The 109,827-nt window shown below is 74.2% G+C and carries 110 protein-coding genes and 5 pseudogenes (1 of these 115 running past the window's edge); 57 read left to right on the forward strand and 58 right to left on the reverse strand.

Annotated features, from left to right (window positions below; all coding sequences use genetic code 11):
- Both ACGF15_RS24695 and ACGF15_RS24700 read left to right on the forward strand, forming a co-directional pair.
- Nucleotides 1-255, forward strand: partial view of an alanine racemase gene (locus ACGF15_RS24695; RefSeq protein WP_345612561.1) — the final stretch only. 1,020 nt of this gene lie to the left of the window's left edge; 255 of the gene's 1,275 nt are visible here — the last part of the coding sequence; its start codon lies beyond the left edge, outside the window; it ends in the stop codon at nt 253-255.
- Nucleotides 256-321: 66 nt separating this feature from the next.
- Complete coding sequence (locus tag ACGF15_RS24700) at nt 322-1,929, forward strand: amidohydrolase family protein (RefSeq protein WP_392802020.1); 1,608 nt, start codon at nt 322-324, stop codon at nt 1,927-1,929.
- 21 nt (nt 1,930-1,950) lie between these two features.
- Here ACGF15_RS24700 and ACGF15_RS24705 read toward each other — a convergent pair whose 3' ends face one another.
- Complete coding sequence (locus tag ACGF15_RS24705; protein ID WP_392802023.1) at nt 1,951-2,580, reverse strand: alpha-ketoglutarate-dependent dioxygenase AlkB; 630 nt, start codon at nt 2,578-2,580, stop codon at nt 1,951-1,953.
- A 192-nt stretch (nt 2,581-2,772) separates the two neighbouring features.
- On the opposite strand from ACGF15_RS24705, the gene ACGF15_RS24710 reads away from it, so the two are divergent.
- Nucleotides 2,773-3,030, forward strand: coding sequence for a chaplin (locus ACGF15_RS24710; RefSeq protein WP_256524805.1), 258 nt, complete (start codon nt 2,773-2,775; stop codon nt 3,028-3,030).
- Between the two features lie 289 nt (nt 3,031-3,319).
- Here the strand turns inward: ACGF15_RS24710 and ACGF15_RS24715 are convergent, their stop codons facing one another.
- Nucleotides 3,320-4,738, reverse strand: coding sequence for an MFS transporter (locus tag ACGF15_RS24715; RefSeq protein WP_362613036.1), 1,419 nt, complete (start codon nt 4,736-4,738; stop codon nt 3,320-3,322).
- A 95-nt stretch (nt 4,739-4,833) separates the two neighbouring features.
- Here ACGF15_RS24715 and ACGF15_RS24720 point away from each other — a divergent pair, with 95 nt between their 5' ends.
- Nucleotides 4,834-5,460, forward strand: a complete 627-nt coding sequence (locus ACGF15_RS24720) for an XRE family transcriptional regulator (protein WP_362613039.1) — start codon at nt 4,834-4,836, stop codon at nt 5,458-5,460.
- Nucleotides 5,461-5,563: 103 nt separating this feature from the next.
- On the opposite strand, the gene ACGF15_RS24725 is transcribed toward ACGF15_RS24720, so the two are convergent.
- The 3 genes from ACGF15_RS24725 to ACGF15_RS24735 form a co-directional block, all read right to left on the reverse strand.
- Nucleotides 5,564-6,424: a tyrosinase family protein gene (locus ACGF15_RS24725; protein WP_345612549.1), complete on the reverse strand. Its 861-nt coding sequence runs from the start codon at nt 6,422-6,424 to the stop codon at nt 5,564-5,566.
- A 35-nt stretch (nt 6,425-6,459) separates the two neighbouring features.
- The gene (locus ACGF15_RS24730; RefSeq protein WP_345612547.1) at nt 6,460-6,972 is read right to left on the reverse strand and encodes a tyrosinase family oxidase copper chaperone; all 513 of its coding nucleotides are present in this window, start codon (nt 6,970-6,972) and stop codon (nt 6,460-6,462) included.
- A gap of 163 nt (nt 6,973-7,135) precedes the next feature.
- Nucleotides 7,136-7,639, reverse strand: a complete 504-nt coding sequence (locus ACGF15_RS24735) for a hypothetical protein (protein WP_345612545.1) — start codon at nt 7,637-7,639, stop codon at nt 7,136-7,138.
- Nucleotides 7,640-7,792: 153 nt separating this feature from the next.
- Here ACGF15_RS24735 and ACGF15_RS24740 point away from each other — a divergent pair, with 153 nt between their 5' ends.
- Complete coding sequence (locus ACGF15_RS24740) at nt 7,793-9,070, forward strand: cytochrome P450 (protein ID WP_362613043.1); 1,278 nt, start codon at nt 7,793-7,795, stop codon at nt 9,068-9,070.
- A 49-nt stretch (nt 9,071-9,119) separates the two neighbouring features.
- Here the strand turns inward: ACGF15_RS24740 and ACGF15_RS24745 are convergent, their stop codons facing one another.
- Both ACGF15_RS24745 and ACGF15_RS24750 read right to left on the reverse strand, forming a co-directional pair.
- Nucleotides 9,120-9,620 carry a DUF5949 family protein gene (locus tag ACGF15_RS24745; RefSeq protein ID WP_345612540.1) on the reverse strand — a complete coding sequence of 167 codons (501 nt, stop codon included), beginning with the start codon at nt 9,618-9,620 and terminating at the stop codon, nt 9,120-9,122.
- A gap of 79 nt (nt 9,621-9,699) precedes the next feature.
- Nucleotides 9,700-10,230, reverse strand: coding sequence for a hypothetical protein (locus ACGF15_RS24750; RefSeq protein WP_345612538.1), 531 nt, complete (start codon nt 10,228-10,230; stop codon nt 9,700-9,702).
- 198 nt (nt 10,231-10,428) lie between these two features.
- On the opposite strand from ACGF15_RS24750, the gene ACGF15_RS24755 reads away from it, so the two are divergent.
- On the forward strand, nt 10,429-10,692 hold the full coding sequence (locus ACGF15_RS24755; RefSeq protein WP_345612535.1) for a hypothetical protein: 264 nt from the start codon (nt 10,429-10,431) through the stop codon (nt 10,690-10,692).
- Between the two features lie 111 nt (nt 10,693-10,803).
- Here ACGF15_RS24755 and ACGF15_RS24760 read toward each other — a convergent pair whose 3' ends face one another.
- Together ACGF15_RS24760 and ACGF15_RS24765 are read right to left on the reverse strand one after the other, a co-directional pair.
- Nucleotides 10,804-12,081 (reverse strand): FAD-dependent oxidoreductase, encoded by a 1,278-nt coding sequence (locus tag ACGF15_RS24760; RefSeq protein ID WP_345612533.1) that lies wholly within the window; start codon nt 12,079-12,081, stop codon nt 10,804-10,806.
- A complete protein-coding gene (locus ACGF15_RS24765; protein WP_345612531.1) occupies nt 12,063-13,376 on the reverse strand; it encodes an ATP-grasp domain-containing protein in 1,314 nt (437 codons plus the stop codon). The genes ACGF15_RS24760 and ACGF15_RS24765 overlap by 19 nt, the downstream gene beginning before the upstream one ends.
- A 145-nt stretch (nt 13,377-13,521) precedes the next feature.
- Between ACGF15_RS24765 and ACGF15_RS24770 the strand changes: the two genes are divergently transcribed.
- On the forward strand, nt 13,522-14,763 hold the full coding sequence (locus tag ACGF15_RS24770) for a glycoside hydrolase family 26 protein (RefSeq protein WP_392802032.1): 1,242 nt from the start codon (nt 13,522-13,524) through the stop codon (nt 14,761-14,763).
- On the opposite strand, the gene ACGF15_RS24775 is transcribed toward ACGF15_RS24770, so the two are convergent.
- The 9 genes from ACGF15_RS24775 to ACGF15_RS24815 all read right to left on the reverse strand — a co-directional run bounded on the left by ACGF15_RS24775 (nt 14,729) and on the right by ACGF15_RS24815 (nt 25,635).
- A complete protein-coding gene (locus ACGF15_RS24775; RefSeq protein ID WP_345612527.1) occupies nt 14,729-15,928 on the reverse strand; it encodes a GNAT family N-acetyltransferase in 1,200 nt (399 codons plus the stop codon). The two genes, ACGF15_RS24770 and ACGF15_RS24775, sit on opposite strands and share 35 nt — an antisense overlap.
- Nucleotides 15,928-16,596, reverse strand: coding sequence for a lipopolysaccharide biosynthesis protein (locus ACGF15_RS24780; RefSeq protein ID WP_345612525.1), 669 nt, complete (start codon nt 16,594-16,596; stop codon nt 15,928-15,930). Before ACGF15_RS24780 ends, ACGF15_RS24775 begins: the two co-directional genes overlap by 1 nt.
- The gene (locus ACGF15_RS24785) at nt 16,593-17,762 is read right to left on the reverse strand and encodes a glycosyltransferase (RefSeq protein ID WP_392802037.1); all 1,170 of its coding nucleotides are present in this window, start codon (nt 17,760-17,762) and stop codon (nt 16,593-16,595) included. Before ACGF15_RS24785 ends, ACGF15_RS24780 begins: the two co-directional genes overlap by 4 nt.
- Entirely contained in the window at nt 17,759-18,529 is a 771-nt protein-coding gene (locus ACGF15_RS24790) for a polysaccharide deacetylase family protein (RefSeq protein ID WP_345612520.1), read from the reverse strand. Before ACGF15_RS24790 ends, ACGF15_RS24785 begins: the two co-directional genes overlap by 4 nt.
- On the reverse strand, nt 18,519-19,988 hold the full coding sequence (locus ACGF15_RS24795) for a lipid II flippase MurJ (protein WP_362613055.1): 1,470 nt from the start codon (nt 19,986-19,988) through the stop codon (nt 18,519-18,521). Before ACGF15_RS24795 ends, ACGF15_RS24790 begins: the two co-directional genes overlap by 11 nt.
- A gap of 395 nt (nt 19,989-20,383) precedes the next feature.
- On the reverse strand, nt 20,384-21,856 hold the full coding sequence (locus tag ACGF15_RS24800) for an O-antigen ligase family protein (RefSeq protein ID WP_392802202.1): 1,473 nt from the start codon (nt 21,854-21,856) through the stop codon (nt 20,384-20,386).
- Nucleotides 21,853-23,313 carry an exopolysaccharide biosynthesis polyprenyl glycosylphosphotransferase gene (locus tag ACGF15_RS24805; RefSeq protein ID WP_392802042.1) on the reverse strand — a complete coding sequence of 487 codons (1,461 nt, stop codon included), beginning with the start codon at nt 23,311-23,313 and terminating at the stop codon, nt 21,853-21,855. The genes ACGF15_RS24800 and ACGF15_RS24805 overlap by 4 nt, the downstream gene beginning before the upstream one ends.
- Nucleotides 23,310-24,482 (reverse strand): glycosyltransferase family 4 protein, encoded by a 1,173-nt coding sequence (locus ACGF15_RS24810; protein ID WP_392802045.1) that lies wholly within the window; start codon nt 24,480-24,482, stop codon nt 23,310-23,312. Before ACGF15_RS24810 ends, ACGF15_RS24805 begins: the two co-directional genes overlap by 4 nt.
- Nucleotides 24,483-24,534: 52 nt before the next feature.
- Complete coding sequence (locus ACGF15_RS24815) at nt 24,535-25,635, reverse strand: DUF3344 domain-containing protein (protein ID WP_392802048.1); 1,101 nt, start codon at nt 25,633-25,635, stop codon at nt 24,535-24,537.
- Between the two features lie 347 nt (nt 25,636-25,982).
- Here ACGF15_RS24815 and ACGF15_RS24820 point away from each other — a divergent pair, with 347 nt between their 5' ends.
- Together ACGF15_RS24820 and ACGF15_RS24825 are read left to right on the forward strand one after the other, a co-directional pair.
- A complete protein-coding gene (locus tag ACGF15_RS24820) occupies nt 25,983-26,282 on the forward strand; it encodes a hypothetical protein (RefSeq protein WP_345616517.1) in 300 nt (99 codons plus the stop codon).
- 154 nt (nt 26,283-26,436) lie between these two features.
- A complete protein-coding gene (locus tag ACGF15_RS24825; protein ID WP_256524826.1) occupies nt 26,437-26,847 on the forward strand; it encodes a rodlin in 411 nt (136 codons plus the stop codon).
- Nucleotides 26,848-26,993: 146 nt separating this feature from the next.
- Here the strand turns inward: ACGF15_RS24825 and ACGF15_RS24830 are convergent, their stop codons facing one another.
- Nucleotides 26,994-27,665, reverse strand: coding sequence for a vitamin K epoxide reductase family protein (locus ACGF15_RS24830; protein ID WP_392802051.1), 672 nt, complete (start codon nt 27,663-27,665; stop codon nt 26,994-26,996).
- A gap of 232 nt (nt 27,666-27,897) precedes the next feature.
- Between ACGF15_RS24830 and ACGF15_RS24835 the strand changes: the two genes are divergently transcribed.
- The gene (locus ACGF15_RS24835; RefSeq protein WP_256526969.1) at nt 27,898-28,308 is read left to right on the forward strand and encodes a rodlin; all 411 of its coding nucleotides are present in this window, start codon (nt 27,898-27,900) and stop codon (nt 28,306-28,308) included.
- 310 nt (nt 28,309-28,618) lie between these two features.
- Entirely contained in the window at nt 28,619-28,855 is a 237-nt protein-coding gene (locus ACGF15_RS24840) for a chaplin (RefSeq protein WP_345616270.1), read from the forward strand.
- A 69-nt stretch (nt 28,856-28,924) separates the two neighbouring features.
- Here the strand turns inward: ACGF15_RS24840 and ACGF15_RS24845 are convergent, their stop codons facing one another.
- Entirely contained in the window at nt 28,925-29,719 is a 795-nt protein-coding gene (locus ACGF15_RS24845) for a putative protein N(5)-glutamine methyltransferase (protein WP_362615423.1), read from the reverse strand.
- A 380-nt stretch (nt 29,720-30,099) separates the two neighbouring features.
- On the opposite strand from ACGF15_RS24845, the gene ACGF15_RS24850 reads away from it, so the two are divergent.
- Together ACGF15_RS24850 and ACGF15_RS24855 are read left to right on the forward strand one after the other, a co-directional pair.
- Entirely contained in the window at nt 30,100-31,311 is a 1,212-nt protein-coding gene (locus ACGF15_RS24850; protein ID WP_345616268.1) for a pyridoxal phosphate-dependent aminotransferase, read from the forward strand.
- Between the two features lie 135 nt (nt 31,312-31,446).
- Nucleotides 31,447-31,833, forward strand: a complete 387-nt coding sequence (locus ACGF15_RS24855) for a hypothetical protein (RefSeq protein WP_345616267.1) — start codon at nt 31,447-31,449, stop codon at nt 31,831-31,833.
- Between the two features lie 181 nt (nt 31,834-32,014).
- Here ACGF15_RS24855 and ACGF15_RS24860 read toward each other — a convergent pair whose 3' ends face one another.
- On the reverse strand, nt 32,015-33,850 hold the full coding sequence (locus tag ACGF15_RS24860) for a phosphoenolpyruvate carboxykinase (GTP) (RefSeq protein ID WP_362615425.1): 1,836 nt from the start codon (nt 33,848-33,850) through the stop codon (nt 32,015-32,017).
- 225 nt (nt 33,851-34,075) lie between these two features.
- On the opposite strand from ACGF15_RS24860, the gene ACGF15_RS24865 reads away from it, so the two are divergent.
- Entirely contained in the window at nt 34,076-34,753 is a 678-nt protein-coding gene (locus ACGF15_RS24865; protein ID WP_345616265.1) for a hemolysin III family protein, read from the forward strand.
- A gap of 62 nt (nt 34,754-34,815) precedes the next feature.
- Here the strand turns inward: ACGF15_RS24865 and ACGF15_RS24870 are convergent, their stop codons facing one another.
- The 6 genes from ACGF15_RS24870 to ACGF15_RS24895 form a co-directional block, all read right to left on the reverse strand.
- Nucleotides 34,816-35,946 carry a chitinase gene (locus ACGF15_RS24870; RefSeq protein ID WP_345616264.1) on the reverse strand — a complete coding sequence of 377 codons (1,131 nt, stop codon included), beginning with the start codon at nt 35,944-35,946 and terminating at the stop codon, nt 34,816-34,818.
- Nucleotides 35,947-36,169: 223 nt separating this feature from the next.
- Nucleotides 36,170-38,602, reverse strand: coding sequence for a galactose oxidase-like domain-containing protein (locus ACGF15_RS24875; protein WP_362612820.1), 2,433 nt, complete (start codon nt 38,600-38,602; stop codon nt 36,170-36,172).
- A gap of 115 nt (nt 38,603-38,717) precedes the next feature.
- Nucleotides 38,718-39,929: a glycosyltransferase family 2 protein gene (locus tag ACGF15_RS24880; protein ID WP_345616262.1), complete on the reverse strand. Its 1,212-nt coding sequence runs from the start codon at nt 39,927-39,929 to the stop codon at nt 38,718-38,720.
- Nucleotides 39,926-41,614 (reverse strand): ArnT family glycosyltransferase, encoded by a 1,689-nt coding sequence (locus ACGF15_RS24885; protein WP_392802062.1) that lies wholly within the window; start codon nt 41,612-41,614, stop codon nt 39,926-39,928. The genes ACGF15_RS24880 and ACGF15_RS24885 overlap by 4 nt, the downstream gene beginning before the upstream one ends.
- Complete coding sequence (locus ACGF15_RS24890; RefSeq protein WP_392802065.1) at nt 41,611-42,849, reverse strand: glycosyltransferase; 1,239 nt, start codon at nt 42,847-42,849, stop codon at nt 41,611-41,613. Before ACGF15_RS24890 ends, ACGF15_RS24885 begins: the two co-directional genes overlap by 4 nt.
- Before the next feature lie 200 nt (nt 42,850-43,049).
- Nucleotides 43,050-45,074: a thioredoxin domain-containing protein gene (locus tag ACGF15_RS24895; protein WP_392802068.1), complete on the reverse strand. Its 2,025-nt coding sequence runs from the start codon at nt 45,072-45,074 to the stop codon at nt 43,050-43,052.
- A gap of 200 nt (nt 45,075-45,274) precedes the next feature.
- On the opposite strand from ACGF15_RS24895, the gene ACGF15_RS24900 reads away from it, so the two are divergent.
- The 3 genes from ACGF15_RS24900 to ACGF15_RS24910 are packed head-to-tail and all read left to right on the forward strand — an operon-like array spanning nt 45,275 to nt 46,457.
- A complete protein-coding gene (locus ACGF15_RS24900; RefSeq protein WP_392802071.1) occupies nt 45,275-45,775 on the forward strand; it encodes a transposase family protein in 501 nt (166 codons plus the stop codon).
- Between the two features lie 5 nt (nt 45,776-45,780).
- A complete protein-coding gene (locus ACGF15_RS24905) occupies nt 45,781-46,053 on the forward strand; it encodes a hypothetical protein (RefSeq protein WP_392802074.1) in 273 nt (90 codons plus the stop codon).
- Nucleotides 46,050-46,457: a PIN domain-containing protein gene (locus ACGF15_RS24910; protein ID WP_362612811.1), complete on the forward strand. Its 408-nt coding sequence runs from the start codon at nt 46,050-46,052 to the stop codon at nt 46,455-46,457. The genes ACGF15_RS24905 and ACGF15_RS24910 overlap by 4 nt, the downstream gene beginning before the upstream one ends.
- Before the next feature lie 33 nt (nt 46,458-46,490).
- On the opposite strand, the pseudogene ACGF15_RS24915 reads toward ACGF15_RS24910, so the two are convergent.
- A pseudogene (locus ACGF15_RS24915) lies at nt 46,491-46,646 on the reverse strand (DUF255 domain-containing protein); the annotation flags it as partial.
- Nucleotides 46,647-46,735: 89 nt separating this feature from the next.
- On the opposite strand from ACGF15_RS24915, the pseudogene ACGF15_RS24920 reads away from it, so the two are divergent.
- Nucleotides 46,736-47,086, forward strand: a pseudogene (locus tag ACGF15_RS24920) (Uma2 family endonuclease); the annotation flags it as partial.
- Between the two features lie 413 nt (nt 47,087-47,499).
- Here the strand turns inward: ACGF15_RS24920 and ACGF15_RS24925 are convergent.
- A complete protein-coding gene (locus ACGF15_RS24925; RefSeq protein ID WP_345616250.1) occupies nt 47,500-48,552 on the reverse strand; it encodes a hypothetical protein in 1,053 nt (350 codons plus the stop codon).
- Nucleotides 48,553-48,776: 224 nt separating this feature from the next.
- On the reverse strand, nt 48,777-49,148 hold the full coding sequence (locus tag ACGF15_RS24930; RefSeq protein ID WP_345616249.1) for a PadR family transcriptional regulator: 372 nt from the start codon (nt 49,146-49,148) through the stop codon (nt 48,777-48,779).
- 355 nt (nt 49,149-49,503) lie between these two features.
- On the opposite strand from ACGF15_RS24930, the gene ACGF15_RS24935 reads away from it, so the two are divergent.
- Nucleotides 49,504-49,911, forward strand: coding sequence for a signal peptidase I (locus tag ACGF15_RS24935; protein WP_345616248.1), 408 nt, complete (start codon nt 49,504-49,506; stop codon nt 49,909-49,911).
- 151 nt (nt 49,912-50,062) lie between these two features.
- On the opposite strand, the gene ACGF15_RS24940 is transcribed toward ACGF15_RS24935, so the two are convergent.
- Together ACGF15_RS24940 and mca are read right to left on the reverse strand one after the other, a co-directional pair.
- The gene (locus ACGF15_RS24940; protein ID WP_256527024.1) at nt 50,063-50,311 is read right to left on the reverse strand and encodes a hypothetical protein; all 249 of its coding nucleotides are present in this window, start codon (nt 50,309-50,311) and stop codon (nt 50,063-50,065) included.
- Complete coding sequence (gene mca / locus ACGF15_RS24945) at nt 50,304-51,185, reverse strand: mycothiol conjugate amidase Mca (protein WP_362612808.1); 882 nt, start codon at nt 51,183-51,185, stop codon at nt 50,304-50,306. The genes ACGF15_RS24940 and mca overlap by 8 nt, the downstream gene beginning before the upstream one ends.
- Nucleotides 51,186-51,282: 97 nt before the next feature.
- Between mca and ACGF15_RS24950 the strand changes: the two genes are divergently transcribed.
- The 4 genes from ACGF15_RS24950 to ACGF15_RS24965 all read left to right on the forward strand — a co-directional run bounded on the left by ACGF15_RS24950 (nt 51,283) and on the right by ACGF15_RS24965 (nt 54,736).
- Nucleotides 51,283-51,690, forward strand: a complete 408-nt coding sequence (locus ACGF15_RS24950; protein ID WP_345616247.1) for a DUF4307 domain-containing protein — start codon at nt 51,283-51,285, stop codon at nt 51,688-51,690.
- A 204-nt stretch (nt 51,691-51,894) separates the two neighbouring features.
- On the forward strand, nt 51,895-52,392 hold the full coding sequence (gene greA / locus ACGF15_RS24955; protein WP_345616245.1) for a transcription elongation factor GreA: 498 nt from the start codon (nt 51,895-51,897) through the stop codon (nt 52,390-52,392).
- Nucleotides 52,393-52,634: 242 nt separating this feature from the next.
- Nucleotides 52,635-54,068 (forward strand): FAD-dependent oxidoreductase, encoded by a 1,434-nt coding sequence (locus ACGF15_RS24960; RefSeq protein WP_362611655.1) that lies wholly within the window; start codon nt 52,635-52,637, stop codon nt 54,066-54,068.
- 17 nt (nt 54,069-54,085) lie between these two features.
- Nucleotides 54,086-54,736 (forward strand): undecaprenyl diphosphate synthase family protein, encoded by a 651-nt coding sequence (locus tag ACGF15_RS24965; protein ID WP_345616243.1) that lies wholly within the window; start codon nt 54,086-54,088, stop codon nt 54,734-54,736.
- A gap of 3 nt (nt 54,737-54,739) precedes the next feature.
- Here the strand turns inward: ACGF15_RS24965 and ACGF15_RS24970 are convergent, their stop codons facing one another.
- From ACGF15_RS24970 to ilvA, 5 genes are all read right to left on the reverse strand, one after another.
- A complete protein-coding gene (locus ACGF15_RS24970; protein ID WP_392802082.1) occupies nt 54,740-57,217 on the reverse strand; it encodes an ATP-binding protein in 2,478 nt (825 codons plus the stop codon).
- A 4-nt stretch (nt 57,218-57,221) separates the two neighbouring features.
- Nucleotides 57,222-57,545: a hypothetical protein gene (locus ACGF15_RS24975; RefSeq protein WP_345616240.1), complete on the reverse strand. Its 324-nt coding sequence runs from the start codon at nt 57,543-57,545 to the stop codon at nt 57,222-57,224.
- A 250-nt stretch (nt 57,546-57,795) separates the two neighbouring features.
- Nucleotides 57,796-58,656, reverse strand: a complete 861-nt coding sequence (locus tag ACGF15_RS24980) for an ABC transporter permease (protein WP_345616239.1) — start codon at nt 58,654-58,656, stop codon at nt 57,796-57,798.
- Complete coding sequence (locus ACGF15_RS24985; RefSeq protein ID WP_256527029.1) at nt 58,653-59,648, reverse strand: ATP-binding cassette domain-containing protein; 996 nt, start codon at nt 59,646-59,648, stop codon at nt 58,653-58,655. The genes ACGF15_RS24980 and ACGF15_RS24985 overlap by 4 nt, the downstream gene beginning before the upstream one ends.
- Nucleotides 59,649-59,859: 211 nt before the next feature.
- Nucleotides 59,860-61,089, reverse strand: a complete 1,230-nt coding sequence (gene ilvA / locus ACGF15_RS24990) for a threonine ammonia-lyase (RefSeq protein ID WP_345616238.1) — start codon at nt 61,087-61,089, stop codon at nt 59,860-59,862.
- Nucleotides 61,090-61,245: 156 nt separating this feature from the next.
- On the opposite strand from ilvA, the gene ACGF15_RS24995 reads away from it, so the two are divergent.
- The 4 genes from ACGF15_RS24995 (at nt 61,246) to ACGF15_RS25010 (ending at nt 63,170) form a co-directional block, all read left to right on the forward strand.
- A complete protein-coding gene (locus tag ACGF15_RS24995) occupies nt 61,246-61,758 on the forward strand; it encodes a MarR family transcriptional regulator (protein WP_345616237.1) in 513 nt (170 codons plus the stop codon).
- Between the two features lie 262 nt (nt 61,759-62,020).
- Nucleotides 62,021-62,509, forward strand: a complete 489-nt coding sequence (locus ACGF15_RS25000; protein ID WP_345616236.1) for a sigma factor-like helix-turn-helix DNA-binding protein — start codon at nt 62,021-62,023, stop codon at nt 62,507-62,509.
- Nucleotides 62,509-62,760, forward strand: a complete 252-nt coding sequence (locus ACGF15_RS25005) for a hypothetical protein (RefSeq protein WP_362611664.1) — start codon at nt 62,509-62,511, stop codon at nt 62,758-62,760. The genes ACGF15_RS25000 and ACGF15_RS25005 overlap by 1 nt, the downstream gene beginning before the upstream one ends.
- Nucleotides 62,761-62,978: 218 nt before the next feature.
- Entirely contained in the window at nt 62,979-63,170 is a 192-nt protein-coding gene (locus ACGF15_RS25010; protein WP_256527034.1) for a DUF1059 domain-containing protein, read from the forward strand.
- A gap of 65 nt (nt 63,171-63,235) precedes the next feature.
- Here the strand turns inward: ACGF15_RS25010 and ACGF15_RS25015 are convergent, their stop codons facing one another.
- Nucleotides 63,236-64,390, reverse strand: coding sequence for a cystathionine gamma-synthase (locus tag ACGF15_RS25015; protein WP_345616234.1), 1,155 nt, complete (start codon nt 64,388-64,390; stop codon nt 63,236-63,238).
- Between the two features lie 192 nt (nt 64,391-64,582).
- Between ACGF15_RS25015 and ACGF15_RS25020 the strand changes: the two genes are divergently transcribed.
- The 3 genes from ACGF15_RS25020 (at nt 64,583) to ACGF15_RS25030 (ending at nt 67,247) form a co-directional block, all read left to right on the forward strand.
- Complete coding sequence (locus ACGF15_RS25020; protein WP_345616233.1) at nt 64,583-65,686, forward strand: hypothetical protein; 1,104 nt, start codon at nt 64,583-64,585, stop codon at nt 65,684-65,686.
- A gap of 290 nt (nt 65,687-65,976) precedes the next feature.
- Entirely contained in the window at nt 65,977-66,642 is a 666-nt protein-coding gene (gene msrA / locus ACGF15_RS25025) for a peptide-methionine (S)-S-oxide reductase MsrA (RefSeq protein ID WP_345616232.1), read from the forward strand.
- Nucleotides 66,639-67,247, forward strand: a complete 609-nt coding sequence (locus ACGF15_RS25030) for a hypothetical protein (RefSeq protein ID WP_392802091.1) — start codon at nt 66,639-66,641, stop codon at nt 67,245-67,247. Before msrA ends, ACGF15_RS25030 begins: the two co-directional genes overlap by 4 nt.
- 171 nt (nt 67,248-67,418) lie before the next feature.
- Here the strand turns inward: ACGF15_RS25030 and ACGF15_RS25035 are convergent, their stop codons facing one another.
- Nucleotides 67,419-67,994 (reverse strand): hypothetical protein, encoded by a 576-nt coding sequence (locus ACGF15_RS25035; RefSeq protein WP_392802094.1) that lies wholly within the window; start codon nt 67,992-67,994, stop codon nt 67,419-67,421.
- A 383-nt stretch (nt 67,995-68,377) separates the two neighbouring features.
- Here ACGF15_RS25035 and ACGF15_RS25040 point away from each other — a divergent pair, with 383 nt between their 5' ends.
- From ACGF15_RS25040 to ACGF15_RS25055, 4 genes and pseudogenes are all read left to right on the forward strand, one after another.
- Nucleotides 68,378-68,998 (forward strand): hypothetical protein, encoded by a 621-nt coding sequence (locus ACGF15_RS25040; RefSeq protein ID WP_360654428.1) that lies wholly within the window; start codon nt 68,378-68,380, stop codon nt 68,996-68,998.
- Nucleotides 68,999-69,013: 15 nt separating this feature from the next.
- Nucleotides 69,014-69,217, forward strand: coding sequence for a hypothetical protein (locus ACGF15_RS25045; protein ID WP_345616225.1), 204 nt, complete (start codon nt 69,014-69,016; stop codon nt 69,215-69,217).
- 111 nt (nt 69,218-69,328) lie between these two features.
- A complete protein-coding gene (locus tag ACGF15_RS25050; protein ID WP_392802098.1) occupies nt 69,329-69,541 on the forward strand; it encodes a hypothetical protein in 213 nt (70 codons plus the stop codon).
- A pseudogene (locus tag ACGF15_RS25055) lies at nt 69,542-69,670 on the forward strand (transcriptional regulator); the annotation flags it as partial.
- Between the two features lie 87 nt (nt 69,671-69,757).
- On the opposite strand, the gene ACGF15_RS25060 reads toward ACGF15_RS25055, so the two are convergent.
- The 3 genes from ACGF15_RS25060 to ACGF15_RS25070 form a co-directional block, all read right to left on the reverse strand.
- Nucleotides 69,758-70,756, reverse strand: coding sequence for a GNAT family N-acetyltransferase (locus tag ACGF15_RS25060; RefSeq protein ID WP_392802101.1), 999 nt, complete (start codon nt 70,754-70,756; stop codon nt 69,758-69,760).
- Nucleotides 70,757-70,895: 139 nt separating this feature from the next.
- Entirely contained in the window at nt 70,896-72,158 is a 1,263-nt protein-coding gene (locus tag ACGF15_RS25065) for an Ig-like domain-containing protein (RefSeq protein WP_345616223.1), read from the reverse strand.
- Nucleotides 72,159-72,615: 457 nt separating this feature from the next.
- A complete protein-coding gene (locus ACGF15_RS25070) occupies nt 72,616-72,996 on the reverse strand; it encodes a hypothetical protein (RefSeq protein ID WP_362611693.1) in 381 nt (126 codons plus the stop codon).
- Between the two features lie 104 nt (nt 72,997-73,100).
- Between ACGF15_RS25070 and ACGF15_RS25075 the strand changes: the two genes are divergently transcribed.
- Nucleotides 73,101-73,391, forward strand: a complete 291-nt coding sequence (locus tag ACGF15_RS25075) for an LAETG motif-containing sortase-dependent surface protein (RefSeq protein WP_345616221.1) — start codon at nt 73,101-73,103, stop codon at nt 73,389-73,391.
- A gap of 47 nt (nt 73,392-73,438) precedes the next feature.
- On the opposite strand, the gene hutH is transcribed toward ACGF15_RS25075, so the two are convergent.
- The 5 genes from hutH to ACGF15_RS25100 all read right to left on the reverse strand — a co-directional run bounded on the left by hutH (nt 73,439) and on the right by ACGF15_RS25100 (nt 79,748).
- On the reverse strand, nt 73,439-74,998 hold the full coding sequence (gene hutH / locus ACGF15_RS25080; RefSeq protein WP_345616272.1) for a histidine ammonia-lyase: 1,560 nt from the start codon (nt 74,996-74,998) through the stop codon (nt 73,439-73,441).
- A gap of 136 nt (nt 74,999-75,134) precedes the next feature.
- Nucleotides 75,135-76,337, reverse strand: coding sequence for a sensor domain-containing diguanylate cyclase (locus tag ACGF15_RS25085; RefSeq protein WP_345616220.1), 1,203 nt, complete (start codon nt 76,335-76,337; stop codon nt 75,135-75,137).
- 101 nt (nt 76,338-76,438) lie between these two features.
- Entirely contained in the window at nt 76,439-77,239 is an 801-nt protein-coding gene (locus tag ACGF15_RS25090) for an enoyl-CoA hydratase-related protein (RefSeq protein ID WP_345616219.1), read from the reverse strand.
- A 255-nt stretch (nt 77,240-77,494) separates the two neighbouring features.
- Nucleotides 77,495-78,676, reverse strand: a complete 1,182-nt coding sequence (locus ACGF15_RS25095; RefSeq protein ID WP_345616218.1) for an adenylate/guanylate cyclase domain-containing protein — start codon at nt 78,674-78,676, stop codon at nt 77,495-77,497.
- A gap of 202 nt (nt 78,677-78,878) precedes the next feature.
- Nucleotides 78,879-79,748: a biotin--[acetyl-CoA-carboxylase] ligase gene (locus tag ACGF15_RS25100; RefSeq protein WP_345616217.1), complete on the reverse strand. Its 870-nt coding sequence runs from the start codon at nt 79,746-79,748 to the stop codon at nt 78,879-78,881.
- 150 nt (nt 79,749-79,898) lie between these two features.
- Here ACGF15_RS25100 and ACGF15_RS25105 point away from each other — a divergent pair, with 150 nt between their 5' ends.
- From ACGF15_RS25105 to ACGF15_RS25120, 4 genes are all read left to right on the forward strand, one after another.
- Complete coding sequence (locus ACGF15_RS25105; protein WP_392802108.1) at nt 79,899-81,491, forward strand: acyl-CoA carboxylase subunit beta; 1,593 nt, start codon at nt 79,899-79,901, stop codon at nt 81,489-81,491.
- Between the two features lie 11 nt (nt 81,492-81,502).
- The gene (locus ACGF15_RS25110; protein WP_256527059.1) at nt 81,503-81,712 is read left to right on the forward strand and encodes an acyl-CoA carboxylase epsilon subunit; all 210 of its coding nucleotides are present in this window, start codon (nt 81,503-81,505) and stop codon (nt 81,710-81,712) included.
- A 139-nt stretch (nt 81,713-81,851) separates the two neighbouring features.
- Nucleotides 81,852-81,980, forward strand: coding sequence for a morphogenic membrane protein MmpB (mmpB, locus tag ACGF15_RS25115; RefSeq protein WP_256527060.1), 129 nt, complete (start codon nt 81,852-81,854; stop codon nt 81,978-81,980).
- A gap of 73 nt (nt 81,981-82,053) precedes the next feature.
- A complete protein-coding gene (locus ACGF15_RS25120; protein WP_345616215.1) occupies nt 82,054-82,644 on the forward strand; it encodes a nucleoside triphosphate pyrophosphatase in 591 nt (196 codons plus the stop codon).
- A gap of 25 nt (nt 82,645-82,669) precedes the next feature.
- Here the strand turns inward: ACGF15_RS25120 and ACGF15_RS25125 are convergent, their stop codons facing one another.
- A complete protein-coding gene (locus ACGF15_RS25125) occupies nt 82,670-83,137 on the reverse strand; it encodes a hypothetical protein (RefSeq protein WP_362614956.1) in 468 nt (155 codons plus the stop codon).
- Between the two features lie 354 nt (nt 83,138-83,491).
- Between ACGF15_RS25125 and ACGF15_RS25130 the strand changes: the two genes are divergently transcribed.
- On the forward strand, nt 83,492-85,246 hold the full coding sequence (locus ACGF15_RS25130) for an acetyl/propionyl/methylcrotonyl-CoA carboxylase subunit alpha (RefSeq protein ID WP_392802113.1): 1,755 nt from the start codon (nt 83,492-83,494) through the stop codon (nt 85,244-85,246).
- Between the two features lie 117 nt (nt 85,247-85,363).
- Nucleotides 85,364-85,927: a TetR/AcrR family transcriptional regulator gene (locus ACGF15_RS25135; protein WP_392802116.1), complete on the forward strand. Its 564-nt coding sequence runs from the start codon at nt 85,364-85,366 to the stop codon at nt 85,925-85,927.
- A 46-nt stretch (nt 85,928-85,973) separates the two neighbouring features.
- On the opposite strand, the gene ACGF15_RS25140 is transcribed toward ACGF15_RS25135, so the two are convergent.
- On the reverse strand, nt 85,974-86,870 hold the full coding sequence (locus ACGF15_RS25140; RefSeq protein ID WP_376427469.1) for a DeoR/GlpR family DNA-binding transcription regulator: 897 nt from the start codon (nt 86,868-86,870) through the stop codon (nt 85,974-85,976).
- Between the two features lie 202 nt (nt 86,871-87,072).
- The gene (locus ACGF15_RS25145) at nt 87,073-88,512 is read right to left on the reverse strand and encodes an NAD(P)H-quinone dehydrogenase (RefSeq protein ID WP_392802119.1); all 1,440 of its coding nucleotides are present in this window, start codon (nt 88,510-88,512) and stop codon (nt 87,073-87,075) included.
- Between the two features lie 240 nt (nt 88,513-88,752).
- On the opposite strand from ACGF15_RS25145, the gene ACGF15_RS25150 reads away from it, so the two are divergent.
- From ACGF15_RS25150 to ACGF15_RS25160, 3 genes are all read left to right on the forward strand, one after another.
- On the forward strand, nt 88,753-89,190 hold the full coding sequence (locus ACGF15_RS25150) for a gamma-glutamylcyclotransferase (RefSeq protein ID WP_256527205.1): 438 nt from the start codon (nt 88,753-88,755) through the stop codon (nt 89,188-89,190).
- Between the two features lie 147 nt (nt 89,191-89,337).
- Entirely contained in the window at nt 89,338-90,168 is an 831-nt protein-coding gene (locus ACGF15_RS25155) for a purine-nucleoside phosphorylase (protein ID WP_345616398.1), read from the forward strand.
- Nucleotides 90,169-90,281: 113 nt separating this feature from the next.
- Nucleotides 90,282-91,940, forward strand: coding sequence for a phospho-sugar mutase (locus tag ACGF15_RS25160; protein ID WP_392802123.1), 1,659 nt, complete (start codon nt 90,282-90,284; stop codon nt 91,938-91,940).
- Between the two features lie 88 nt (nt 91,941-92,028).
- On the opposite strand, the gene ACGF15_RS25165 is transcribed toward ACGF15_RS25160, so the two are convergent.
- Complete coding sequence (locus ACGF15_RS25165) at nt 92,029-92,679, reverse strand: PH domain-containing protein (RefSeq protein ID WP_392802126.1); 651 nt, start codon at nt 92,677-92,679, stop codon at nt 92,029-92,031.
- Nucleotides 92,680-92,876: 197 nt separating this feature from the next.
- On the opposite strand from ACGF15_RS25165, the gene deoC reads away from it, so the two are divergent.
- From deoC to ACGF15_RS25180, 3 genes are read left to right on the forward strand one after another with little or no spacing between them, the layout of a single operon-like run.
- Nucleotides 92,877-93,827, forward strand: coding sequence for a deoxyribose-phosphate aldolase (deoC, locus tag ACGF15_RS25170; protein WP_345616404.1), 951 nt, complete (start codon nt 92,877-92,879; stop codon nt 93,825-93,827).
- A 5-nt stretch (nt 93,828-93,832) separates the two neighbouring features.
- Complete coding sequence (locus ACGF15_RS25175) at nt 93,833-95,290, forward strand: aldehyde dehydrogenase family protein (RefSeq protein WP_345616395.1); 1,458 nt, start codon at nt 93,833-93,835, stop codon at nt 95,288-95,290.
- On the forward strand, nt 95,287-96,186 hold the full coding sequence (locus ACGF15_RS25180; RefSeq protein WP_376428592.1) for an aldehyde dehydrogenase family protein: 900 nt from the start codon (nt 95,287-95,289) through the stop codon (nt 96,184-96,186). The genes ACGF15_RS25175 and ACGF15_RS25180 overlap by 4 nt, the downstream gene beginning before the upstream one ends.
- A gap of 108 nt (nt 96,187-96,294) precedes the next feature.
- Here the strand turns inward: ACGF15_RS25180 and ACGF15_RS25185 are convergent, their stop codons facing one another.
- Nucleotides 96,295-96,699: a hypothetical protein gene (locus ACGF15_RS25185; protein WP_345616393.1), complete on the reverse strand. Its 405-nt coding sequence runs from the start codon at nt 96,697-96,699 to the stop codon at nt 96,295-96,297.
- Between the two features lie 122 nt (nt 96,700-96,821).
- On the opposite strand from ACGF15_RS25185, the gene ACGF15_RS25190 reads away from it, so the two are divergent.
- The gene (locus ACGF15_RS25190; RefSeq protein WP_345616392.1) at nt 96,822-97,460 is read left to right on the forward strand and encodes a hypothetical protein; all 639 of its coding nucleotides are present in this window, start codon (nt 96,822-96,824) and stop codon (nt 97,458-97,460) included.
- Nucleotides 97,461-97,787: 327 nt separating this feature from the next.
- Here ACGF15_RS25190 and ACGF15_RS25195 read toward each other — a convergent pair whose 3' ends face one another.
- The gene (locus ACGF15_RS25195; RefSeq protein WP_345616391.1) at nt 97,788-98,546 is read right to left on the reverse strand and encodes a SigE family RNA polymerase sigma factor; all 759 of its coding nucleotides are present in this window, start codon (nt 98,544-98,546) and stop codon (nt 97,788-97,790) included.
- A 168-nt stretch (nt 98,547-98,714) separates the two neighbouring features.
- On the opposite strand from ACGF15_RS25195, the gene afsQ1 reads away from it, so the two are divergent.
- The 5 genes from afsQ1 to ACGF15_RS25220 all read left to right on the forward strand — a co-directional run bounded on the left by afsQ1 (nt 98,715) and on the right by ACGF15_RS25220 (nt 102,740).
- Nucleotides 98,715-99,392: a two-component system response regulator AfsQ1 gene (gene afsQ1 / locus ACGF15_RS25200; protein ID WP_256527214.1), complete on the forward strand. Its 678-nt coding sequence runs from the start codon at nt 98,715-98,717 to the stop codon at nt 99,390-99,392.
- Between the two features lie 133 nt (nt 99,393-99,525).
- Nucleotides 99,526-101,076, forward strand: coding sequence for a HAMP domain-containing sensor histidine kinase (locus tag ACGF15_RS25205; protein ID WP_345616403.1), 1,551 nt, complete (start codon nt 99,526-99,528; stop codon nt 101,074-101,076).
- On the forward strand, nt 101,073-101,711 hold the full coding sequence (locus ACGF15_RS25210) for a hypothetical protein (RefSeq protein ID WP_345616390.1): 639 nt from the start codon (nt 101,073-101,075) through the stop codon (nt 101,709-101,711). The genes ACGF15_RS25205 and ACGF15_RS25210 overlap by 4 nt, the downstream gene beginning before the upstream one ends.
- A 139-nt stretch (nt 101,712-101,850) precedes the next feature.
- Entirely contained in the window at nt 101,851-102,447 is a 597-nt protein-coding gene (locus ACGF15_RS25215) for a VanZ family protein (RefSeq protein ID WP_345616389.1), read from the forward strand.
- 92 nt (nt 102,448-102,539) lie between these two features.
- Nucleotides 102,540-102,740, forward strand: a complete 201-nt coding sequence (locus tag ACGF15_RS25220; RefSeq protein WP_256527217.1) for a PspC domain-containing protein — start codon at nt 102,540-102,542, stop codon at nt 102,738-102,740.
- Between the two features lie 175 nt (nt 102,741-102,915).
- Here the strand turns inward: ACGF15_RS25220 and ACGF15_RS25225 are convergent, their stop codons facing one another.
- Both ACGF15_RS25225 and ACGF15_RS25230 read right to left on the reverse strand, forming a co-directional pair.
- Nucleotides 102,916-103,278: an ATP-binding protein gene (locus ACGF15_RS25225; protein ID WP_345616388.1), complete on the reverse strand. Its 363-nt coding sequence runs from the start codon at nt 103,276-103,278 to the stop codon at nt 102,916-102,918.
- Between the two features lie 144 nt (nt 103,279-103,422).
- The gene (locus ACGF15_RS25230) at nt 103,423-104,559 is read right to left on the reverse strand and encodes an adenosine deaminase (protein ID WP_345616387.1); all 1,137 of its coding nucleotides are present in this window, start codon (nt 104,557-104,559) and stop codon (nt 103,423-103,425) included.
- Between the two features lie 103 nt (nt 104,560-104,662).
- On the opposite strand from ACGF15_RS25230, the gene ACGF15_RS25235 reads away from it, so the two are divergent.
- Complete coding sequence (locus ACGF15_RS25235) at nt 104,663-105,544, forward strand: alpha/beta hydrolase (protein WP_345616386.1); 882 nt, start codon at nt 104,663-104,665, stop codon at nt 105,542-105,544.
- A 208-nt stretch (nt 105,545-105,752) separates the two neighbouring features.
- A complete protein-coding gene (locus tag ACGF15_RS25240) occupies nt 105,753-106,313 on the forward strand; it encodes an HD domain-containing protein (protein WP_392802137.1) in 561 nt (186 codons plus the stop codon).
- Here ACGF15_RS25240 and ACGF15_RS25245 read toward each other — a convergent pair.
- Together ACGF15_RS25245 and ACGF15_RS25250 are read right to left on the reverse strand one after the other, a co-directional pair.
- Nucleotides 106,301-106,768, reverse strand: a complete 468-nt coding sequence (locus tag ACGF15_RS25245) for an NUDIX hydrolase (protein WP_392802140.1) — start codon at nt 106,766-106,768, stop codon at nt 106,301-106,303. The genes ACGF15_RS25240 and ACGF15_RS25245 overlap by 13 nt on opposite strands.
- A pseudogene (locus tag ACGF15_RS25250) lies at nt 106,755-106,937 on the reverse strand (XRE family transcriptional regulator); the annotation flags it as partial. The gene ACGF15_RS25245 and the pseudogene ACGF15_RS25250, both read right to left, overlap by 14 nt.
- On the opposite strand from ACGF15_RS25250, the pseudogene ACGF15_RS25255 reads away from it, so the two are divergent.
- Nucleotides 106,935-107,276 (forward strand): annotated as a pseudogene (locus ACGF15_RS25255) (adenylyl cyclase); the annotation flags it as partial. The pseudogenes ACGF15_RS25250 and ACGF15_RS25255 overlap by 3 nt on opposite strands.
- Nucleotides 107,277-107,366: 90 nt before the next feature.
- Here ACGF15_RS25255 and ACGF15_RS25260 read toward each other — a convergent pair.
- Entirely contained in the window at nt 107,367-108,314 is a 948-nt protein-coding gene (locus tag ACGF15_RS25260) for a LysR family transcriptional regulator (RefSeq protein WP_392802143.1), read from the reverse strand.
- Between the two features lie 62 nt (nt 108,315-108,376).
- Between ACGF15_RS25260 and ACGF15_RS25265 the strand changes: the two genes are divergently transcribed.
- The gene (locus tag ACGF15_RS25265) at nt 108,377-109,663 is read left to right on the forward strand and encodes an MFS transporter (RefSeq protein ID WP_392802146.1); all 1,287 of its coding nucleotides are present in this window, start codon (nt 108,377-108,379) and stop codon (nt 109,661-109,663) included.
- The last annotated feature ends 164 nt before the right edge of the window (nt 109,664-109,827 follow it).

Consider the following 109,827-nt stretch of genomic DNA (forward strand, 5'->3'; position numbering starts at 1 on the left):
GACCTGGACCTGCCGCAGGTGCAGGTGGTGCGGGACGCCCGCACCGGCGAGCTGCGCCCGGCCGAGGGCATCACCCTCACGGGGCTGTCCGACCAGCACGGCTGGCTGCGCACCGGTCCCGGGGCCCGGCTGGAGGTCGGCGACTGGGTGGGGCTCGGCCTGTCGCACCCGTGCACGGTGTTCGACAAGTGGCAGCTGATCCCGGTGGTGGAACGGGACGGCACGGTGGCGGACTTCGTGCGCACCTTCTTCTGACCCTCTCCCCGGCGCGGGCGCCCCGGACGGCGGGGCCGGGCCGCACCCGACCGAAAGGCCTCCCCCATGGACCTCGTCATCCGCGGAGCCCGTGTCGTCGACGGCTCCGGCGGCCCGTCCTGCCGGGCCGACGTCGGGGTGCGCGAGGGCCGGATCGCGGCCGTGCGGCGGGAGGGGGAGCGCAGCCTGGCGGGCCGGCGCACCCTCGACGCCGACGGGCTGGCGCTCGCCCCGGGCTTCGTCGACATGCACGCCCACAGCGACCTGGCCCTGCTGCGCGACCCCGACCACTCGGCCAAGGCCGCGCAGGGCGTCACCCTGGAGGTCCTCGGCCAGGACGGCCTGTCGTACGCGCCGGCCGACGACACCACGCTGGAGGCGGTGCGGACGGCGATCGCCGGCTGGAACGGCGGCGGCCCCGGGGACGAGCGCGTCGACTTCGACTGGCGCACCGTGGGCGGGTACCTCGACCGGCTCGACCGGGGCGTGGCGGTGAACGCGGCCTACCTGGTCCCGCAGGGCACGGTCCGGATGATGGTGATGGGCTGGGAGGACCGGCCGCCGGCCCCCGCCGAGCTGGACCGGATGAAGGCGCTCGTCGCCGAGGGCCTGGAGCAGGGCGCGGTCGGGATGTCCTCCGGGCTGACGTACACCCCGGGCATGTACGCGGGCGACGGGGAACTCACCGAGCTGTGCCGGGTGGTGGCCCGCCACGGCGGCTACTACTGCCCGCACCACCGCTCCTACGGCGCGGGCGCGCTGGCCGCCTACGCCGGGACGGTGCGGCTGGCGCGCGTCGCCGGCTGCCCCCTGCACCTGGCCCACGCCACCATGAACTTCGGCGTGAACGCGGGCCGCGCGGGCGAGCTGCTCGACCTGCTGGACGCCGCCCTGGACGCGGGCGCCGACATCACGCTCGACACCTACCCCTACACCCCCGGCTGCACCACGCTCGCCGCGCTGCTGCCGAGCTGGGCGGGCGAGGGCGGGCCGGAGACCGTGCTGGCCCGGCTGCGGGACGCGGAGGTGTCCGAGCGGATCCGCCGCGACCTGGAGGAGACCGGCTCGGACGGCTGCCACGGCGTCCCGGTCGACTGGGGCACCGTCGAGGTCTCCGGCGTGCACGAGGCCTCCCTCGCCGCCCATGTCGGCCGGACGGTCGCACGGACGGCGGCCCTGCACGGGGAGGCCCCGTGGACGACGGCCCGGCGGCTGCTGGTCGAGGACCGGCTCGGGACCACGATCCTCCAGCACGTGGGGCACGAGGAGAACGTCCGGACGATCATGCGCCACCGGGTCCACACGGGCGGCAGCGACGGCATCCTGGAGGGCGCCAAGCCGCACCCCCGGGCCTACGGGACCTTCCCGCACTACCTCGGCCGCTATGTGCGGGAGCTGGGGGTGCTCTCGCTGGAGGAGGCCGTCGCACACCTCTCGGGGCGGCCGGCGGCCCGGCTGGGGCTGCCGGACCGGGGCCTGGTCCGGCCCGGCCACCGGGCCGACCTGGTGCTGTTCGACCCGGAGACGGTGGCGGCGGGCGCCACCTTCGACTCCCCCCGGGCCCGCCCCTCGGGCATCCCCCACGTACTGATCGACGGCCGGTTCGTCATCGCGGACGGGGCCCGCACGGATGTGCTCGCGGGGCGTTCGGTGCGGCGCGGGCCCCGGTCCTGACGCGGCGGCGGGCCGGGCCGGTCACCGCACGCCGCGCGGGCGGAACTGGACGCTGATGCGCGGCCCGACCGCGCGGGAGGTCTTGGGCACGGCGTGCTCCCAGGTGCGCTGGCAGGAGCCGCCCATCACGACCAGGTCGCCGTGGCCGAGCGCCCTGCGCACCACCGGGCCGCCGCCCCCGGAGGGCCGCAGGACGAGGTCGCGGGGTGCGCCGAGGGAGAGGACGGCCACCATGGTGTCCTCCCGGGCGCCCCGCCCCATCCGGTCGCCGTGCCAGGCCACGCTGTCGTGGCCGTCGCGGTAGAGGCAGAGCCCCGCCGTGGTGAAGGGCTCGCCGAGTTCGGCCGCGTAGTGGCGGGAGAGCGCCTCGCGCGCCGCGCCGAGCGCGGGATGGGGCAGCCGGGCGCCCTCCCCGTAGGAGGCCAGCAGCCGGGGGACGTCGACCGTGCGCTCGTACATGGTGCGGCGCTCGGCGCGCCAGGGTACGCACCGCTCCAGCTCGCCGAAGAGCGCGTCCGCCCCGGTCAGCCAGCCGGGCAGGGCGTCGAGCCAGGCGCCCGCACCGAGCAGGGTGCGCCCGAGGCCGTCCAGCGGACCGAGCCGGATCTCGTCGGTCTGGTCGAAGAGGGAGCCCTGGAGGTGTGCCGCCATGCCCTCCACCCTACCCCCTTAATAGAACATACGAGCGAATACGCGGGTGCGCCCGCCGGGCCGGGACGGGGCGGCGGGACCGTTGGGGTCGGAGTTCGCCGTGATCCGTTACCGGCGTCCGGTTGAGGCGTTGAACGGTGCGTGATGGCCGCAAACCCTGCGGCCGCCTCTGAATCGTGCAAGGAGAAGTTGATGTCGCGTATCGCGAAGGCCGCCGCCGTTGTCGCGGGCACGGGTGCCATCCTGGCCGGCGGCGCCGGCATGGCTGCCGCCGACGCCGGAGCGCACGGTGCGGCCGTCGGTTCCCCCGGTGTCCTCTCGGGCAACCTGGCCCAGGTTCCCGTCCACGTGCCGGTCAACGTCTGCGGCAACACGGTGAACGTCATCGCGCTGCTCAACCCGGCGTTCGGCAACACCTGCGTCAACGCGGACGGCAACGGCGCCTACTGATGCACCCGGCGGGGCCCCGGCCCCGCCGCCGCATCGGCCCTGCGGCCCCTCCCGTGCGACCCCCGCACGGGAGGGGCCGCGCGGCTGTGCGCGGGGTGCGCGAAGGCCGCTCCCCCGCCTGAGCACCGACGCTGTCGAGCCGCCGGGTCTTCCGAGAGGGGATTCCCGTCGAGCCCGGGGGATTCCCGTCTCGGCGGCGGCGCGGGGAGGAGGAAGGGGGGCGGGACGGCTTCCGCGCGCTCGCGGGGCGGTGGTGCCCTGCCCGCGGACGACGGTGTGCCGTGCGGGCTCACCGCTCCTGTGCGGAGGCCGGGCCGGCGGCGGCCCGCTCCGGCCGTGATGTGCGGGCGACGAGCAGGAGCAGTACGCCGCAGGCGGCGACCAGGGCCCAGCCCGGACGGGAGGCGCCTGCGATACCGGTCGGGCTTTCGGCCGCGACCAGACCGCCGGCGAGAGCGATGCCGACGGCGGCGCCGAGTTGCCGCGCGGTGGAGGTGATCGCCCCGGCCACGCCGGCCCGGGCCGGCGGCAGTCCGTTGACCGCGGTGTTGGTGATCGGGGCGTTGGCGAAGCCGAACCCGATGCCGATGAGCGAGTACGCGGCCAGGAGCAGGGGCACGCCCGTGTCCGGGGTGAGCCCGACCAGGCAGAGCCCGCCCGCCGTGATGGAGCCGCCGGCGAGGAGCAGCGGCAGCCTCGGTCCCACGCGGCCGACCATCCGGCCGGACCAGGGGGCGCAGACGGTCGCTCCGAGGGCGAGGGGCAGGGTCGCCACGCCGGCGGCCAGCGGAGTCCATTCCCGGGTGTGCTGCAGGTAGAGGGTGTTGAGCAGCAGTGTCGTGCTCAGGGCGACGAAGACCGCCACCGCGCCCACCACGGCGCCGCTGAAGGCCGGGCGCCTGAAGAGGCGCAGATCCACCAGGGGCTCGCGGCGGCGGGACTCGACCCACACGAATCCGGCTGCCGCCAGGGCGGCCCACGCGAGTCCCGCCAGCAACGCGGGCGACGTCCACCCGAGGCGCGGCCCCTCGATCAGGACGCCGACCACACCGGCCAGGACCATGGTCAGCAGCACCTGGCCGGGCAGGTCGAGCCGCCGGGGCCGCTGCGCCCGGGACTCCGGCACGAACACCGCGCCGAGCACCAGCGCGATCGCGATGACGGGTGTGCTGACCCAGAACAGCGCCCGCCAGTCGAGCCCCGCGAGCAACGCACCTCCCAGGACGGGCCCGACGGCCATGCTCAGGCCGAACACGGACGCCCAGACGCCGATCGCCTGCGCCCGCTCCTTCGGATCCGGCATCGCGTTCACCACGATGGCGAGCGCCACGGGGCTGAGCATCGAGGCTCCGACGCCCTGCAGCGCGCGGCCCGTGACGAGTACGCCCGCCGTCGGGGCGAGGGCGCAGACCAGCGAGGCCGCGCCGAACAGGACCAGCCCGCACTGGAACACCCGGCGGCGGCCGAACCGGTCCGCCAGTGCGCCGGAGGAGATCAGGAGGCTGGCCAGGACGAGTGTGTAGGCGTCCACGATCCATTCGAGACCGTGCGTGTCGACGCCCAGGTCGCGCCCGACGGCCGGCAGACCCACATTGACGATGGTGGTCTCCAGGCCCACCAGGAACATGCTCAGGCAGCAGACGGCCAGTACCGTCCAGCGCCTGCGTGCGCTCAGCACGGGCGGCGCAGGCTGTGTCGTCGCGGTCACGGTCCACCTCGGACGTCCGGGAACAATGCCCGGCAAGGTTCCGCCCCGGCCAGGGTCGCGGCCCATCGGTTTTGCGGACACGGCAAACTGGATCCGTGAACACCGGACCCAAGGACGCGGAGCTGGAGCGGATCCTCGGCGGCATCGGGCCGCGGCTCCGCAGGCTGCGCCAGGAACGGGGACTCACGCTCGGGGCACTCGCAGCCACGACCGGGATCTCCCTCAGCACGCTGTCCCGGGTGGAGTCGGGCAAGCGGCGCCCGACGCTGGACCTGCTCATCCCGCTGGCCAAGGCGCACCGCGTCGCGCTCGACCAGCTGGTGGCGGCGCCTGCCAGCGGTGACCCCCGGGTGCACCTCCAGCCCCTGCGCGGGAAGCGTGGGAGCGTCCTCGTGCCCCTGACCCAGTACCCGGGCCGTGTGCAGGTGTTCAAGCAGGTACTGGCGCCCCGCCGACTGGAACTGGTCACCCACGAGGGCTACGAATGGCTCTATGTCCTCGCCGGCCGGCTACGTCTCGTCCTCGGGGCGCAGGAGTTCCTGCTCCGGCCCGGAGAGGTGGCCGAGTTCGACACCACCGAGCCCCACTGGTTCGGCCCTGCGGACGCCGGCACCGTGGAGATCCTGCACCTGTTCGGCCCACGAGGGGACCAGGCCGTCGTCCGTGCCGGCCCCTCCACCGCCGGCCCCGCCCCGCCGGCCCCGGGGCCGGCAACGCCCTGACCCGCGACGGCCGTACAAGCGCACGCACCGGACGCCCGCCGCTGCCGGCCCGCCTCCGCCACGCCACGCGACCCCGCACGGCAGCGGCAGCGGCAGCGGCAGCTCAGGCGTAGCGGTAGTGGCGCGTGTGGTCCAGCAGCTCCGAGGGGCGCACGTCCCAGGGGGGCATCGGATCGTCGAGCGAGAAGACCTTCCCGTACCCGGGGTCGGTGGCCGGGAGCGGCTGCGCGGGAAGGTACCCGGCCTCGGGGTGCGCGGCCTGCCAGCGCACCCAGAGCAGGTCCACGAACGCATGGTGGAGCCAGAAGACGGGATCGTTCGGCGAGGTCGACCCCATCATCAGACCGCCCACCCAGCGGTGGACCCGGTTGTGGTTGCGCCAGCGCGCCTCGCCCCCGGGGTTCCAGCCCTCCACCGCGTTGCGGAAGCCGCGGGTCACCCGCGAGTCCCAGGGGGCGGTGTCGTAGACGGGCTCGGCCAGCGCCTCGGCGACGTCCTCCCTGGTGGGCAGCGTCACGGGGTTGCGGGGGCGTCCGAGGTCCCGTGTGAGGAACTTGCCGTCCGTGATGCGGCTGTCGATGCGCCAGCCGCCGTTCCTGTACGCGAAGGGCCCGGTCGTCACCTGCCGGTCCAGCCCGCGCCCCGTGCCGCCCATGAAGTCGTCCGCCCAGAGGGAGGAGGACGGGCTGTCGTCGACCGTCCAGTCCCAGTAGGGCACCGACACACCCGGGTCGACCGACTGCAGCGCCCGTTCGAACTCCAGCAGGTAGCGCCGGTGCCAGGGGAAGAAGGAGGGGGCCATATGGGCCGCCCGGGGCCGCTCCTCGGCATCGGTGACGTAGTACGCGCCGTGCATCCTGACGAACTCGTCGTACCGGCCGGAGCGTTTGAGCGCCAGCAGGGCGTCGACGAAGCGGCGCTTCTGGGCCCGGGTCATGTTCCGCTGGTTGATGCGGGTGTACACGGGTGCGGTCCCTCCCGGGTCGGGCACGGTCCGTCTCAGTGGCCGTGCGTGGGGGTCAACGACAGCTGCGCGCCGGCCAGTTCGTCGACCGCGGCACGGGCCACCCCGCGCAGGGTCGGGAACGACTCGTAGTGGTTCACCATGCTCAGATAGCTGCCGTCCGCACGGCGCATCACCTGCAGCGGCCGCCCGTCGATGCGGACCTCGACGCTCGGCACCCCGGCCCGCGCCCGCGCCTCGGCGTCCGTGCCGGCCGGCGCCCCGGCCGGGACCATCACCGTCGCACTGCCCTGGATGTGGCGGCCCCGGTAGGTCTCGGCGAAGTCCTCCAGCGAGCGGGGCGCCGGCTCGCCCGCCGGCCCCCGCGCCCCGTCCGCGCCCCGGCGGGCGAGGACGGGGGCGAGCGCCCCGGCCGTTCCGGCGATCACTCCGGCGGTGAGCAGGGCGCGCAGCACGATCCGGCGGGCGAGGGGGCGGGCGGTCGGCCATCGGGCCGCGGCCCCGGCCAGGGCCCCGGCGGTTCCGCGCGTCCCCCTGCTGCCGATCATGTCCTCGCCCCTCCCCGTCGCTCCGCTCCGAGGTGCACACGGCTTCGCGGTGCACGCACGCTCGGTCTGCACAACGAGGGCGGACCCGAAGGGTTGCTCGCCCGGACGGGGGGCCCGCTGCGGGCCGGGCGTCGGCGCCCCGGCCCGTGGCGCGCCCCGGGCGTCAGCCCAGCAGGAGGGCCGCCGCCGGGGCTCCCTGGAGCACCGGCGCGATCACCCCGGCCTCGGGCATCGTGGGCTCCGGCTGCCCGAAGGAGCCGGGCCGCGGCTGGGTCAGCGGGGCGCCGAGCGAGGCCCCCGGGCTGGACAGCCGCAGGTCGGACGCCTCGGTGACGGCCCGGACGACGCCCAGCTCGCCCTCGCCGAGCGGGTTGTCCACCGGGAGCTCCACCAGGGTCTCGGGGAGCTGACCGGCGAAGGGCACCGCGGGGAGGGTGTGGTCCGGCAGCAGGTTGCCGGTGGTGTGGCGCGGGGTCTCGGGGGCGCCCGGGACCGGGACCGGCACACCCGTGCTCAGCGAGGGCGCCTCGACGGGCAGCGCCGCCTCGACGCTCTCCAACGGCACGGTGACCGGCACGGATCCGGCGGCGACGGCGGGCGCCCCGGTCGCGGCCGAGGCCACGCAGGCCACCACGGCGGCGAGCGAGCCGCGCGTTGTCAACTTCATCACGGTGTTTCGTCCCCTCGGGAGTTACCCGGACCGGGTTCGGCCCGTTGCCTGCAACAACGAGCACACGCCCCGCACCCGCGCAGATTTCCCCTGTCCGCAGCAATCGGCGGACCGGTGCTGACGCGGCGGGCCCGTCCGCTGGAGGTCGAGATGGCACGCAGGATCCCGGGAGCCCGGGGAGTACCCCCCGGGGAGGCGGGGGCACCGGGGGTCCCCGACCTGGCGGACCCCTCGTTCTGGCGGCTGCCGCGCGAGGAGCGGCTGGCGGCCTTCGCGCACCTGCGCACGCTGCCCGCGCCCGTCCGCTTCGGCGGGCGCACCGGGGCCCCGTTCCACGCGCTGGTGCGGCACGCGGACGTGGTCGCGGCCAGCCGGCGGCCCCGGGACTTCGCCAGTGCGCCCGGTGTCACCACGCCCGAGCCGGCCGCCTGGGCCAAGGCGCTGTTCGGGAACTCCATGGTCAACATGGACGGGCCCGACCACGCCGACCTGCGGCGGATCGTGGCCCGGTCCTTCACCCCCCGGCTGCTGGCCGCCACCGAGGTCAACGTCCGCGCGACGGCCCGCCGGATCGTGGACGAGCTGCTCGCCCGGCACCCCGGGGGCGCCCGGGAGGCCGACTTCGTGAAGGAGGTCGCCTCGCGGATGCCCTTCGAGGTGATCTGCGACCTGATGGGCGTCCCGCAGGGGATGCGGGCCGGGATCGCCCGGCGCGTCGACCTGGCGTCGGAGAACGTGGGCGTGCGCCGCGGACTGCGGGTGCCGGGCCGGGGCCTGCGCGCCCTGGCCCACCTCCAGACCTCGATGGTCCGCCTCGGCCGGGAGCGCCGCCGCCGCCCGGAAGGCGACCTGGTCTCGGCCCTGGTCTCCGCGGACGTCCACGGACGCGGCCTGAGCGGACGTCAGTTGGGCGCCTTCTTCTCCCTGCTGCTGGTGGCGGGGGTGGAGACCACCCGCAACGCCCTGGCGCACGGCCTGTGCCTGCTGTCCGCCCACCCGGAGCAGCGGGCGCTGCTGGAGGAGGACTTCGACCGCCACGCGGACGGCGCGATGGAGGAGATCGTGCGGCACTCGACGCCGATCATCCAGTTCCGCCGCACGGTGGCCGCCGAGTGCGAGCTCGGCGGACGGGTGTTCCGCCCCGGGGAGAAGGTGGTGCTGTACTACGCCTCGGCCAACCGGGACGAGGCGGTCTTCGCCGACCCGGACGCCTTCGACATCACCCGCGACCCCAACCCGCACCTCGGCTACGGCGGCGGCGGGCCGCACTACTGCCTCGGCGCGCACCTGGCCCGCCAGGAGCTGAAGGCGCTCTTCGGTGAACTGCTCGGCAGGCCGCGGGGTCTGCGCACGGCCGGTCCGGCGGGCCTGGTGGACTCCAGCTTCGACAACCGGGTCCGCAGCCTGCCCTTCACCTTCGGCACCTGACCGGCCGGGCGGCGGCCTTCCGGCCCGGCCCGCCCGGCCGGAAGGCGGGTCAGCCGCGCAGCCGGGAGACCGGGAGCAGCACATGCGCGGTGTCGGCGAGGACGGCCTCGTCGCCGAGGAAGCTCTTGAGGACCTCCTCCGACAGGGCCGTACCGGGCCTGGCCTCGGGCCACGGACGCGCGGCGATCATGAAGTGGACGCTGCCGCGCTGCTCGGCGGCGGCCAGCCACTCCTCGGGCGCGGGGCACTGCGCGTTCATGTGCGGCATGGTCAGCACGGCCTGCCCCGCCTGGATGAGCAGCTGCACGGCGAAGGCGCCCTCCCGGGTGCGGTCCTGCAGCACGTCTCCGGTGGTCAGCCCGAGTTCCTCGATCATCGTGGCGGCGGCCGCCCGGGCGGCCTCGCCGCCGCCGGTCCCGTCGCCCAGGGAGTAGGCGACCAGGTAGGGGGTGTCATGGCCCTCGGCCGGGTCGCCGGTCCAGGCGAGCAGCACCATGGTGCCCAGCTCCGCGGGGTCGACGGCCGTGTTGACGGTGTTCGCAGTGGTCATGGCTCGGCACCCTAGTGCCCGGCGGAGGCCCTTCCGGGCCGCGTTCACCTGCCCGGGTGAACGCTTGCCGTGCCGGGTGTCACAGGACCCAGCGGTGCTCCCCGGCCGCCGTCCGGCAGTGCAGGGCGACGGCCCGGGAGCCGTGCGGGACGGCGAAGGCGAGCCAGCCCCTGCGCTGCTCGCCGACCGTCATCCGGCCGCGGGCGAGCGGGAGTCCGGTGGTCAGCTCCCCGGTGTCGACGGCGGGGTGGCTGCGCCCCCGGTCGTCCACGACCCAGGCCCGGGCGACGGCGGACTCGTGGGCGGTGCCGCCCACGTTGACGACGGTGAGTTCGACGCCGACCCAGCGGGTCCCGGGCGCCGGGCGCGGTGCGGTCGGCACGCCCAGCGCCGGGTCCACCTGGCCGCGCAGGGTGATCCTCAGGTGCTCCCCGGCGGGGGTGCCGCCGTCGTCCACCGTGTCCCCGACACCGGCGGGGGCGGAGGCCGCCGGGGAGCGGCCCTTGGCGGTCCCCGGTTCCACCGGTGCCGGCAGGGCGGCCGACTGGCAGGCGGTCATGCCCAGCAGCAGTGCGGGGAGCAGTGCCGCCGCCGTGCCCTTGCGTCCCATCGGTCCCCGTCTTCCCTCGTTCCCGTCGCCGGGGCCCGTATCCTCCGGGCCCCGGTGAGGGGAACGAGGGAGCCGCGCGGGATGTCACGCCGGACCGGCCCCGTGCGGGCGGCAGGTCCCCTCGAATGGCCGTTCCGGTCGTCCCCTGGGACCGGGGCGCGGCGGTGACCTCGGCACGGCGGGGCGCGTTGGCCCGGTATGGCAAGGACCACGGCGCCGACTCGTTGGCAGCGCGTATCGACGGGCACGGACCCGGCACCGGCGGCACCGCCCGGCGCCGGGACCCCGATCTACGACCGCCTGGCGGCGGAGTGGGCGGCCGCGGGCCGCACCCTGCCGGGCCGTCCCGACGCGGAATGGCGCCGGCTGACGGTGTTCCCCCCCGTGCCGGACGGGGGGCTAGGGCCGCTGCTGCCGCCGCCGGCGCGCCGCGGCTGGCTCTACGACCGCCACACCGCCTGAGCCGGGCCCGGCCGGCACGGGGCAACACAAACCGGGCACGGGCGGCACGGGCGGGCACGGGCCGGGCTCCGACGATGGCAGGGCCCGGCCCGGGCCCGGGCCGGGCGCGGCTCAGCCGCGTCGGCCCACGGCCGCCTCCCCGCTTCCGGGCGGCGCCGGGGAGGGGTGCGGCAACCGCGGCACGGCCGGGGTGCCGCGCAGTCGGCGCCGGACCCCGGCGACCAGCCGGGGTGCCGTGTAGGAGGCCCCGTGGACGAAGCGCATCGCGGGGCCGAAGGCGGGGGCGGAGAGCAGCCCGGCGAAGAACAGCCCCGGGTGGGAGGACTCGAAGGCGCCGCTCAGCTCCGGTGCCCCGGTGCCCGGCTGGAGCCGCAGGACGCGCCCGAGGGCGTCGTCGAGCAGTCCGAGGCGGGCCAGGTCCGGGGTGAAGCCGGTGGCGGCGACGACATGCCCGGTGTCGACCGCCGTCGCGTTCCCGTCCGGCCCCCGCAGGTCGAGGCGGACCCGCCCGTCGGCCCGCACCCGCGAACCGCGCAGCACGTGCCCCAGGAGTTCGGGGACCCTCCCCTCGTAGCGCTCGCGCAGCCACCAGGCGCCCGCCGGGCCGAGGGCCGGGTCCGCGTGGCGGCGGCGGGCGCGGGCGGGCAGCAGCCGTACCGCTCCCGGCAGTTCGGCCCACACCCAGGTGCTCCATCCGGTGCCGAGTCCGCTGTGGGGGGTGCGCAGCGCGCGCAGCAGGGGGCGTTCCAGCGGGGCGGGCAGGGTGTTCCAGCGCAGCCGCCGGGTGCGGGCGACCAGCCGGGGGCGGGCGCCGCCCTCGGCGAGCAGCACGGCCGTCTCCAGGGCGGCCTGCCCGGCGCCCACCACCGTGACGTCCGTACCGGCGAAGCGGCCCAGGTCGCGGTGGTCGCAGCTGTGGGTGAGCAGTTCGGCAGGCAGGCCGGCGAGGGGTCCGGGCAGCCTGCGGAAGGGGGTCAGCCCGACGGCCAGGACGACGGTGCGGGCCCTGGTCTCCTCGCCGTCCTCGGTGCGCAGGCGGAAGCCGTCCGCCTCGGGTGCCAGGTGGACGACGCTCCGCTCGTCCACGGGCGGCACCGCCCGCCGCGCGAACCAGTCCCCGTACCCGGTGAACTCCGTGATGGGGACGGGGCGGCCGTGGGCGGCCTCGAAGCCGCGTCCGGCGGCGTACTCGGCGAGGGTGTGGGCGCCGCCGGGGTGGGAGAGGTTCGAGGACCAGGGCTCGGACTTGAGGAACATCCCCTCGGGCATGTGGTCCCGCCACGAGGCCATGACGCGCCCGAAGACGCGCAGGTCCAGTCCGGCGGCGGCGGCGTGCGCCGCGACCGAGAGCCCGTAGGGGCCCGCGCCGATCACTGCCAGGTCGTACATGGTGCGCTCTCGCTCCTCGGGTCGGGGTGTGCGGGGGAAGGCGCGGCCTCGGCGGGCGCGCCCGGGCGGTCGGGGCGCAGCCGTCCGGCGGCCTTGGCGAGGCCGCGGCCGGCGAAGGCGCGGGCCATGGCGGCGAAGGGGGCCGGGTCGTCCCCGGCGAACCAGGCGGTCTCGACGCCTCTGCCGCGGGGGATCCGGCTGCCCGGAACCGGGCGGGTGGACCGGCCGCGGGGGGAGACGAGGCCGGAGAGGACGGACAGGGCCGCGTAGTTCTCGGCGAGGAACACCCGCCCCGGGCGCGCCGGGGAGGGCCGCACGCCCCGGCCGGTGAGGTCCAGGTGCAGGGCCCGGACGACGTCGAGTCCGTCGGCGCCGGTGAACAGGCGGAACTGGGCGCCGGGGCGGGGGTTGGCGTCGAGCAGCCGGTAGGTGCCGTCCGCGTCCCGCCGGAAGTCGAGGTCGAGGATGCCGTGGTAGCCGGTGTGCCCGGCCAGGCGGCGGGCGGCCTCGGCCACCGCCTCGTTGTGCTTCCAGCGGCCCAGGGCGGTGAGTCCGGTGCGCGGCGGCCAGGAGAGCTCCTTGCGGCCGGTGCCGCCGTGCAGGCAGGTGGCGTCCGCGGCGAAGTAGCCGTGGAAGAACCAGTCGGCGTGGGCGCGGTCCGGAAGTCTCCGCTGGAGGAGCAGGGTACTGCCCGCCTCGGCGCTGCGGTCGAAGAGCCGGGCCGCGGCGCGCGGTGAGGAGACCAGGCTGGTGCTGCGCAGACCGGAGGCCGGGTCCAGCAGCCACGGCCTGCTCCACTTGGCCACCAGCGGCACCCCGATCCGCCGTACCGCGGCGGCGGCCTCGGCGGGGCTGCCGGGCACCACGGTCTCGGGGTGGGGGATGCCGGCCTCCCGGCACAGGGTGGCGAGTGCGGCCTTGTCGGCCAGGTTCCCGGGCAGCGCGGCCGGCTGGACCGCGGTCAGGTAGCGGCCGGCGAGCCGGTGGGCGTGCTCGGCGACCAGGAGCGCCCCGAGGTCGTCCATCGGGACGAGGACGGCGGGGCGCCCGATCCGCTCCGCGATGCGGAGCAGCGCGCTCACCAGGGCCTCCGGGTCGGGCGGTCCGGTCGGCCGCGGGTGGGCGCGGTGGAGGTGGCGGGAGCGTACGACGGGGCTGCGCGGCGATTCGACCACCGCGTGCACCTCCACGCCCGCCCGCCCCAGCGACCGGACGGCGCCGAGGGTGCCGTGGTGGAAGGGGTTCCGGTCGAGACGCAGCACCAGTGCGGGTACCGACCGGTCGAGTTCGGTCATCGGGGTCACATCTTTCACCTGGACGGGCCTGATCACTGCGTGCCTCTTCGCTAATGGCCTAGGAAACGACCTTCCGACTGATCATCCGAAGGGCTTTCTGCCTAACGTCGTGTCAGTCGCAGAAGTACTCCACAAGGAGGAAGGCATGCCCCAGAGGCACCGTCTGATCCATTCATGCATAGCGACGGTCGCAGCCGGACTCCTCGTGTCCGGCGGACTGCTCGGCACCGCGGCGGCGTCGGCCGCGGAGGACACCGGCGGCGCGGACGCCGCCCCGCCGCCCTCGGCGACGGCGGTCGGCGCGTATCTCCACTACGGGCCGACCGGGATAGAGCGGATGGCGGAGCTCTCGGACTGGCTCGGCGGGCGGGAGCTGACGGTCGCCCACACCTACCTCCCCGGGGACGTGTGGACGAACATCGAGGGCCGGCGCGAGTTCCTGCGCCCGTGGGCGGAGTGGCGGAGCGGTGCCGAGGAGCGGATGTTCGTCCTCAACGTGCCGATGCTGGACCGCAACGAGGACCGGCTCCCCGACGCGGCGGTGGCCCGGCTGCTGCAGGCGGGCGCCCGGGGACAGTACGACCACCACTACCGCACCCTCGCCTCTCGCCTGGTCGACCTGGGCGCCCGGGACACGGTGATCGTGCTCGGCTGGGAGATGAACGGCACCACGTACACCCACCGGTGCGGGCCGGACCCGGCCGCGTGGCGGGCGTACTTCAGGAGCATCGTCACGGCCATGCGCTCCGTTCCCGGTCAGGAGTTCCGATTCGACTTCGCCCCCAACCGGGGGCTGGACGCCGTCCCCTGGACCGAGTGCTATCCCGGTGACGACGTGGTCGACATCATCGGAATGGACTCGTACGACCAGGCTCCCGGCAGGTCGTTCGACGACCAGGTGAACACGCCGTACGGACTGCAGCATCAGGTCGACTTCGCGGCGGAGCGCGGAAAGGCGATCTCGTATCCGGAATGGGGGCTCTTCCGGAACGGTGACAACGCCGAGTACATGCGCCGCATGCTCGAATGGATCGACCTCCACCAGCCCCTGTACCAGACCATCACGGACTACTGTCCGCACGGGGTCTGGCAGTGCGGGAGCAATCCGGAGTCCTCGGCGGTGTACCGGGCCGCGATGTCCGCGGCACCCGAGGAGCCGACCGAGCCCGACCCGGTCGAGCCGGACCCGGTCGACCCCGACCCGGTCCCCGAGATCCCTGAGATCCCCGAGATGCCCGAGATCCCCGAGTTCCCCGGAACGGGCGACGACTGGGTGGAGCCGGCCGAGTGGTGCGCCCCCGTCGACCTGGCCGACTGGCTGGCCCCATGGCTCTCCGGGCAGCGCTTCTGCCTCACCGTTCCGACGGTCCACCGCCGCCCGTCCTGACCGAGACGCCCTCCGCCCGCCAGTCGTTGAACCGGCCGCGCCACTCGCGCGCGGCCGGCAGGCGGCTGCGCACCACGTCCGCGGCCCGCTCCCGCATCCGCGCCCGCGACTCGTGCAGCCGCAGCAGCGGCTCCAGGGCGGGGCGGGCCAGCAGCAGCCGACCGCTGGTGACCGTGTTCGGGCGCCAGTGGTTCTTGTACGGCTCCGCACCGCGCAGCAGGCTCAGCACCGCCGCCCCGCTGCGGGCCGCCTCCCGTGCGTCCTCGCGCAGCAGCATCGTCGCCACGTCGGCCTTGCGCTCCCGCAGCACGGGGTCGGCGCCGTAGAGGTAGCCGCCGCCCAGCCTCCCGGCCCGCAGGGTCAGCCCCGCCGCGACCACCCCGCCGTCCAGGGTGTACTCGGTGAGCGTGGCCTGGCCCGCGGGCACCATCGCCCCCACGGCCCGCACCAGGTGGTCGTGGAAGCGGGGCCGCAGGTGCTCGATGTTCACCCCCCGGCCGCGCCACTGCCGCTCGTGCAGCCGCAGCAGCCGCCCGACGCCCTCCGGCACCTCCTCGGCCGGCACGCGGCGGGCGGTGATCCCCAGGGCGTCCAGCTTGCGCAGCTTGGCCCGCACCCGCTGGGCGCGGTTCGCGGCCATGCGCGTGACCAGCTCCTCCACCGGCAAGGCCGGCAGCTCCATGCACACCGAGTCCTCCAGCCGTGCGCGGGGGCCGGGCCAGAGGGCGTACAGGCGCTCGGCGGCGGCGCCGGGGCGCACCTCCCGCAGGTCGACGACGGCGTGCCGGGCCACCCGCTCCAGGCCGCGGGCCAGGGCCGCGAGGGCCGCCGGGGCGTGCTCCTCGTCGACGACCACATCCCCGTAGTCCGAGATCGCACCGCCCAGGGGCACCAGCAGGGGCATCGGCCGGTGCACCAGCATCAGCGGCGCGGCGCCCACCAGCCGGCCCTCGCGGCGGGCCAGCAGCACCCGCAACCGCCCCGCGGCCCCGTAGGAGAGCCACCAGGAGTGCAGCCAGGCGTGGCTCTGGAACGGGGTGGCGGCGGAGCAGGCCCGGTGCAGCCGGTCCCACTCGGGCCCGAGGGCGGCGAAGGCGTCCGGGTCCCGGCAGAGGGCGACGCCGGTCTCCGACGGCGCCTCGGGGCCCGGGTGGACGGCGGCCATCAGACGCGCTCCCGGGCCGCGGCCGGCTGCGACGGCGCGGGCACCGCCGTGGCCGCGCCCGGGGTGCCGCGCCCGGCCCGGGGCCGTACGAGCAGGACGAGCCCGCCGACCAGGCCGCCCGCCGAGGCGCCGACCGCCGTGGCGACCGGGAGGGAGGGGGAGACCGGCTCGCCCGGGGTGACCGCCCGGGAGAAGGACATCAGCTGCACACCGGTGTCCTTCGACAGCTGGTTGCTGTTGACGAAGATCGCGCCGGAGACGGCGTTGGCGATGCGGGCGGCCTCGGCGGGGCGGGTGGAGGTCCCCGAGACGGCGATCATCGGCGAGTCGGGCGAGGTCTCCGTCCGCACCCGGGTGCGGAGTTCGGCGAGCGGCAGCCCCGCCTCCTTGCGGGCGTAGGCGAGCGTGGCCTCCCCGGTCGCGATCCGGCCGTAGGCCTGGGCGAAGCCGAGGGCCGCCCCCGGCTCCGCGCCCTCGGCGGGCACCGCGACGACATAGCTGGTGGCGACGTACTCGGGGGCCTTGACCACGCCGTACCCGAGGCCGCAGACCGTGCCGAGCACGGCGCAGGCCGGGACGGCCCACCAGGCGGGGGCGGCGTGGAGCTTCGCGAGGAGGCGTCCCGGCCGTCCGGGGGCGGGCTGCTCCTGCTGGTGCGTGCGGGTCATCGGCGTGCTGCTCTCTCGACGGGGACGGGGGTCCGGGTGCGGGTGGGGCGGGGGACGCGCGGCGGGCGCGCGCCGCCCAGGGTGTGCGCGTACAGCTCCGCGAGGAGGTCCGCGCTGCGGGCGATGTCGTAGTGCGCCACGGCGGGCGGCGGGGGCAGCCGGCGCGGCCCGGCCGCCGCGGCGGTGCGCAGCGCGGCGGTCAGCCCGGCGGCCGGGCACTCGCCGAGGGAGCGCGCGCCCGGGGCGTGGTCCCCGGGCAGGTCGTCGACGGCCGGGCAGGGGCCGTGGAGCACGGGCAGCCCGGCCGCCAGCGCCTCGACCACGGCCAGCCCGAACGCCTCCTCCCGGGACGCCGAGACGAAGAGGTCCGCGGCGGCGAGCAGCTCCGGCACGTCCTCGCGGGCGCCGAGCAGCCGGATCCGCTCCGCCGCCCCGAGACGGGCGGCCTGCGCCCGCAGTGCCGCGCGCTCGGGCCCGTCCCCGGCCAGCAGCAGCACGGCGCCGGGCAGGGCGGCGACCGCCTCGACGAGCGCGTCGAAGCGCTTGCCCGCCACCAGCCGGCCGACCCCGGCGACGGTGAAGACCCCGTCCGGCAGGCGCAGTTCGGCCCGCAGCCTGCGGCGCGCCGCGGGATCGAAGGCGAAGCGGCGGGCGTCGATGCCGTTGGGCACGGTGCGGATGCGCCCGGGCGGCACCCCCCAGTCGCCCAGGCGCCCGGCGACGGTCGGCGACACGGCCGCCGTCGCCGCCCCCAGCCGCTCGCTGGCCAGGTACAGGGCGCGGACCCCGCGGGTCAGGGGCCGGCCCTCGATCTCCCGGGCCCCCAGCGAGTGCTCGGTGGCGACGGCGGGGACCCCGGCGAGCCTCGCGGCGAGCCGCCCGTACACACAGGCCCGGTAGAGATGGGCGTGGACCATGTCGTACCCGCCGCGGCGGATGTGCGCCACCAGTCGCGGCAGCGCGGCCAGATCCCGGTTGCCGCCCATCTCCAGGCAGCTCACCGGCACGCCGTCGGCGCGCAGCCCCTCGGCGACCGGGCCGGGGTTGGTGAGGGTGAGCACCTCGCAGCGGTAGCGGGCGGGCAGGTGGCGGAGCAGCAGCCGCAGTTGCTGCTCGGCGCCGCCGATGCCGAGCCCGGTGATCACCTGGAGGACCCTGGCGGTCATCGCACGCGCTCCTGGGGTGCGGGCACCACGACGGGCGCGAGGCCGGGCATCCGCCGCAGCCGGTGGCGCAGCCGCTTCGCGGCCAGCCGGGCGCCGCGGTCGGCGTGGCTGATGTGGGTGCGGGGCAGGGCGTGCGGCCCGGCCGCGGGGCCGGGTGCGATCGCACAGGCGTAGGAGTATCCCGCGGCGCGCACGGCGTCGGCCGCCCGCTGGTCGAAGGTGCCGTACGGGTAGCAGAACCCGGCGGGCGCGGCGCCGGTGATCTCCCGTAGCAGCTCCCGGCTGCGGGCCGTCTCCTCGGACAGCTGCGCCCGGGTGAGCGTGGTCAGGTCGCGGTGGAACAGCCCGTGGGAGCCGATCTCGGTTCCCTCGGCGGCGGCCTCCCGGATCGCGTCGGCGTCCAGCAGCGGCCGCCGGGGGCCCTCGCGGTCCCAGTCGTTGTCCTCGCCGAGGCGGCCGGGGAGGACGAAGAGGGTGGCCGAGCAGCCGTGGCGGCGCAGCAGCGGCAGGGCGCTGGTGGCGAAGTCCGCGTAGCCGTCGTCGAAGGTGAGGCCCACCAGGTGGTCGGCGCGGCCGCGGGCGTGGGCGCGCAGCAGGGTGCTCACGTCGACCCCCCGCAGGCCGCGCGCGCGCAGCAGCCGCAGCTGGCGGTCGAGCCGGTCGGGGGCGACGGTGATGCCGTACGGATCGTGGGCCGGGTCGCCGACCGCGTGGTACATCCAGATCCACGGCTGAGGGCGGCGGTCGGTGGTCGGGTCAGGGGTCATGACGCAGCCTCCGTCGTACGAGGGCCAGCAGGTGGACTGCTTCCGGTGCTCCGAGGGCGCGGGCGGCGCCCAGGAAGACGAGGGGGACGAGCACGGCTCCGACGGCCAGGGAGACGGGGGCGGGCCCCGTGGCCGGTGCGGCGAGGAGCGCGGCGGCGGCCGCGGCGGCCGCCGCCAGCACCAGGCGGGCGATCCGCAGGCCGATGGCGCGGACCTCGATGGCGACCACCCGCGAGCCGAGGCCGTTCAGCAGCAGCAGGGCGGTGGTGCTGATGCCCGCGGCGTTGGCCGCGGCGATGCCCTGTACGCCGTGGGGGCCGACGGCGGCGGCCCCCGCGGCGATCGTCACGCCGAGCCCGGCGGCCATCGCGGCGGCCGGGAACCAGACGGGCCGCCCGGCGGAGAAGAAGGGCCGGCCGAGGGCGCCGACCAGGCAGTGGCCGAGGAGCCCCGCGGCGTACACCCGCATCACCGCGGCGGTGGTGGCGGTGTCGCCCGCGTCGAAGGCGCCCCGCTGGAAGAGGACCTCGATGATCGAGGGGGCGTGGCCGACGACGAAGGCGGTGCCCAGCAGGACGAGCGCGCCCGCGGTGGCCAGGTCCTCCTCGACGCGGCGGCGGGCCCGCTCCCGGTCGCCCTCGGCCATGGCCCGGGCGACGACGGGGAAGGTGACCGTGCAGACCATCAGGGAGAGCACCATCGGCATCTGCGCGACCTTCTGCGCGTAGTTGAGGTGCGAGATCGCCCCCGGGGGCAGCGGGGCGGCCAGGAACCTCTCGACGAGCACCTGCGACTGGCGGCCGACGGCGAAGAGGACGACGGGGGCGAGCACGGCCGTGCCGATCAGCGGGGCGCGGCCGGTGCGGCGGCGCGGCCGCACCAGCGGCCGGAGCCCCACGTGCCGGGAGAACGCGGGCAGTTGGACGAGGATCATCAGCACGCCGCCGACCGCGACCCCGGCCGCGGCGGCCCGTACGCCCCACAGGTGGTGCAGGGCGAGGGTGGTGGCGATGATCCCGATGTTGTAGGCGGTGTACACGGCCGCGGGCCGCAGGAAGCTGCCGTGGGCGCGCAGCGCTGCGCTGAAGTAACCGGTGACGCCGAAGGTGAGCACGGTCAGCGCGGTCAGCCGGGTGCACTCCGCCGCGAGGGCCGGGTCGCCGAAGCCCGGGGCGAGCAGCCGCACCACCTGCGGTGCACCGGCCATCAGCAGGGCGGCGACGCAGGTCAGCACCGCGAACAGCCGGGGGAAGGTGGCCGATGCGAGCTCCCGGACCGCCCCCGGGTCCCGGGCGGCGAGGGCGTGGGCGAAGGCGGGCACCAGGACCAGGGCCATGGCGTCCTCGATCAGGAGCGTGGAGGCCATCTCGGGGACGGTCCAGGCGATGAGGAAGGCGTCGCTCTGCGCGCTCGCGCCGAAGAGGTGGGCGATGGTCTGGTCGCGGACGAGCCCGAACACGGCCCCGGCGACGGTGAGGGCGCCGGTGACGGCGGCCGCACGGGCGAGGCCCCGGCCGAGCGGCGCGGCCGGCCGCTCGGCGGGGGCCCGTGCCGGGCGCCGGGCGCCGGTGCCCGCGGCCGGCGCGGGGCCCGCGGGGGCGGGTGCGGCCTCCGCGGGGGCGGATGCGGGGCCCGGGGGTGCGCCGGGTGCGGGTGCGGGGCCCGGGGGTTGTCCGGGTGGGGTGCCGGGGCGGTCCGGGGCGGTGTCCGCCGCGGGCGGGGCGGGGCGCCGGGCGGGCCCGGGGCGCGCCGCGGGGCCGCTCCGGGCGTCCTGCCCGCTGCGCGGGCGCGGGGCGGACGGGGGCGGGGGAGCCGCCGGTCCGGACCCGGCGGGGGGAGGGCGGTCGGCGGGTGTCATGGCCGTGTCCCCGGCGGTGCGGGGTCCGCGGGCGCGGATACGGCGCCGGACGCGGGTGCCGGGGCAGGGGCGCGTCCGGACGCAGGTGCGGCGGCGGGGGCGGGTGCGGGGCCCAGCGCCCACCAGGCCGCCAGGCCCACCACCACACCGGTCAGCACGGTGGAGGGGCCGCCGATGTCGGCGTAGAGGAAGTCGACCGCCTGCCACAGCATCAGGCCGGTGGCGGCCAGGCCGCAGTCGAGCGGGGCCCCGGGCGCCGCGCGGACGAGACGCCGGACGGCGCCGAGCAGCAGGGCGAGCCAGGACGCCAGGAAGGCGGTGGCGCCGACCAGCCCCTGCTCGCCGAGGACCAGCAGGTACATGTTGTGGGGCGAGAGCAGCGGCTGCTTCTCGAAGGAGCGCCCCGCACCGGCCGTGTCGCTGCCCGCGGACAGGCCGAGGGAGGCGTGGGCGTCCCGGTGGGCGGGGAAGCCCTTGAGCCCCACCCCGGTGGCGGGCTCCTCCTGCCACATCGACACGGCGGCGGCCCACATGCTGTACCGGTCGGTGACCGAGCGGTCGGGCGCGTCCGTCACCTGGGTGATGCTGCCGATCCGCTGCGAGATCGCCTCGGAGCCCACGCCGAGTCCTCCGGCCAGCACCACCCCGGCCGCGACGGCCGCGGCCAGCACCTTGACCGCCCGCCGCGGGCCGTCCAGCAGCAGCACCGCCAGCGCGGCGAGCGCGGTGGCGATCCAGGCGCCGCGGCTGAACGACAGCCCGAGCGGCACCAGCAGCAGCCCGGCCGCGGCGAGGGCGGCGGGACGCAGCCTGCGGTGTGCGCCCTGCGGGGGGCTCAGCGCCAGGGCGAGGGCGGCGAGGAACCCGTAGGACACGACGGTGGCCATGCCCATCACGTCCGTGGGCCCGAAGGTGCCGACGGCGCGGATCTCGGCCCCCCTGTAGGAGGCGCCGGTCCCGGTGGCGAACTGGTACGTCCCGATCGCGCCCTGGACGAGGGCGAGCGCGACCAGCGCGCCGGTGACGGCACGGAAGCCCCCCGCGTCGCGGAGCAGCAGCATCACGGCGCACGGCACGAGGACGAACACCTGGAGGTAGCGCACCAGTCCGGGCAGGGCGGCCACCGGGTCGGCCGCGGTGACGGTGGCGACCGCGAAGCCGACCACCGGCAGGGCGAAGACCGCTGCCGCCGCCGGCCCGAGGGGCCGCTCCCGCCGCCGGACGAGCCGCAGCAGGCAGGCGGCCACCAGGACGCCGGAGGCGATGTCGGCCGGTGCGACGGTGCCCGGACCGCCGTACCGGCCGAGCGGCAGGGCGAGCAGCAGCACCGTCGCGAGCAGCGGCAGGAGCAGCAGCCGGTCGGTGCGGGGACGGGCCCGGCGCGCGGCCGGTGCGGGGGCCCCGGCGGCGGGCGAGGGGGCCTCGCCGGGAGCGGGGGACGCGGTCGGTGCGGCGGTGGCCACGGTCAGCTGCCCCCGAGACGGAAGAGCGACGCGGCGGTGCGCGCCATGATGCACACGTCCTGCCACAGCGACCAGGTGTCGATGTAGTGGTTGTCGAAGCGGGCCCGCTCCTCGATGGAGGTGTCCCCGCGCAGTCCGTTGACCTGGGCCAGCCCCGTGATGCCCACGGGCATCCGGTGGCGGTCGCCGTAGCCGGGGTGGGCGCGGGTGAACTGGGCGACGAAGTAGGGCCGTTCGGGCCTGGGGCCGACCAGGCTCATGTCGCCGCGGAGCACGTTCCACAGCTGCGGCAGCTCGTCCAGCGAGGTGCGGCGCAGCAGGCTGCCGGTGGCGCTCATCCGGCGGTCGCGGGCGACGTTCCAGCGGGTCGCGGACTCGTGCTCGTCGGCGGGCCGCAGGGTGCGGAACTTCAGCAGGGTGAAGGGGCGTCCGCCGAGCCCGATGCGCTCCTGACGGAAGATCACCCCCGGTCCGTCGGCGAGGCGCACCGCGAGGGCGCAGACGCCGAGCACCGGCGCGGCGACGACCAGGACGACGGCCGCGAGCAGCGCGTCCAGGGCGCGCTTGGCCGAGCGGGCGGGGCCGAGCGGGCGCGAGCCGGACGGAAGGGGCTGGACGGAGAACCCCCACAGGTGGTCGGGGTGGGCGGGGCGCGGGCGGACCACGCCCTCGGCCGCTCCCCCGTCCACCAGCCAGGTGCGGCAGCCGTGGTCGGCGAACAGGCGCACCAGCCCGGCGGAGGGCGGGGCGGTGAACAGGGCGTGGGTCACCGCGTTCTGGATGACGGCGCGGCTGACGTCCTCGCCGGTGACCAGGACCGGAAGGGTCCCGGTGTCCTCGGTGGCCGCCCGTCGGCCGGGGGCGACCCGGCCGACGGGCCGCATCCCGTAGCCCGGGTGCGCGTAGAGGGCGGCGGTGACCTGCCGGGCGACGGCCCCGTCGCCGACCACCAGGGCCGAGTGCGGCCTGCGCGCGGCGAACCGGCGGCGGCCGTGGTGGACGGCGGCGCGCCCGGCGCAGGCCAGCAGGGTCTGGAGGGCGGCACCCCCGGCCAGGGGCCCGGCTCCGGTGAAACCGGACCCGTCCGCGGCGAGCGCCTCGCCGAGCAGGATCCACGCGGCGGCCGAGGCCAGCAGAAGGGTCGGCAGTTCGGCGAGCGCGGAGGGCGACAGGGAGCCGCGGTACAGGCCCCTCCAGGCGTGCAGGGCGGCCGCGGAGGTCGCGAGCAGCAGCATCGCGGGGAGCAGGGACCGCTCGGGCCCGGGGACCGCGGCGGCCGCGGCGGCGGCCGCCGCGGCGTCGACGGCGAGCAGGGCCACCGGTCGGCCGCGCTGCCGGATCCGGCGGCGGGCGTGGGCGGCGGGGCGGCGGCCGGCCGACCTGCGGGAGGCATGGAGCGAAGGGGCCCGGCGGGTCGCCGCCACGGGGGCGGTGTGGGGCACGGGAGCACTCTCCGTCGTCATCGTGCGGTGCTCTTCCTCGTCATGGGACGGTGCGTGGTGAGGAGTTCCTGGTAGAGGCCGAGAACGGCGTCGGCGGTGCGCCGCACGTCGCCGGTGGCCCGGACATGGGCGGCCGCGCTGCGCCCGAGACCGGCGGCGAGACCGGGGTCGGCGAGCAGCCGGACGAGAGGGGCCGCGAGGGCGCGGGGGTCCTCCGGCGGGACGGGGGCGGGGTGCTCCCCGCCCGGCGGGAGGCTCTCCCGGGCGCCGCTCACCTCGGTCAGGACCACCGGGCGGCCGCAGGCCATCGCCTCCAGGGGGGCCAGGGCCATGCCCTCCCAGCGGGAGGGCAGCACGGCGGCGTCGGCGGCGTACAGCCAGGGCCTGACGTCCTCGCAGGCGCCCGCGAAGACCACTCCGGGCGGGGCGGCGGCACGCAGGGCCGCGCCGTCGGGGCCGTCGCCGACCAGGACGAGGCGGGCCCCGGGGACGGCGGCGGCCACCTCGGGCCAGGCCCGCAGCAGGACGTCCTGCCCCTTCTGCCGGCACAGCCGCCCCACGCACACCGCGAGCGGGGTGCCCTCGGGGAGGTCCAGCCCGGCCCGGGCGGCGGCGCGCAGCGTGCCCTCGCGGTCCTCGGCGAAGCGGTCCGGGTCGATGCCGTTGCGGATGACCGACCAGCGGGCGCGGATACCGGCACGCTCCCCGGCGCGGCGCTCGCTGTCGCTGACGCACAGGGTGCGGGTGCTCCAGCGGGTGCCGTAGCGCTCCCAGGTGAGGGCCAGGCGCGCCTCGCGGCCCGAGACGGCGTCGAAGGACCAGGCGTGGGGCTGGAACACGGTCGGCACGCGCCCGCGGACGGCGAGGCGTCCGGCGAGCCCGGCCTTGGCGCTGTGGACATGGACCAGTTGAGGGCGGACGGCACGGAGCAGCCGCGCGGCGGAGGCCACCTCGCGGGCGAGCGCCGGTCCGGGGGACCGCTCGGCGGTCCACGCCTCGACACGGGCCCCGGCGCCGGCGGCCGCGTCGGCCAGGGTGCCGCCCGGCGGGCAGGCGACGACGGGGTGCACACCGGCGGCCGCCTGCGCCCGGACCAGATCGGTGACGACCCGTGCCACGCCGCCTTCCACGGGCTGGACGAGGTGGAATACCGTCAGTCGGCTTTTCTCTGTCCGGTCTCTCTGCGGCACGTGGAACTCTCTTCGGACGGGTGGAAGCGAGGGAGGGGTCGGGGGCCGGAATTCAGCGGCTCGTGTCCGCCTGCACGAAGAGGGCGCCCAGGAAGTAGCCGTTCTCCTCACCGCCGAACCGGAAGGTGAGGGAATGCGCGCCGCCGCGGAGCGCAGGACGGATGTCGTACACGTCGGAGTCGTATCCGAGGGTGTTCCGGTAGGCGGGTTTCCGGTCCGAGCTGCTGCGGCCGAGATCGGCCACGGTGGAATTCATGGTGTCGGTGGCGGGGTTGGCCGCGTCGGTGAGCGGCCGGGGGCGGCCGGTCCCGGCGCGGACCGTCACGGTGTCGCCGCGCTCGCCGCGGTCCCCGTCGTAGGCGACGATCCCCGCGCGCCCGGCGGCCCCCGGGGGCAGACGCAGCCCCCGGACGGTCACCTCGCGGGGGCCGCCGGCGGAGCGGACGGTCTCGAAGCCGTCCCAGAGGGAGAGCTCGCGCAGGGGTTCGCGCGCGTTCTCGTAGGCGACCACCAGGGTCCAGCCGCCCCAGGAGCCTGCCGCGCTGCGGCCCATGGCGACGTTGATCTGCGCCACGGTCCAGTAGCCGGGGCGGCTGCCGCGCACCAGGGGGGTGACGTCGGCGGACGCCTGGTAGGAGTCGGTGCCGCCGGCGTCGCGGTGGGCGATGCGGGTGTCGGCGAGGACCTCCCGGTAGCGGCCGCCGGGCTCGGCGACGAGCACCCGGCCGTTGTCCTCGGGCGGCTTCTGCTCGCCGACCCGGAGGTTGCCGCCCCAGTAGAGCCGGGCGTAGCGGACCGTGGAGCCCTCGGGCAGGCCGAGCCGGGCGCGGGTGGCGTTGTAGGTGTTGGGGTCGTCGTCGAGGTCGACGTAGAACATGTCGTAGTCGCCGTTGGCCCCGGCCGCGCCGCGCCGGAGCTCCGGGCAGGAGGCGGCGCCCTTCGCCTCGGGGGTGCGGCAGGTGATGGACGCGTTGGCCGCGCGGACGATCCCGCCGTGGTGGACGGCGTGGTAGCGCTGGGCGAAGGGGATGCGCGGGGCGTCGGCGGGGACGGGAGGGGGCGCCGCCGCGGCGGCCGCCGGGGCGAGCACCGCCGCCGTGCACAGCAGGGACGCCCATGCGCCTCGCCGGGCGAAGCCTGACGACTTCGGCATGACTGGCTCCCCATTGTCGATCAAGGCGGCAAAACAGGAGTGCACTTTGTCAGAAAGCGTGGGCGAAATCACGTCGGACTCGGCGGTTCGACCAACTGGCGGTGCGGGTATTCCGCTCCCGTGCAGGCGTGTTGCGCGGGGGGCTTCGTGCGCCCCCCGAAATCGGGAACCCAACCATCGTGTGACGTCGCGCAACTTCCGGGGAACTCGGTCGTTGAGAGAGCTCGTGGATCGTCCGCGCCTTCGCTGTCCTTCATGCACGGGATAACGGAAGGGTTTCCCGTTCGGATACGGCTCGTTGTACCTGTCGACGGCGGGGAGTACCCGCCGGGAACAGGATTCGCGAAATGAAGAAGTCCAGGGCCGCCGCCATCCTCGCCGGTTCGGCCGCCGCGATGGGTGTCGCCGCTCCGGCCATGGCCGCGCAGCCGCCGAGCGCCGTGCCGATGAGCCTGAACGGCGGGATCGCCCATGTGGCCTCCACCCTGCCGCAGCTCGACGACGTCACGCAGACGGACCAGGTGCTCGGTCAGACCACCGACTCCGTGATGGAGCTGAACAACCTCAAGGGCAACGCTCCCGAGCAGGTCCTGAAGACCGCGGCGGCCACGACCCCGATGCTCGGCGGCGTCTCGCTCGGCGGCTGAGGCCGCCTCCGGACGCGCCCGGCGTCCGGGTACGAGGCGTCAGCAGCCGTACGGACAAGGGCCTTTGGAGTGAACCGGGAGAACCAAAGGGCCGGTCGCACGGTTGGTCAGGCAGCTCCATCGGCGGGCATTCTCAGCAACAGAAGGACGCAACATGTTCAAGAAGGTTATGGCTACGGCGGCACTCTCGCTCTCCGTGGCGGCCGCTGGCGCGACCATGGCCCCGCAGGCGATGGCCGTCGGCGACAACGAGGGCACGCACTCCGCGAGCGGCAACAACGCCTCGCAGGTCTACGGCAACGCCGAGACCTACGGCGACATGAGCCCGCAGATGAGCCTGATCCAGGGCTCGCTGAACAAGCCCTGCGTCGGCCTGCCGCTCAAGGCCAACGTCGGCTCCCTCGTCGGCGCGGTGCCGGTCGCCCTCCAGGACATCCCGGTCCTGTCGGCCCCGCAGAACCAGCAGTGCGTCGAGAACTCCACCCAGGCCAAGGGTGACGAGCCGCTGTCGCACATCCTGAACGACATCCCGGTCCTGTCGGGGAACGGCCTGTCCGGCCGCTGACACCCGGTGGGGAGCCCCGGCGGCCTCGGGCCGCCGGGGCTCCTCCGCGTCCGGGCCCCGTCGGCGCGGGTGGTGCGGGGCGCTCCCGCCGGGGTCCCGGGAGTGCCGGGCCCCGGCGGGCCGACGGCCCGACGGCCCGACGGCCCTCAGGAGGTCCAGAAGTCCCACCAGCGGGTCAGCACCAGCATCCCGATGATCCCGATGTGCAGCACCGGCAGCACCCAGGTGAACTCCCCCAGGAACCCCCGCACCCCCGCCGGCGCCGGCAGCACCCCGCTCCGCACGTTGTGCGAGGTCACGTACCAGAACATCACGATCGTCGCCACCCACGCCAGACAGCACCACAGGCACAGCGCACCGATCACATACAGCGACTGCTGCATCAGCCAGGTACAGAACCCCACCCCGAACAGGCACCCCGCGTTCAACCCCCACCAGAACCACCGCCGGTACCGCGCCCCCGCCAGCAGCCCCGCACCCACCGCCACGACCACCCCGTACGCCACCAGCCCCAGCATCGGGTTCGGAAACCCGAACACCCCCGCCTGCTCGCTCTTCATGATGCTCCCGCACGACACCACGGGATTGAGCGAACACCCCGGCGTGAACCCCGGATCCTCCAGCAACCTGAACTTGTCCAGCGTGATCACCCACGCCGCCAGCAACCCCGCAGCCCCCGTCACCACCAGCAGCCACCCCAGCGCCCGGGACGCACCCACCACCCCCGGGTCCGGGTCCCGGTGTGAGGGGCTGCCGTCCCGGGGTGCGGCGGGCGCGGGTACGGCGGACCCGGCGGCACCGGACGCGTCGGACGTCATTGTCATAGTGAATTCACCACTCGTTTCGACCCGATGGATTCGCCTATTGTGCCGCACCCCGTGCGGCGGAACGGCGCAGAATCCATTCACCAACCCGGACGATCGCGATAGCCCCGACGGCCCCCCGGACCCACGTTGCGGCAATCGGGTGAACGCCCGCAACCAAACCCGGCGGCTCCAGTTGGTCAGACTGCACCGCGTTCGCGCGTTCATAACGAAAAGGGACAAGTAAGTGATCAAGAAGATTCTGACGACGGCCATGGTCACCGCTTCCATGGTGGGCGCCGGCGCGGCCATGGCTCCGCAGGCTCTGGCCGTCGGCGACAACGAGGGCACCTTCTCCGCGAGCGGCAACGGCGCCTCGCAGTCCTACGGCAACGCGGCCACGCACGGCGACATGAGCCCCCAGATGAGCCTGGTCCAGGGCTCGCTCAACAAGCCCTGCATCGGCCTGCCCGCCAAGGCCAACGTCGGCTCCCTCGTCGGCCTGGTGCCGATCGCCGTCCAGGACGTCCCGATCCTGTCGGCCCCGCAGAACCAGCAGTGCGTCGAGAACTCCACCCAGGCCAAGGGTGACGAGCCGCTGTCGCACATCCTCAGCGACATCCCGATCCTGTCGGAGAACGGCCTGTCCGGCCGCTGACCCGCCGGAACGGAGAACGCCCCCGTACGCAGCCGGCGTACGGGGGCGGCCCCTTGGGGCTGTCCCGCAATGCCCGGATGATTTCCGGCATTCGGGGGCCGAATCGCCCGCCGAATGGCGGAAGTAGGTTCGAACCATTATCGGCGAGGCATACGAGTGACTTTTCGAACTGCCCGCCGGTGAGCGGTTTCCGAACGGGAATCCCCTCGTTACCCAGTCTGCGGAGGCGCATGCCCGCACATGCCGAATGTGCGGCTGCGCGGGCACGAAGGCCGTGCCCCCGTATCGCGCCCCTGCTGAAAGGATCGAAATGAAGCACATGAAGGCTGCTGCCGTCGCCGCCGGTATCGTCATGGCACTGGGCGGTGCCGCCGCGCCCGCCATGGCCGACGCGGGTGCCAACGGTGCCGCTGTCGGCTCCCCCGGCGTCCTGTCGGGCAACGTGATCCAGGTCCCGATCCACATCCCGGTGAACCTCTGCGGCAACTCGATCAACGTGGTCGGCCTGCTGAACCCCGCGTTCGGCAACACCTGCATCAACGCCTGACCTCTCCGCCCGGCGTCCCCGGACGCGGCGGAGCCGAGGCCCCGGTGGCGCTTCCGCGCCACCGGGGCCTCAGTGCGCGGGCAGCATCCCCGAGACCACCGCGGCGCCGCGCTCCCCGCACACCGAGGTCTCCACGAGCAGACCATGGCGGGCCAGCACCCGTGCGGTGCGCGGCGCCTGCCGCTCGCCGGTCTCCACCAGCAGCACTCCACCGGGGGAGAGCCAGTGCGGCGCCCCGGCGGCCACCCGCCGCTGGACGTCGAGACCGTCCGGACCGCCGTCCAGTGCGGCCGGCGGCTCGTGGTCCCGGGCCTCGGCGGGCAGCAGCCCCAGCTCCGCGGTGGGGACGTACGGCGCGTTGGCGAGGAGCACGTCGACCCTCCCCCGCAGCGCGGCGGGCAGTGCGCGGTAGAGGTCGCCCTGGTGGACCGTCCCGCCCAGGGGTGCCAGGTTGCGCCGGGCGCAGCGGACGGCGGCCGGGTCGATGTCGGCGGCATGCAGCTCGCCGGCGCCCAGGGCGCGGTGCACGGCCGCGCCCAGCGCGCCCGTCCCGCAGCAGAGGTCCAGGACGAGGGGGCCGGGCGGGGCGAGGGCGAGGGCCCGTTCCACCAGGAACTCGCTGCGTCGGCGGGGGACGAAGACCCCGGGGTCCACGGCGGTGCGGTGGCCGTGGAACTCGGCCCAGCCGAGGATCTGCTCCAGCGGGAGGCCGGCGGCCCGGCGCTCGGTCATGGCGGCCAGTTCGTCCGCCGTGCGGGCGGCGGCCAGCAGCAGTGCCGCCTCCTCCTCGGCGAAGACGCAGCCCGCGGAGCGCAGCGCGGCGACGGTTGCGGAACGGGCACGGCGGGTGGGGGCAAGGGGCATGGACTGCCTTTCGGGTACCGACGGGCACCCGGCGGCCGCGGCCGGCCCGGGGCTCAGACCCGGTGGCCGACGCGGCGGCGGAGAAGGGGCGCCCGGCCTGCGAACGGGTTGATCGGGTCCACCTCCTCCGGTCCCGGGCGGGCCCGGAGACGGCCCGCACCTTGCGTGGACGCACAGTATCCCATCGCATCCGGCCGGGGGTGACGAGCGCAACACCGTCCCCCGCGGGTTGGAATCACAGGTCGCCACGCCGGGCCGGACCGCATTCGAAGGCCCCTGGAGGTCTCCACCACCCAAAGCTGCAAAACGGGACATTCGACGCCCACCCGCCGCGCGGAATCCCGTCGGCGATCACCGGGCCGCCGCCGTAAGCTCGCGACATGCAGGTGATCCAGTCGACGAAGCTCGCCAACGTCTGTTACGAAATCCGGGGCCCGGTCCTCGAGGAGGCCATGCGGCTGGAGGCGGCCGGTCACCGGATCCTCAAGCTGAACACGGGCAACCCGGCGGCCTTCGGCTTCGAGTGCCCGCCGGAGATCCTGGAGGACATCCTCCGCAACGTCGGCGGCGCCCACGGCTACGGCGACGCCAAGGGCCTGCTGTCCGCGCGCCGCGCGGTGATGCAGCACTACCAGACCAAGGGCATCGACCTGGACGTCGAGGACGTCTACCTCGGCAACGGCGTCTCGGAGCTGATCCAGATGTCGATGCAGGCCCTGCTCGACGACGGCGACGAGGTGCTCGTCCCCGCACCGGACTACCCGCTGTGGACCGCCTCGGTGTCGCTGTCCGGCGGGACGGCCGTGCACTACCGCTGCGACGAGCGGTCCGACTGGATGCCCGACCTGGCCGACATCGAGCGGAAGATCACCGACCGCACCAAGGCCCTGGTGATCATCAACCCGAACAACCCGACCGGAGCCGTCTACGACGAGGAGATGCTCCGCTCGCTCACCGAGATCGCCCGGCGCCACCGGCTGGTCGTCTGCTCCGACGAGATCTACGACAGGATCCTCTACGACGGCGCCACCCACACCCCGACCGCCGCGGTCGCCCCCGACCTGCTGGTGCTCACCTTCAACGGGCTCTCCAAGAACTACCGGGTGGCGGGCTACCGCTCCGGCTGGCTGGCGGTCTGCGGGCCCAAGAAGCACGCCTCGTCCTATATCGAGGGCCTGACGATCCTGGCCAACATGCGCCTGTGCGCCAACATGCCCTCGCAGCACGCGGTGGCCACCGCGCTCGGCGGGCGGCAGTCGATCGAGCAGCTGGTGCTGCCGGGCGGACGGCTCCTGGAGCAGCGGGACACGGCCTACGAGCTGCTCACCCGGATCCCCGGGATCACCTGTGTGAAGCCGAAGGGCGCCCTCTACCTGTTCCCGCGGCTCGATCCGGCGGTGTACAAGATCAAGGACGACCGGCAGATGGTGCTGGACCTGCTGCGGTCCGAGAAGATCATGGTCGTGCACGGGACGGGCTTCAACTGGCCCGAGCCGGACCACTTCCGCATCGTGACGCTGCCCGCGGCGAAGGACCTGGCGGACGCGGTGACCCGGATCGGGACCTTCCTCGACGGGTACGGGCAGCACTGATCCGCTCCGGCGGGGCCGCCCCGCCCCGGGGCGGGGCGGCCGCCGGGGCGCCGCCCGGAGACGGATTCCGAGAGCGAGCCAACTTTAGACTCAATCCAATGTAGGATGGTCTCCTGAGAGCGCAGGAGGCCCTCCATGTACGAACCGATCCGCACCAAGTCGGTCCACCAGGCGGCCGGCGACGGCGCCTTCCCCCACCGCTCGCGCGAGGAGGAGCTGGACATCCAGCTCGCGGGGCACCTCTCCTCGCTGCTCGCCGTCACCGACGAGCTCGCCCTGCACGAGGCCGCCGAGGCGATCGCCGTCCAGGTGGCCCGTCTGCGCGGCGCTCCCCCGGCCCGCCACGCCGCCCGCAGCGGCGCCGACGGCACCGCCCTGCACCGGCGGGCGCACGCGCTGGCCGGGCGCGCCCTGGTGGTGGCGGCCTCGCGGGCCGACACCGCCGCGGCGATCCTGGCCGCGGAGCGCATGGACGCGCATGCCGCGGCCCTCGAAGGCCGACCGCTGGTCGGCACCCCCTGATCGGCCCCGGTCCGCCGCCGGGGAGGTCGCGGACCGGGTGCCACCCCCCTCCCCCGCCGGGTGCGGGGCACAGCGAACGGCCCCCGGAGCAGCACGCTCCGGGGGCCGTCGTCACGTGGCCGGCCAGGGGTGACACCACAGGTCAGGGCGGACGTCGGACCGACCCGCCACGGTCGGTGGGTCAGCCCAGGCGGTCGACCAGGGCCCGGTACTCCTCCCACAGCTCCTTCGGGGTGTGGTCGCCGAAGGTGTCGAGGTGCCCGGGAACCAGCGCGGCCTCCTCCCGCCAGACCTCGGGGTCGACGGTGAGCAGGTAGTCGAGGTCGGCCTGGGCGAGCTCCAGCCCCTCGGTGTCCAGCGAGCCGGGTGCCGGCAGCACGCCGATCGGCGTGCGGACGCCCTCGGCGGTGCCCTCCAGGCGCTCCACGATCCACTTCAGCACCCGGCTGTTCTCGCCGAAGCCGGGCCAGACGAACCTCCCGGCCTCGTTCTTGCGGAACCAGTTGACGTAGTAGATCCTCGGCAGCTCGGCCCCGTCGCCCCGGGCCTCGGCGGCCTGGCCCACCTTGATCCAGTGGGCCATGTAGTCGCCCATGTTGTAGCCGCAGAAGGGCAGCATGGCGAACGGGTCGCGGCGCAGTTCGCCGACCTTGCCCTCGGCGGCGGCCGTCTTCTCGGAGGCGACGTTGGCGCCGAGGAAGACGCCGTGCTGCCAGTCGAAGGACTCCGTGACCAGCGGGACCGCCGAGGCGCGGCGGCCGCCGAAGAGGATCGCGGAGATCGGCACCCCCTTGGGGTCCTCCCACTCGGGCGCGATGATCGGGCACTGCGAGGCGGGGACGGTGAAGCGGGCGTTGGGGTGCGCGGCGGGCGTACCGGAGGCGGGCGTCCAGTCGTTGCCCTTCCAGTCCGTGAGGTGCGCCGGCTGCTCCTCGGTCATCCCCTCCCACCAGACGTCGCCGTCGTCGGTGAGGGCGACGTTGGTGAAGACGGCGTTGCCCCAGAGGGTCTTCATGGCGTTGGCGTTGGTGTGCTCCCCGGTGCCGGGGGCGACGCCGAAGAAGCCGGCCTCGGGGTTGATCGCGTAGAGGCGGCCGTCCTCGCCGAAGCGCATCCAGGCGATGTCGTCGCCGATGGTCTCGACCGTCCAGCCGGAGATCGTCGGCTCCAGCATGGCCAGGTTGGTCTTGCCGCAGGCGGACGGGAAGGCCGCGGCGACGTAGCGGGCCTCGCCCTGCGGCGGGGTCAGCTTGAGGATGAGCATGTGCTCGGCCAGCCAGCCCTCGTCGCGCGCCATGACAGAGGCGATGCGCAGGGCGTAGCACTTCTTGCCGAGCAGGGCGTTGCCGCCGTAGCCCGAGCCGTAGGACCAGATCTCACGGGTCTCGGGGAAGTGCGAGATGTACTTGGTGGAGTTGCACGGCCACGGGACGTCGGCCTCGCCCTCGGCGAGCGGGGCGCCGAGGGTGTGCACGGCCTTGACGAAGAACCCGTCGGTGCCGAGTTCGTCGAGGACGGCCTGCCCCATGCGCGTCATGGTGCGCATGGAGACGGCGACGTAGGCGGAGTCGGTGATCTCGACGCCGATGGCGGAGAGCGGGGAGCCGAGCGGCCCCATGCAGAAGGGCACCACGTACATCGTGCGGCCCTTCATCGAGCCGCGGAAGATGCCCTTCTCACCGGCGAAGACCTCCTTCATCTCGGCGGGGGCCTTCCAGTGGTTGGTCGGCCCGGCGTCCTCCTCCTTCTCGGAGCAGATGAAGGTGCGGTCCTCGACGCGTGCGACGTCGGAGGGGTCCGAGGCGGCGTAGTACGAGTTCGGGCGCTTGACCGGATCCAGCTTCCGGAAGGTTCCCTTCGCCACCAGTTCCTCGGCGAGCCGGTCGTACTCGGCCTGCGAGCCGTCGCACCAGACGACCTGGTCCGGCTGCGTGATCGCCGCGATCTCGTCGACCCAGGAGATCAGCTCCCGGTGCCGGGTGGGGACGGTGCCGGGAGCCGCGTTGTCGCGCGCCACGATCGCTCCTAAATGAGGGGTTTGTCGGTTGTTTCCCATGGATGCCCCGTGGGGGCTGCGACCCGGACGCTTCGTAGGCGCTCATCCGGTGCCGACCTCACTCATCTGATCATCCGTGGCGAATGCCCATATGTCCAGAGGGCCTCTCACGTGAGCATCGCCACGCCTGCGTGAGCGTCGCCACTCGGGCCCTGTCACTTACGGTCGCGTAGGTACCATGCCCGCATGACGTCAGCCGCCCTCGAAGCGACCGAGAACGCCCTCCACCACGTCAAGCCCCGACTGCGCGGCTGGCTGCACGCCGGGATGTTCCCCGCCGTGCTCGTCGCGGGCGTCGTGCTCACCGCGCTCGCCGACTCCCCCCGCGGCCGGATCGCCTGCGGCGTCTACGTCCTCACCGCCTGCCTGCTGTTCGGGGTGAGCGCCCTGTACCACCGCGGGAACTGGGGACCGCGGGCCACCGCCGTGCTGCGCCGGCTCGACCACGCGAACATCTTCCTGATCATCGCGGGCACCTACACGCCGCTCACCCTGCTGCTGCTCCCGGACTCCACCGCGCGCCTGCTGCTCTGGGCGGTATGGGCGGCCGCCGCGGCCGGGATAGCCTTCCGGGTGTTCTGGGTCGGCGCCCCGCGCTGGCTGTACACGCCCTGCTACATCGCCATGGGCTGGGCGGCGGTCTTCTTCCTGCCCGACTTCATGCGCAAGGGCGGCATCGCGGTGCTCGTCCTGGTGATCGTCGGGGGGCTGCTGTACAGCATCGGGGGCGTGATCTACGGGATGAAGCGCCCCAACCCCTCGCCGCGCTGGTTCGGCTTCCACGAGGTGTTCCACTCGCTCACGCTGGCCGCGTTCATCGTGCACTACGTCGGCATCTCGCTCGTGGCCTACCGGCACGCCTGAGCCCCCCGCGCAGGGGTACGCCCCCGGGCACCGGCCCGGGGGCGTACCCCTGCGCGGGGGCGTCAGCGGCCCTGGAGCGCCTTGACGTTGTCGCCGAAGGTCCAGCCCCTGGAGCCGTCCCAGTTGGCCGACCAGGTCATCAGGCCCTTCAGCGCCCCGCCGTAGTGGTTCCAGGCGCGGGCCACCGAGGCGGGAGCCATGTACCCGCCGCCCGCACCCGGCTGCGCGGGGAGCCCGGGGACCTGCTTGTCGTACGGGACCCTGACGGTGGTGCCCTGGACGACCAGGCCCCGGTCCAGGCAGTCGGTCTGCGCGGTGAACCCGGCCACGGTGCCCGCGGCGTAGGAGTCGCCGGAGCAGCCGTACATGCTGCCGTTGTAGTACTGCATGTTCAGCCACCACAGGCGGCCGTTGTCCGCGTACTTCTTGATGATCGGCAGGTACGCGCCCCAGATCGAGCCGTAGACCACGCTGCCGCCGGTGACGTAGGCCGTCTCCGGGGCCATCGTCAGGCCGAAGCCGGCGGGCATCCGGGCCAGGACGCCGTCGATGATGCGGACCAGGTTGGCCTGCGAGGTGGACAGGGTGCCGATGCTGCCGCTGCCGACGAGCCCGGTCTCGATGTCGATGTCGATCCCGTCGAAGTTGTACCGCTGCAGGATGGGCACGATCGTCTCGACGAAGCGGTCGGCGACGGCCCGGGAGTTCAGGTCGATGCCCGCGGTGGCGCCTCCGATCGACATCAGGACGGTGGCCCCGGCCGCCTTGGCCCGGCACATCTCGGCGGGGGTGGGCACGCGGACGGTCCGGTCCATACCGTCCTCCCACAGCACCGTCCCGTCCGGGAGGATCACGGGGAAGGCGGTGGTGAGGACGTTGTAGCCGTGGGCCGCGAAGCGGGGGTCGTCCAGGGGCGCCCAGCCGAAGGGCGGGTGGACGCCGTTGGCCGCACCGTCCCAGTTCTCCCAGTAGCCCTGGAGGACCTTCCCGGCGGGCCGGGGCTTGAGGGCGCAGGTCTCGGCGGCGGGGCCCGCCGAGTCGCGGTGGGGCGCGGAGACCGCCGGGGCATGGGTGGGCGCGGCGGTCTCCGCGGGCTCGTCGCCCCCGGCGGCGGCCGGGGCTGCGAGGGCGGTGGCGGTGAGCAGGGCGGCGAGTGCCGCTCCGAGGACACGGGCGATCCGTTGGCCTGGCATGCGTGCTCCTGGGGACGTGGGGGGTGGTCCGGGGGCTGCACTGCGATTGACCGTAGGATGGTCCAGACCTTTCGTCAACAGGTCTGGACCACAAGGGGGTTGATTCACCCGCCCGCGGCCCCGCCCGGCGCCGGAACGGCACCGGAACGGCACCGGAACGGCACCGGGCCCCGTCCGCCGGTCGGTTGCCGGCGGACGGGGCCCGATGGGCCGGGAGGAGGGATCAGCGCCTGCGCAGATCACCCTTCCCGCACGCCACGCCGTCCCGGTTCGGGTCCAGCTTCAGCGGGTCGTCCTTGCCGTTCACCTTCAGCCGCCCGTAGTCGTGCTCCGCCAACCAGGAGCAGCGGGCCTTGGTGGTGGGCGCGACCTTCTTCGGGAAGACGGTCGGCACACAGACCCCGGCACCGCCGTAGTGCCGGTCGCAACCCGCGACCTGCGGGTCGACCGGGGCCGACGCCCGCTTGCGCTGCGGCTGCTCGGGGGCGGCCTGCGCCTCCTGCGCGAACTCGTGCACATGCGCCGAGGGCGCCTCGGCCGCCATCGCCGCCGGACCGCTCAGGTGGACCCACTCGGCCACCGAGGGCACGCCGTTGGCGTCCACCGCGAACAGCATGTACCAGCCGGGCGGGGCCAGGTTCGGGTTGCTGGTGACATTGAGGTCGATGTTGTTGCCGTCGACCGTCATCGGCAGGTCCACGAAGCGCTGGTTCGGGTCCGAGGAGTGGGTCACCGCCGCCGGGCGGATCAGCTCCGCCTTCACCACGGGCCGGTCCACGGTGATCCGCTGGGTGTCGCCGTAGGTCCACTCGCCGTCGATCACCGAGGTGATCTGCGGCCGCGGCCCCTTCAGCAGGTACGGCGGGGTGTACACCGACACGTTGTGGTTCCACGACCCGTTGCCCGGGTTGTCGCCCACCGACATCACCCGGCCGTCCGGCAGCAGGAAGGACGAGGAGTGGTAGCCGCGGGCCTCCGGGTCCGGGGTGACCGGGTCGAAGGTCTCGGTCACCGGGTCGAAGATCGACGCCTCGTACACCGGGTTCGCCCGGTTGTGCAGAGCACCGCCGGTCTCCAGCACCGTGCCGTCCGGCAGCAGCACCGCGGAGACGTACATCTTGCCCTCGGCGCCCGTCTGGGGCCGGGGCCCGTCACCCATGTCGACCGTGCCCTGCGGGATCGGCGGCCCGTGCACGTAACTCGGGTCGGGCTGCTTCAGGTCGATGATGTCCGTCAGCCGGTTGGCCGCCGGGTTGGTGTCGATGTTGCCGCCGCCGAGGGTGAGCACCCGCTGGTCCTGGGCGGGCGGCAGCAGCACGCTCGCGGACTGGTCGCGCTCGTCCTTGCTCTGCAGGCCCGGGACCTCGGTGACGGTGTTCGCCTCGTAGTCGTAGATCGCCGCCCCGGTACCGGGCGTGCCGTTGCCGAAGACATGGCTGCCCGAGTAGAACAGCCGCCCGTCCTGCATGAGGATCATCGACGGGTACAGGCCCCAGTACGACCAGGTCTGGTTGACCTGCCACAGCGGCAGCCACCTGTTCTCGGCGGCCGAGAAGCGCTCGGCGGTCACCGAGCCGGTGGAGTCCTCCTTCAGACCGCCGAAGGAGATCACGTCGCCGTTGCCGAGGATCGTGGCCGACGGGTACCAGTGCCCGTCGTTCATGTCGTTGGTCCGGATGTAGGTCTCGGTCTCCGGGTCGAACAGGTAGGAGTCCTTGAGGCCCTGGTAGCCGATGGTGCCGTCGGCGGAGGGGTAGCCCTTGTTGCCGGACATGATGAGCACCCTGCCGTCCTGGAGCTGGACGTGCCCGGCGCAGAACATGTCGGCGGGGGTCGGGATGACCCGGTAGCTGCCGTCCGCGGGGTCGTACACCGCGGAGGTGAAGCTGCCCGCCTCGAACAGGGACGGGTCGTTGCCGGATCCGGCGATCAGCAGCACCTTGCCGTTGTGCATCACCACCGAGTGCATGGAGCGCACCGGGTTCTGCACCGGCAGCACCTCCCAGCGGCCGTCCTCGCACTCCTGCGCGGTCCCCGTGCACTCCGGGTCCGGCACGGGGACGCTGACCTCCTCCATCGCGTAGTCGTCCGTGGTGACCGAGCCGGTGCCGTAGACCGACACGCCCCAGGCGATCCGGTCGGTGTTCGGCGGGACGGCCGGGGTCCGCACCTCGGCCTGGGCGTAGTCGGCGCTGATCTCCAGCGTCTTGAGGTCGGTCCAGTACTGCCAGCCCGCGTCCGTGTCCCGGCGGAAGAGGGTCACCGAGACATCGGGGGTGGTGGACTTGTACCAGAGCGACAGGTCGTACTGGCGGTCCGGGACCACCGTCGGCGCACAGACCGTGTTCTCGGTGATCAGGGCCTTGCGGTCGCCGTCGACCCGGCGGGTCAGCTCGACCTTCATGGCCTTGGTGCCCGAGTGGGCGTCGGCGACGGTCTCGAAGGTGTAGTCGTTGTCGCCCCAGCCCGACTGGGACCAGCAGGCGGGCATGGCACCCGTTCCCGCGGTCTCGAAGCCCGGGTTGCTGATCAGGTTGGGCGGTCCGGCCTGCGCGCTCTGCGGCGCGGATATCAGCAGAGCCGTGGTGAGGGCGCCGACGGCGAGCAAGGCGGTCCGGGGCCTGCGGCGCAGGCCGCTCCTGAGGGGTGGTGACATGGTGTTCCCTTCGTGCGTTTCTCGGCGGCTCTCGTGCACGTGCGTGCGGCGGCGGCCACGGGGCCGGCGCCGCACGCACGCGGTCTCCTGGGCCGGGCCGCGCCCGCCCGGCCCGCTACCGGGCGGTGTCCAGTGCCCGCGCGCCCGCCCGCCCGCGCCCCGGGGCACCGCGGCGCGGCAGGTAGACCAGCGCCTCGGTCGCCGCGAACCGCACCACGAAGGTGGTCAGCAGGGCGAGGGCCGTCGCGGGCAGCACCGCCATCCCCCACTGGGCGACGAACAGGGCGATCAACGGGATGCGCAGCAGCAGGTCGGCGTTGGCGAGCAGGGCGAAGCGGCCGAACCGGTCCGCCCAGTGCCGGTGCCGCCGCCGCTCGCGGAAGAGCAGGACCTCGATCAGGAGGAAGTTCCACACCACACCGAACTGGTTGGCCACGATCTCGGCCGGCAGGTAGTGCATCCCGCCCGCCACCAGCAGGTGCAGCGCGGCCAGGTTGGGCAGGAAGCCGGTCAGGCCGATCAGCCCGAAGGCGGCCATCCGGGCCGCCGCCGAAGCGGTGCGCAGCCCGGACAGATGGGACAGGAACCTCATCCCCTCCCTGGCCGTGGACTTGGACTCGCCGGCGAAGCGGTCCCGGAAGACGAACGGCACCTCCGCCACCGTCTCCGGGCGGCAGCGCACCGCGAGTTCGAGGAGGATCTTGTACCCGAGCGGCTGCAGCTCGTCGGCGGCCACCACGCTGCGCCGGATGGCGAAGAACCCCGACATCGGATCGCTGATGCCCCGCAGCCGTCGCGGGAACAGCGCCTTGGCGAGCCAGGTCGCGCCGCGCGATACGGCGACCCGGTAGCCTCCGGCGAGCCCTTCGCGGCTGCCTCCGGGGAGGTAGCGGCTGGCCACGACGAGGTCGGCACCGGACGACTCCCCCGCGCGGACGAGCTCCGGCACCAGGGCGGGCGGGTGCTGGAGGTCGGCGTCCATCACCACGACCCAGTCGGACCCCGCGCGCTTCAGGCCCTCGACCACCGCTCCGCCGAGGCCGCCGACCGGTTCCTCCCGGTGGAGGACCGCCACCGGGAAGGGGCAGTCCTGTGCCGCGTCGCGGATCACCTCGGGGGTGTCGTCGGTGGAGTCGTCGACGAACAGGACCTCGCAGGGCAGTTGGGAAGGCACCGACTCGGTGAGCCTGCGCAGGAGTTCGCGGATGTTGCCGGACTCGTTGAAGGTCGGCACGACGAGGGTCACGGCGCCGGGCTCGGCGACCTGGCCGACGGTCAGTTCCGGGTCGCCGAGCTCGCCGGCCCCGGTCCTACGCGGTGTGGTCACTGGGTGCCTCCCTCGCTGCCGACACGGCGGATCTCGATGCGGTCCTCGCCCCGGCCGAACACGGCGACCGCCTCGGAGTTCTCCAGGGCCGCCTTGACGTTGGGCAGGTCGACCGCGTCACGGCGGACGGTCGGCGAGGAGACCACGTAGTCGATGTCCCGCCAGCCTCCCGGGAGGGTCCTGGTCACGGCCGGGTCGAGGTCGGCCTTGTAGAACCAGATGACGCCGGTGCCGGGGGTGAACCCGTCGTGCACCAGGTCCAGCCACAGTGCGTCGTCGACCAGCACCCGGGTGGCGGACGGGTCCTCCACCTGGGTGCCCATCCAGGCCGCGGCCGCCCGGTAGGGGGCGTTGGCGTCGGCGGTCAGGGCGTCGCGGTTGCCCTCGTACCAGTGCGGGACGACGAAGGCGAGGGCCGCCAGCGCCAGCACCCCGGCCAGGGCGCCGCGCACCCGGCGTTCGGCCCGCGGGGCGGCCGCGCGCCCGACGGGCCGCCGCAGCACCGCGTGCGCCACGCTGGCCGCGCCGCCCGCGAGCACCAGGGCCAGGAAGGGCAGCGCCTGGACGACGTACATCGCCGGGAGGTAGCCGGAGGGCCGCAGCGCCACCACGGCCAGGATCAGGACCACCAGCGAGGGGCCCGCCAGCGCCCGCGCGGTCACCGACCAGCGCAGCGTGGCCAGCAGCAGCGCCGCGCCAGCGAGCCCGCCGATCGGCAGCACGGTGTCGTAGTACAGCCAGGAGCGCAGCACCTCGTTCGAGCCCGTGCCCGCCTCCAGGATGAACCCGGAGCCCGGGCGCCCGAGCTGGTAGGTGATGCCGTCCATCAGCGAGACATGGCCGGGCCCGGACAGCAGCTCGTTGTTGAGCAGCGCGTACAGCGGGTAGCACAGCCCGATCAGGGCGCAGGCGGTGATCGCGCCGGTGACGGCGAACTTGCGGGTGTCGCGGTGGCTGTGCCGCCACATCGTCACCAGCAGCGCCGGCAGGACCAGCAGCATCGTCTCCTTGGTGAGCACCGACACGGCGCCGGCGAGGCCCGCGGCGAAGTGGTGCCACAGATGCCTGCTCGGGGAGGCGGCCAGGCAGAACGCCAGCAGCATCCACATCACGGCGATGTTGTCGAGGAAGATCTCCCGCTGGAGCACCACCGACAGCGGCGACAGGCCGAACATCAGCATCGCGAGGGCCGCCGCCCAGCGCGGCAGCCACAGCCGGCGCGCCAGCACGTACAGCAGGACCGCGGAGACGGCGCTGACCACGAGCATCGCCAGGCGCATCGTCGCCACGGTCATCGTCTCGGGCGCGATCAGCGACGGGATCCAGGTCAGGAACGCGATCTGTATCCAGCCGAGCGGCGGATGGTCGTACCAGTACGTGTAGTGCGCCAGGCCCTCGCCCTGCTGGACGGCCCACGCCTGGGCCAGGTAGGTGCCCTCGTCGTCGCTCAGTGCGGGGAAGTGGGCGATGTTCCAGCCCTGCACCACCATGATCAGGCACAGCAGGGCGGCGCAGATCAGCAGGTCGGGGCGGGAGGAGCGGAAGCGGACCACGGGGCGGACCCAGGCGGCGGCGCCGGTTTCCGGGGAGTTCGTGCGCTGGGCGGGGATCCGGAGCGTGCCGCCGGGCCCGGCGTCGCCGGCCGTCCCGGTGGTCTCCGGTACGGGGGGCAGGGTCGTCGTCACCGGCGGGCGTCCTCTCTGGTCTCGGTCAGATCCGTCAGGTGTGCGCCGACGTGGCTGGTCAGCTCCCACTCGTTGCGGCCGGTCTTCTCGCGCCACACGGCGCGCACCGCCGCCCCGGCGAGCATCAGCTGGTAGAAGGGGCCGCCGAGGATCAGCTTCACGTAGTGCACGAAGCGCACCCGCAGCCCGTACGCCACCCCGAAGTCGTGCAGGCCCACGACTTCGAACACGAAGGTGACCAGCGCCGTGATCAGCGGCAGGAAGGTGACGACGGCGATGCCGGCGGGCACGTCGAGGAAGAGCGCGATGCCCACGTTGACCGGGATGATCACACCGGTGAACGCCTGCATGAACGGGGACATCAGGGTGTAGCGGGCCAGCATCCGCTGACCGCGGGTGGGCAGCTGGCGCCAGTCCTTCTTCCGGTACACCTGGAGGAAGCCCTGGTTCCAGCGGGTGCGCTGCTTGAGCAGGCTCATCAGCGTGCCGGGGGTCTCCTCCCGGGTCACCATGTCGCTGTCGTAGGCGACGACGACCTTCTTGCCCACGGAGGACAGGCGCACACCGAGGTCGCAGTCCTCGGCCAGGCACTCCGGGTCCCAGCCGTCCGCCTCGCGCAGCACCGCGGTGCGCACGAAGACGGTGTTGCCGCCGAGCGGGATGAACCCCTTCTCGGCGTGCAGGTGCAGACGGCTGCGGAAGTAGAAGAAGTACTCCAGGCAGTTGCGCAGGCTGTACCAGCTGGAGTGGAAGTTGATCAGCTGCACGCCGCCCTGGACGACGTCGGCGCCGGTGCTGGTGAAGGCGTGGTCCACGTGGGTGAGCAGCTCGGGGTGGACCTGGTCCTCGGCGTCGAAGACGCCCACCACGTCGCCCCGGCAGTGCGGCAGCGCGGTGTTCAGCGCCTTCGGCTTGTTCTTGGTCTCGTGGGTGTCGGTGACCACCCGCACTCTGACCGGGTCCCGCGCGGCCACCCGTTCGGCGACCGCCGCGGTCTCCGGATCGTCGTGCCCGACGATCACGATGATCTCGAAGTTGGAATGGCTGGATTCCAGTAGCCGTTCGATGGTGTGCTCCAGCACCGCCTGCTCGTGGCGGGCAGGCAGCAGCAGCGAGAACGACAGCTCCGTGCCGCCCTCGGGGCGGTCGAAGCGGGTGGACGCCAGCGTCTCGGGTGTACGCCAGGCATGCATCTGCCACCAGAGCGTGAACGCCGCCATCCAGAACAACGCCATGGAAATGGCAACGACGAACACCGATATGAGCACAAAGCCCCCCTAGGCCCCCTTGCGCCGCGGCAAGGACCCCCCTTGGCCGTCCGGCGCGCACACCGCGCCCGCGCACGTACTCCCCGTACGGGCGCGGAACAACGGTCGTTCAGGACTGTAGAGGCGGAGGATTGCGTTCCGGTGCTCGTCGGTTAAATTCCGCCGTTTCAGCTCCGGTTGGTGAGCTTTTGGGCAAGCTCTGGTGCCGCTGTGGTCGGTGTCTCGCACACGAATCCCCGGCAGACGTACGCGGCCGGACCCGAACCCACCAAGGGCCTCTCGCGCAACAGCGGAAACTCGCCATCATCGGGCCCTCCCACGGCGACGACCGCACCGGGCGCCGTCGACAGCAGCGCGGTGCGGTGGAGCTCCGCCCGCAGCGGATCGCCCTCGACCCCCACCACCGCCACCTCGCGCGGGCCGTCGAGCAGCGCCTCGGCCACCGCGAGCCCCCAGCCCACGAACCTCGGAGCCCGGGGCGCCAGCGCCTTCACCACGCCCAGGGCCCGTTCGGCCGCCGTGCGGTGGGCGGCGGAGCCGGTGTGCGCGGCGTAGCCGAGCAGGGCGCCTGCGGCCGCCGTCCAGCCGGAGGGGGCCGCGTTGTCGGTCGGGTCCTGGGGGCGCCGGATCAGCTCCTCGGCGTCGTGCGCGGTGTCGTAGAGCTCGCCCTCCTCCCCGGTGAACCGGTCCATCACCATGTCCAGCAGGAATCCGGCGAACTCCAGCCAGGTGCCCTCCCCCTGCACGGCCGCGAGCGCGAGGAAGCCCTCGGCGACGTCCGCGTAGTCCTCCAGGACGCCCGCACCCGACCCGGCTCGGCCGTCCCGGGACGTGCGGTGCAGCCGCACGCCCCCGGAGGAGAAGTCCATGTGCACCCGCACCAGCAGGTCCGCCGCCTCCGTGGCCCGCTCGACCAGGTCGGGCCGGTCGAAGAACGCCCCCGTCTCGGCGAGTGCCGCGATCGCCAGCCCGTTCCAGGCCGCGACCACCTTGTCGTCCCGGCCCGGCCTCGGCCGCTCCCCGCGCGCCGCGAGCAGCCGGGCGGAGAGCTCCGCGTCGGCCTCGCCGCCGGGCAGGCGCAGCACCGAGGCGCCCTCCTCGAAGGTGCCCTCCTCGGTCACGCCGTACAGCTCCGCCGCCCGGGCGCCGTCCTCCTCGCCGAGGACCTCGCGGAGCGCGACGGGCGTCCACACGTAGAAGGCGCCCTCGGCGTGGCCGCCGTCCGGGGTGTCGCTGTCGGCGTCCAGCGCGGAGGCGAAGCCGCCCTCGGCGGTGCGCAGTTCGCGCACCAGGAAGTCCGCGGTCTCCAGTGCGACCCGGCGGGCGAGCGCACTGCCGGTGGCCCGCCACAGGTGGGCGTAGACGCGGCACAGGAGCGCGTTGTCGTAGAGCATCTTCTCGAAGTGGGGGACCGTCCACTCCCGGTCCACGGAGTAGCGGGCGAACCCGCCGCCGAGCTGGTCGTAGATCCCCCCGCGGGCCATCGCCTCGCAGGTCTCGGCGGCCATCTGGAGCGCGCCCTCGGACCCCGTGCGGGCGTGGTGGCGCAGCAGGAACTCGAGCACCATGGACGGAGGGAACTTGGGCGCGCCCCCGAAGCCCTTGTGCGCCTCGTCGAAGTCCCGGGTCAGCCCGAGGAGCGCGCCCGCGAGGTCGTCCGCCTCCGGGACCCCCGCACCGGAGGCCACCAGCCGGCGCTCGCCGAGGTCCCGGGTGATCCTCGCGGCGACCTCCCCGACCTCCTCCCGGCGGCCCGACCACGCCGCGGCGACCCCCTCCAGCACCTGCCGGAAGGACGGCATGCCGTGGCGGGGCTCGGGCGGGAAGTAGGTGCCGAAGTAGAAGGGCTCCCCGTCCGCGGTCATGAACACCGACATGGGCCAGCCGCCCTGCCCGGTGGCGGCCTGCACGGCCTCCATGTAGACCGCGTCCACGTCGGGGCGCTCCTCGCGGTCCACCTTGACGCACACGAAGTGCTCGTTCAGGTAGGCGGCGGTGCCGCCGTCCTCGAAGGACTCGTGCGCCATGACGTGGCACCAGTGGCAGCTGCTGTAGCCGACGCTGAGGAACACGGGGACATCGCGCCGCTTGGCCTCTTGCATCGCCTCCTCTCCCCATGGCCACCAGTCCACAGGATTGGAGGCGTGCTGGAGGAGATAAGGCGACTGGGAGTCTGCCAGTCGGTTCACCATGCCTGCAGTATCCCAGCTCACCGGCCCTCCGCGCGGACCGATCAACCAACACGCCGGGGACCCGCCCCGCACACAACGCCAGGACTGGGCAATCCACCCAAGTAGCCACACGGAGTCGTTACAGGGCTCTGCCTCGGCCCAAGCACACCCCTACGGGAGCCAGCACGGGTGCTACAGGGGGAGGCCCCCTTGTCGTTGGCGTGGTGATCTCACTCATCACACCGGCGATCAAAGGGGCGGTTCCGCATCCTGCCATGCTCGACGTCCCGCACGAGCTGGTTGAGCATGTCGCCTGGCTGCTGCACGAGCACCGCAGAGTGCGCAGTACCCGATGGCGCAAGCTCGGCTGCTTCCAGCAGGCACTGCTCGCGCTGGTCCACCTGCGGTGGAACGAGACGTTCTCGCAGCTCGGAGCCGGTTTCGGCATATCTCAGGCCACTGCCTGGCGGTACGTCGACGAGACCCTGAACGTCCTGGCCGACCGCGCCTGCCAGGACGCTGGCGCCACCTTCCGCACCCCGTACTACCACCACCGCGAACAGCCCGAGCACTACCAGCAATTCAACCGTGACCACGCCCGGCTGAGAGCGCCGGGTGAGCGAGCCTTCGCGCAGCTGAAGTCCTGGCGAGCAGCACGCCGACACCGCATGACCCACGACGACAAAGGGACTACATGCGTAATAGACATTGTCTTACACTGAGACCCATGAAGCCGACCCGAGCCGGGACCACCGAGAACATCTCCGTGTCCATGCCCTCCGAGCTGGTCAGTGAACTCCGCTCCCGAACCGGCCGCCGTGGGCTGTCCAGCTACATCACCGAAGCCGTCAGGCACCAGCTCGCCATGGACGGACTCGCCGAGATTGTCGCCTCCCACGAGGAGGAGCACGGCGCGCTCACGGAGCAGGAGATCGAAGCCGCTCGTCGCGAGCTGTTCGGGGACGTGAACGCCGAGGACGTCGAGCGGGGCGCCGCGTGAAGGAGCAGCCGGCCCGTTCGCTGGTGCTCGACTCCGAGGCGCTCTCCCTGCTCCTGCGCAACGACCGCGGCATGGCAGCTCGCATCGAGGCATCCCGGCAGGCTGGGGTTCCCGTCCTCGTGTCCGCGCTGACCATTGTCGAAGCCGTACATGGGAAGACCGATCTGGCGCGCTTGAAGTGGGTGCTCTCCCGGCTGCGGGTGGAACCGGTCAGCCAGGAGGACTCCCTGACCGCGGTGGGGTTGCTTCAGGACGCAGGCGGGCTGCACGGGCACAAGTACGCGATCGACGCCCTCGTCGCCGCGCTCGCGCTCCGCGTCCCGGCTCCCGTGATCGTTTTAACCTCCGACCGTGACGACTGGTCGAAGCTCTGCGGGAAGCGCGTGATCATCAGAGCCGTGTAAGCACCGTCGACTACCGGGTCCGCGAGTTCACCGGCACCAGTGGCAGCTGCTGCAGCCGACGCTGAGGAACACGGGGGCATCGCGCCGCTTCGCTTCCTCGAACGCCTCGGGCACCCAAGGCCACCAGTCGACCGGATTGTCGGCGTGCCGCAGCAGATACGGCGAGGTCATACCAGCCAACCGGTTCATGTGATCCAGCCTCTCACAACGGCTGGCACCGCCGACGAAACCACGAGCCCACCCCCCTCGGCCGAACTGCCCTCGTGAGCCGGCTCGTGTTCGACGTCCGCCTGCAGGACGTGCCGCTCACCAACCGCCGCCCGGACGTGATCGTCTACCGGGCGGAGACCATCGGCCTCACACCCACCCGCCCCGAGCACGTACTCCTGGTCGTCGAAGCCGTGTCGCCCGGATCGGAGACCACCGACCGGATCGTGAAGGTGGACCAGTACGCCAAGGCCGGAATCCCCTACTACTGGCGGGTCGAGCAGGCCGCCACCGGCGTCCCGATCGTCTACACCTACGTCCTCGACCCCGCCACCAGGGCCCACCGGGACGGCGAGATGTTCACCGGCACCGTGAAGACCAACGCACCCTTCTCCGTCACGGTCGATCCAGACGCCGTGTAAGGACCGAGGGGCCCCGCTCTCGACAGCTGACGACAGCGCTGGGACCTGTTCACGCAACCGCCCCGCCCATCGTCTGCCCGACCGCGTTCCGGCGCACCGGGGCGGCGCCGCACAGCGCGTCCTGGCCCACGCCACCGACGACGGGGCCTGGTTGCCCGCCATCTGACGGCGGCTCGACGGGGCCCGCGCCGGGCCCGGGGTGCCCGCCCGGGCGGCGCGCGGCCCGGCCTTGGTGCCCGCAGGACGGGTACGGGCGGCGGGTGGTGCGCGCGGTCGCCGCGGCCGGGAGACGGGAGGGCGCGCCACGGCCTCGCGAGCCGTCCCGGTCGCCGCCGGGCACCGGCCCGAGGGGGCGCCCCGGGGCTCGGAACGTGCAGGAGACGTTTCCGCACCGGGCCGGGCGGCGAGGAGGGCTACGCCCTGCCGCCGCGGCGGTTGCGGGTCGCGGCGGCGCGGAGCCAGAGGCGGATCGCATGCGTGATCCAGACGAGCGCCACGGCGAGGGAGCACCAGAACCACACCGAGCCCGGCTCCGGGTTGCGGACCTTCTCGACGAGCAGCAGCGCCAGCACGGCCGCGATGGCCGTCGCCCCGTAGAGTTCGCGGCGCTCCACGCGCGCGGCGCGGCGGGGACCCGCCGCCAGGCGCAGGGCGTACACCTCGACGTCGCCGAAGGCGGTGGCCGCGTCCTCCCCGGAGGCCTCCAGGTGCCGTCGGGCCTCGCGGACGTGTCCGCGCGCCTCGGCGGCGGACAGGGCGTGGCGGCCGCGCAGGACCCCTTCCAGGCGGGACAGCCAGTGCCCGTCGTCGCCGGGGCGTGGGGCGGGCACGAAGCACCGCTCGACGGCCGCGGCGGGCAGGTTGGCCGCGAGGACCGCGAGCACGGCGCAGACCGCCGCCGCCGCCGGGGCGGGCAGGGTGACGCGGGGGTCCTCCGGGAGCAGCGAGGCCGCGGCCACCGCCGCTCCGACGGCGGCCGCGCCTGCGGCGGCGAGGCCGGCGGCGCCGCGGATCCGCCCGGCCGACCAGGCGGTGAGGGCGCAGACGGCGAGCAGGCCCGCGAGGGCGATCCCGGCGAGCGCGGCGAGGGCGGCCGGCCCGGGTGCCATCCAGAGCCCCTCGCGGAACCAGTGCATCAGGCCGAGCAGGATGCCGATGCCGCAGAAGGTGGCGAGGGAGGCGGTGAAGCGCTGACCGGGGGCCATGCCCTTCACGTCGACCCGGGCCCGCTGCTCCTCGCCGACATGCTCCTCGACGGCGGTGCGGGCGTACTCGTCCGGGGGGCCGAAGAGCTCCCGCGCGTCGAGCCCGGTCTCGGTCACGGCCTCGTGCACCTCGTCGAGCACCAGGTCGGCCAGGCCGTCGGGGGCCTGGAGGTCGAGGGCGAGACGCATCTCGACCCTGGCGGCCCACTGTTCGTCCTCTTCCCGCGGCCATGCGCGCGTGCGCTCTGCTGCGTCCTTCACGGGTCCCCCTCGTGTACATGTGACCGCGCGTCTCCGCGCGGGTCGGCGTGCCGGTCGCCGCCCGGCCGGACGGTGCCCGGCGTGGTCGGTGCCGGCGTGGTCGGTGGGCGGGTGTCCGCCCGGCAGGCCGGTCCGGGCCGTGGCCCGCGGTGGTGCGCCGGTGGGCGAGGGCCCGCCCGTCCTGCGGCGCTCCCCGCCCGCCGCGGCCGGTCCCGGTGGGCGGCTCAGCGCCTCGGTGCTTCCCCGGCCCCCGCCTCCCGGTCGCCGAGCAGCGCGGAGACGGCCCGGGCGAGGCCGTTCCAGGCCGCGGCGTCGCCGTCGAGCCGCGCCCGGCCCGCGGCGGTGATGCGGTAGTACTTGCGCCCCGGCCCTCCGTCACCCGCCCGCCACTCGACCTCGACGGCCCCCTCCTCCTCCAGCCGCGCGAGGGCGGGGTAGAGGGTGGCGGCCTTGACCGGGGTCAGCCCCGCATCGCCGAGCCGCCCCAGCAGGGCGTAGCCGTAGCTCTCGCCCTCGGCGTCCAGGAGGCTCAGCAGGCACAGCGGCAGCACGGCCCGTGTCCAGGCGGTGTTCCCGGCCACTGCTCTCACCCGCACTTTCCGATCCATCGACTATTCAGATTTTCAGCATACTGGGGAATCCGGAGATGAAGGAAGGGCGTCCCCGGCGGACGGGAGCGAGGGGAGACAAGGGGCGGGAGGGGCGGAAGGGGCGGGAGGGGCGCACGGGATAGCGTCGGACGGCATGGACGAGCACGAGGGCGGGGAGGCCCGCAGCACGCCGGACGCCCCCGGAGGCGGGTGCGGGGAGCCGCACCCGCCCGCGGGGAGCGCGGACGGCACCGGCGGCGGAGAGCCGCGAGAAGACGGAACCGGCGGAGAGCGGGGTACGGGCGAAACCGGCCGAGGACAGGGCACGGACGGAACCGGCGGAGGGCCGAGTGCGGACGCCGTGTACGTGGGCCGTGCGGCACGGGACGCGGCACTCGACCGGGGATGGCTGCTGGGGCACTTCAAGGAGCCCGGGGATCCGCGCCACAGCCAGGACGTGGAGATCAAGTGGGGGGTCCACCCGCGCGGCGAGGAGCGGGCCCGATGGGTGCGGGGAGAGCAGCGCACCACGCTGCTGGTCCTGGTCAGCGGCCGCTTCCGGGTGCGGCTGCCGGGCCGGGAGGTCCTGCTGGCGGAGCAGGGCGACTACGTGGTCTGGGGGCGCGGGACGGACCACTCCTGGCGGGCCGAGGAGGATGCGGTGGTGCTGACGGTCCGGTGGCCCTCCGTCCCGGGGTACGCCGTCCCTCCCGCCGTCGCGGCCGGGGCCGCCGGCGTCGCGGCCGGGGAGGGGGCACCGCCCCGCTGACCGCGCCGCACGGGCCTCCGGCCGGGAGCGGGGCGGCGGGCCGGTGCCCACGGCCACGGGCCCGGGGCGGCCGGGGGACGCCCTCGGGCCCCGCGGCCGTTCCCGTCCCGCACACGGCGGCGCGCCCTCGCGGCAACCGGGCCCGTCCCGGTCAGGCCGGGGAGCCCCCGGTGCGGCCGGTGCCCTTGGCGGGCCGGGCGTCCGGCTCGGGCTCCTCCTCGAAGTCCACCCGGTTCATGTGCCGGTTCATGGACTTCATCAGGGCCCACACGCCGACCGCCAGCGCCGCGAAGACGAGGAAGCCCAGGACACCGGGGGTGACCTTGTTCTCGTCCAGCTCCTTGGCCAGGGTGGCGACGTGCGTCATTGCGAGGTTCGCGCTTGCGCTCATGTCAGGCATTCTCCCGGATGCCCGCGAAGAGGTCGCTCTCGGGGAGGGAGGTTTCGACGAGCGACCTGGACAGCTCGTACTCCTCGGTCGGCCAGACCTCCCTCTGGATCTCCATCGGGACCCGGAACCAGCCGCCGTCGGGGTCGATCTGGGTGGCGTGCGCGATCAGGGCCCTGTCACGCACCTCGAAGAAGTCGGCGCAGGGCACGTAGGTGGTCAGCGTCCGCTCGGCGCGCTGGAACTCCTTCCAGCGCTCCAGCCACTCGCCGTAGGGGGACTCCAGCCCGCGCTCCAGCAGCGCCTCGTGCAGGGCGACGGTGCGCGGCCGGTTGAAGCCCTGGTTGTAGTAGAGCTTCTGCGGCTGCCAGACCTGGCCGTACTCGGACTCCGGGAACTTCTCCGCGTCCGCGGCGCCGTCGAAGGCGACCATCGTGATCTTGTGGGTCATGATGTGGTCGGGGTGCGGGTAGCCCCCGTTCTCGTCGTAGGTGGTCACGACCTGGGGGCGGAACGCGCGGATCCTGCGCACCAGCTCGCCCGCGGCCTTGTCCACGTCCTCCAGGGCGAAGCAGCCCTCGGGGAGCGGGGGCAGCGGGTCGCCCTCGGGGAGGCCGGAGTCGACGAAGCCGAGCCAGTCCTGCCTGACGCCCAGGATCTCGCGGGCCTCGTCCATCTCCTTCCTGCGGACCTCGTGGATGTTCGCCTCGATGAAGGCGTCACCCTGGAGCTTCGGATTGAGGATGGAGCCGCGCTCGCCCCCCGTGCAGGTCACGACCAGCACGTCCACCCCCTCGGACACATACTTCGCCATCGTGGCCGCGCCCTTGCTCGACTCGTCGTCGGGGTGCGCGTGCACGGCCATCAGTCGCAGCTGCTCAGTCAAGACTCGATCCTCAGTGATTCGTCGCGTCGTGCGCTCTCTATAGTGACCGAACCGGGGGGCGGAAAATTCCTGACTCCGGGACACGAAGGGAACGATCATGACGGCTGCACGCGAGGGCCTTCCGCAGGGGCGCTACGGGCGCTCCGCGGACGAGCGCGCCGACCGCGGGCTGCGCGTCCTCGGCGCCGTGCTCGGGGCTCTCATGGTCGCCATGGTCGGCTGGTTCGGCTACGACTACATCGCGGGCCGGACCCTCAGCGCCGAAGTGATCAAGTTCGACGTGGTGCAGGGCGCGAACGAGGTGCAGATGCACCTGGAGGTGCGCAAGGACGCCGACGCCACCGGCGCCTGCACCGTACGGGCCCTGGCGGAGGACGGCGCCGAGGTCGGCAGGCTGGACGCCCGCTTCGAGGAGACCGGTACCGAGCGCATCGACCGGGTGGTGCGCATCCGCACCACCCGCGAGGCCACCGGCGCCGAGCTGGTCGGCTGCACCGCGTCCTGACCGCCCGCGACGGCGATTCTCCCGGTCCGGCGCCGCGCCGGACCGGGCGCAGACGCCGGTGACCTGCGAGGCTGTGCGTCCGGTGGCTTATGTCCTCCCCCTTTCGCCCTGAAATTGTTAGGCTCGTGGTTTCGCCCACCCGGGACGGACCATCCTTCTGGGTAGGGCGATGCTTTGTATTCCCAGTACCTACGAGGAGCACCTGTGACCCAGACCAGCGAGAACGTCACCTGGCTCACCCAGGAGGCGTACAACCAGCTCAAGGCCGAGCTGGAGTACCTGTCTGGTCCCGCGCGCGTCGAGATCGCCAAGAAGATCGAGGCTGCGCGCGAGGAGGGGGACCTGCGGGAGAACGGCGGGTACCACGCGGCCAAGGAGGAGCAGGGCAAGCAGGAGCTCCGTGTGCGCCAGCTGACCCAGCTCCTGGACAGCGCCAAGGTCGGCGAGGCGCCGGCGGACGACGGTGTCGTCGAGCCCGGCATGGTCGTCACGATCGCCTTCGACGGCGACGAGGACGACACCCTCACCTTCCTGATGGCGTCGCGCGAGTACGCGAGCTCCGACATCGAGACCTACTCCCCCCAGTCGCCGCTCGGGGTCGGCGTGAACGGGAAGAAGGTCGGCGACGAGGCGGAGTACGAGCTGCCGAACGGCAAGAGGGCCATGGTCAGGATCCTGGAGGCCAAGCCCTACAGCGGCTGAGCGGCCGCCGCACCCGGGCCCCCGGCGGGGACGCGCGTCCCCGCCGGGGGCTTCGTGCGTCCGCCACCCCGGGGCGCCGCCCCTGACGTCCGGGCGCCGCCCGTCCTCCGCCCCGGCCTCCGCCCGGACCGCACGCGTCGGCGACGGGGACCGAATGGCCGGAAGCGGCGCTGCCGCTCCGGGTCCGCGGGGGCCACGCTGGCAGCAGCACCCCGAGGGGCGGGCGGGCGGAGGGTGAGGCGATGAGGATCGGTGTGGTCGGCGCCGGGCTCGCGGGACTCGGCGCGGCTCGGCGGGCGCTCGAACTGGGGTCGCGGGTCGAGGTCTTCGAGGAGCAGGAGACGGTCGGCGGTCTCGCCTCCTCACTGCGCGCCGCCGGGCTCGCCTTCGACCTCGGTCCGCACACCCTCTACGCCAGGGAACCGGAGGTGCTCCGGGATCTCGAAGACCTCCTGGGCACCGTGCTGCGACCGGTTCGCCCCACCCGGGGCATCTGGCGCGACGGGCGCCTGTACCGGTTCCCCTTCCATCTGGGGGACTTCGCCCGCGTCGCCGGCCCGCTCCGCGCCGCCCCGCCGCTGCTCGCCTACCTGGCCGCCCGTGCGGGCGGCCGGGTGGCCGACCGGATCGGCCGGGCCGATCCGGTGGACCTGGAGACATGGGCCGTCCGCGGCCTGGGGCGTCCCCTGTACGCCTTCTTCGTCCTCGACCACGTCACCAAGAACATCGGCCTGCCGCCGTCCCGGCTGCCCGCGCTCTGGGGACGCCAGCGCATCGCCGTCCCCCGGCTCGGGACGGGGCTGGCCCAGCTGGCGGGCCGGGAGGAGGAGGCGCCCGCCTCCCGCTACCCGGAGGGCGGCATCGGCCGGATCGCCGCAGCCCTCGCCGACCGGGTGACGCAGGACGGCGGCCTCGTCCGCACGGGTGCACGACTGGTGTCGTGGGCCCGTGCCGCGGGGCACGTCGTGCTGCGGGCGGACACCCGCGACGGCCCGGTGGTCCGCACCGTCGACAGCGTGGTCAACACCGGTCCGGTGGACGCCTTCCTGCTCGGTGCCGACACCGGCACCGTGCCGGAGCCGGTGCGCGCGGCGGCCGCGCGGCTGCGCCACCGGGCCACCGTCTTCGTCTACACGTCCACCCGCGGCGTTCCGGCCGACCTGCCCCGCGATCTCCTGTACTTCCCCGGGAAGCAGGTGTTCAGCCGGGCCTACACGCCCAGGGGCTACGCGGGCGGACCGGCGGGGGGCGCACCGGCCGGGCACTGCTTCGAGATCCACTGCGACCCGGGGGACGAGCTCTGGGACGCCCCCGACGGCGAACTCGGCGCCCGTGTGCTGCGGGACGCCGCGCGCCTGCCCTTCCTCGGTGCCCGGGCGCGGCTGCGCGTCGAGCGGATCGTGCGAATCCGCCGGCACTATCCCCTCTCCGACCCCGGTTCGGCGGAGCTGCGCGCGGTCGAACACCACCTCGACCGCGCCGCGCCCCACGTGGTGAGCGCCGGACGGCTCGGTTCGCACCGGTACGTCAACATGGACAGCGCGCTGCGGATGGGCGCGCTGGCCGCCGAGGTCGCCCACGGCAGGCGCCCACCCGGCGAGATCCGCAGGGTCGCCGACGATCCGGCCTTCGTCGAGGGCGGAGGGCGAGGGCGTTGCGGAGGGCGAGGGCGTTGACCCGGGCCCCAAGGCACGTGGGGATCATTCCCGACGGGACCCGCCGCTGGTCGCGCAGGCACGAGGTGCCCCTCGCCGAGGGCTACCTGCGGGCCATGGGGAACCTGGCGCACCTCGTGGACGCCCTGTACGCGCGGGGGGTCGCGATCGTCAGCGTCTACCTGCTCAGCCGGCGCAACCTGGCGCGCCCGGCCGAGGAGCTCGACGCGGTCTTCCGCGCCGAGCGGCACCTGTGCGAGCACCTCCTGCCGCCGGTGCTCGAGGACCACGGGGTGCGCGTGTCGGCCGTCGGGGACCCGTCGCTGGTGCCCCGCGGGTTCCGCAGGGCGCTCAGCCGGCTCACCGGCCCCGGAGCAGGGGACGGCGCACCGCCGCGCCCGGCCTCCGGAAGGACTCTGAACCTGCTGGTGGCGTACGACGCCTGGGAGGAGCTGCGCTCGCCCCGCACACCGAGGGGTGCGGACGGACGGCCGGTGCTCGGCGTACGGGAGGACGTGGACCTCGTGATCCGGACCGGCGGCGGCACCCTGCTCAGCGGCTTCCTCCCCCTCCAGAGCCAGTACGCGCACCTCCACACCTTCGACCGGCTGTTCAACGACCTCACCCCCGCGGACCTGGCGGCGGCGCTCGCGGCCTTCGCCCGGCACGAACGGCTCCAGGGGCGCTGATCCTCAGCGCAGCAGCGCCGCGATCCGCTCGGCCCTGCGGGACCCGAGCGCCTGGAACGCCTGCCGCGCGTCCCGCAGGACGGCATCCGCCGCCGCCTCGTCGCCGCCCTCCCGCAACAGCAGCCCTCGTTCGTGCAGCACACCGGCGCTCCCCGGCCGGTCGCCGAGCGCGGCGAAGCCCTCGGCGGCCGCGTCCAGGCACGCCGCCGCCTCGGCGAGACGCCCCTCCCTGCGGTGCGCCGTGCTCCGGTGGAGCCGGGAGACCGCCTCCCAGCGCGCGTCGCCCAGTTCGGCGAACACGGGGTCGGCCAGGTCGAGACGACCGTGGGCCCTGGCCTGGTCGCCCAGGTCCGACCAGCAGGCGGCCTGGTGCACGGCCGTGATCGCGACCCAGCTGTGGTTCCCGCGCTCCGCGAAGACGGGGACGACGCCCGCGAGGGTCTCCAGGGCGTCGCGGGGCCGTCCCCGGCCGCGCTGGACCGCGCCGATCCGCACCCGTGCCATCGCCTCCCGCCCGGCGTCCCCGGCGGACCGGAACAGCCCGGCCGCCTCGGTGAGGAAGGCGAGCGCCTCGTCCCAGCGCTCCTGGCCCTGGCGGACGGTGCCCAGACCCCGGACGGCGAAGGCCGTGCCCCAGGGGTCCTGCCCGGGGTCGAGCATGCGCCGGCAGTCCGTGAAGCAGCGCCATGCCGCCTCCCAGGAGCCCTCGTTCCGCAGCGCGACCCCGATACCGCCGAGGGCGTAGGCGACCTCCCTCCCCGGCGGCATGCCCTCGTAGAGCGCCAGGCACTCCTCCAGCGCCTCCCGCGCGTCCGACCACCGGGCCTGCGAGCGCCGCACACCGGCCACGGCGAGCAGCAGTTCCGCCGTGGCGGCCGTGTCGCCCGTCCGCTCCGCCGCGGCCTTCGCCAGGGCGTAGCACTCCTCGGCCGCCGACCACATGCACCGCGTCTGGAAGAAGGGCATCAGCGCCCCGCCGAGCGCGACGGCGTCGGGCCAGCGCCCCGCCCCGGAGGCCCGCCGCACCATGGCGAGGACGTTCGCGTGCTCCGCGGAGCACCATGCGAGGTGGTCGCGGATGGACAGGGTCCCGGTGTCCAGTTCGACGGTCACCTCCTGCGCTCCGCCGGTCCGCGTGGGGGACAGCACCGGGCGCACCGCGTCCGTGACCTGCCGGTAGGCGGTGATCAACCGCTCCTCGCCGGTGTCCGGCGGCTCGTGCTCCGCTTGGAGTTCGTTGGCGAAGTCCCCGATCAGGTCGTGGAACTCGTAGCGGATGTGGTCGCAGCCGTCCGGGTCGGCGGCCGTGCGCACGAGGTTCAGCTCGTGCAGCAGGGCCAGGGTCGACTCCGCACGCTCGTGGTCCCCTCCGGTCAGCTGCGCCAGGTGCCATGCCGCGAACGCGCCGCCGCCGACGCGCGAGAGCAGCCGGAAGGCGCGCTGCGCCGCGTCCGGCAGGTGCCGGTAGCTGGTCCGGAACGACGCGCGCACGGCAAGGTCTCCCGCCGACAGGACGTTCAGACGACGGCGTTCGTCGCCCAGCATCTGTGCCATCCGCTCGCCCGCCGCGTGTGTCAGCACGTTCATCCGGGCACCGGCGATCACCAGGGCGAGCGGCAGCCCCGCGCAGTGGGCGGCCACCTTCGACAGCGCCTCGTCGGGTGCGTCGCCCGCCTGGTGCGCCACGCGCCGCAGCAGGCTTCTCGACGCCTCCTCGCCCAGTCCCCGCACCTCCAGCAGCCGGGCGCCGGAGAGCCCGGCGAGGCGTCTGCGGCTGGTGACGACCACCACCGTCGAGGGGCCCGCGGGCACCAGGTCCCGCACCTGCGCCTCCTCCGCGGCGTTGTCGATCAGCACGACGAGCCGGGTGTCGGCGGTCAGGGTGCGGAACCGGTTGCGGCGGTCCTCCAGTCCTGCGGGGATCCGCTGCGGGGGCAGGCCGAGGGCTCCGAGGAACTCGCCGAGGACCTCGGACGTCCTCCGGTGCCGGCCCCCGAAGCCGCCGAGGTCGGCGAAGAGGGCTCCGTCGGGGCGGCCCGGTGCCAGGGTGTGGCACAGCCGGACGGCCAGGGTCGTCTTCCCCACGCCCGCGGAACCGGTGAGGACCAGGACGGGGGACGGGCCACGGCCGTCCACCAGGCGTGCGGCCTCGGCGAGTTCGCCGACCCTGTTCACGAAGTCGGGCGCGTCCCGCGGCAGCAGCCGCGGGACGGGGGCCGGTGCGGGCGGGGGGCTCTGCACCAGGTGGATGTCCCGGCCGGCGACGTAGCCGCCGCTCACCGTGACCGGGCCGTGGACGACCACCTCCGAGCGCTGGTCCCTGCGGTGGTCGCCGCCCACCGACACGGCGTCCGCGGTGACGTGCGCGGCCACGGGGCCGTCGGACTGGACCAGGTCGCCCCCGACCGAGGTGTCCCCGACGCTCTGCCGCCGCCCGCCGCGCGGCTCCCGGCGCCACGGCCACCACCTGCCGGGAGTCATCCTGCTAGGAGCCATCCGCGCCGTCGTCCTGGTGCTGCGCCAGCCCTCCGCGGATCCGCGTGTCGGTGACGGACTGGTCGCCGCCTCCTCGCAGCCGCTGCTCGACGGAGCCGCCCACCACCGTCCCGGAGACCCGCTGGCTTCGGGCCGGGCGGTCGGACAGGGCCGCCCATGCCTGGAGGCCGCCGCCGACGACCACCAGCACGGCGAGGGCGGCCCACCAGGCGGCCGACCAGGTCTGTGTCAGGACGCCGGTGACCACGCTGACCGCGGCCGCGAGCAGGAACGTCGCGGCGGCCGCCCAGGCGCGCCGAGCCGATGGACTCATCCCCGTACCCCCTGGCAAGGCGGTGGCCGCAGGCGCGGGTTCGCACCGCCGCCCGGGCACCGCGCCGGATTGTGAAGGCCGGCGAAATCGTACCGATCGGGCGGCCCCGCCGTCCGGCGTTGCGGCAAGGCCACGGCGCCGGTCTCCGCTCCCGGCCCGGAAGGACGGGAGCAAAGACGGCGCCGGTCTCCGCTCCAGGTCCGGCGGGCCGGGAGCAAAGACGGCGCCGGTCCTCCGCCCGGGGCCGCGTTCAGGCCGAGGCGGAGCGGTACTTGCGCACCGCGAGCGTCCGGAAGACGGTGATGATCAGCACCGACCACAGGACGGAGGCGAGGACCGCGTTCTGCATCGGCCAGGCGTCCGGGGTGACGTACCCCGGCGGCAGGTTGCCGAAGAGCTCGCGGGCCGCCTGGACCGTGGCGCTGAACGGGTTCCACTCGGCGACGTGCCGGAGGAAGGTCGGCATGTTCTCCGCGGGCACGAAGGCGTTGGAGACGAAGGTCAGCGGGAAGAGCCAGATCAGGCCGCCGGAGGTGGCCGCCTCGGGGGTGCGCACCGACAGGCCGATGAGCGCCCCGATCCAGGAGAACGCGTACCCGAGCAGCAGCAGCAGGGCGAAGCCCGCCAGGACCTCGGCCGCGTTCGTGTGGGTGCGCCAGCCGACCAGGAGCGCGACGAGGGCGAGCACCACCAGGGTCAGCGTGGTCTGGACGAGATCGGCCAGGGTCCGGCCGGTGAGCACGGCACCGCGGGCCATGGGCAGCGAGCGGAAGCGGTCGATCAGCCCCTTGTGCATGTCGTCCGCGATCCCGGCCCCCGCTCCGGCGGTGGCGAAGGTGACGGTCTGGGCGAAGATGCCGGCCATCAGGAACTCGCGGTAGTCGGAGGCCGAGAGGCTGCCGCCGACGGAGATCGAGCCGCCGAAGACGTAGCTGAACAGCACCACGAACATGACGGGCTGCACGATCCCGAAGACGATCATCTCGGGGATGCGGGTCAGGCGGATGATGTTGCGCCGGGCCACGACGAGGGAGTCGGCGAGCGACTGGGCGACACCGCCCCGGGGGCGGGGCGCCAGGGGACGGGCGGCCGGGGTGGTCGTGGTCGTCATGCGGCACTCTCCTTGCCGGGCGCGTCGGACGCCTCGTCGTCGGCTGCGGCGCTCTCGGCCGCGTGGCCGGTGAGCGAGATGAACACGTCGTCGAGGGTCGGGCGGCGCAGTCCGATGTCGTCGATCTCGACCCCGCGGGCGTCCAGGTCGCGGATGACCTCGGCCAGCAGCTTGGCGCCGCCGGTCACCGGGACGGTGAGCTTCCTGGTGTGGCGGACGACGGCGACCTCGCCCTTGCCCCGGCCGGCGAGGACCTCGCGGGCGGGCTCGATCTCGTCGGGCCGGTGGACGACGACCTCGACGCGCTCCCCTCCGGTGCGGGCCTTCAGCTCGTCGGAGGTGCCGCGTGCGATCACCCTGCCGTGGTCGACCACGCAGATGTCGTCGGCGAGGTGGTCGGCCTCCTCCAGGTACTGCGTGGTGAGCAGCAGCGTGGTCCCGGCGCCGACCAGTTCCTGGATCACGTCCCACAGCTGCTGCCGGTTGCGCGGGTCGAGCCCGGTGGTCGGCTCGTCCATGAACATCACGGGTGGGGAGACCACCAGCGCGGCGGCCAGGTCGAGGCGGCGGCGCATGCCGCCGGAGTAGGTCTTGGCGGGCCGGTCGGCGGCGTCGGCGAGGTGGAAGCGCTCCAGCAGCTCGACGGCGCGGGCCTTGGCGTCGCGCCGGGACATCTGGTAGAGCTGCCCGACCATCTGGAGGTTCTCCCGGCCGGTGAGGTACTCGTCGACCGCGGCGAACTGCCCGGAGAGGCCGATGGACCGCCGCACCTCGTTGGGATGCTTCAGGACGTCGATGCCGGCGACGCGGGCGGAGCCGCTGTCGGGCCGGATCAGGGTGGTGAGCACACGCACGGTGGTCGTCTTGCCGGCCCCGTTCGGGCCGAGGAGGCCGAGGACCGTGCCTTCGGGGACGTCGAGGTCGACGCCGTCCAGAGCCCGTACGTCACCGAAGGTCTTGACCAGCCCTTCGGCGTGGATGGCGCCTGGCATAGGGGTTCTCCCTGGGGGTGAGGGGCGGTGCGGGGGTCGGACGCGGGGGCCCGCGGCGGGGCGGTCGCCCGCGCGGCGCCCGGCCCAGCGTAGGGACCGGCGGGTGCCGGGACGAATCATTTCTCCGGGTCGTCACCGGATCGGGGCCCCGGCCCGTCCGGCACCCTAGCGCGGTATAAAAATCCCGGCGAACCCGTTCCGCGGGCGGCACTCAGTCCAGGACCGTGTACCCGGCGGACCGCAGGACCGCCGCGACCTCCTCGCAGTGCTCGGGCCCCTTGGTCTCCAGCTGGAGCTCCACCTCGACCTCCGTCAGGCCCAGCCTCGGGTCCGTGCGGACGTGGCTGACGTCCAGCACGTTGGCGTCGGCCTCCGAGAGCGTCCCCAGCAGCGCCGCGAGGACCCCCGGGCGGTCGGTGAGCCGCAGCCGCAGCGAGAGGTAGCGGCCCGCGGCGGCCATGCCGTGCCGCAGGACCCGCTGCATCAGCAGCGGGTCGACGTTGCCGCCCGACAGCAGGGCGACCACCGGCCCCTCGAAGGCGCCCGGGTCGCCGAGCAGCGCCGCCACCGGGCTGGCGCCCGCGGGCTCCACCACCAGCTTCGCCCGCTCCAGGCACAGCAGCAGGGCGCTGGAGAGCGCGTCCTCGGAGACGGTGCGGACCTCGTCGACGAGCTCGCTGATGATCCGGAAGGGCACGTCGCCCGGACGCCCCACCTTGATCCCGTCGGCCATCGTCGACGGCGCCTCCAGCGAGAGGGGGCGTCCCGCGGCCAGGGAGGGCGGGTACGCGGCGGCGCCCTCCGCCTGGACGCCCACGACCCGGACGTCCGGGCGCAGGGCCTTCACCGCCACGGCGATCCCCGCCGCGAGACCTCCGCCGCCGACGCCGACGAGGATCGTGCGCACCTCCGGGCACTGCTCCAGGATCTCCAGCCCCAGCGTGCCCTGACCGGCCACGATGTCCGGGTGGTCGAAGGGGTGGATGAACACCGCGCCGGTCTCGTGGGCGTACTCCTCGGCCCGGGCGAGCGTCTCGTCGATCACCTGCCCCGCCAGCCGGACGTCCGCGCCGTACTCGCGGGTCGCGGCGACCTTCGGCAGCGGTGCGCCGACCGGCATGAAGACGGTCGAGCGCACGCCCAGCAGCGAGGAGGCCAGCGCCACGCCCTGGGCGTGGTTGCCCGCCGACGCGGCGACCACGCCCGCCGCCCGCTCCTCGGGGCGCAGGCCGGAGATGCGCACATAGGCGCCGCGCAGCTTGAACGACCCGGTGCGCTGCAGGTTCTCGCACTTGAGGTGCACCGGCGAACCGACCAGCCGGGTCAGATGGCGGCTGCCCTCCATCGGGGTCACCCGGGCGACGCCGGAGAGCATCTTCTGCGCCCCCCGGACGTCGTCGAGGATGACCGGACTGATGAGCTGGGGCAGACGGGCGTTCATGGCACAAGTCTGGCAGCCGGGTGCCCGGACCGGGCCGCCGTCCGCATGCCGGTACCCCGGGTGGGACGGGATCGCGCAGCACGGCTCCTTACGCGCCCGTAGCCGCGTACGCTGTCCCCCTACCTCCCGACCACCGCACGAGAGAGCCCCTCAGCCATGCCCACTTCCCAGGACATGACGACCGACCTCGGTCCCGGCCTCCTCGATGCCCTCCAGCACCAGGTGGCCGTCTTCGCCCGGCGCGCCGAGCAGACCCGCCTCGGCGGCGTCGGCCAGGCCCGCAACTCCATGGACCGCGCCGCGTACCTCCTGCTCAACCGGCTGGACCAGGAAGGCCCGATGGGCGTCAAGGCGCTCGCCGCGGGGATGGGCATCGACTCCTCGACGGTCACCCGCCAGGTCGCGCCGCTCGTCGACAGCGGGCTCGTCAAGCGCACCTCGCACCCGGAGGACGGGCGGGCCGTCGTGCTCCAGCTCTCCCCGCGCGGCCAGGCGCGGCTGGACGAGGTGCGCTCCTCCCGGCGGGAGCTGATGCGGCAGGTGACGGACGGCTGGACCCAGGACGAGCGCGAGTCCTTCTGCACCCTGCTCACCCGCTTCAACTCGGCCCTGTCCGCCTGGCAGGCCGGGCTGCACCCGGGCGATCCCCAGGCGCCGACCGACTCCTGACGAGCCCGGCCGGGTGTGCCCGGCCCGGCGGAACCGACCCCGGCGTGCCCGCCCCTGCGCCCGCCCCTGCGCCGGCTCGCGGCCTCGCCGCACCCTCCGGCCGCACGCTCCGGCCACGGCCTCCGCCGGTGGCCCGGCGCCGTAGGCGGTGGCCTCCGCTGGCGGCCCGGCGCCGTACACGGCGCGTACACGGCCGGATGCTTCGCCGTCCGGCGCCGCCGACCCCTTGACCGGAGCACCGCCCCGGGCCCTGAATGAGAACGTGAGCGAACGGCACTCGGCCCAGGACCGGCGCCGCACCCGGGAGTTCGACGCCTTCGTCGCGGGCGCGGCAACGCGGTTGCTGCATGTCTCCACCCTGCTCACGGCCGAGCCGCCCACGTCCAACCCCCGCGCCCAGGAGCTGCTGACGGCGGCCCTCGCCCGCACCTACGCGGACTGGGACCGCCTGCGGGGCGACGACCCGTACGACCGCACGCGCCGCGAACTCGCCGTCCGCTTCGCCCGCGGCGCCTGGCGCCACCACCGGTGGGCCGCCGAGGGCGTGCTGGGCCGGCTCACCCCGCAGGAGCGGCTGGTCCTCGTCCTGCGCCTGTACGAGGGGGTCGCCGAGGAGCAGGCGGCGACGCTGCTCGGTATCCCTCCCGAGCGCGTCCGGGCCGTGTGCACACGGGCGGTCGCGGTCATGCGCAACTCCTCCTCGGCGCCGCCCTCCCGGCTCGGCGTCCCCACCCGCCTCGGGACGGCCTGATGAGCGGATCGGAGCGGAAGGAGGCCGAGGTCCGCCGGATGATGGAGACCCCGCACCCGGTGGTCCCCGGTGGGCTCGGTGCGCAGGCGGCGGCCCGGGGCGACCGGCTGCTGCGCCGCCACCGCGCACTGCGGCGCACGCTCTGGCTGGTGCTGTCCGCCGCGCTGCTGGCCCTGGCGGTGTGGGCGCTGGCCACCGAGCCGTGGCTGCTTCCCCCCTCGGACACGGTGCCGCCCGTGGAGGGCGTCTGAGGGAGCCGCTGCCCTGTGCGGTGCCCGGCCGGCGCACCGGGGCGCGGCCCGGCCGCGGGGGGGGCGCGGCGACATACGGTGACCGGTGGGCCGGTGACGGGTCGCGGCCGGCGGCGGGGTGCGTCCCGCGGGCCGCCCGCACCCGCGGCGGGGGCCTCGGAGTCCTACCCTGGAAGGGAGCGGCGTTAAGGGAACCGATCGTCCCGGAGGAGGCCGCCATGACCAGGAAAGTCGCCGACTGCCGCAACACCCCGAGTGTCAGCGGGTGCACCCTCACGATCACCGGTGAGGAGGAGGAGGTCGTCCGGGCGGCGGCCGAGCACGCCGTCTCGGTGCACGAGCACACGGACGGCCCCGAGCTGCGCCGGATGATCCGCGAGGGCCTGGAGGACGAGAAGGTGCCCGCCTGAGCACACGGCACACGACGGGGCCCCGTCCGCGCCTGTGCGGACGGGGCCCCGCGCGGGGCCCGGGGTCAGCCCAGGGCCTGCTTCAGGTCGGCGACCAGGTCGTCGGCCGCCTCGATGCCGACCGACAGCCGCACCAGGTCGCCCGGCACCTCCAGCGCCGAGCCGACGACCGAGGCGTGGGTCATCCTGCCGGGGTGCTCGATCAGCGACTCCACGCCGCCCAGCGACTCGCCCAGGGTGAACAGCCTCGCCCGGTCGCAGACCCGGACCGCGGCCGCCTCGCCGCCCTCGACGCGGAAGGACACCATGCCGCCGAAGGACTTCATCTGCTTCGCGGCCACCTCGTGCCCCGGGTGCTCGGGGAGCCCCGGGTAGAGGACGCGCGTCACCCGGGGGTGGGTGGTCAGCATCTCGGCGACGCGGGCCGCGTTCTCGCTGTGGCGGTCCATGCGCACCGGCAGCGTCTTGATGCCCCGCAGCACCAGCCAGGAGTCGAAGGGCCCGGCCACCGCGCCCATCGCGTTCTGGTGGTAGGCCAGCTCCTCGCCCAGCTCGGCGTCGGCCGCCACCAGGGCACCGCCGACGACGTCCGAGTGGCCGCCCATGTACTTGGTCAGCGAGTGCACCACGACATCCGCGCCGAGGGCGATCGGCTGCTGGAGGTAGGGGCTCGCGAAGGTGTTGTCGACGACCAGCCTGGCACCGGCCCCGCGGGCCACCTCGGCGACCGCGGCGATGTCGGTGATGCCGAGGAGCGGGTTGGAGGGGGTCTCGACCCAGATCACCTTGGTGCGGTCGTTCACCGCGGCGCGGACGGCGGCCGGGTCGGAGGTGTCGGCCACCGAGTAGTCGACGCCCCACCGCTGGACGACCTTGGCGAACAGGCGGAAGGTGCCGCCGTAGGCGTCGTTCGGGATCACCACGTGCGCACCGGGGTGGAGCAGGGTGCGCAGCAGGCAGTCCTCGGCGGCCAGCCCGGACGCGAAGGCGAGACCACGGCGGCCGCCCTCGATCGCCGCCAGGTTCTCCTCCAGCGCGGTGCGGGTCGGGTTGGCGCTGCGGCTGTACTCGTAGCCGCCGCGCAGTCCGCCGACACCGTCCTGCTTGTAGGTGGACACCTGGTAGATCGGCGGTACGACCGCGCCCGTCAGCGGGTCGGCCGTGTTGCCCGCATGGATGGCGCGGGTCTCGAAGCTGTGCATGGTGTGGTCGTCGCTCATGAGGCCCGAGCGTAGTCCCGTGGCGGGCGGTGCGCGCCCGCGACCGTGCACCCCGTCGGCTCCACCCGACCGCACGCCCCGGCGGGCCCTCGCCCCCGGAAGGCGGACGGGCCGGACGCGGCCTTCGCCGGGGCCGGGGACGCAGGGGGACGGGCCGGACGGGGCGCGGGCGCGGTCCGGGACAATGGGGCCATGGAGATTCTCTGGTTCCTGATCGCGATGGGCATGCTGGCCGCGGTCGTCGGCCCCTTCGTCATGCGCCGCCGCTCCGGCATCCGGCTCGCCGCCCCCGGCTCCCCCGAGGCCGCCGACCCCGACGACTACGGCTTCCTCCGCCAGGAACTGCTGGACGTCCGGCTCCCGGGCCCGGACCAGGACCTCCTCGACGTCCTCGACGTCGTCCAGCGCACCCAGGACTGGCGGGCCGCCGCGCAGCTGCTCGCCGGGACGCCGAAGGAGGGGGAGGTCCGCTGGCAGCGGGTGCAGGCCTTCGCCGGTGCGGCCTCCCTCGAACTCGTGAAGCAGCCGGGTACCGGCGGGGCCTGGCTGCGCGACTGGCGCTCCGATTCGCCCAAGGACGCGGGCGGCGCGCAGGTGCACGCCGAGTTCCTGGTGCAGCAGGCATGGCGGACGTCCACCGCCGGAACGGACGAGTTCCGGATCATCCTGGAAGAGGCCCGCAGCGTCTGCGAACAGGCCGCCCTGCTCGCCCCCGGCGACCCGGTACCCGCCATCACCGAGCTGGCCGTCGCCCGCGGACTCGGCGCCTCCCGGGAGGAGTTCGACCGGCTCTGGGCGCGGATCCTGGACCGCGCCCCCGCGCACATGGGCGCCCACCTCGCCGCGCTGCACCACCTGTGCGCGAAGTGGCACGGCTCCCGCGAGGAGGCGGACCGGTTCGCCGTCGCCGCGGCCGCACGGGCACCCGAGGGCTCGCTGCTCGCCGCGCTGCCGCTGTTCGCGGTCTACGAGCACCTGCCCGAGGTGAACCTGGTGAGCGGCTTCTACCAGGGCGCCGTCGTCACCAGGGCGGTCGAGGGAGCCCTCTACGCCGTCCACTCGGCGCGCGCCGACGACCCGATGCTCGCGCACGTGCGGCACCTGCTGATCCTCTTCCTGGTGCGGTCCGAGCGGTGGGCCGAGGCCATGCAGCAGCTCGTCCGGGTGGACGGCCACGTCGGCGCCGTGCCCTGGACGCAGAGCGCCGACCCGGCGGCCGAGTACACGGTCCACCGCGCCCTGGCGGTGGCCGGCTACGAGGCCAACGGCGGCAGCCCGGCGACGCTCCGGCGCTGACGGCCCCGCCCCGGCCGGGCCCCGGCCGGGGACACCGGTCCGGGCCCGCGGGGCGCGTCCGGGACCTCTGGTCCCGCCCCGCCGGCCCCCGGGGACGACGGGTACGTCGACGCGACGCCCTGCGGTGGCGCCGCCGGGCCGACCCGGCGGAGGCCCGCGTCCGGCGGTACGACGCCCCGGTGCGGCCTGCCGCCGAGCGGACGGCGACCGGGCACGGACCGGGCCCGGTGGAATTCCCGACGGCACCGGGACGTTGTCCCCGGTGCCGTCACCGTGAAGGAGAATCGACCATGCTCTTCGGCCGTACGCCCGTGCTGCCCACCCCGGAGCAGGCCCTCAAGGGCCGCCCCGAACCGTCCTTCACCGTCCCGGAGCGCCACACCGTCCTCGGCAACCCGCTCCTCGGCCCCTATCCCGAAGGTCTGGAGGTCGCGGACTTCGCCCTCGGGTGCTTCTGGGGAGCCGAGCGCGTCTTCTGGCGGACGCCGGGCGTGTGGACCACTCTCGTCGGCTACCAGGGCGGCCACACCGAGAACCCGACGTACGAGGAGGCCTGCTCGGGGATGACGGGCCACACCGAGGCGGTACGGGTCGTCTTCGACCCCTCGGCCGTCTCGTACGAGCAGCTGCTGAAGGTGTTCTGGGAGGCCCACGACCCGACGCAGGGCTTCCGCCAGGGCAACGACGTCGGCACCCAGTACCGCTCGGCCCTCTACACCCACTCCCCCGCCCAGGCCGCCGCGGCCGCCGCCTCCCGCGACGCCTACCAGAAGGTCCTGACGGGCTCCGGACTGGGAACGATCACCACCGAGGTCCTGCCCGCGGAGGGACGCCCCTTCTACCCCGCCGAGGCGTACCACCAGCAGTACCTGGACAAGAACCCCGGCGGCTACTGCGGCATCGGCGGCACGGGGGTGAGCTGCCCGGTCGGCGTGGCCAAGGCTCCCGGGGAGTGAACGACGTACCACTCCCCGACCCGGCGCACGAGCGGCTGACCCGGCTCTGGCAGGCCCACCGGCCTGCCGGGCCGATGCTGCCGTGGGAACTGAAGACGGTGTACGGGAGCCGCTGGGTGCGCTTCCACAGCCTGCCGGGGTCGAAACGCCACGCGGAGGACGAGGCCGAGTACGCGGTCCTCCTCGACCGGTACAACACGGTCCTCGACGAACTCTTCGCGGGCGGCGAGGCGTACGTGGTGACCTCCGAGTGGGCGGCCCCGTCAGAGCCGACGGACCCTTCGGCCCACCGTGCTGCCCTCCACCCGGAGGGCACGCTGTGGACGACCCTGGACGACACCGACGACCCGGATCCGGCCTTCCACATCCGCTGGTACTTCTACGCCGACCGCCGCCCCTGGCAGCGCGGCTGCCTCGACCCGCTCCTCCGCGCCGTCGCGGACGACACGCTGCCCGGTGGTGTCCTCGTGACGGACCCCGGCTTCACCCGCGTCCACCACCCGTACGACGGCGGCGCGGACGTCATCCTCCCCACCTCCGGGGAACGGGACCGCCTGCGCAACCGCCACTCCGCCTGGCTGTCCACACACCCCTCGGGCTACTGATCAGGACGGGTCGAAGACGTGGACCCGCTTCGCGTCCAGATGGAGCTCGTACGGGCCCCAGCAGTCTGCGGCGAGCCTGGCCACCCGGGCGCCGCAGGGACAGGCGCGGTTGAGCCCGCTGTCCCCGGACGGTCCGCAGCATCCGGCACTGTTCTTTCCCGGCCTGCCACGTCAGCGACCATCGCCCCCGGACCGCCCCGGCGGGGCGGTGCGGCTTCCGCCGAGCAGGAGCACCAGACCGGCCAGGCCTCCCACCAGCCACGCGCCCATCGCGAACACCGGTCCCCCGAGGGCGAGCGCGGCGACGAAGCCCGCGAGCGAGGCCGTGAGCACCCCGGCAGCGCTGCGCTCGACGACCGCGCCCCGGGCCCATTCCTGCCGCAGCATGCCGTCACGGCGCCACAGTTGCCAGAAGGCGACGGCGGTGAACAGGGCCATGCCCCCCGCGATGGGCAGGGGAATCGGGGGGAACCCAGCGGTGACGGCGCCGTCGCCCTGGGCCAGCTCCCGCACCCCGGTGACGAGCATCACGGGTCCGAGCAGGGCGAAGACGGCTGCTACGGCCCGGACGAAGCCGGGCCGCACGGGCGTCCTCCTGGTGGCGCCGAAGAGCACGGACCGCTGCGAGAACGTCAGCAACCGGCCTGCGGCACCCCGTATGTCCGCCGCCACGATCACACCGAATCCCGTCGCCAGCACGCCCCACACCACAGAGAACAGCGCACCGCCCTCACTGCTTCCCTGCATCCCGATCCTTCCGCCGTCATCTGTGCGAACCGCTGCCACCGTACGGCGACCTGCCTGCCGGTATCGATGCCGGGTTCCGGCAGTCCTCAGGTGGTCCCTGCTGCCGAGGAGACCGGGAGCCTTCCCCCGTGCGACCAGAGCGCACGGCGTCGGCCTCCCTGCGAGGCCGACCGGCTGCGCGGTCCGACCTCGGCGACCCGGTCCTCCTACCGCGACGGTTCGGACCGCCGCAGGGAACGTCGGTGACCCGGCATCAGGTTCCGTCGTGGGCCCGAATACCCGGTATGCCGTGCAAGCTCAGATTCCGCTCAACTCATTTGATCTTACTTGGGCCGGTGCATACCGTTTTTCCTGACCAATTGCAGTACCAAATGGGGGAAACCATGCGGAAGACCACCGCTGCCGTCCTGGCCGGGCTGTCGACGGCCGCCCTTGTCGTGACCGGAGCGACGACCGCCTACGCGGACGGTCAGGACCCGGCGGGATTCGCGGCCGCCTCGACAGTGGGTGACGTCCCGTCCGACTACACCGGCGAGGACTTGGCCGAGGACGTCGTCATCGAGGACATCGAGGGCGAACTCCTGGCCCCGGAGGACAAGCCGAGGCGTGTGGCCAGGTCCGCAGCCGGATCCACGGCCATCGGCTCGTTCAGCTACTCCGTCGGGGGAACGACGATCAGCATTCCGACCGGCTGCTTCATGACCCACAGCATCAAGGGCTCGGGCAAGAGGATCAACCGGCAGATCGCCGGTGTCGACTGCGTGGGGCCTTCGGTGTTCGCCTCGCGCTTCTGCAACACGCGGTTCGAGTTCCACTACGCCGACACACGAGGGAAGACCTACAAGATCCAGCGCGGGCCCCTCCTGACGAAGTGCCACACGGGCACCGTGCCCGTGTACACCTTCTCCAAGGCCCACACCCTGCCCAAGTACGGCAAGGCATGCGCACAGCTCTTCGTGAACGGCTCCCGCAAGGCCGTGCAGTGCCACTACATAACGAAGTGATGCATCATGGCAGACATGGCCTACAGCTCCCGGCATTGGTGGACCGAGTTCCTCCTGTTCGTATGTGTCAGTGCGGTGTGCACCATCGTCCCCGCATGGCTCTGGATGGCTTCGCAGGAGGGGCGTGAGGTGACCGCCAACGGCTGGGGGTTCATGGTTCCGGGCCTCGTCGTGGGCCTGTGGGCCGCCCGCCGGTACCGGCGGCGCCACCTGTCCTGACCGGCTTCAGGACCGATACGAGGAAGTGCCGCACGCTCACGGCGTGCGGCACTTCGTCGTCTTCCGGCCGGGCTCGGCCCCGGCGCGCACGCCCTGGTCACCGTCCACCGGGTGCTGTTCCCCGAGACCGACTTCCAGCCCGAAGGGCTGGCGGCGGCCCTGCTGCTGTGGGTGGAGCGGGAGTTCGGCCTGCCGCCCTTTCCCGTCGGCGCGGTGTTCGACCGGGCCGCGTACCGCTACCGCTTCACCTGGCCCGGCGACGGCGCCGCGGTCGCGGACGCCGCCTCGCGGGGGTGGGCCCGGCCGCCCCGGGCGCCGGGGTAACTGTCCGTGAAGAGCGAGGAGTTCCGGTCGCTGTGGGCGGCGCACACGGTGGCGGACAAGGGCCACGGCGTCAAGCGGCTGAACCATCCGCTGGTGGGCGACCTGGATCTGGCGCACGAGACCCTTCAGAGGCGGCGGACGCGGGCACCAGGTGAGTGCGGACAGCGGGTGCGTGAGAGACCGGGTGCGGGAGGGAGGTCCGGCGGGGCGGGAGGCTCACAGGGTCGTCCGGAAGTACCCGGCAGGCCGTTCGGGCCGGTAGCCGAGGGCCGCGTTGACGGCGCGCATGGGCGCGTTGTCGTCGGCGACGGTCGTGGCGATCTCGCGCAGGGAGGGCAGGGCCTCGGGCAGGAGGCCCATCAGGTGGCGTTTGACCGCCCGGCCGAGGCCCCGGCCGCGGTGGCGGGGGGTGACCACGGTGTCGTACTGGAGGGCCCGGGTGTCGGCGGGGTCGCGCAGGACGAGTTCGGTGTAGGCCGCGACCTCCCCTGTGTCGGTGTGCAGGACGGCGGCGGTGAGGAGACGGCCACCGCGCTCCTCGACCAGGCGGGCGGCCGCCCTCACGCGGTCGGCGTCCCAGGCGGGGGCGGGTGTGCCGGGGTCGCCCGAGGGGGCGTCGGCCATGGCGCGGTGGGCCTCGGCGAAGGGCTCGGCGTGGGCGTCGGGGACCGTGCCCGTCCAGTGGGCGTGGGTGTAGCCGGGCGGGAGGGCGGGGGCCTGCGGTTGTGCGGCGAGGGCGCCCCGGAGGTCCTGCACGTACCAGGCGAGCGGCAGGGCGTTGTCGAATCCGCGGGCGCGGGCGAAGCGCTCTCCGGCGCCGCCGCTCTCCAGCAGGGCGGACAGCGAGGTGCGGCCGTCGGCGAGGAGGGCGGCGCGCAGGGCCTCCCAGAGCCGGTGCCCCGTGCCGTGTCCGCGGGCGGCGGGGCGGACGGCGAGGGTGTCGAGGTGGGCCGTGTGCCGGTCGGCGTCGTCGGTGGGGAGCACCAGGGAGGCGACGCCGTCGAAGCCGCCGTCGGCACCGGGGGCGGTCAGGTGCAGGGTGCGGGTGCGGGCGGCCGGGACGCCGAGCCTGCCGGCGCTGTCGGCCCGGCCGGGCGGGGGTACTCCGGGGAGGTCGTGGAGGTGCGCCTCGCGCACGGTGGCGTGCCAGGCGTCGACGGCGGTGTCGGTGGGGGGCGTGGCCAGGGGGGTGACGGGCGGGGCGGAGGTGCTCATGGGTGCACGCTACGAGCATGCCCGACGGGGCGCAGGTGGTTTTCCCCGCGGTGCAGGGGCCCGGCGGCCCCGGCGGAAACGGAAGCGGCGGCCCCCTCCGTCGGGGGCCGCCGCGTGGGTGGCGTCGTGCGGTGGTGGGTCAGACGGCGGAGCCGGCCTTCCACTGCGACCAGGGCATGTTCCAGCCGTTGAGGCCGTTGTCGGGCTGGATGACCTTGTCCTTGGAGTTCTTGACGACGACCACGTCCCCGATGAGGGAGTTGTCGTAGAACCAGGCGCCGGGCTGGTTCGGGTCGCCCGCGCCCTTGACGTCGTTCAGGCCGACGCAGCCGTGGCTGGTGTTGGCGCTGCCGAAGACGGAGTCCGCGCCCCAGTAGTTGCCGTGGATGAAGGTGCCGGAGGTGGACAGGCGCATGGCGTGCGGCACGTCCTTGATGTCGTACTCGCCCTCGCCGTCGTCGTCGGTGAAGCCGACGGTGGCGCCGTTCATCCGGGTCTCCTTGAACTTCTCGGAGATCACCATCTGGCCGTTGTAGGTCGGGTTCTCGGGCGAACCGGCGGAGATCGGGATGGTCTTGACCGTCTTGCCGTCCTGGGTGACCGTCATGGTCTTGGCGGCGACGTCGACGGTGGAGACCTGGTTGCGGCCGATCTTGAAGGTGACGGTCTTCTGCTGGACTCCGTACATGCCGTCCGCGCCCTCGACGCCGTCGAGGGCCAGCTTGAGGGTCACCGTGGAGCCCTCGGTCCAGTACTGGTCCGGGCGGAAGTCCAGGCGCTGGTCGTTGAACCAGTGGCCGACGACCTCCTGGCCGGAGCTGGAGCTGACGGTGATGCCGGACTGGACGGCCTTGCGGTCGGTGATCGCCTTGTTGAAGTTGATCGAGACCGGCATGCCGACGCCGACGGTGGAGCCGTCCTCGGGTGTGAAGTAGCCGATGAAGCTGTCGTCCGGGGACACGGTGGTGAAGGAGGAGTTCTCGTGGGCCTCCATCCCGGCCTCGTCCTTCGCCGTGGCGGCGAGCTTGTAGGAGGTGGACCGCTCCAGCGGGGCGTCCGGCTGCCAGCTCTTGCCGTCCGCGGCCAGGGTGCCCGCGACCGGGGTACCGTCCGCGGCGGTCAGGTCCACCTTGGTCAGGGTGCCGTCGGTGACGGTGACCTTGGCGGCGTTGTTGATGCTGGCGTTGTCGGTGCCGTTCTCGGGCGTGATCGCTATTCGGGCCTTGGAGACCTCCTTGGCCGCCGCCGCGTCGACCTCCGCCTGTGACGCCGCGGAACTCTTGGTGGACGCTTCCTTGTCGCCGTCGCTGCACGCGGAAAGCACCAGCACGCCCCCGAGCATCGCGGACACGGCCACCAGGCCCCTGCGCCGCTTGCTGTCCGTCATCACACGCTTCTCCATCGTCGCCGATTCCGCCTGACCGTCACTAGGGACAATCCCCATATCGGGGTATCCGGTTCCCTCCCCGCAAGGGATGTGGGGAACACCACTGCCGGGCGCTCCCCCGGGCGCCTGCCCCGCCGTTCGTTTCGACGCGCCGGGAAGCCCGCCGGTTGCGCCCGCGGGCCGGTTCGTTGCTCCTGCCCGGTGTCCGGGCTCCGATGCCCGCTTCCCGCGCCGGACCGCGGAAGGACCCACCGGGGGCCGTGGCGGGACCGCTCCGTCCCCATCATGCTCCTCGGCGGGGCCGTCCCGGTACCGCCCCCCTTCGGCCACGGCTGCCCCGGTGCGGCCGGAGCCGTCCGGCGCGTGCGGGCGGTCCCGGGTGTGCGGGCGTGCCCCTGTGTCCCGGGCGCCCCGGCCGCCCCGGGCGGGGCCGCCGCGCCCGCTCCCGCGCCCTGCCGTGCGCCTCGCCGCCCTACCGTGCGCCCTCTCCGGCCCGGTCGTCCTCCTCGTCGTCCTCGTCCTCCTCGTCGTCGGCGGTGTCGTCGTCCTCGTCGTCGAGGTCCCACTCCAGGGCGTCCGGGTCGTAGGCGACCGCCTCGCTGCTCCAGGACGCCTGGGTCAGCTCGACGCCCGGCACCTCCGAGAGCAGGTCGAAGGGGTCGACGAGGGAGGCCAGAGCCTCCGCTCCGTCCTCGCGCACCGCCGACTCGGCGTGGGCGCGCTCGTCGTCGTGCAGCAGCGGGTCGGCGGCGATCCGCTCCAGCGCCGCGCCCGTGAGCGCCCGAAGGTCCTCGATCTCCAGGACCAGATCCACCCGGAGGCGCACGAAGCGCCCGGTCTCATCCGTCGTCATGGAACGGGAGCGTAGGCGGCGGTGCCCTCGGGTTTCCCGCGACCCGCTGCGTTCACTAGCATCGGCGCACCGCAGATCACCACCGCTTCGAGGGGGACCGCTCCGTGTCCGTCGCACGTCGCCCGCTGCTGACCGCAGCCACCGCAGGAACGCTGCTGTGCGCGCTGTGGTTCGTCCCCTCGGCGAACGCGACCGCGGACAGACCGGCGCGGTCCTCCGCGGCTCCCTCCAGCGCTCCCGCACCCGCCCCCGAGGACGGCGGGCAGGGCCTCCGGCTGGCGGAGACGGGCAGCGTGGACACCACCCCCTATCTGGCCGGGGGCGCGGCGTGCCTGGCGATCGGTGCGGGCTTCGTCGCCTTCTCGGTACGTCGCGGGGCCGCCCGGCCCGCCTGACCGGTCGCCCCGGGGCGGACCGGACGGTCCGCCCCGGGGCGCGGGCCTCAGGCCAGCGGGCCGGTGACCGGCTCCACGGCCGCGACCAGCCGGCCGTTGCGCACGAAGGCGTCCGCGGCGGCCAGATCGGGCGCGAGGAAGCGGTCGGGGCCGGGGCCCTGGACGCCCGCGGCGCGCAGCGCCTCCACGGCGGCGCGGGAGGCCGGGGCCGGGGTCAGGTGGCGCCGGAGCTCCAGCGCGCGGCTGGCCGCGTACAGCTCGACGGCGAGCACCCGGGTGAGGTTGTCGACGGCGGTGCGCAGCTTGCGCGCGGCCGACCAGCCCATGGAGACGTGGTCCTCCTGCATCGCCGAGGAGGGGATGGAGTCGGCGGAGGCCGGGACGGCGAGCCGCTTCATCTCGCTGACCAGGGCGGCCTGGGTGTACTGGGCGATCATCAGACCGGAGTCCACTCCCGCGTCGTCGGCCAGGAAGGGCGGCAGGCCGTGCGAGCGGTTCTTGTCCAGGAGCCGGTCGGTGCGGCGCTCGGCGATCGAGGCGAGATCGGCGGCGGCGATGGCGAGGAAGTCGAGCACATAGGCGACCGGGGCGCCGTGGAAGTTGCCGTTGGACTCCACCCGGCCCTCGGCACCGGCGGTGTCACCGAGGAGGACGACGGGGTTGTCCACCGCGGCGGCCAGCTCGCGCTCGGCGACCAGGGTGGCGTGCGCCAGGGTGTCGCGGCCCGCGCCCGCGACCTGGGGGGCGCAGCGCACCGAGTAGGCGTCCTGGACGCGGGGGGCCTCCTCCTCCTGGAAGTGCCCGGTGAGGCCGGAGCCCTTCAGGACGGAGAGCATGTTGGCGGCGGAGGCCGCCTGGCCCGGGTGCGGGCGGATGGCGTGCAGCTCGGGGGCGAGGACCTTCTCGGTGCCGAGCAGCGCCTCCAGGGTCAGCGCGGCGGTGATGTCGGCCGAGGTGTAGAGCCGGGAGAGGTCGGCGAGGGCCATGATCAGCATGCCGAGCATGCCGTCGGTGCCGTTGAGGAGCGCCAGCCCCTCCTTCTCGTGGAGCTCCACCGGCTTGACGCCGTGCTCGGCGAAGAGCTCGGCGACCGGCCGCAGGGTGCCGTCGGGGCCCTCCGCGTCGCCTTCGCCCATGAGGGCGAGGGCGCAGTGGGACAGCGGTGCGAGGTCGCCGGAGCAGCCGAGGGACCCGTACTCGTGGACGACGGGGGTGATGCCGGCGTTGAGCAGGTCCGCCATGGTCTGCGCGACCTCGGGGCGTACGCCGGTGCGGCCGGAGCACAGGGTCTTCAGGCGCAGGAACATCAGGGCGCGCACCACCTCGCGTTCGACGCGCGGGCCCATCCCGGCGGCGTGCGAGCGCACGATGTTGCGCTGGAGCTGGACGCGCAGCTCCGGGCTGATGTGGCGGGTGGCGAGGGCGCCGAAACCGGTGGAGACCCCGTAGACGGGCTCGGGCCTGGCGGCCAGGGCGTCCACGACGGCCCGGGCCTCGGCGAGGGCCGCGCGGGCTTCGGGGGAGAGTTCGACACGGGCCCCGTCGCGGGCCACGGCGACGACGTCTTCGACGGTGGTGCCGGACGTCCCCACCACGACAGTGTGCATATCCATATTCAGCAGCGTACGGACTGAATCGCAACCTGTCACCAGTCGGGCGGGCGGCGGCTCCGGGCCACGAGGGAGGCCGGCGAAGGACGTCCCCCGACCGCGAGGACGGCCGGCGAAGGGCGGCCCCGGCCCGTCACGGCTCGCTCCACGGCTCCTCGGCCGCTGCCGCCGGGTCCTCCTCCGGGCGGGCGTCGCGGAAGCGCCTGCGGTCCTGCGGCGAGGGCGGAGGGGAGTCGGCCAGGCGCATCACGGTCCCGTCCCGCCCCGCGACCACCGGCCCGGGCGAGCGGGCGGCCTTGGCCCGGTACTGGGCGGCGTCGGCCAGCCGGAACAGCCGGCGCCCGTCGTGCACCCGGCCGATCGGGTCGCCGGTCGAGGCGACGCCGCAGGCGACCCCGGCACCCAGTTCGAGTTCCCCGGCCCGCACGCACAGCTCCTCGGCGACCGCGACCACCTCGTCCGCGGCGGGGCCCTCGGCGAGGAGGCAGAACTCGTCGCCGCCGAGGCGGGCCGCGAGCGCGCCCGCCAGCATCGCGCCGCACCGGGAGAGCACCGAGCCGAACCGTTCCAGCAGCCGGTCGCCGACGGCGTGCCCGAGGGTGTCGTTGACCTGCTTGAGGCCGTTGAGGTCGCAGACCACCAGGCTCACCACCGTGCCGTCCGCCACATGCCGCTCCAGGGCCTCGTCGAGGCGGCTGTCGACGGCCCTGCGGTTGGCCAGGCCGGTCAGCGGGTCGGTGAAGGCCAGTCGGCGCACCTCCTCCAGCCGCTCGGTCTGCACGATCCCGGCGGCGACCACCGAGGCGAGCACCGTGGCGAAGCCGGCGTCCTCGCCGGTGAAGAGGGGCGCGCCGAGGGGGCGGGCCACATAGAGCTCGCCCCAGGCGCGGCCGTGGAGCACGATGGGCGCGACCACGCAGGAGCCGCGGCGCCGCCGGCGCAGGGCGGCGACACGCTGGTGGCAGTAGCCGTGCCCCGGTGTGGCGGGGCCGTCGGCGGTCTCCACCCAGGCGCCGCCGCGGTGCTCGCCGGTGGCGGGGCCGCCCGCGCCGCCCGCCCACTGCGCGTGGAGGAACTCGGTGATCTCGGGGAAACGGTTCACCGGATAGCTCTCGGACTCCGGGAACTCCTCCTCGTCGTCCACTCTCTGACCGGCGTTCACCAGCACCCGCAGCCTGCCGCGCTCGCGCTCCCACGTCGACAGCGCCCCGAAGGTGCCGTCGAGCGCGACACAGGCGCCGAGCGCGGCGGCGCGCCAGGTCTCGCGCGGCGTATGGGCGGCCGCCATCGCCTGTGCCAGCGCCACCACGGCCCGCAGCCGCCGATCCTCAGCCATCGTTCCAGCTTAGGGAGGTTTGTCCGGTTTTCACCGGTCGACGCGGGCATGAACGGCCGGGGCGGCCCGGAGGGCCGTCCCTTCCGGGCCGCCCTCCGGGGTCACTCCCCCGGCCAGGCCGGCTTCCGCTTCTCGTTGAACGCGGCGACCCCCTCGGCGCGGTCGCCGGAGAAGGCCGTGGCACGCCAGGCGGCGTCCTCGACCTCCAGGCCCGCCCGCAGATCCAGGCCCTGGCCGAGGCGCATGGCCTTCTTGGCGTTGCGCAGACCGACCGGCGAGTTGGCGGCGATGCGCGCCGCGAGGGCCAGCGCCTCGGCGCGGGCGTCCTCGGCGAGCACGTCGACCAGTCCCGTCTCCCGGGCCTCCGCGGCCTCGACGCGCCGCGCCGTGAAGACCAGCTCGGCGGCCCGCGCGGCGCCGACGCGCCGCGGCAGGAGCTGGGTTCCGCCGCCGCCGGGGATGACGCCCACGGAGACCTCGGGCAGCCCGACCACGGTGGTGGCGTCGCCGACGATCACATCGCAGGAGAGGGCGAGCTCGAAGCCGCCGCCGAGCGCGAAGCCGTGCACGGCCGCGATGGCCGGCATGGGAAGCTCCAGCACCCCCGTGTAGGCGGACCGCGCGGTCGGGCGCTGGCGCACCAGGTCGGCGTCGGAGAAGGAGTTGCGCTCCTTGAGGTCGGCGCCGACGCAGAAGGCCCTGTCGCTGCTGGAGGTCACCACGGTGACGCGGACGTCCCGGTCGGCGGCGAGCGCCTCGCAGGCGGCGGCGACGGAGGCCGCCATCGCGGTGGAGACGGCGTTCATCGCCTTCGGACGGTCGAGCACCAGCTCGGCCACGTACCCCTGCTCGTGCCTGCGCACCGCGACGAACTCGCCGAACCTCTGCTCGGTCTCCGCCATGACGTCCCACCCTCCCGGTTAACGATGGTTCACCGGGATCATAGGTCCCCTCGGGCGCCCCGGCAGGGGTGCGGCCCGGGAAATCCGCGCCCGGCGGGCACCGGGCGGGCCAGGCCCGACCGACGGCGGGACCGGGGGCGCGTACCCGGGGCGGGACGGGGGCGCGCACGGGAGACGCGGGCCGGACCGACCCCGGGACGACGGGGCGGGGGCGCGGGCGGGGCAGGAGGGACGGGAGAGGCAGGACGGGGCGCGTCAGGGGCGGGGGCGCCGCCCGAGCAGCCACGGCTCCACCACGCCCAGGCCGCGCACCGGGCGCTGCCACATCGGCTGGAGCCCGTAGCGGTAGGGCGAGGGCTCCTCCCCCTCCTTCTCCGCGGCAGCCGCCTCGGCCTCCGACGCGGGCGCGTCCCCGGTCCTGATCAGCTCCTCGGCGAACGCCCCGTCCACCAGGACGGCGTCCTTCGGCGCTATCGACGTCAGCCGGCTGGCCAGGTTGACCGTGGTGCCGAACACATCGCCCATCCGCGTCGTCACCGTGCCGAAGGCGATGCCGACACGCAGGGCGGGCATGGTCTCGTCCTCGGTCATCGCGTCGATCAGGCGCAGCGCGATCTCGGCGGCGGTGCGGGCGTCGTCGGCGGCGTAGAGGACCTCGTCGCCCAGGGTCTTGATCAGCCGGCCGCCGTGGGCGGCCACCAGATCGGCGCAGGTGGTCTCGAAGGACTCGACCAGCTCGCCGAGTTCCTCCTCCTCCAGCCGCCGGGTCAGCCGGGTGAAGCCGACGAGGTCGGCGAAGCCGACGGCGAGGCGCCGGTCGACCATCTCCTCGTCGTCCGCGGCCTGCACCACGCGGCCGGTGGCCGCCGCGAGCTGGCGCCGCCACACGTAGACGAGGAACTCCTCCAGCTCGGGCAGGAGCAGTTCGACCAGGGGGTAGGTGACCTCGGTGCGGGTCATCCCGGGTTCCGGCGGCTCGGTCAGGCCCTCCAGGAAGGAGTCGATCTGCCACTCGGCCAGGCGGGCGGTGGTCTGCCCGGTGGACCGGGCGACCTGGATGGCCATCGGCTCGCTGAGCAGGCCCGCCTCGACGAGGCCGGCGAGGCGCCGCAGGGCCAGTACGTCGGCCTCGGTCAGCGCCTTGGCCTGGCCGATGTCGGCGAAGCCCATGGCGCGCCAGAAGCGGGAGGCGAGCTCCATGGAGACCCCGGCCGTACGCGCGGCCTGGAAGGGCGTGTAGCGGCGCTCGGCGCCCAGGATCAGCTGTTCGAGCCGGATGGCCAGCGGGTCGTCCGAGGGCTCCGCCGTGTGGTCGACCTCGCGGTGCGGCGGGTGGACGGCGCCGGCTCCCGACGAGGCCCCGGAACCGGAGGAGCCGGAGGAGGGGTCGCGCGGCGGCTGCGCGCCCGCGCCGGACGTGGTGTCGTCGACGGTCACCAGCCGCCTCCTGCCCGTTCCCTGCGCACGTACCTGCCGATCTGTCGCTCGATCGCCTCAACGATACGGCAGGTGTGCCTCAGCTCACGTCCCGAAGGCCGACTCGATCCGGACGGGATCGGGTATACCGGCCGGTCACCGGGGGCGTCCCCCCCGCCCCGGGCGCCCCCGCGGCCGCACCGGCCCCGCGCGTCCCGGCCCCTCAGCCCGCGGTGCGCAGATGGACGACGTCGCCCGCGCCGACCGGGGTGCGCTCGCCGTCCGCGCCCGAGACGACCAGGCGGCCGTCGGCGTCGAGGGCGACGGCCTCGCCGGTCAGCTCCCGGCCTCCGGGCAGCTCGGCGCGGACCGTGCGGCCCAGCGTGGCGCAGCCCGCCGCATAGGCCTCCTGGAGCCCCGAGGCGGCCGGGTCGCCGCCCGCCGCCCGCCACCGCGCGTACCACTCCTCCAGCGCGCGCAGCACGGACCGCAGCAGCGGGTCCCGGTCGGTGGAGACGGCGTCCGCCAGGGCCAGCGAGCCCGCCCCCGGGACGGGCAGCTCGTCGGCGCGCAGCGTGACGTTGACGCCGATGCCGAGCACCACCGCGTCCCCGCCCGCCCGCTCGGCGAGGATCCCGCCGGTCTTGCGCTCCTCGCCGTCCACGGTCACCAGCAGGTCGTTGGGCCATTTGAGGGACATGTCCGTCCCCGCCGACCGGGCCAGGCCGGTCGCGGCGGCGACTCCGGCGAGCAGCGGGAGCCAGCCCCAGCGCTCGACGGGGACGCCCGCACCGGGCCGCAGCAGCACGGAGACGAACAGGCCGGAGCGGGCCGGGGCGGTCCAGCTGCGGTCGAGGCGGCCGCGCCCGGCGGTCTGCTCCTCGGCCACCAGCACGGCGCCCTCCTCCAGCGAGGCGGCACGTTCCACCAGGTCCGCGTTGGTGGAGCCGGTCGAGGCGACGACCTCCAGGGAGGTCCACAGCCCGCCCGGGACGAGGATGCCGCGGCGCAGCGAGGCGGTGTTCAGCGGCGGGCGGTCGAGGTCGGACCAGCGGCTTGCGTGCGCGCCCTCGGGCGCATTGTCTGGCGTCATGCAACCCAGGTTAGGTGTGGCAAACGCCGCACTGCCGAACGCAATCGGCGCCGATACGCTACGAGCCGGTAGCAACGGAACCCGTTCCGTCGACTCCGTCACCGACCCCTCCGTCACCGTCCCCGCGACCAGTCAGGGAGCCGCACCCCGATGTCCGAGCCGGAAGCCATCGACATCCACACCACCGCGGGCAAGATCGCGGATCTCCAGCGCCGGATCCACGAGGCGACGCACGCCGGCTCCGCTCGTGCGGTGGAGAAGCAGCACGCCAAGGGCAAGCTGACGGCCCGGGAGCGGATCGGGCTGCTGCTCGACGAGGACTCGTTCGTGGAGCTGGACGAGTTCGCCCGCCACCGCTCGACCAACTTCGGGCTGGAGAGGACCCGGCCCTACGGCGACGGCGTGGTCACCGGCTACGGCACGGTCGACGGCCGCCCGGTGGCGGTGTTCTCGCAGGACTTCACCGTCTTCGGCGGCGCCCTCGGCGAGGTGTTCGGACAGAAGATCATCAAGGTGATGGACTTCGCGCTGAAGACCGGCTGCCCGGTCGTCGGCATCAACGACTCCGGCGGCGCCCGCATCCAGGAGGGTGTCAGCGCGCTCGGGATGTACGGCGAGATCTTCCGCCGCAACACCCACGCCTCGGGCGTCATCCCGCAGATCTCGCTGGTGGTGGGGCCCTGCGCGGGCGGTGCGGTGTACTCCCCGGCCATCACGGACTTCACGGTGATGGTGGACCAGACCTCGCACATGTTCATCACCGGCCCGGACGTCATCAAGACGGTGACCGGCGAGGACGTGGGCTTCGAGGAGCTGGGCGGCGCGCGCACCCACAACAGCACCTCGGGCGTGGCGCACCACATGTCCGGCGACGAGAAGGACGCGATCGAGTACGTCAAGTCGCTGCTGTCCTACCTTCCGTCGAACAACCTCTCGGAGCCGCCGTCGTTCCCCGAGGCCGCGGACACGGCCGTCGGCGAGGAGGACCTCGAGCTGGACACGCTGATCCCGGACTCGGCGAACCAGCCCTACGACATCCGCACGGTCGTGGAGCACGTCCTCGACGACGCGGAGTTCCTGGAGACGCAGGCGCTGTTCGCGCCGAACATCGTGACCGGTTTCGGACGGGTGGAGGGCCACCCGGTGGGCATCGTCGCCAACCAGCCCATGCAGTTCGCCGGCTGCCTGGACATCGACGCCTCCGAGAAGGCCGCGCGCTTCGTGCGCACCTGCGACGCCTTCAACGTCCCCGTGCTGACCTTCGTGGACGTGCCCGGCTTCCTGCCGGGCGTGGACCAGGAGTACGGCGGCATCATCCGGCGCGGCGCCAAGCTGATCTACGCCTACGCGGAGGCGACGGTCCCGCTGATCACCGTCATCACCCGCAAGGCGTTCGGCGGGGCGTACGACGTGATGGGCTCCAAGCACCTGGGCGCGGACCTCAACCTGGCGTGGCCGACGGCGCAGATCGCCGTGATGGGCGCCCAGGGCGCGGTCAACATCCTGCACCGCCGCACCATCGCCGCCGTGGAGGACCCCGAGGAGCAGGAGGCGACCCGGGCGCGGCTGATCCAGGAGTACGAGGACGCGCTGCTGAACCCGTACACGGCCGCCGAGCGCGGCTACATCGACGCGGTGGTCATGCCCTCCGAGACGCGCGCGCACATCGTCAAGGGGCTGCGGCAGCTGCGGACCAAGCGGGAGAGCCTGCCTCCCAAGAAGCACGGCAACATCCCGCTGTAGGAGGCTGAGCGATGATCAGGGTCGTACGAGGAAACCCGACGCCCGAGGAGCTGGCGGCCGCCCTGGCCGTCGTCCGGGCGCGGGCCGCGGCGGCCGCCGAGGCGGCGGCGGGCGCGACGGAGGCGGTGCCGGAGGGGTGGTCGGACCCCGCGCGCATCGCCCGCACCCGCAGGCCCCAGCCGGGGCCGCGGTCCTGGGGGCGCACCTACTGGCCGGTCTGAGGGACGTCCCGGGCGGGGCGCCGTCCGGGACGGAGCGCGGGCCCGCCCGGTCCGGCCGGGGCGCGGGGCCGGGGTGCGTCCGGCGGGCCTGAGTACGCGTACTCAGGCCGCGGCGCGGCCGGGGCGGCAGGATCGGGGCATGCTCTGGTCCGATCCCGAGAACGAGCCGCCGAAGGAGATGCGCGACATGCAGGCGATGCTGCGCCGCGCGGGCCTGCTGCTGGCCCTCGCGATGCTGGTCGCCATGGTCGCGACCGGTCTGCGCTGACCGCGTCCGCACGGGGCCGCGGGCGCCCCTGCCCGGGTCCGGTGCCGGGTGGCGGCGCCCGTAGCATGGCGCCATGCGCCTCGTCCTCGCCTCCGCCTCCCCCGCCCGCCTCGGACTCCTCCGCCAGGCCGGTTTCGACCCGCACGTCCTGGTCAGCGGCGTGGACGAGGACGCCCTGAGCGCGCCCACCCCCGGGGAGCTGGCGCTGCTGCTGGCCGAGGCCAAGGCGGAGGCCGTCGCGGCCCGCCCCGAGGCGGCCGGCTCGCTGCTGGTGGCCTGCGACTCCGTGCTCGACCTCGACGGCGTGGCGCACGGCAAGCCCGCCGACGCCGAGGAGGCGACCGCCCGCTGGAAGGCGATGCGCGGCAGGGCCGGGGTGCTCAGGACCGGGCACTGCGTGATCGACACCGTGACCGGCCGCCGCGCCTCGGCGACCGCGTCGACCACGGTCCGCTTCGGCGAGCCCTCGGACGCGGAGATCGCGGCCTACGTGGCGAGCGGCGAACCGCTGCACGTGGCGGGGGCGTTCACGCTGGACGGCCGGTCCGCGCCCTTCGTGGACGCGATCGAGGGGGACCACGGCAACGTCATCGGGCTGTCGCTGCCCCTGCTGCGCCAACTGCTCGCCGAGGTGGGGCACTCCGTCACCGACCTGTGGACCTGAGGGCGGGGCCGCCCGCGGCACCGGCTCAGGCCGGGGCGGCGCCCGGTCCGGCTCCGGACGCAGCGGCCTCGGGGCCGCCGCCGGGATCCGCGGGCGCGGCCGGGTCGCGTTCGTAGGCGACCAGCGGCAGGACCACCAGGCCGAGCACGGCCATCAGGAAGGCGAAGGCGCCCCAGCCGACCAGTCCCACCGCCAGGGCGCCGAGCACGCCGTGCGCGACGGCGCAGACGACGAGCAGGATGCGCGCCGCTCTCCCGGGGGCCCGGTCGCGGACCCCGGTCAGCGCCAGCAGCGCGGAGCAGGCCGCGAGGAACAGGCCCGAGGCTATGCCGAGGGCCCAGGTGCCTCCGGCCATCACCTGCGGGTCCATTCCGTCCAGGGACATGTTCTGGCCCGACACGAAGCGGGCCATGATGCCGTTGAGCACGACCACGCCGACGGCCTCCGCCAGCAGGACCAGCGCGGCCGCCACGGCCACCGTTCTGCGCACCACGGCGCCCCCAACCCTCGTTGCCGGACGTACGTACGACGACCGGCACGCTACTGACCGGTAAACGCGGGGACAAGGGGTGCGGCACTCCCGGGCGCCCGGCAAAGTTTGATTGGTCCATTCGTAGGGACTCCACAAAGAATCACCCCAGGCCGGTGGGCCGGTGAACAGAGACCTTGACCACACCGGAGGGCTACTGTGCTGGGAGAGAACCCGTCGTACCGTGATGCGACAAGGGATTTCGCGCTCGATCGAGCCTCGAATCACGCTCCGTGTGGGCAAGCTCACCATTGGGGACGGGTCGAAAGGCCGTGTCGGCAGTCCCTAAACTCAGCTTGTTTCAAGGAGGGAGCCATCGTGCGCAAGGTGCTCATCGCCAACCGTGGCGAAATCGCTGTCCGCGTGGCCCGGGCGTGCCGGGATGCGGGGATCGTGAGCGTGGCGGTCTACGCGGATCCGGACCGGGATGCTCTGCACGTCCGTGCGGCGGACGAGGCGTTCGCTCTGGGCGGTGACACTCCGGCGGCCAGTTATCTGGACATCGGCAAGGTGCTGCAGGCCGCGGCGGACTCGGGTGCGGACGCGGTGCACCCGGGGTACGGGTTCCTGTCCGAGAACGCGGAGTTCGCGCAGGCGGTCCTGGATGCGGGGCTGACGTGGATCGGTCCGCCGCCGCAGGCGATCCGGGATCTGGGTGACAAGGTGGCCGCGCGTCATATCGCCCAGCGTGCGGGTGCCCCGCTGGTGGCGGGCACCCCGGACCCGGTGGCCGGTGCGGAGGAGGTGGTGGCCTTCGCGCGGGAGCACGGGCTGCCCATCGCGATCAAGGCCGCCTTCGGTGGCGGTGGCCGGGGTCTGAAGGTCGCCCGGACCCTGGAGGAGGTGCCGGAGCTGTACGACTCCGCGGTCCGCGAGGCGGTCGCCGCCTTCGGTCGCGGCGAGTGCTTCGTCGAGCGCTACCTGGACAAGCCGCGCCATGTCGAGACGCAGTGCCTGGCCGACCGGCACGGCAACGTGGTCGTGGTCTCCACCCGTGACTGCTCGTTGCAGCGCCGCCATCAGAAGCTGGTGGAGGAGGCGCCGGCGCCGTTCCTGACGCCGGAGCAGAACGCGGAGCTGTACGCGGCGTCGAAGGCCATCCTGAAGGAGGCCGGGTATGTGGGTGCGGGGACGGTGGAGTTCCTGGTGGGGCTCGACGGCACGATCTCGTTCCTGGAGGTGAACACGCGTCTGCAGGTGGAGCACCCGGTGACCGAGGAGGTCACGGGGATCGACCTGGTGCGGGAGATGTTCCGGATCGCGGACGGTGAGGAGCTGGGGTACGGGGACCCGGCGGTGCGGGGTCACTCTTTCGAGTTCCGTATCAACGGTGAGGACCCGGGCCGGGGGTTCCTGCCCGCTCCGGGCACGGTCACCCGTTTCTCCCCGCCGACCGGTCCGGGTGTGCGGCTGGACGCGGGGGTGGAGTCCGGTTCGGTCATCGGCCCGGCGTGGGACTCGCTGCTGGCGAAGCTGGTCGTCACCGGGGCGACCCGGGAGCAGGCGCTGCAGCGGGCGGCCCGGGCGCTGGCGGAGTTCGAGGTCGAGGGCATGGCCACGGCCATCCCCTTCCACCGCGCCGTCGTCGCCGACCCGGCGTTCACGGCCGACCCCTTCCGCGTCCACACCCGCTGGATCGAGACCGAGTTCGTCAACGAGATCCCGCCCTTCACTCCTGGCGGCGGGGACGCCGAGGAGGACGAGCCGGGCCGCGAGACCATCGTGGTCGAGGTCGGCGGCAAGCGCCTGGAGGTGTCGCTGCCCTCCTCGCTCGGCATGAGCCTGGCCCGCACCGGCCTCGCCGCGGGCGCCAAGCCCAAGCGCCGGGCGGCCAAGAAGTCCGGCTCGGCCGCTTCGGGCGACACCCTCGCCTCGCCCATGCAGGGCACCATCGTCAAGGTGGCGGTCGAGGAGGGCCAGGAGGTCAAGGAGGGCGATCTGATCGTCGTCCTGGAGGCCATGAAGATGGAGCAGCCGCTGAACGCCCACCGCTCCGGCACCGTCAAGGGCCTGGCCGCCGAGGTCGGCGCCTCGCTCACCTCCGGCGCCACGATCTGCGAGATCAAGGACTGACGTCCGAGGCACCACGTCCGTGCGGGCCCCCGGCAGCGTGCCGGGGGCCCGCGCGCGTCCGCACCCGGTCCGCCCGGGCGGCACCACCGGGCGCCGCCGTCCGGCATCCTGGACGGCGTGACCGACACCAGGCCCAAGCGCGCCGACGCGCGCCGCAACTACGAGCGTCTGCTCACCGAGGCGCGTGCCGTCTTCGCCGCGCACGGCACGGACGCCTCGCTGGAGGAGATCGCACGCCGCTCGGGGGTCGGCATCGGCACGCTCTACCGGCACTTCCCGACCCGGCAGGCGATGCTCAGCGCCGTCTTCCAGGACGCGCTGGCCGCGCTCCTGGAGCGGTCCGGCGAACTGGCGGACGCCGAGGACCCGTGCGCGGCGCTGGTGGAGTGGCTGCGCACGCTGATCGCCCACACGGGTGAGTACCGGGGCCTGGCCCGCGCGCTGATGTCCTGCGCGGCGGACTCGGGCTCCGCGCTGGCCTCGTGCAGTGTGCCCCTGCGGGAGGCGGGCGCGGTGCTGCTGCGGCGGGCCCAGGAGGACGGCGCGGTCAGGGCCGACGTCTCGATCGGTGATCTGATGCAGCTGACCAACGCGATCGCACTCGCCGCGGAGCAGGACCCGCACGATGCCGGTCTGGCGGACCGCCTGCTGCACCTCACCCTGCGCGGCCTGCGCCCCTGACCCGCCGGGCGCGGCGCCTCCCCAGGGGCGCCCGTACCCGCCCCGCTCAGCGGCGGCGCAGGTCCGCCACGCGGGCGGCACCGCGCTCCGGCAGCACCTCGGGAGCGAGCGCACCCGGCGCGCTCCGCAGCCCGCCGCGGGTACGGCGCTGCCCCGGCAGCGGCACCTCGTGGCGGGCCCCGCCCCCCGCGGGGGCCTCCGCTCCGGCCACCGCGATCTGCACGCCCTGGTCGGCCAGGGCCTGGAGCTCCGTCGCGGCCCGGTCGTCGTGGGCGGGGGGTTCGTCGGTGACCAGCCGGGTGATGACGTCGGTGGGCACGGTCTGGAACATGGTGTCGGTGCCCAGCTTGGTGTGGTCGGCGAGGACCACCACCTCCGCGGCCGCCTGCACCAGGGCCCGGTCCACGCTCGCGGAGAGCATGTTGGACGTGGACAGCCCCCGCTCGGCGGTCAGCCCGCTCCCGGACAGGAAGGCCCGCGAGACCCTCAGGCCCTGGAGGGACTGCTCCGCGCCGCTGCCGACCAGCGCGTAGTTGGAACCCCGCAGGGTCCCGCCGGTCATCACGACCTCCACGCGGTTGGCGTGGGCGAGGGCCTGGGCGACCAGCAGGGAGTTGGTCACCACCGTCAGGCCGGGGACGCGGGCGAGCCGGCGGGCCAGCTCCTGCGTGGTGGTCCCGGCGCCGACCACGACGGCCTCGCCCTCTTCGACGAGCCCCGCGGCGAGGTCGGCGATGGCGGTCTTCTCCGCGGTCGCGGAGAGGGATTTCTGCGGGAAGCCGGATTCGCGGGTGAAACCGCCCGGCAGCACCGCACCGCCGTGGCGGCGGTCGAGGAGTCCTTCTGCCTCCAGTGCCCGCACGTCACGCCGGACGGTCACTTCGGAGGTCTGGACGACGCGGGCGAGCTCACGGAGCGACACGGCTCCGTTGGCGCGCACCATTTCGAGGATCAGTTGACGACGTTCTGCAGCGAACACGAAACCGACAGTAACCCCACGGCACGTGTGTTTTCAGCTCCATGCACCGGATAACGGAAACTGTGCACTTGAGGGGTCGCCAAGTGATATAGGCGACCCCTCTGTTGACCGGTTCCCGCGACAAGTGCCCGGAGTTCGCCGGGTTTCTCCCTGCCGGGCGGGCCGCTCAGCCCTCGCCGGACGCCTTGCGGGTGTGCAGCTGCCGTGCCACTTCGGCGATCGAGCCCGACAGGGACGGGTACACGGTGAAAGCGTTTGCGATCTGTTCCACCGTCAGGTTGTTGTCGACCGCGATCGAGATGGGGTGGATCAGCTCCGAGGCGCGCGGCGCGACGACGACACCGCCGACCACGATGCCCGTGCCCGGACGGCAGAAGATCTTCACGAAGCCGTCCCGGATGCCCTGCATCTTGGCGCGGGGGTTGCGCAGCAGCGGCAGCTTGACGACGCGGGCGTCGATCTTCCCGGCGTCCACGTCCGCCTGGGTGTAGCCGACGGTCGCGATCTCCGGGTCGGTGAAGACGTTGGACGAGACGGTCTTCAGGTCCAGCGGGGCCACCGCGTCGCCGAGGAAGTGGTACATCGCGATGCGCCCCTGCATCGCCGCGACCGAGGCGAGGGCGAACACGCCGGTCACGTCGCCGGCCGCGTAGACGCCGGGCGCCGAGGTCCGCGAGACGCGGTCGGTGCGGATGTGGCCGGAGTCCTTCAGCCGGACGCCCGCCTCCTCCAGGCCCATGCCCTCGGTGTTGGGCACCGCGCCGACGGCCATCAGGCAGTGGGTGCCGGAGATGACCCGGCCGTCGGCGAGGGTGACCTCGACCCGGTCGCCGGCCCGCTTGGCGGACTGGGCGCGCGAGCGGGCCATCACGTTCATGCCGCGGCGCCGGAAGACGTCCTCCAGCACCGCCGCCGCGTCCGGGTCCTCGCCGGGCAGCACGCGGTCGCGCGAGGAGACCAGGGTGACCCGCGAGCCGAGCGCCTGGTAGGCGCCGGCGAACTCGGCGCCGGTGACGCCCGAGCCGACCACGATGAGCTCCTCGGGAAGCTCGGTCAGGTCGTACACCTGGGTCCAGTTGAGGATGCGCTCGCCGTCGGGCTGCGCGTCGGGGATCTCCCGCGGGTGGCCGCCGGTGGCGACCAGGACGGCGTCGGCCGTCAGCCGCTCCTCACTGCCGTCGGCGGCCCGGACGGCCACGGTGCGGGAGCCGTCCGAGGCCTGCAGTCCCTCCAGGCGCCCGCGGCCCCGCATCACGCGCACCCCGGCGCGGGTGACCGAGGCCGTGATGTCGTGCGACTGGGCGAGGGCCAGCCGCTTCACACGGCGGTTCACCTTGCCGAGGTCCACGCCGACGACCCGGGCGGCCTGCTCCAGTGGCGGGGTGTCGTCCGCCACGATGATGCCGAGCTCCTCGTAGGAGGAGTCGAAGGTCGTCATCACCTCTGCGGTGGCGATGAGGGTCTTCGAGGGCACGCAGTCGGTGAGCACCGAGGCCCCGCCCAGACCGTCGCAGTCGACGACGGTCACCTCCGCACCGAGCTGGGCGGCCACCAGGGCCGCCTCGTATCCGCCGGGTCCGCCGCCGATGATCACGATCCGGGTCACGAAAAAGTCCGCCTCGCATTGTCGTTCCCGGCCCGCCTGCCCGCTTCTGCCGGGGGTCCGGGGAGGGCCCCCGGGGGAATGCAGTACGTACCTCATTGTCCCGCACCCCGTGCGGCTTCTCGCCCCGGGGGCGGCAACCGCGCCCCGGCCTGCGCACGGGGGCGCGGCGCCCCCGCCCGGGGCACCGTCCCGCCCCGGAGCGCCGACCGGCCCGCGCCGCGCTCCCGTACCCTCGATCCCATGTCGCTCTACGCCGCGTACGCCGGCAACCTCGACGCGCGGCTGATGTCCCGCCGCGCACCGCACTCACCGCTGCGCAGCACCGGCTGGCTGAACGGCTGGAGGCTGACCTTCGGCGGGGAGCAGATGGGATGGGAGGGGGCACTGGCCACCATCGTCGAGGCGCCCCGCTCCCAGGTCTTCGTCGCGCTCTACGACATCGCGCCGATGGACGAGGACTCGATGGACCGCTGGGAGGGCGTCGGGCTCGACATCTACCGGCGGATGCGGGTGCGGGTGCACACCCTGGACGGCGAGGAGCCCGCCTGGGTGTACGTGCTCAACGCCTACGAGGGCGGCCTGCCGTCCGCCCGCTACCTGGGCGAGATCGCGGACGCGGCGGAGTCCGCGGGCGCCCCTCACGACTACGTGATGGAGCTGCGCAAGCGCCCCTGCTGAGGCGGCCGGGGAGCACCCCCGGGAGCCTCCGGTGCCATCCGGAGGCGGCCCGCGCGACGGGTTCGTCGGAAACGACAAGGCAACGATCCGGGCTCCGTGGGCTGCGTCATCTACGCGCGTAGGGCTCGACGGGTTACCCTCGTCGGCGTGAACGCATCTGTGAATCCGGACTCCCTCGGCGCCCTCGCCGACCCCCTTGCCGCTGCCGACGCCGCCGCCGGGCGCCTGCGCGAGCTGACCGGCACCGAAACCCACGACGTGGCGCTGGTGATGGGTTCCGGCTGGGCCCCCGCGGTGGACGCGCTCGGCGCCCCCGAGGCCGAGTTCCCCGTCACCGAGCTGCCCGGCTTCCCGCCGCCCGCGGTCGAGGGCCACGGCGGCAAGGTCCGCTCCTACCGGATCGGCGACAAGCGCGCACTCGTCTTCCTCGGCCGCACCCACTTCTACGAGGGCCGCGGCGTGGCCCCGGTCGCCCACGGGGTGCGCACCGCGGTCGCCGCCGGCTGCAAGACGGTCGTGCTGACCAACGGCTGCGGCGGCCTGCGCGAGGGCATGCGCCCCGGCCAGCCGGTCCTGATCAGCGACCACATCAACCTGACGGCCGCCTCCCCCATCGTCGGCGCCAACTTCGTCGACCTGACCGACCTCTACTCGCGGCGGCTGCGGGCGCTGTGCAAGGAGGTGGACGAGAGCCTGGAGGAGGGTGTCTACGTCCAGTTCCCCGGCCCGCACTACGAGACCCCGGCCGAGATCGGCATGGTCCGGGCCATGGGCGGCGACCTCGTCGGCATGTCCACCGTGCTGGAGGCGATCGCGGCCCGCGAGGCCGGCGCCGAGGTGCTCGGCATCTCCCTGGTCACCAACCTGGCGGCCGGCCTGTCGGGCGAACCGCTGAACCACGAGGAGGTCCTCCAGGCTGGCCGCGACTCCGCGGCGCGGATGGGCGAGCTGCTCACCCGGGTGCTCGCACGCATCTGAGGGACCCCGCAGACGGGCGCGGCGGGCCCGGCCCCGCCGCGCCCGTACGCATCCCCACCCCACCCCGGCCGGGACGACGACGTACGGACGCACACAGGAGAGGCGGAGCAACCGTGCAGGACGACCTCATCGCACGGGCCGAGGCATGGCTCGCGGAGGACCCGGACCCCGTCACGAGGGCGGAGCTGGCCGCGCTGATCGAGGCGCGCGACCTCGACGCGCTGGGCGACCGGTTCTCCGGCACGCTCCAGTTCGGCACCGCGGGCCTGCGCGGCGAGCTGGGTGCGGGGCCCATGCGGATGAACCGCGCCGTGGTCATCCGCGCCGCCGCGGGACTGGCCGCCTATCTCAGGGCCCGCGGGGAGGACGGCGGGCTGGTGGTCGTCGGCTACGACGCCCGCCACCGTTCCGAGGACTTCGCCCGGGACACCGCCGCCGTGATGACGGCCGCCGGCCTGCGGGCCGCCGTGCTGCCCCGCCCGCTGCCCACGCCCGTGCTGGCCTTCGCCATAAGGCGGCTGGGCGCGGTCGCCGGTGTGGAGGTCACCGCCAGCCACAACCCGCCGCGGGACAACGGCTACAAGGTCTACCTCGGCGACGGCTCCCAGATCGTCCCGCCCGCGGACACCGGCATCGCCGCCGAGATCGCCGCGATCACCGGTCTCGACGCCGTGCCGCGCGCCGAGTCGGGCTGGACCGTGCTCGGCGAGGAGGTCGTCCAGGCGTACCTGGAGCGCACCGACGCGGTGCTGAGCCCCGGCTCGCCGCGCACCGCGCGCGTCGTCTACACGGCGATGCACGGCGTCGGCCGGGGGGTGCTCACGGCCGCCTTCGCGCGCGCGGGCTTCCCCGCCCCGGCCCTGGTGGCCGAGCAGGCCGACCCGGACCCGGAGTTCCCGACCGTGGCGTTCCCCAACCCGGAGGAGCCGGGCGCCATGGACCTGGCCTTCGAGGCGGCCCGCGCGGTGGCGCCCGACGTGGTGATCGCCAACGACCCGGACGCGGACCGCTGCGCGGTGGCCGTGCCCGACGCCTCGGCCGAGGGCGGCTGGCGGATGCTGCGCGGCGACGAGGTCGGTGCCCTGCTCGCCGCGCACCTGGTGCGCAAGGGCGCGACCGGGGTGTTCGCGGAGTCCATCGTGTCCTCCTCGCTGCTGGGCCGCATCGCCGGGGCGGCGGGGCTCCCGTACGAGGAGACCCTGACCGGCTTCAAGTGGATCGCCCGGGTGGAGGGCCTGCGCTACGGCTACGAGGAGGCGCTGGGCTACTGCGTCGACCCCGAGGGCGTCCGGGACAAGGACGGCATCACGGCGGCGCTGCTCGTGGCCGAGCTGGTCTCCGAGCTCAAGGAGCAGGGCCGCACCCTGGACGACCTGCTGGACGACCTGGCCGTCGAGCACGGGCTGCACGCCACGGACCAGCTGTCGGTACGGGTGGAGGACCTGGGGGTCATCGCCCGGGCGATGGACACCCTGCGCACCGCGCCGCCCGCCTCGCTCGCCGGTCTGCGGGTGTCCTCGGCGGAGGACCTGGCGGAGGGCTCGGGCGGGCTGCCGCCCACCGACGGTCTGCGCTACCGCCTCACGGGCGAGTTCTCCGCCCGGGTGATCGTCCGGCCGAGCGGCACGGAGCCCAAGCTGAAGTGCTACCTGGAGGTCGTCGTCCCGGTGGCGGACCGCGGGGCCCTGGGTGCCGCCCGGGAGCGCGCGGCCTCGGTGCTCGCGGCGGTCAAGCGCGACCTGGCCGCGGCGGCCGGGCTTCCGGCGGCCTGACCCGGCGCCGCCCCGGGCAGGCCCCCGGGCCTGCCCGGGGCGGGTGCGGGGCCGCGGCCGCCCCGGCGCGCGGGGCGCCGGTCCCGGCTCAGCCCGTCGCGAGGAGCACGGCGAGGAGCAGGGCCCCGGCGGCCGCCGGGGCCAGCACCTCGTAGGCCCAGCGCACGCGCGCCTCGCCCTGCGCCTCCGGGGCGCTCCCCAGGCGCTCGGCCATCTCCCGCAGCTCGGCGACGGCCCGGTCGGCGGGGGCCGTACCGGGTCGGGGGTCGTGGTGGCGGGTGTGGTCCTGCACCCGGCCGCGCGGGCCGCCGGAGCCCGCGCGCGCCTGCCGGCGGGCCGCCTGCTTGCGCTGCCGCAGCGAGACGGGGATGGACCACAGCTGGTACTTGTCGCCGCCCTCGGTGAAGACCTCGCTGGAGTAGCCGGCGCGCACGTCGGCGACGGTGCTCCACGGCAGGACGATCGTGCGGAACGGGTTCCGGATCCGCAGGCGCCGCCCGTCGGCCCATACGGCCGGACGGAAGGTGAAGGCGACGATCAGGGGCACCGCGAGGAGCGCGCCGGCGAGGGCGAGCCAGGGCGTGCGCCCCTCCCCGCGCAGGAGGGCGTCGACCGTGATCCAGCCGACGAGCGCGAGCATCACCGCGCCGCCGGCCATGGCGCCGGTCGACCGGTGGACCCGCTCGTGGGCGCCGTCGGCGTCGGGGGCGGGCTGCGCGGGCTGATCGGGAGGCGTCATGCACCCGATTCTGCCGTACGGGCCCCGCCGGGGAGCCCCGGGCCGCGGCCGCGCGGTGCGGGCCGGAGCAGGCCGGACACCGGCGGCCCGCCCCGCTCCCGACGGCCTCCGGGGGAGCCGTCCGCCGGGCGCCGGTGTCGATCACGCGCACCCCCTGTACAGGCCGCTACGCGCGTAGATATGCTGCCCTGGTGACCATGCCCACCAATGCACCAGCTGCACTCTCCGACGTGACCGCGTCCGACGGTGCGCTGCGCCGCTTCCTCCACGGGCTGCCCGGCGTCGACGCCGTCGGCCTGGAGGCGCGCGCCGCGTCCCTCGGCACCCGCTCGATCAAGACCTCCGCCAAGGCGTACGCGATCGACCTGGCCATCTCGATGATCGACCTGACGACGCTGGAAGGCGCGGACACCCCGGGCAAGGTCCGGGCGCTCGCGGCCAAGGCCGTCAACCCCGACCCGACCGACCGGACCGCCCCGCACACCGCGGCGGTCTGCGTCTACCCCGACATGGTGGCGACCGCCAAGGCGGCACTGAACGGCGCCGACGTCAAGGTCGCCTCCGTGGCCACCGCCTTCCCCGCGGGCCGCGCCGCGCTCGACGTGAAGCTCGCGGACACCCGCGACGCCGTCGCCGCCGGGGCGGACGAGATCGACATGGTGATCGACCGCGGCGCCTTCCTCGCCGGGAAGTACCTGAAGGTGTACGAGGAGATCCTGGCGGTGAAGGAGGCCGGCGGGTCCGCCCGCCTGAAGGTCATCTTCGAGACGGGCGAGCTCTCCACGTACGACAACATCCGCCGCGCCTCCTGGCTCGGGATGCTCGCGGGCGCCGACTTCATCAAGACCTCGACCGGCAAGGTCGCGGTGAACGCCACTCCGGCGAACACCCTGCTGATGCTGGAGGCCGTGCGCGACTTCCGGGAGCAGACTGGAGTGCAGGTGGGCGTGAAGCCCGCAGGCGGGATCCGCACGTCCAAGGACGCGATCAAGTTCCTGGTGCTGGTGAACGAGACCGCGGGCGCGGACTGGCTGGACAGCCACTGGTTCCGCTTCGGCGCCTCAAGCCTGCTGAACGACCTGCTGATGCAGCGTCAGAAGCTCGCCACGGGCCGCTACTCCGGCCCCGACTACGTGACGGTGGACTGATCAACATGGCTTCCGTATTCGAGTACGCGCCCGCTCCCGAGTCGCGGGCGATCGTCGACATCGCTCCGTCGTACGGCCTGTTCATCGACGGCGAGTTCGCCGACGCCGCCGACGGCAAGGTCTTCAAGACCGTCTCCCCGTCCAGCGAGGAGGTGCTCTCCGAGGTCGCCCGGGCCGGCTCCGAGGACGTCGACCGCGCGGTGAAGGCCGCCCGCCGGGCGTTCGAGAAGTGGTCCGCGCTGCCGGGCGGCGAGCGCGCCAAGTACCTGTTCCGGATCGCCCGGATCATCCAGGAGCGCAGCCGCGAGCTGGCCGTCCTGGAGACCCTGGACAACGGCAAGCCGATCAGGGAGACCCGCGACGCGGACCTGCCCCTGGTCGCGGCGCACTTCTTCTACTACGCGGGCTGGGCCGACAAGCTGGAGCACGCCGGCCTCGGGCCGAACCCCCGCCCGCTGGGCGTGGCCGGGCAGGTCATCCCGTGGAACTTCCCGCTGCTGATGCTGGCGTGGAAGATCGCCCCGGCGCTCGCCGCGGGCAACACGGTGGTGCTCAAGCCCGCCGAGACCACCCCGCTGTCGGCGCTGTTCTTCGCTGACATCTGCCGCCAGGCCGGTCTGCCCAGGGGCGTGGTCAACATCCTGCCCGGCTACGGCGACGCCGGCGCCGCGCTGGTGGAGCACCCCGGGATCGACAAGGTCGCCTTCACCGGCTCCACCGCGGTCGGCAAGGCCATCGCCCGCCAGGTCGCGGGCACCGGCAAGAAGGTCACCCTGGAGCTGGGCGGCAAGGGCGCCAACATCGTCTTCGACGACGCCCCCCTCGACCAGGCCGTCGAGGGCATCATCGGCGGCATCTTCTTCAACCAGGGCCAGGTCTGCTGCGCGGGCTCGCGCCTGCTGGTCCAGGAGTCGATCCAGGACGAGCTGCTCGACTCGCTCAAGCGCCGGCTGTCCACGCTGCGCCTCGGCGACCCGCTGGACAAGAACACCGACATCGGCGCGATCAACTCCGAGGAGCAGCTCGCCCGGATCACCTCGCTGGTGGAGAAGGGCGAGGCGGAGGGCGCCGAGCGCTGGTCGCCCGCCTGCGCGCTGCCGAGTTCGGGCTACTGGTTCGCCCCGACGCTGTTCACCAACGTCACCCAGGCGCACACGATCGCCCGCGACGAGATCTTCGGCCCGGTGCTGTCGGTCCTGACGTTCCGCACCCCGGACGAGGCGGTCGCCAAGGCCAACAACAGCCAGTACGGCCTGTCCGCCGGGATCTGGACGGAGAAGGGCTCGCGCATCCTGGCGGTGGCGAACCGGCTCCGGGCGGGCGTGGTGTGGGCCAACACGTTCAACAAGTTCGACCCGACGTCGCCCTTCGGCGGCTACAAGGAGTCGGGCTACGGCCGCGAGGGCGGCCGTCACGGTCTGGAGGCGTACCTCGCCCCGACGAGCCCGGAGGGCGCGCGATGAAGAGCACGGTGGACGCGGACCGTCTGGGCGTCTTCAAGACCTACAAGCTGTACGTCGGGGGCAAGTTCCCCCGCTCCGAGAGCGGCCGGGTGTACGAGGTGACGGACTCCAAGGGCAAGTGGCTGGCGAACGCACCCCTGTCCTCCCGCAAGGACGCCCGTGACGCGGTGGTCGCCGCGCGCAAGGCGTTCGGCGGCTGGTCGGGGGCCACGGCCTACAACCGGGGCCAGGTCCTCTACCGCGTCGCGGAGATGCTGGAGGGGCGCCGGGACCAGTTCGTGCGCGAGGTCGCGGACGCGGAGGGCCTGTCGAAGTCGAAGGCCGCCGCGGTGGTGGACGCCGCGATCGACCGCTGGGTCTGGTACGCCGGCTGGACCGACAAGATCGCCCAGGTGGTGGGCGGGGCGAACCCGGTCGCCGGGCCCTTCTTCAACCTGTCGACCCCGGAGCCGACGGGCGTGGTGGCCGTCCTGGCCCCGCAGGAGTCCTCGTTCCTGGGGCTGGTGTCGGTCGTCGCCCCGGCGATCGCCACCGGCAACACCGTCGTGGTGGTGGCCTCCGAGGGGGCGCCGCTGCCGGCGCTGTCGCTGGCCGAGGTGCTCGCCACCTCCGACGTGCCCGGCGGCGTGGTCAACATCCTCTCCGGGCGCACCGCGGAGATCGCGGCCCCGCTCGCCTCCCACCAGGACGTCAACGCCATCGACCTGGCCGGCGCGGACGAGGACCTGGCCAGGGAGCTGGAGACGGCCGCGGCGGACAACCTCAAGCGCGTGCTGCGTCCGCAGCCCGTGGACTTCACCGCGGCGCCGGGCACCGGGCGCCTGACCGCCTTCCTGGAGACCAAGACGGTCTGGCACCCCACGGGCTCCCTGGGAGCCTCCGGCTCGGCCTACTGAGCCCCCGGGCCCTCGGCGGCCCTCCCGTCCGAAGCCCCCGGCGCCCGTCCGCGCCGGGGGCTTCCCGCCGTGGGTGCTCCCTCCCGGGCGTGGCCCGGGGCGCGGCACCTACGGCAGCAGCGTCCCCGCCAGCGGCCCGGCCACGGGGAGGTCCTCCAGCGCCTGGCCCCGGGTGACGTTGTCCGTGACCAGCGCGGTGCTCACCGGCTGGAAGTCGGCGACCTGGGTGCCGACCGCGTTGTCCAGGGGGTCCACGCCGGTGTTGGCCAGCGGGTGGAGCTGGAGGCTCTTGAGCTCGCCGACGCCCGCCACCGACCGGGCGGCCACGCCCGTGACGGTGTCCAGTGGCGCGGCGGCGGACGCCGGGTCCACGCCGACGGGGGCCGCGACCGGGGCGGGTGCGGCCTGGGCGGCGGCGGCGCCCGCTCCGAGGGCCGCACCGGCCGCGGCCAGGGTCAGTCCGGTGCGCACCAGGGTGCCGCGGCGCCGGGGGGAAGCTGCGTGACGAGCCATGTCGTTCCTTGTCTGGATGAGTGAGCATCGGTCAGCGGAGCGTGGTCGGGGGGTGTGAGCCCGGCTACCCACCGCGCCCTCGGGGGTTGTCCCCCGCTTTTCATGCGTCAGACTTGTCTCCCGTGAGTTCCCGACCCATACCGACCCGCGTCGTACTGCTCGCGGGCCCCTCCGGCTCCGGCAAGTCGTCCCTCGCCGCCCGCACCGGCCTTCCGGTGCTGCGCCTGGACGACTTCTACAAGGAGGGCAACGACCCGACGCTCCCCCTGGTGACGGGCAGCACCGACATCGACTGGGACTCGCCGGCGTCCTGGGACGCCGACGCCGCCGTGGCGGCGATCGGCGAGCTCTGCGCCACGGGCCGCACCGAGGTGCCCGTGTACTCGCTCGCGACCAGCTCCCGCGTCGGCACCGACTCCCTCGACATCGCGCGCACACCGCTGTTCGTCGCGGAGGGCATCTTCGCCGCCGAGATCGTGGGGCGCTGCCAGGAGCTCGGCCTGCTCGCGGACGCGCTGTGCCTGCGGGGCCGTCCGTCCACGACGTTCCGCCGCCGCTTCGCCCGGGATCTGCGCGAGGGGCGCAAGTCGGTGCCGGTGCTGCTGCGGCGGGGGTGGCGCCTGATGCGCGCCGAGCGGGGCATCGTGGCCCGCCAGGTCGGACTGGGGGCCCACCCGTGCGGCCGGGACGAGGCCCTGGGGCGGCTGGCCGACGCCGCCGCCGGGCGGTGCCGCAAGCCTGCCGTCCGGCTGACCGCCTGAAGTCCCGGTCGGGCCGGGCCCAGGTCGTCGGCTGCGCACACGGCGCCGTCCGCCCGTGCACGCGTCAGGCGGGATGTGCGGACACGACCCGGCGGCCCGCGCCGCGCACACGGCGACGCGGGGCCGGACCGAACCCCCCGGTCCGTCCTGCCCCGCGTCCATCCCCCGTGGATCCCCGTGTCCCCCGCGGATCCTGCTCCCGCCGCCTCCCCCGAGGCGGCGGGCCGTGCGCCCCCCTTGCTCCCCCGTGGTGCGGGATCCCCGTGTCCCCCGTGGACCCCGCTCCCGCCGCCTCCCCCCAGGTGGCGGCGGACTTCTCCGCGTCCTTCAGGCCACCAGCTCGCCGAAGGACTCCTCCAGGTCTCGGCCGAAGCTGAGGACCTCGTCCTCGCGCAGCCGGCGGAGGGACCGCCAGATGCTCGACTTCACCGTCCCGACACTGATGTCCAGGATGTCCGCGATCTCCGGGTCCGTGCGGCCCTCGTAGTAGCGCAGGACCAGCATGGTGCGCTGGAGCTCGGGAAGCCTCGCGAGCGCCTGCCAGAGCACCGCGCGCAGTTCGGTGCCGCGCATCGCGTCGGTGTCGCCGACCGTCTCCGGCAGCTCCTCCGTCGGGTACTCGTTGAGCTTGCGCCGACGCCAGGCGCTGATGTGGAGGTTCGTCATGGTGCGGCGCAGATAGCCGCCGACCGCCCCCTTGTCGCTGATCCGGTCCCAGGCGCGGTAGGTGGAGAACAGCGCGCTCTGGAGCAGGTCCTCGGCCTCGTGACGGTCCCCCGTGAGGTGGTAGGCCGTGGCGTACAGGGAGGCCCGGCGCTCCTGGACGTAGGCGGTGAACTCCGCCTCCGAGCCGGAGGCCCGCCCCTCGGCCGCCTCCCCCTGCGCCTGCGCGGGCACTCCCGCCGGGGTGTCCACCACCGCCATGTAGGCGGTGCGGCCCTGCTCCCCGTGCGGCGCCCGGTACTGGCGCCCGGCGCCGCGAACGCACCCCCGCCCGTTCACGGCGCCGGACTTCTCCGCACTCCGCACGACGTCGTGGAGACGCGTGACGACTGCGCTTGAGGTGGTGCTGCGCACTGCGGTCATCTCGCGCCCCCCGTCGAGTGGAGTCTGCTTCCTTCGGTGTGACAAGAAGCCTGCCCTGGCTCCTTCATGACGGTGTCCGCCGACTGTCACAGGCGCGTCACAGAGGACCGCGGCGCCGCCGCGCACCGGGGAGTCGTCCCCGCGCGGGGCATGGGCCAGAATGGGGCCGTGCCTTTCCTGTTGCTGATCGAGGACGACGACGCCATCCGCACGGCCCTCGAACTCTCCCTCACCCGCCAGGGCCACCGTGTGGCCACGGCGGCCACGGGCGAGGACGGACTCCAGCTGCTGCGCGAGCAGCGGCCGGACCTGATCGTGCTGGACGTGATGCTGCCCGGGATCGACGGCTTCGAGGTGTGCCGGCGGATCAGGCGCACCGACCAGCTGCCGATCATCCTGCTGACGGCGCGCAGCGACGACATCGACGTGGTGGTCGGGCTGGAGTCGGGCGCCGACGACTACGTGGTCAAACCGGTCCAGGGGCGGGTGCTGGACGCGCGGATCCGCGCGGTGCTGCGCCGGGGCGAGCGCGAGTCCACCGACTCCGCGACCTTCGGCGCCCTCGTGATCGACCGCTCCGCGATGACCGTGACCAAGAACGGCGACGACCTCCAGCTGACGCCCACCGAGCTGCGGCTGCTGCTGGAGCTCAGCCGCCGCCCCGGACAGGCCCTGTCGCGGCAGCAGTTGCTGCGACTGGTGTGGGAGCACGACTACCTGGGCGACTCCCGGCTGGTCGACGCCTGCGTGCAGCGCCTGCGGGCCAAGGTGGAGGACGTGCCCTCCTCCCCGACCCTGATCCGCACGGTCCGCGGCGTCGGCTACCGGCTGGACGTCCCGCAGTGAGGCCCCCGGCACCCGCGCCCCGCACGGCGTCCCCCCACCCCGCCGCCCCGGCGGCGGAAGGGACCGGGCGGTGAGCGGGCAGGAGCACGCGCAGGACCGGGACGGGACGGACACGGCCGACGAGCGGCGCGGGATATTCACCCGGCTCCGCCTGACGAGCCTGCGGCTGCGCCTGGTCGTGGTCTTCGCCCTGGTGGCGCTCACCGCGGCGGTGTCCGCCTCCGGCATCGCCTACTGGCTCAACCGCGAGGCGGTCCTCACCCGCACCCAGGACGCCGCGCTGGACGACTTCCGGCGCGAGATGCAGACCCGGGCGGCCGCACTGCCGCTGCGCCCCACCCAGACCGAACTCCAGCGCACCGCCGAGCAGATGACCGGCGGCGGCGACTACGGAGTGGTGCTGGTCGGCGAGAACGCCGAGGGCAAGCAGATCGCCGGGGTGTCCGACCGCGACCTGTTCACCATGGAGGACGTCCCCGCGTCGCTGCGGAACGCGGTCGACGACCGGCAGGAGGTGGGCGAGGGCAACCCCGTGGCCTACCACCTGTACTGGCAGCGCATCGAGCGCGACGGGGAGCCCTACCTGGTGGGCGGCAGCCGGATCGTCGGCGGCGGGCCCAGCGGCTATCTGCTGAAGTCGCTGGAGCAGGAGCGGGCGGACCTGGCCTCGCTGGGCTGGTCGCTCGCCATCGCCACGCTGCTGGCGCTGATCGGGTCCGCGCTGCTGGCGCAGGCGGCCGCGACCACGGTGCTCCGGCCGGTCCACCGGCTGGGCGAGGCCGCCCGGCGGCTGGGCGAGGGCAAGCTGGACACCCGCCTGAGCGTCTCCGGCACCGACGAGCTGGCCGAGCTGTCCAGAACCTTCAACAAGACGGCCGCCTCCCTGGAGAAGAAGGTCGCCGACATGAGCGCGCGGGAGGAGTCCAGCCGTCGCTTCGTCGCGGACATGTCCCACGAGCTGCGGACGCCGCTCACCGCGCTGACCGCCGTCACCGAGGTGCTGGAGGACGAGGCGGACGCGCTCGACCCGATGATCGCCCCGGCGGTGAACCTCGTGGTCAGCGAGACCCGGAGGCTGCACGACCTGGTGGAGAACCTGATGGAGGTGACCCGCTTCGACGCGGGGACCGCACGCCTGGTCCTGGACACGGTGGATGTCGCCGACCAGGTCACCGCCTGCATCGACGCGCGCGCCTGGCTGGACGCCGTGGAGCTGGACGCGGAGCGCGGGATCATGGCCCGCCTGGACCCGCGCCGCCTGGACGTGATCCTGGCCAACCTGATCGGCAACGCCCTCAAGCACGGCGGGTCGCCGGTGCGGGTCTCGGTGCGCCCGGGCGAGCACGAACTGCGGATCGAGGTCCGGGACCACGGCCCCGGCATCCCCGAGGAGGTGCTGCCGCACGTCTTCGACCGCTTCTACAAGGCGAGCGCCTCGCGCCCGCGCTCCGAGGGCAGCGGCCTGGGCCTGTCCATCGCCGTGGAGAACGCCCACATCCACGGCGGCGACATCACGGCCGCCAACTCCCCCGACGGCGACGGGGCCGTCTTCGTACTGCGGCTGCCCATCGGCGCGGGCGGTCCCGGCGAACGCGAGACAACCGGCTCCGGGGACACGGACCGGGGGAACGACACCGGCGCGGACGCGGAGGGCCGCGGCCGGGGAGAGGACGGCGCGACGTGACGCTCCGCACCAGGCCCCGCCCCTGCGGCGGTCGCCGTGCCCCCGGCGCCGGGGCCCTGGCGCTCACGGGGGCGGCGCTCCTCCTCGCGGGCTGCGGCATCCGGCCGACCCAGGTGCCGGTCGACGCGGGACCGGCCCCGTCCCGGGCGGCGTGCGAGGTCTCCGAGGACGCCGCCCCGGAGACCGCCCCCGGCGGGACCAGACGGGTGTACCTGCTGTGCACCACGGGCCTGGTGCCGGTGGCACGGTCCGCCGCCGTCGCCGGGGAGCCGGCCGGCGGGCGGGTGGCCGCGGCGCAGTCGCTGGTCGACGAGCTGCTGCGCGTCCCCTCGGAGGCCGAGGCGGCGGCGGGGCTGTCCAGCCAGGTGCGCGGGCCGCTGGTGGTGGGCGGCGCCCGGGCCGGGGACCCCTCCGGCACGCTGCGGCTGAGCCGGCAGCCCGAGGACCTGCCCGTGGAGGCACTGGCGCAGCTGGTGTGCACCCTGGCCGAGAGCGGGGCGGCCGTGGACTCGGCGGTGGTGCTGGGCGGCCCCGGGCCCTACGGACCGCACGCTTACACGTGTCCGTCGACGGTGAGGGAGCGCCCGGAGTCCCCGCTGCCGACCCGGGCCGTGCCGACGCCCGGAGCGCGGTGACCCGGATGCGTGCGAGCCACCGCCGCGGGGGACGGCAGAGCGGCCCGGCCGGACCCGGCGGCGTTCCGCTTCGGGTTCCGGCAGGGCCGTCCGGGTGCCGGGCGGAACCGATCCGCGGAGGGCAGACGTCTTGAGGGACGTGCAGCGTCAAGGTTTCGGCGGCAGCGCCGCCATCCGCTTCCGCACGGCGGGGCTCGTGCTCCTCCTCCTCCATCTGCTGCTCGTCGGCTGGCTCACCCTCCGCCCGCGCGACGTGCTGTGGGTGACCGCGCCGAACCTGGAGCCCTTCGCCGGCATCGCGGCCGCTCTGGGGTCCGGGCCGTCCGAGGGCCTGCGCTACCTGGGCGAGGGCCTGCTGCTCCTGGCCCCGCTCGGTGTGCTGCTGCCCATGGCCGGGGGCCGGCTCGCCGTCTCCTCCTGGGGCTCCCTGGTCCGCACGGTGGCCGCGGGCGCCCTGGTGTCGCTGGGCATCGAACTGCTGCAGACCGGGGTGCCCGGCCGGGTGGTCGACGTCGACTCGCTGCTGCTGAACACCCTCGGGGTCGCGCTCGCCCACGCCGTGGTGGTCCCGGCGGCCCGGGCCCGGCTGCGGCGCCGGCCGATGCGGCCCGGGGGGCCGCGCACCCGCGGGGGCGCCGTCCGCCCCGGCCGGGACGGCGGGCGGGAGCCCCTCCCCGGGTACGAGGAGTCCCAGGGTCCGACCCCGACGATTCCCAGGGTCGGGATCGCCCCCTAGAGCGACGCTTCGTCCGTTTCCCTGCGGGAAGCTGGAGAACATCGGGAGCTCACCGGAAAGGCTCCCGGCCACCTCGACCTAGGAGTCCCACGATGGCCGCACTGACCCGTCCCAGCGAAGGTCGCATGATCGCCGGAGTGTGCGCGGGGCTGGCCCGGCGCTTCGGCCTCTCCGCGACGACGATGCGCATCATCTTCCTGGTCTCCTGCCTGCTTCCGGGGCCGCAGTTCCTGCTCTACCTCGCGCTGTGGGTGCTGCTGCCCTCCGAGGACAAGAAGGCCGCCGCCTGGTGACCGCGCCCGCCTCCGGCGGGCGGGGACCGGGCCGCCCGGCGGGGGCCGTGGAAACGCAGCGCGGGGCGCACACCCTTGGAGGGGTGTGCGCCCCGCGCGTTCCCGCGTGGTGCGGCCGGGCCGCCCGGTGCCGGACCGCGCCGGGGACCGGCCGCACCTGCGGTACCGGGTCCGCTCAGCCGGTGAGGCCGCCCGGCAGCAGGCCGCCGCCCAGCTCGCCGGTCTGCAGGCCGCCCAGCAGCCCGGTGACGGGGGCCGCGGCGTCCTCGGAGGACAGGGTCTCGCCGGCCGCCTCCTGCACGGCGCCCGGCAGGGTGGCGGCGGCGCCCGTCACCGCGGACTGCCCGCCCGCCAGGGCCTGCGGGGCCCCGGAGGGGAGGGAGGTGGCGGCTTCCTGGACCGGGGCGACCTGCGAGACCTGGCCCAGCAGCCCGGTGGCGTCGGTCAGGGCGGGCGCGGCGGAGGCGGTACCGGCGGCGGCAGCGGCGAACGCGGCGCCGAGTGCGGCGGTGCCGAGGGTCTTGGCGGACTGCTTCATCAAAGACGCATCCTTGCGGAGGGGAACATGAGCGGCTCCGCAAGCTAGTCAGCCTCGCACAGGGCCCGCAAACACCGCGAAGCGGCCGGAGCTTGACGGCTCCGGCCGCTTCGGTGTAGGCGGGCTCGACGAGGGGTCGGGCCCTCAGTTCCCGGTCGTGGAGGTCTGGCGGAAGAGCCACTCCGACCTGAGTTCGGCGTAACCGGGCTTGATCACGTCGTTGATCATCGCAAGGCGTTCATCGAAAGGAATGAACGCCGACTTCATGGCATTGACGGTGAACCACTGCATGTCGTCGAGCGTGTATCCGAACGCCTCGGTCAGCAGCTCGAACTCACGGCTCATGCTGGTGCCGCTCATCAGCCGGTTGTCCGTGTTGACGGTCAGGCGGAAGTGCAGGCGGCGCAGCAGGCCGATGGGGTGGTTCCGGTAGGAGTCGGCGGCCCCCGTCTGGAGGTTGGAGGTCGGGCACATCTCCAGCGGGATGCGCTTGTCGCGCACGTAGGAGGCGAGGCGGCCCAGCTTCACCGAGCCGTCCTCGGCGACCTCGATGTCGTCGATGATGCGCACGCCGTGGCCCAGCCGGTCGGCGCCGCACCACTGGAGCGCCTGCCAGATGGACGGCAGGCCGAAGGCCTCGCCCGCGTGGATGGTGAAGTGGTTGTTCTCGCGCTTGAGGTACTCGAAGGCGTCCAGGTGGCGGGTGGGGGGGAAGCCCGCCTCGGCACCCGCGATGTCGAAGCCCACGACACCGGTGTCCCGGTAGCGGTTGGCCAGCTCGGCGATCTCCAGGGCCCGGGCGGCGTGGCGCATCGCCGTCAGCAGCGCGCCGACGCGGATGCGGTGGCCGCTCTCCCGGGCGCGCCGCTCGCCCTCGCGGAAGCCCTCGTTGACGGCCTCCACCACCTCCTCCAGCGTCAGCCCGCCCTCCAGGTGCTGCTCGGGGGCGTAGCGGATCTCGGCGTAGACGACGCCGTCCTCGGCCAGGTCCTCGGCGCACTCGGCGGCCACCCGGAACAGCGCCTCGCGGGTCTGCATCACGGCGCAGGTGTGTGCGAAGGTCTCCAGGTAGCGCGGCAGCGAGCCCGAGTCGGCGGCCTCCCGGAACCAGACGCCCAGCTTGTCGGGCTCGGTCTCCGGCAGGGACTCGTAGCCGCTCTCCCGGGCGAGGTCGATGATCGTGCCCGGTCGCAGACCGCCGTCGAGGTGGTCGTGGAGCAGCACCTTGGGTGCGCGGCGAATCTGGTCCACGGAGGGGGATTCAAGGGTCTGGCTCGTCATTGGCGCACTCTATCTCCTACGCGCGTAGAGTGCCCAGTGTCGATACGTAACAGTGACCGTGCGTACGGGTGGCGTACACCTCGCCTTCTGAGACTGTTGGCCCATGGCACACCGCGCACTGCCCCGGTGGTGGGGGCGACAGGCCGGACCGGACGGACGCACGTCCCCCCGCAGTGACACGACCGTCGGACCGGCGCCGCAGGACGGCCGCCCACCGCGGCAGGCGCGCCTGGGCGACCTCACGGGCCGCCGCCTCGGCGCCCCCTCCCCCACCGGGCCCGCCCCGGCGCGCGACACCCCCGTGGGCGGGGTGGTCCTGCTGCTGCCGGACGGCGAACCGGTGTCGGACCGCCCGGCGTCCCCCCTGTCCTACGCGGCGCTGCTCCCGCTCGGCCGGACCCTGGCCCGTGCGGGCGGCCCCGAGGGCCTGCTGGTGCACCGGGTGCGCTACCGCACCCGCGGGTGGAACGGCGTGGACGCCCACCTCGCGGCCGACGCCGCCTGGGCCGCCGAGGAGGCGGTCCGCCGCTACGGCGACGTCCCGGTGTGCCTCGTGGGGCACGGCATGGGCGCACGGGCCGCCCTGCGGGCCGCCGGGCACCCGGCGGTGGCCTCGGTGGTGGCACTGGCGCCCTGGCTGCCCGAGGAGGACCGGGCGGCGCCGCCCGAGCCGGTGGCGCAGCTGGCCGGGCGCCTGGTCCTGATCGTGCACGGAACCAAGGACCGCGCCACGGACCCGGAACTGTCCTACCGGCTGGCGGCCCGGGCGAAGAAGTCCCACCGGGACATCTGCCGCTTCGAGGTGCACGCGGACGGGCACGCGCTGCGGCAGTACCAGGACGAGGTCCTGGCGCTGACGGCGGACTTCGTCCTCGGCTCGCTGTTCGGCCGCCACTACGCCCGCCCCGTCGCGGACGCCCTGGCGGCACCGCCCCCGCTGGGGCTGCGCATGCCGCTGGCCGCGGGGTTCGGCGGGGGGCGCTGAGGTACGTCACGTCACGGGGCGGGGGGCGGTCCGGGGCGGTTCCGCGCCTCCACAGGGCCCCGGAGCATTCCGCATCCGTTGGGAGGGCCGGGCCCGCCTTTCGGCGCGGCGGGCCATGGGCGGCCGCCCATCCAGGCCACGGGGGACGGACGCTTCAGGGCACGGCCCGAACGACTGGTGGGGGTGCCGACCGGGCATCCAAGGGACCATGAACGATGTGACGCGTTGGGCCACACAGGTCGCCGCGGCCGAACTCGCCGACGCACTCCCACGACGGTGGGCACATTGCCGGGGTGTCGCCTCCCGAGCGACGGAGATCCGGCGGATCGTGGGCGAGGACGCGGATCTCCTGGTTGCGGCAGCGATACTCCACGACGTCGGCTACGCACCCCGCCTGGCCTTCACAGGCTTCCACCCGCTGGACGGGGCGAGGTTTCTTCGCGACGACCACAGGGCGGACACGCGCCTGACCCGGCTTGTCGCGCACCACTCCTTCGCGCTCCTGGAGGCCCAGGAGCGCGGATTGCGAGACGAGCTCGTCACCGAGTTCCCGCTACCGGAGGGGCCTTTGACGGCGGACGCGCTCGTGTACTGCGACATGACGACCACACCTGACGGCGGTCGGACCACTGCGGAGGAGCGTGTCGCGGAAATCCTCGGCCGCTACGGGGACGACAGTGTGGTCGGGCGCTTCATCCGGCGGGCGGCGCCGGAGGTCTTCTCCTCGGTCGAGCGGATCGAGTCCGCCCTGGCGGCTCAGCCGAGGTAGGGGTAGGTGCCGGCGAGGTAGTCACCGATCTGCTGGCGCATGCTCGGGTGGATGTCGTACTGGTCGAGGTCGGCCGGCTGGACGAAGCGGACCCCGTCGGCCTCGTCGTTGATCGTGGGTGCTCCGCCGACACGGCGGCCGATGTAGGTGTTCTCGTACTGCTGGCGGATCTCGCCGTCGGTGTAGGCGACGATGTGGTTGGGGTTGGTGTAGACGCCGAGGAAGCCGGTGATCTCCGCGATGATGCCGGTCTCCTCCAGGCACTCGCGGACGGCGCACTCGGCTGCAGTCTCGCCGATGTCCTGGGCTCCGCCGGGGAGCGCCCACTGGCCGGTGTCGCGGCGGCGCTGCAGGAGTACGGCGCCGGTCTCGTCGACGACGAGCAGGTTGCTGGCCGGGACGAGGGTGTTCGCCTTCGGGGCGCCGGGGTCGTTGTAGTACTCAGTCCTGCCCATGGTCGGCGGTCCTCTCCTGGTCGGGTGCCCATGGCCGCGCGGCAACCCAGACGGCGTCGAAGCTCTGAGCGTAGCCGTCGAACCACCCTGTGCCGTCTGCCCTCTTGAGGTGAAGGAGGGGGTTGGCGCTGGCCGGTTGGCCCCAGATGTGGGGGTTGACGAGTAGGTCACCGACCTGCACGCCATGGCCGACATCCTGCGCCGGGTCGGCCTCACCGAGGTGCGCTACCAGGAGAACTACCGCGAGGAATGGCGCCTGGGCGAGGTCGCCTTCGACTTCGACACCTGGCCCGGCCTCCCCACCTTCCTGGAGATCGAGGGACCCGACGAGGCGTCGGTGCGGCAGGCCGCCGCGCTGCTGGACCTCGACTACTCCGAGGCCCGCTTCGGCAGCGTCGACGAGATCTACAGGAGCGAGTCCGGCCGCGACATCCTGGCCGAGCCCACCCTCCTGTTCTCCGACACCGAGAGGCAGGGCTTCACCGCGACCGGGCCCCTGGGCCACTGACCACGGACGCCGACCAGCCGTCGTGGCGAAGGACGCCCCCCGGCACACGGGCGCTGAGGCGGTCCCGCCCCGGTGCCGTGCACGGCACCCTCACAGCAGCGCCCCCCGGCGGGAGAGCAGGAAGCGCTTGAAGGCGGCGACCGGGGGTGTGTCGGGGTGGCCGTCGAGCCAGGCGAGGCCGATCTCCCGGGCGGCCCTGGGCGCGGTCACGGACAGTTCCACCACCCCGGGGCGGGCGACCGCGGGCGGCGGGAGGAGGGCCACCCCGAGCCCCGCCGCGACCAGCCCCCGCAGCGTCTCGGCCTCCTCGCCCTCGAAGGCGACCCGGGGGGTGAACCCGGCCTGGGCGCACAGGTCGTCGGTGATGCGCCGCAGCCCGTAGCCGGGCTCCAGGGTCACGAAGGTCTCCTCGGCGGCCTCCGCGAGCCGGACGCGGCGGCGGGAGGCGAGCCGGTGGTCGTCGGGTACGACCAGCAGCAGGCGCTGCTCGTCGAGGCGGCGGGCCACCAGGTCCGGTGCGTCGGGGACCGGTGAGGTGAGGCACAGGTCGAGTTCCCCGGCCCGCAGCCGCTCGATCATCGCCTCGCCGTAGTTCTGCACCAGGGTGAAGCGGACACGGGGGTGCTCGGCGCGGAACGCCCTGATGAGCGAGGGGACGGTCTCGGACCCCATGGTGTGCAGGAACCCGAAGGCCACCTTGCCCGCGCCCGGGTCGGCGTCGGCACGGACGGACTCGGCGGCCCGCTCCACCTCGGCCAGCGCACGCTCGGCGGAGGCGAGGAAGGTGCGGCCGGCAGGGGTCAGCGAGACGCTGCGGCCGCGGCGGGCGAACAGCGCCACCCCCAGGTCCTCCTCCAGGCGGACCATGGCCCGGGAGAGCGTCGACTGGGGGACTCCCATCTCCTGTGCGGCGCGCGTCACATGCTCGTGCCGGGCCACGCCGACGAAGTACACGAGCCGCGGTGTGAGCGTCACCGCGATGTCTTCTTCGTAACCGCCCTGTGACAGCCACTGCTCTGAGCTGCGTTCATGCACCATGGGAACGATTATGGCGTTTCCGTGCATTGGACGCATGAAAGGCGGCGGCCTAGGTTCGACGTATGCCTTCCGCCAGTACCAAGGCGTCCGCGTCCGCGGGCGCCGCCTCGCCGTCCCCCTCCTCCGAACTCCCCTGCGACGACGGGCGCCTGGCCCCCGGCGCCCCCGGCTACCGCCGGATGAGCCTCGCCCTCTTCGCCGCCGGACTGGCCGCCTTCGCCCTGCTGTACTCCACGCAGGCGCTGCTGCCCGCGATCTCCGCCGAGTTCGGGGTGACCGCGGGCGCCGCCAGCTGGACGGTGTCCGCGGCGACCGGCGCGCTGGCGCTGTGCGTACTCCCGATGAGCGCACTGTCCGAGCGCTTCGGACGCACCACCCTGATGAAGGCCTCGCTGGCGGTGGCGGTGGCGGTCGCCCTGCTGGTCCCCCTCGCCCCGAACCTCACCTGGCTGGTGGTGCTGCGCGCCGTGCAGGGCGCGGCGCTCGCCGGGCTCCCCGCCTCGGCGATGGCCTACCTCGCGGAGGAGGTGCGCCCCCGGGCGCTGGTGGCGGCGATCGGCCTGTTCGTCGCGGGCAACAGCATCGGCGGCATGAGCGGGCGGATCGTCACCGGCTGGGCCGCGCAGTTCGGCGGCTGGCGGGTGGCCCTGGCGGCGGTCGGGGCGATGGCGCTGGTGTGCGCGCTGGTCTTCCGGTGGCTGCTGCCGAGGGCCCGCCGCTTCAGCCCCGGCACCCTGGACCCGCGGACCCTGGCCCGCACCGTCCGGGGGCACCTGGCGGACCCGCTGCTGCTGCGCCTGTACGCGATCGGCGCGCTGTTCATGACCGTCTTCGGCGCCGTCTACACGGTGATCGGCTACCGGCTGGTGGAGGCGCCGTTCAACCTGCCGCAGGGCGTGGTCGGTTCGGTCTTCCTGGTGTACCTGGTCGGCACGGCCTCCTCGGCGGCGGCGGGGCAGCTGGTGGCCCGGCTCGGGCGGCGCGGGGCGCTGTACCTGGCGGTGGCCACCACGGCGGCCGGGCTGCTGCTGTCGCTCGGCGACAGCCTGGCGGCGGTGCTCGCCGGGCTGGTGCTGATCACCGCCGGGTTCTTCGCGGGCCACGCCGTGGCCTCCTCCTCGGTCAGCCGCACGGTCCGGACGGGCCGCGCCCAGGCGTCGGCCCTGTACCAGTCCGCGTACTACCTGGGCAGCAGCGCGGGCGGCACGCTCGGCGCGGTGGCCTTCCACGGCGGCGGCTGGACGGGGACGGTGGCGCTGGGCCTGGTGGCGGTGCTCGGCGTCGTCTCGATCACCCTCTACGGCACGCACGCGGCGCGGGTGGACGCCCGGCGGACGGCCGGTGCCTGACGCCCGCCGACCGCCCCGGGTGGGGGCCGTCGGCGGTCCGGCGGCCCCGGGCCGCCGCCCCGGGTAAGGGCCGCGGGGCCCCCGGCGCGCCCGGATGCACGCCCGCGGCCCGGCGGCATACTGGTACCCGGTGCAGGAAGCGGCACCGTGCGCACACGGTGCCG

Source organism: Streptomyces sp. NPDC048001 (assembly GCF_043203115.1).
GTDB lineage: Bacteria > Actinomycetota > Actinomycetes > Streptomycetales > Streptomycetaceae > Streptomyces > Streptomyces sanyensis.

Bases quoted from the DNA above. Each gene is read 5' to 3' on its own strand.
- ACGF15_RS25065 (WP_345616223.1), bottom strand. From the start codon at position 72,158: ATGGAGAAGCGTGTGATGACGGACAGCAAGCGGCGCAGGGGCCTGGTG.
- ACGF15_RS24750 (WP_345612538.1), bottom strand. From the start codon at position 10,230: ATGGGACGCAAGGGCACGGCGGCGGCACTGCTCCCCGCACTGCTGCTG.
- ACGF15_RS24960 (WP_362611655.1), top strand. From the start codon at position 52,635: ATGAGGATCGGTGTGGTCGGCGCCGGGCTCGCGGGACTCGGCGCGGCT.
- ACGF15_RS25015 (WP_345616234.1), bottom strand. From the start codon at position 64,390: ATGAGCGACGACCACACCATGCACAGCTTCGAGACCCGCGCCATCCAT.
- msrA (WP_345616232.1), top strand. From the start codon at position 65,977: ATGCTCTTCGGCCGTACGCCCGTGCTGCCCACCCCGGAGCAGGCCCTC.
- deoC (WP_345616404.1), top strand. From the start codon at position 92,877: ATGCCCACCAATGCACCAGCTGCACTCTCCGACGTGACCGCGTCCGAC.
- ACGF15_RS24825 (WP_256524826.1), top strand. From the start codon at position 26,437: ATGTTCAAGAAGGTTATGGCTACGGCGGCACTCTCGCTCTCCGTGGCG.
- ACGF15_RS25085 (WP_345616220.1), bottom strand. From the start codon at position 76,337: ATGGCTGAGGATCGGCGGCTGCGGGCCGTGGTGGCGCTGGCACAGGCG.
- ACGF15_RS24845 (WP_362615423.1), bottom strand. From the start codon at position 29,719: ATGCCCCTTGCCCCCACCCGCCGTGCCCGTTCCGCAACCGTCGCCGCG.
- ACGF15_RS24765 (WP_345612531.1), bottom strand. From the start codon at position 13,376: ATGACCGAACTCGACCGGTCGGTACCCGCACTGGTGCTGCGTCTCGAC.
- ACGF15_RS24745 (WP_345612540.1), bottom strand. From the start codon at position 9,620: ATGACCACTGCGAACACCGTCAACACGGCCGTCGACCCCGCGGAGCTG.
- ACGF15_RS25265 (WP_392802146.1), top strand. From the start codon at position 108,377: ATGCCTTCCGCCAGTACCAAGGCGTCCGCGTCCGCGGGCGCCGCCTCG.
- ACGF15_RS24975 (WP_345616240.1), bottom strand. From the start codon at position 57,545: ATGAGTCCATCGGCTCGGCGCGCCTGGGCGGCCGCCGCGACGTTCCTG.
- ACGF15_RS25235 (WP_345616386.1), top strand. From the start codon at position 104,663: ATGGCACACCGCGCACTGCCCCGGTGGTGGGGGCGACAGGCCGGACCG.
- ACGF15_RS25140 (WP_376427469.1), bottom strand. From the start codon at position 86,870: ATGGTGCGCGCCAACGGAGCCGTGTCGCTCCGTGAGCTCGCCCGCGTC.
- ilvA (WP_345616238.1), bottom strand. From the start codon at position 61,089: ATGAACGCCCGTCTGCCCCAGCTCATCAGTCCGGTCATCCTCGACGAC.
- ACGF15_RS25175 (WP_345616395.1), top strand. From the start codon at position 93,833: ATGGCTTCCGTATTCGAGTACGCGCCCGCTCCCGAGTCGCGGGCGATC.
- ACGF15_RS24815 (WP_392802048.1), bottom strand. From the start codon at position 25,635: ATGCCGAAGTCGTCAGGCTTCGCCCGGCGAGGCGCATGGGCGTCCCTG.
- ACGF15_RS24740 (WP_362613043.1), top strand. From the start codon at position 7,793: ATGGCACGCAGGATCCCGGGAGCCCGGGGAGTACCCCCCGGGGAGGCG.
- ACGF15_RS24940 (WP_256527024.1), bottom strand. From the start codon at position 50,311: ATGCCTGACATGAGCGCAAGCGCGAACCTCGCAATGACGCACGTCGCC.
- ACGF15_RS25110 (WP_256527059.1), top strand. From the start codon at position 81,503: ATGATCAGGGTCGTACGAGGAAACCCGACGCCCGAGGAGCTGGCGGCC.
- ACGF15_RS25150 (WP_256527205.1), top strand. From the start codon at position 88,753: ATGTCGCTCTACGCCGCGTACGCCGGCAACCTCGACGCGCGGCTGATG.
- ACGF15_RS24790 (WP_345612520.1), bottom strand. From the start codon at position 18,529: ATGACCCCTGACCCGACCACCGACCGCCGCCCTCAGCCGTGGATCTGG.
- ACGF15_RS24870 (WP_345616264.1), bottom strand. From the start codon at position 35,946: ATGCCAGGCCAACGGATCGCCCGTGTCCTCGGAGCGGCACTCGCCGCC.
- ACGF15_RS24775 (WP_345612527.1), bottom strand. From the start codon at position 15,928: ATGGCCGCCGTCCACCCGGGCCCCGAGGCGCCGTCGGAGACCGGCGTC.
- hutH (WP_345616272.1), bottom strand. From the start codon at position 74,998: ATGCACACTGTCGTGGTGGGGACGTCCGGCACCACCGTCGAAGACGTC.
- ACGF15_RS24705 (WP_392802023.1), bottom strand. From the start codon at position 2,580: ATGGCGGCACACCTCCAGGGCTCCCTCTTCGACCAGACCGACGAGATC.
- ACGF15_RS25070 (WP_362611693.1), bottom strand. From the start codon at position 72,996: ATGACGACGGATGAGACCGGGCGCTTCGTGCGCCTCCGGGTGGATCTG.
- ACGF15_RS24905 (WP_392802074.1), top strand. From the start codon at position 45,781: ATGAAGCCGACCCGAGCCGGGACCACCGAGAACATCTCCGTGTCCATG.
- ACGF15_RS25165 (WP_392802126.1), bottom strand. From the start codon at position 92,679: ATGACGCCTCCCGATCAGCCCGCGCAGCCCGCCCCCGACGCCGACGGC.
- ACGF15_RS25240 (WP_392802137.1), top strand. From the start codon at position 105,753: ATGAACGATGTGACGCGTTGGGCCACACAGGTCGCCGCGGCCGAACTC.
- ACGF15_RS25060 (WP_392802101.1), bottom strand. From the start codon at position 70,756: ATGAGCACCTCCGCCCCGCCCGTCACCCCCCTGGCCACGCCCCCCACC.
- ACGF15_RS24850 (WP_345616268.1), top strand. From the start codon at position 30,100: ATGCAGGTGATCCAGTCGACGAAGCTCGCCAACGTCTGTTACGAAATC.
- ACGF15_RS24865 (WP_345616265.1), top strand. From the start codon at position 34,076: ATGACGTCAGCCGCCCTCGAAGCGACCGAGAACGCCCTCCACCACGTC.
- ACGF15_RS24730 (WP_345612547.1), bottom strand. From the start codon at position 6,972: ATGATCGGCAGCAGGGGGACGCGCGGAACCGCCGGGGCCCTGGCCGGG.
- ACGF15_RS24700 (WP_392802020.1), top strand. From the start codon at position 322: ATGGACCTCGTCATCCGCGGAGCCCGTGTCGTCGACGGCTCCGGCGGC.
- ACGF15_RS25020 (WP_345616233.1), top strand. From the start codon at position 64,583: ATGGAGATTCTCTGGTTCCTGATCGCGATGGGCATGCTGGCCGCGGTC.
- ACGF15_RS25100 (WP_345616217.1), bottom strand. From the start codon at position 79,748: ATGACGCCAGACAATGCGCCCGAGGGCGCGCACGCAAGCCGCTGGTCC.
- ACGF15_RS24830 (WP_392802051.1), bottom strand. From the start codon at position 27,665: ATGACGTCCGACGCGTCCGGTGCCGCCGGGTCCGCCGTACCCGCGCCC.
- ACGF15_RS25040 (WP_360654428.1), top strand. From the start codon at position 68,378: ATGCGGAAGACCACCGCTGCCGTCCTGGCCGGGCTGTCGACGGCCGCC.
- ACGF15_RS25180 (WP_376428592.1), top strand. From the start codon at position 95,287: ATGAAGAGCACGGTGGACGCGGACCGTCTGGGCGTCTTCAAGACCTAC.
- ACGF15_RS25045 (WP_345616225.1), top strand. From the start codon at position 69,014: ATGGCCTACAGCTCCCGGCATTGGTGGACCGAGTTCCTCCTGTTCGTA.
- ACGF15_RS24780 (WP_345612525.1), bottom strand. From the start codon at position 16,596: ATGACCCGCACGCACCAGCAGGAGCAGCCCGCCCCCGGACGGCCGGGA.
- ACGF15_RS25260 (WP_392802143.1), bottom strand. From the start codon at position 108,314: ATGGTGCATGAACGCAGCTCAGAGCAGTGGCTGTCACAGGGCGGTTAC.
- ACGF15_RS24875 (WP_362612820.1), bottom strand. From the start codon at position 38,602: ATGTCACCACCCCTCAGGAGCGGCCTGCGCCGCAGGCCCCGGACCGCC.
- ACGF15_RS24840 (WP_345616270.1), top strand. From the start codon at position 28,619: ATGAAGCACATGAAGGCTGCTGCCGTCGCCGCCGGTATCGTCATGGCA.
- ACGF15_RS25195 (WP_345616391.1), bottom strand. From the start codon at position 98,546: ATGACCGCAGTGCGCAGCACCACCTCAAGCGCAGTCGTCACGCGTCTC.
- ACGF15_RS24820 (WP_345616517.1), top strand. From the start codon at position 25,983: ATGAAGAAGTCCAGGGCCGCCGCCATCCTCGCCGGTTCGGCCGCCGCG.
- ACGF15_RS25090 (WP_345616219.1), bottom strand. From the start codon at position 77,239: ATGGCGGAGACCGAGCAGAGGTTCGGCGAGTTCGTCGCGGTGCGCAGG.
- ACGF15_RS24760 (WP_345612533.1), bottom strand. From the start codon at position 12,081: ATGTACGACCTGGCAGTGATCGGCGCGGGCCCCTACGGGCTCTCGGTC.
- ACGF15_RS25105 (WP_392802108.1), top strand. From the start codon at position 79,899: ATGTCCGAGCCGGAAGCCATCGACATCCACACCACCGCGGGCAAGATC.
- ACGF15_RS24755 (WP_345612535.1), top strand. From the start codon at position 10,429: ATGGCAAGGACCACGGCGCCGACTCGTTGGCAGCGCGTATCGACGGGC.
- ACGF15_RS24950 (WP_345616247.1), top strand. From the start codon at position 51,283: ATGACGGCTGCACGCGAGGGCCTTCCGCAGGGGCGCTACGGGCGCTCC.
- ACGF15_RS24770 (WP_392802032.1), top strand. From the start codon at position 13,522: ATGCCCCAGAGGCACCGTCTGATCCATTCATGCATAGCGACGGTCGCA.
- ACGF15_RS25035 (WP_392802094.1), bottom strand. From the start codon at position 67,994: ATGCAGGGAAGCAGTGAGGGCGGTGCGCTGTTCTCTGTGGTGTGGGGC.
- ACGF15_RS25005 (WP_362611664.1), top strand. From the start codon at position 62,509: ATGAGCGGATCGGAGCGGAAGGAGGCCGAGGTCCGCCGGATGATGGAG.
- ACGF15_RS25120 (WP_345616215.1), top strand. From the start codon at position 82,054: ATGCGCCTCGTCCTCGCCTCCGCCTCCCCCGCCCGCCTCGGACTCCTC.
- ACGF15_RS24785 (WP_392802037.1), bottom strand. From the start codon at position 17,762: ATGACCGCCAGGGTCCTCCAGGTGATCACCGGGCTCGGCATCGGCGGC.
- ACGF15_RS25220 (WP_256527217.1), top strand. From the start codon at position 102,540: ATGGCCGCACTGACCCGTCCCAGCGAAGGTCGCATGATCGCCGGAGTG.
- ACGF15_RS24855 (WP_345616267.1), top strand. From the start codon at position 31,447: ATGTACGAACCGATCCGCACCAAGTCGGTCCACCAGGCGGCCGGCGAC.
- ACGF15_RS25225 (WP_345616388.1), bottom strand. From the start codon at position 103,278: ATGAAGCAGTCCGCCAAGACCCTCGGCACCGCCGCACTCGGCGCCGCG.
- ACGF15_RS24710 (WP_256524805.1), top strand. From the start codon at position 2,773: ATGTCGCGTATCGCGAAGGCCGCCGCCGTTGTCGCGGGCACGGGTGCC.
- ACGF15_RS24970 (WP_392802082.1), bottom strand. From the start codon at position 57,217: ATGACTCCCGGCAGGTGGTGGCCGTGGCGCCGGGAGCCGCGCGGCGGG.
- ACGF15_RS24895 (WP_392802068.1), bottom strand. From the start codon at position 45,074: ATGGTGAACCGACTGGCAGACTCCCAGTCGCCTTATCTCCTCCAGCAC.
- ACGF15_RS25245 (WP_392802140.1), bottom strand. From the start codon at position 106,768: ATGGGCAGGACTGAGTACTACAACGACCCCGGCGCCCCGAAGGCGAAC.
- ACGF15_RS25185 (WP_345616393.1), bottom strand. From the start codon at position 96,699: ATGGCTCGTCACGCAGCTTCCCCCCGGCGCCGCGGCACCCTGGTGCGC.
- ACGF15_RS24805 (WP_392802042.1), bottom strand. From the start codon at position 23,313: ATGACGACGGAGAGTGCTCCCGTGCCCCACACCGCCCCCGTGGCGGCG.
- ACGF15_RS24980 (WP_345616239.1), bottom strand. From the start codon at position 58,656: ATGACGACCACGACCACCCCGGCCGCCCGTCCCCTGGCGCCCCGCCCC.
- ACGF15_RS24735 (WP_345612545.1), bottom strand. From the start codon at position 7,639: ATGAAGTTGACAACGCGCGGCTCGCTCGCCGCCGTGGTGGCCTGCGTG.
- ACGF15_RS25010 (WP_256527034.1), top strand. From the start codon at position 62,979: ATGACCAGGAAAGTCGCCGACTGCCGCAACACCCCGAGTGTCAGCGGG.
- ACGF15_RS24995 (WP_345616237.1), top strand. From the start codon at position 61,246: ATGCCCACTTCCCAGGACATGACGACCGACCTCGGTCCCGGCCTCCTC.
- ACGF15_RS24985 (WP_256527029.1), bottom strand. From the start codon at position 59,648: ATGCCAGGCGCCATCCACGCCGAAGGGCTGGTCAAGACCTTCGGTGAC.
- ACGF15_RS25230 (WP_345616387.1), bottom strand. From the start codon at position 104,559: ATGACGAGCCAGACCCTTGAATCCCCCTCCGTGGACCAGATTCGCCGC.
- ACGF15_RS24890 (WP_392802065.1), bottom strand. From the start codon at position 42,849: ATGGCGTTGTTCTGGATGGCGGCGTTCACGCTCTGGTGGCAGATGCAT.
- mmpB (WP_256527060.1), top strand. From the start codon at position 81,852: ATGCTCTGGTCCGATCCCGAGAACGAGCCGCCGAAGGAGATGCGCGAC.